We start from the raw sequence: 112519 nt of genomic DNA on the forward strand, positions 1-112519 counted from the left end.
CTTGACGGGGCGGCGACAGCAGCAGTTCGACATCCTGGACCAGGTTCGGCGCTCGTCCGGCCAGTCGCGTCACCTCGGCCAGCAATTCCCGCGTAACCAGCGATTCATGCAGGCCGGGCAGCCTGACCAGCGAAGACAGCTTGCCGATCTGCTGGAAGACAGGCAGACCGCGCACCGAAGCAGGCATGCCCTTTCCCTCGGACACGCGTTTGAGTTCATCAAGCAGCTTCTGCCGGACCGCCATCATCCGCTTGCGCGGATGAAAGCCCTCCAACCGGACGTAGCCTTGATCGGCGAAGCAATCGGCTTGAGCAGTTTTCATTGGCAAGAATTCCTTGGAGGAACCGACGTCCGCATTCCCGCCACTCGATGCAGGTAAAGCGGCGTACCGCCCTGTGGCCATGCACTGTCTATTCGACTGCTTCGAGGATACACATGGCATCGCCCTCCGCCCAGACCGCTGGCCGCGCAACTGGCGTGGACCACACTAGCGATGGAGTGGCGGCGAAGCTTGAGGCAGATTTCGCGGATAAGCCTCCAGGCAGAGATCCAGCACTTCGGCACGAAACCAGCAATGAGCCGGATCGTGATCGAGGCGCGGATGCCAGATTGCCGAGATATTGAAAGCGGGTATGGGCACGGGCAGTTCGAAGCACTGTAAGCCATTGGCCGCCGCGTAATCCGGCACAAAGGAGTTGCCGACGCATGAATGCGGGACAACGGCCAGCAAGTCCGAATGACGAGCCAGCTGCATGGCGCTCGTATAAGACGGCACCACTATCCGCACCTTCCGCCGCCCATTCGGCGGTTCAACGGCTGCGTCAATCGAACTTTCCGCTTCGCCGGTACGTGAAGTCATCACATGGTCGTATGCGGCCCATTGTTCCACGCTGATGCTCCGTTCACTCAGAAGCGGATGGCCGATGCGGCACACGCCGACATAGCGATCGCGGAAGAGCAAACGCGTACGTACCTCGGGTGCTGAAGTTTTGACGATGCCGATCTCCAGATCAATCGCGCCTTCCCTTAGCGGTTGAGCATTCCAGTCCGGCTTGGGGGCGAAGCGAAGCTGCACACCGGGTGCCGTGCGGCGGATCCGGTCCATCAAAGCCGCGCCAAGCAGGTCGATAAAGCCTTCACCCACTCGCAGGGTGAAGCGTTGCTCCAGGGAGGCAATGTCGAACTGATGCTCGGTACGACTCAGTACCCCCTCTACTTCGCGGGTCAGCGCCGAGAGACGCTGGCTCAGCTGTTCTGCATATGGCGTGAGCACCAGCGTGCGCCCAGCCTGCAGCAACAGGCGATCGCCCGTAACCGCGCGCAGGCGAGTGAGCGTACGGCTCGTTGCAGAAACACTGAGCTTCAGTCGCCGGGCGGCCCCCGTGACGCTACGTTCACTCAGCAATGCATCCAGCGCGGGAAGGAGGTTGAGGTCGACGCGTGTCATGCGCCCAGCATAATCGAAAACCTTCCAGGTATGGCGTCTGGCGCAATCAAGAATTGCAGTCCAGGCGTCTGGTGCAAATTAGAGCCAGGTTCGACAATCCATGGCTTCAATAGTGCGAAAAGGAGAATCCCATGCCCCAAGCATCGGTTCACACCCCCGCCGTCCTGCTCATCGGCGCCTCGCGCGGCCTCGGCCACGCCATGGCGGCCGAATTCCTGAAAAACGGCTGGCACGTCGTGGGCACAGTCCGCGCCGGTGGCGGCCGGACCCTCTTGCACGATTTGGCCGATGCGCATCCGGACCGGGTCGACATTGAAATGCTGGACATTACCCGACCCGAGCAGATCCGAGCCTTACACGAGCGCCTGTCCGGCCGGATGTTCGACATTCTGTTTGTCAATGCCGGGACGACCAATCCTGACCCGACTCAGACCATCGGTGAGGTCTCGACGGAGGATTTCGTGAATCTCATGATCACCAATGCACTTAGCCCGATGCGGGTGGTCGAGCGCTTGTCCGACCTTGTCACGCCGGCCGGCCTGATCGGGGTCATGTCATCCGGACAAGGCAGTATCGCCGACAACGAATCCGGCCAGCGGGAGGTTTACCGTGGCAGCAAGGCAGCCTTGAACCAATTCATGCGCAGCTTTGCCGCGCGTCAAGCGCAAACGCCACGGGCCATGCTGCTGATCGCGCCGGGTTGGGTGCGCACCGACCTGGGAGGCCCTGAGGGGAGATTGTCGATCGAGGAAAGTGTTCCCGGGGTTGTGAACGTGCTTCTGACCAAACTGGGCCATCCCGGCCTCGAATACCTCGACTATTGTGGTCGAACCGTTCGGTGGTGATCATGGCCGACTCATCAAGGCACCCGTTCCCCTGGCTGCCGCAAAAAACAAAAAAGGCCACACAAAGTGCGGCCTTTTTTTTCAAACTACGACACCCCTACTTCTTCCTGACCGGCGGCAAATCCGTACACACCCCTTCCGCCACCTCGGCCGCCATCCCGATCGACTCGCCCAGGGTCGGATGCGGATGGATGGTCTTCCCGATATCCACCATATCCGCCCCCATCTCGATCGCCAGGGCGACCTCGCCGATCATGTCGCCGGCATTCGTCCCCACGATGCCGCCGCCCACGATCCGGTGCGTCTCTTCGTCGAACAGCAGCTTGGTGAACCCTTCGTCGCGCCCATTGGCGATGGCGCGGCCCGAAGCGGCCCAGGGGAACATGCCCTTGGTGACCTTGCGGCCCTGCTTCCTGGCTTCGTCCTCGGTCAGGCCCACCCACGCGACTTCCGGATCCGTGTAAGCCACGGAGGGGATGACGGTGGCGTCGAAGTGGCTCTTCTGGCCGGCCGCGGCTTCCGCCGCCACGTGGCCCTCATGCACGGCCTTGTGGGCCAGCATGGGCTGGCCGACGATGTCGCCGATGGCGTAGATGTGCGGCACGTTGGTGCGCATCTGGGAATCCACCGGAATGAATCCGCGGTCGCCCACCTGCACGCCGGCCTTGTCGGCGCCGATCTTCTTGCCGTTGGGGCTGCGGCCGACGGCCTGCAGGACGAGGTCGTAGCGCTGGGGTTCCTTGGGGGCCTTCTCGCCCTCGAAGGTGACCCAGATGCCATCGGCCTTGGCCTCGATGCCCACCGTCTTGGTCTTCAACATGATGTTGTCGAAGCGGTGTTCGTTCATCTTCTGCCAGACCTTGACCAGGTCGCGGTCGGCGCCCTGCATCAGGCCGTCCAGCATTTCGACGACGTCGAGCCTGGCGCCCAGGGTCGAGTACACCGTGCCCATTTCCAGGCCGATGATGCCGCCGCCGATGATGAGCATCTTCTTGGGCACGCGCTTCAAAAGCAGTGCGCCGGTGGAGTCGACGATGCGTTCGTCTTCCGGGGCAAAGGGCAGTTTCACGGACTGGCTGCCGGCGGCGATGATGGCGCTGGCGAACTGGATGACCTGCTTGCCGTCCTTGCCCTGCACTTCGATGTGGTTGGGGCCGACGAAGGCGCCGACGCCAGTCACCACGGTGACCTTGCGGGCCTTGGCCATGCCCGCCAGGCCGCCGGTCAGCTTGCCGACGACGCCGTCCTTGAACTTGCGCAACTTGTCCAGGTCGATTTCGGGCTTGCCGAAGGTGATGCCGTGCTCGGCCATCTTGGCGGCTTCCTCGACCACGGCCGCGGTATGCAGCAGGGCCTTGGAGGGAATGCAGCCGACGTTCAGGCAGACCCCGCCCAGGGTCGAATAGCGTTCGACCAGGGCCACTTTCAGGCCCAGGTCGGCGGCGCGGAAGGCGGCGGAGTAGCCGCCGGGGCCGGCGCCCAGGACCACGACGTCGAAGCTCTGGTCGGCCTTGCCGCCGAAGCTGGCGGCGGGCAGCGGGACGGGGTCGGGATCCGGCTTGTCGGAGGTCGGTTCGCCCAGTTCGTGCATGGCGGCGGGCGCCACTTCGACCTTGGGGAAACCGGTACGCGACTTGCCGTCCGCGGCCGGGGCCGGGCTGGCCGCGGCGGCGCCTTCGGCCGCGTCGACCTCGACGAGCACCGAGCCTTCGCTGACCTTGTCGCCGACCTTGACCTTGATGGCCTTGACCACCCCGCCCTGCGCGGCGGGGATTTCCATGGAGGACTTGTCGGATTCGACGGTGATCAGGCTTTGCTCGGCCTTGATGGTGTCGCCCACGGCCACCAGGATCTCGATGACTTCGACGTCCTTGAAGTCGCCGATGTCGGGTACCTTGAGTTCTATCGCCATCTCGGGCTCCTTACAGCAGGATGCGGCGGTAGTCCGCCAGCACCGAGGCCAGGTAGGCGTTGAAGCGGGCGCCGGCGGCGCCGTCGATGACGCGGTGGTCGTACGACAGCGACATGGGCAGCGTCAGTTGCGGCACGAACTGCTTGCCGTCCCAGACGGGCTTCATGGTGGAACGGCTGACGCCCAGGATGGCCACTTCGGGCGCGTTGATGATGGGCGTGAAGCTGGTGCCGCCGATGCCGCCCAGCGACGAGATCGAGAAGCAGCCGCCCTGCATTTCCGAGGGCGAGAGCTTGCCGTCGCGCGCCTTCTTGGCCAGTTCGGAGGTTTCCTTGGCCAGCTCCAGGACGCCCTTCTTGTCGGCGTCGCGGATGACCGGCACCACCAGCCCGTTGGGCGTGTCGGCGGCGAAACCGATGTGGAAGTACTTCTTCAGGATCAGGTTGTCGCCTTCCAGCGAGGCGTTGAACTCGGGGAATTTCTTCAGCGCCGAGACGACGGCCTTGATCAGGAACGCGAGCATCGTGACCTTGACGCCGGATTTCTCGTTTTCCTTGTTGAGCTGGACGCGGAAGGCTTCCAGGTCGGTGATGTCCGCATCCTCGTTGTTGGTGACGTGGGGGATCATCACCCAGTTGCGGTGCAGGTTGGCGCCGGAGATCTTCTTGATGCGCGACAGCGGCTTGGCCTCGACTTCGCCGAACTTGGCGAAATCGACCTTGGGCCAGGCCAGCACTTCCAGGCCGGAGCCCGAGCCGCCGGCGGCCGCGGGCGCTGCGGCGGCGCCGCCCGCCAGGGCCTTCTTGACGAAGTTGCGCACGTCGTCGGGCGTGATGCGGCCCTTGGGACCGGTGGCGGACACCTTGGAAAGGTCCACGCCCAGTTCGCGCGCGAACTTGCGCACGGACGGCGAGGCATGGGCCTTGGAAGGCGCGTGTTCGACGGCGGAGTCGGCCGGCACGGGCGGCTGCTTGGCCGCGGGCGCGGCAGCCGGCGCGGCGGACGCCGGCGCCTCGGCCCTGGCGGCGGGAGCCGGCGCGCTCTCGGCCTTGGCGGCCGGCGCGGCAGCGGCGGCGGCACCGGTCTTGACCTTCACCAGTTGGCTACCCTTGGATACCTTGTCGCCGACCTTGACCAGCACCTCGGTGACTTCGCCCGCGACCGAGGTCGGGATTTCCATGGAGGACTTGTCGGACTCGACGGTGACCAGGCTTTGCTCGGCCGAGACCTTGTCGCCGGCCTTGACCAGCAGTTCGATGACTTCGACGTCCTTGAAGTCGCCGATGTCGGGCACGACCACGGTTTCCTCGCCACCGCCCTGGGCGGGCGCGGCGGCCGGCGCGGCCTGCGGCGCGGCTTCCTGCTTGGCGGCGGGCGCGGCGGCGGGCGCTTCGGCCTTGGCAGGCGCCGCTTCCCGCTGGGGCGCCTCGGCGCCGCCGGCGGCTTCGATCTCGACCAGCGGCGTACCTTCGCTGACCTTGTCGCCGACCTTGACCTTGATGGCCTTGACCACCCCGCCGGCGGCGGCCGGGATTTCCATGGACGACTTGTCGGACTCGACCGTGACCAGGCTTTGCTCGGCCTTGATGGTGTCGCCCACCGAGACCAGGATCTCGATCACTTCGACTTCGCTGAAATCACCGATGTCGGGGACTTTCAGCTCGCTCACATTACTCATTCTGTAGTCTCCAGAAAGCCGGACCCCACCGGCGCCCCCGCCGCAGGCAGGCGCGCGCCGGCCGGGCGGGCAAGACAGGGGCAGTCCCTATCTTACCCATCCCGGCCATCGATCACGCGTGTTGAGGGTTGGCTTTCTCGGGGTTGATGCCGTACTTCTTGATGGCCTCGGCCACCTTCTTCACCGGGATCTTGCCTTCGTCGGCCAGCGCCTTCAGGGCGGACAGCGTGACGAAGTGGCGATCCACCTCGAAGTGTTCGCGCAGCTTGGCGCGGAAGTCGGAACGGCCGAACCCGTCGGTGCCCAGCACGTTGTAGGTGCGGCCCCTGGGGATGAACGGACGGATCTGGTCGGCGAAGGACTTCATGTAGTCGGTCGAGGCGACGATGGGACCTTCGGTCTTTTCCAGCACTTCGGTCACGTAGGCGACCTGGGCCTTCTTCTCGGTCGGATGCAGCAGGTTGTGGCGATCGGCGTCCAGGCCGTTGCGGCGCAGCTCGGTGAAGCTGGTCACGCTCCAGACGTCGGCGGCAACGCCCCAGTCCTTCTCGAGCAGTTCCTGGGCGGCGATGACTTCGCGCAGGATGGTGCCCGAACCCAGCAGCTGGACGCGATGCTCGGCCTTGGCCTCGCTCTTCTTCAACTGGTACATGCCGCGGATGATGCCCTCTTCGTCGCCGGCCTTCAGGCCCGGCTGGGCATAGTTCTCGTTCATGACCGTGATGTAGTAGAAGACGTTTTCCTGGTCTTCCACCATGCGCTTGAGGCCGTTCTGGATGATGACCGCCAGTTCGTGCGCGAAGGTCGGGTCGTACGACACGCAGTTGGGGATGGTGGCCGACATCAGGTGGCTGTGGCCGTCCTCGTGCTGCAGGCCTTCGCCGTTGAGCGTCGTGCGGCCGGCGGTGCCGCCCAGCATGAAGCCGCGGGCCTGCATGTCGCCGGCGGCCCAGGCCAGGTCGCCGATGCGCTGGAAGCCGAACATCGAGTAATAGATGTAGAACGGCACCATGATGCGGTTGTTCGACGAGTAGGACGTCGCCGCGGCGATCCACGAGCTCATCGCGCCCGCTTCGTTGATGCCCTCTTCCAGGATCTGGCCGTCTTCCGCCTCGCGGTAGTACATGACCTGCGCCTTGTCCACGGGCACGTACTTCTGGCCTTCGTGGGCGTAGATGCCGATCTGGCGGAACATGCCTTCCATGCCGAAGGTGCGCGATTCGTCGGGCACGATGGGCACGACGCGCGGGCCGAGCGTCTTGTCGCGCAGCAGTTGCGTCAGGATGCGCACGAAGGCTTGCGTGGTCGAGATCTCGCGGCCCTCGGCGGTGGGATCGAGCACGGCCTGGAAGGTCGACAGCGCCGGCGCGGGCAGGTGCTCGTCGGCCTTCTGGCGGCGGTGCGGCAGGTAGCCGCCCAGGGCCTGGCGGCGCTCGTGCAGGTACTTCATTTCCGGCGATTCGTCGGACGGCTTGAAGTACGGCAGTTCGCCCAGCTTGTCGTCCGGCACCGGGATGTTGAAGCGGTCGCGGTAGGCGCGGATGATGTCGTCGTCCAGCTTCTTCTGCTGGTGCGCGGGGTTGCGCGACTCGCCGGCGGCGCCCATGCCGTAGCCCTTGATGGTCTTGGCCAGGATGACGGTCGGGCGGCCCTGGCTGTTCTGCGCGGCGTCGAACGCGGCGTAGACCTTGTGCGGGTCATGGCCGCCGCGGTTCAGGCGCCAGATGTCCTCGTCGCTCATGCGGCTGACCATCTCCAGCAGCTTGGGGTGCTTGCCGAAGAAGTTCTCGCGCACGAACGCGCCGTCGTTGGCCTTGTAGGCCTGGTATTCGCCGTCGACGGTCTCTTCCATGATCTGGCGCAGGATGCCTTCCTTGTCGCGCGCCAGCAGCGGATCCCAGTAGCCGCCCCAGATCAGCTTGATGACGTTCCAGCCGCTGCCGCGGAATTCGCCTTCCAGTTCCTGGATGATCTTGCCGTTGCCGCGCACCGGGCCGTCCAGGCGCTGCAGGTTGCAGTTGATCACGAACACCAGGTTGTCCAGCTTTTCGCGCGAGGCCAGGCTGATGGCGCCCAGCGATTCGGGCTCGTCCATTTCGCCGTCGCCGCAGAACACCCAGACCTTGCGGTTGCTGGTATCGGCGATGCCGCGGGCGTGCAGGTATTTCAGGAAACGGGCCTGGTAGATGGCCATCAGGGGGCCCAGGCCCATCGAGACGGTCGGGAACTGCCAGAAGTCGGGCATCAGCTTCGGATGCGGGTAGGACGACAGGCCCTTGCCGTCGACTTCCTGGCGGAAATGGTTGAGCTGGTCTTCCGACAGGCGGCCTTCCAGGAAGGCGCGGGCGTACACGCCGGGCGAGGAATGGCCCTGGAAGTAGACCAGGTCGCCGCCGCGGTTTTCGGTCTCGGCGTGCCAGAAGTGGTTCTGGCCGGTCTCGATCATGGTCGCCAGCGAGGCGAACGAGGCGATGTGGCCGCCCAGGTCGCCGCCATCGGGCGGATGCAGCCGGTTGGCCTTGACCACCATGGCCATCGCGTTCCAGCGGATGTACGAGCGGATGCGGTTTTCCAGATCCAGCTTGCCCGGATGCGCCGGCTCCATGTGCGGCGGGATGGTGTTGACGTAGGCGGTGTTCGGCGAGAACGGGATGTAGGCGCCGGAACGGCGGGCCAGGTCGATCAGGCGTTCCAGCAGGTAATGCGCGCGCTCAGGGCCTTCGCGATCCAGAACCGCTTCCAGGGCTTCGAGCCATTCTTGGGTTTCCAGGGTATCTTCGTCGTTGGCGGCGGTTATACCGGCCCCGACCTGAGGAAGAGCGGACATGCCTGTCTCCTGAGTCTCTGTGACATCCGGACGGCTCGTAGCCATCCGAGGGTTAAGTCGCTGTTGGCGGCCTTCGCCTATGTAAAACTAGGGCCCTCGCAACTCCGGCGCGATTCTAGAAGGCAGGAAGCCTTCCATGCAATAAAAATTTCGCTTTACGATATCATTTACCACAATGTGAAATCTACCACGAAACCCGGATAAAAGCATTCTGCGCTGCAATAAAACAGCGGGCCTCCGAACGCACCACACTGTGCGTAAACTTTCTTCATGTCTACCGTTCATCCTTCCAATATTCCCGCCCCGTTCAAGGATCTGGGGCGCCTGCGCCGGCGCAGCTGGTATTGGCTGACGCCCGCCATCGCGCTGGGGCTGTTCGTCTGCGTCATGGGCTCGATCCTGTGGTGGCTGGATGCCCGCGACGACGCCCAGCGCTACGGCACGCTGGTGCGGGACGTCGACTGGGCGCAGCAATCGATGCGCCTGCGCATGCTGGCGGCGCGCGACCGCATGGGCGCGCTGGGACGCGACCTGGTGCGCACCAGCATGACCGAGGGCCGCTTCCTGGACGATGCCCGGGAACTGCAGGTCGAGCATCCCGAGATCATCCACGTGGCCTGGATCAACGCCGACCGCAAGGCGGTCTGGGTCTCGACGCCGGACCGGCGCGCGGGCCAGACCTTCCGCATGAGCGCCCCCGGCGCGGCCGAGCCGGAGGCCTTCCGCGCCTTCGAGATCGCCCGCGACGAGCACCGGCCGGCGTATTCCCGCCCCTACCGGGGGCAGTACAACGAGGTCTACCTGGACCTGTACGTGCCGGTGTTCCAGGACGAACGCTTCCTGGGCACGCTGGCCACGGTGTATTCGGTGGACGCCATCCTGCAGCACCTGATCCCGCAGGAGACCCAGCGCAAGTACAAGGTTTCCATCCTGGACGGCAACGAGATGCCGCTGGTGTCCTCGTCGTCGCGCGCGGACAAGGGCGCCATCAACGCCTACGAAGTGCCGCTGGACCCGCCGGGCAACGGCATGATGCTGAGCGCGCGCGGCTACCGCACGCAAACCGACACCTCGCAGACCATGCTGGTCTGGGTCGTGGTGTCGCTGTCGGCGGTCATCATATGGAGCCTGTTCGCGCTGTGGCGCCACACGCGCTTCCGTTCCCAGGCCGAACAGGCCCTGATCGCCGAGACCGCCTTCCGCCGCGCCATGGAGAACTCCATGCTGACCGGCATGCGGGTGCTGGACATGGAAGGCCGCATTACCTATGTGAACCCGGCCTTCTGCCGGATGATGGGCTGGGACGAGGCCGACCTGCTGGGCCGGCCGCCGCCCTACCCCTACTGGCCCCAGGGCGACCATGCCGCCCAGTGGCGCAACACCGAGATGCTGCTGTCGGGCAACGCCCCCAGCAGCGGCTTCGAGATGGAGGCGCAGCGGCGCGACGGCTCGATCTTCTTCGCGCGGATGTACGTGTCGCCGCTGCTGGACCAGCGTGGCGTGCAGACCGGGTGGATGACGTCCATGACCGACATCACCGAGCCCAAGCGCATCCGCGAGGCCCTGGCCGCCGCCCACGAACGCTTCATGACCGTGCTCGAGGGCCTGGACGACGCCATCTCGGTCACGGCCGAGACCCCCAAGGGCTCGGAACTGCTGTTCGCCAACAAGACCTACCGCCGCGTGCTGGGTTCGCAGCCCACCGGGCACGACGAACTGTCCGCCGGCCGGCGCGGCCGTTTCACCGATGAAGCAATCGAAGTGTATTCCTCGTCCACGCACCGCTGGTTCGAGGTGCGCCATCGCATGCTGCAATGGGTGGACGGACGCCGGGTGCGCATGCAGGTGGCGCGCGACATCACCGAGCGCCGGGCCTCCGAGGAAGCGTCCCGCGCCCAGCAGGAGAAGATCCAGCTCACCAGCCGCCTGATCACCATGGGCGAAATGGCCTCGTCGCTGGCGCACGAGCTGAACCAGCCGCTGACGGCCATCAACAACTACAGCATGGGCGTGGTGGCGCTGGTACGCGCCGGCGATACCGATCCGGCCAAATTGCTGCCGGCCCTGGAAAAAACCACCGCACAGGCCCAGCGTGCAGGTATGATCATCCGCCGCATACGCGAATTCGTGAAGCGGAGCGAGCCCAAGCGCCAGCGGGTCAGCCTGCCCACGATCGTGGATAATGCGGTCGGTTTTGCCGGGATCGAGTCCCGGACCCGGCGGATCGATATCATTCAAAAAATACCCGAACAGTTGCCGGACGTTCTTGCCGATCCTATCCTGATCGAACAGGTGGTCCTGAATCTGATGAAAAACGGCCTGGAGGCCATGCAGGATTCAGAGGGGCGGGAACTGCTGGTGGAAGCGAACGTGCGCGACGACATGGTTGAAGTGGCAGTCACCGATACCGGCCATGGGCTGGCCGACCCCGAACGGCTGTTCGAGCCTTTCTACAGCACCAAGTCGGAAGGCATGGGCATGGGCCTGAACATCTGCCGCACGATCATCGAGTTCCACCACGGCCGGCTGTGGGCCGAAGCCAATCCCGCCGGAGGCACGATCTTCAAGTTCACGCTTCCGTGGGTACGTCCGATCCTGCCGACCGGACCCGCCCCCGAACTGGAATCCGCACCCAAGGAGCTTACCTGATGAGCAATACGCCCCAATCCAGCACGGTCTTCATAGTCGACGACGACGAAGCCGTGCGAGATTCTCTCCGATGGCTGCTCGAAGCCAACGGTTACCGGGTACGGGCCTACGAGAGTTCGGAACGCTTCCTGGCCGAGTACGACCCCGAGGTGATCGGCGTGCTGATCGCCGACGTCCGGATGCCGGGCATGACCGGGCTCGAGCTCCAGGAACAACTGCTCGCCCGCAAGTCCACCCTGCCCATCGTCTTCGTCACCGGCCACGGCGACGTGCCCATGGCGGTCTCCACCATGAAGAAAGGCGCGGTGGATTTCCTGGAAAAACCCTTCAACGAAGCGGACCTGCGCCAGATCATCGCCAACATGCTGGAGCAGGCCCATTCCCGCGCGGCCGACGAAGCCACCCGGCGCGGCCACGAGGCCCTGCTGGCCCGGCTGACCGTGCGCGAACAGCAGGTCCTGGAACGCATCGTGGCCGGCCGCCTGAACAAGCAGATCGCCGACGACCTGGGCATCAGCATCAAGACCGTCGAGGCGCATCGCGCCAACATCATGGAAAAGCTGCAGGTCACGACCGTGGCCGACCTGATGAAGGTGGCCCTGCACCATCGGCCGCAGGGATAATCCCCCTACGCGCTTACGCGTGCCCGGAATGGTGGGGGCCCCCAGCCGCTACGCGGCAGCCCCCCAAGGGGGCCGGGTCCCGCAGGGCGATGCGGGTGGACCGGCGGAGCCGGATCCACCGCATCCCGGGTCTGGATGAGTTCTCTCGGCGCGAAGCACCGTGTTCTTGCTCTCCGCCGCTCGACACCAAGGTAACTATGTATTTGCCGTCGCATTTCGAGCAGACCGGCACGGACAAGATCCGCGACCTGATACGCGCCTGTCCGCTCGGCATGCTGGTGACGGCGGGACCGCAAGGGCTGGACGCCAACCACCTGCCCTTCATCCTGGATCCCGACCGCGGTCCGCATGGCACATTGCTGTGCCACGTGGCACGGGCGAATCCGGTCTGGCGGGAACTGGCGGATTCCCAGGCCGAGAGCCTGGTCGTCTTCCAGGGCCCCAGCGCCTACGTATCGCCCAGCCTGTACGAAACCAAGCGCACGACCCACGAAGTCGTGCCCACCTACAACTACGCCGTGGTGCATGCCCGCGGCCGGATCATCGTGCATGACGATCCCGGCTGGGTGGCCGGCGTGGTGGGCCGGCTGACGCGGATGTTCGAGCAGGGCCGCGACGCCCCGTGGAAGATGAGCGACGCGCCGCCGGCCTTCCTGCAGGAAAGGCTGGCGGCCATCGTCGGACTGGAAATGCCCATCGCGCGGCTGCAGGCCAAGTGGAAGATGAGCCAGAACCGCAGCGAGGCCGACCGGCGGAGCGTGGTGGCTGGCCTGGAAGCGTCCGGACAGGATGGGGACAGGGCCGTGGCGGCGGTGATGACGGCGGTGGAAACCGGCACGCCTGGCTGAAGCGTCGGCCCCCGTGCGCTAAAATGCCCCAGGCGTCCGCGCCCTCGTTCCCCCACTCCTCTTTGCCTTCAGACCGCCATGCCCGCACGCCTCATCAACGGCAACGAACTCTCCAAGCAGATCCGCTCCGACATCGCCCAGCGCGCCGCCGAACTCACGCGCCAGGGCAGGCGTCCCGGCCTGGCGGTGATCCTGGTGGGCGACGATCCGGCCTCGCACGTGTACGTGCGCAACAAGGTCAAGGCGTGCCACGACGCGGGCTTCCATTCGGTGCTGGAGAAGTACGAGGCCACGATGACCGAGGCCGAGCTGCTGGCCCGCATCGACCTGCTCAACCATGATCCCGCCATCCACGGCATCCTGGTGCAGATGCCCTTGCCCAGGCACATCGACCCGCACAAGGTGATCGAGGCCATTTCCACCCGCAAGGACGTGGACGGCTACTCCGTGCTCAGCGCCGGCGAGTTGATGGCGGGACTGAAAGGCTTCCGTCCGTGCACGCCCTACGGCTGCATGAAGCTGATCGAAAGCACCGGCTACGATCTGCGCGGCAAGCATGCCGTGGTCATCGGCCGCAGCAACACCGTGGGCAAGCCCATGGCGCTGCTGCTGTTGCAGGCCAACGCCACGGTCACGATATGCCACAGCGGCACGCCCGACCTCGCCTACCATACCCGCCAGGCCGACGTGGTGGTGGCCGCCGTGGGCCGCCGCAACACGCTGACCGGCGACATGGTCAAGCCCGGCGCGGTGGTGATCGACGTGGGCATCAACCGCGACGAGGCCGGCAAGCTATGCGGCGACGTCGATTTCGCCAGCGTCTCGGAAGTGGCCGGCTGGATCACCCCGGTCCCGGGCGGCGTCGGCCCGATGACGATCACGATGCTGCTGGCCAATACGCTGGAATCTGCTGAGGGGTAGGCCCCCCCCTACGCCCTTCGGGCGCCCCCCAGGGGGCGATGCGGGCGGACCGGCGGAGCCGGATCCACCGCATCCTGGAAACCAACAGGCTGGCAAGGGGCGGCGTTCTTGTCCCCCTGTTCCCGGGATGGTGCCCTCCCCTGGTGTTTCCTTTTTTCGCCCCCATCTACGGGGCACAGTCAGCATTCAGGAGTTTCCCCATGGCGCAAGCGTCCGACCTTTCCTCTTCCTCCGCCCTGGCCGGCAATCCGCTCATGGACCTGTCGGGCCTGGCCCGGTTTGATGCCATCCGGCCGGAGCACATCACACCGGCCATCACGGCCCTGCTGGAGCGGGCGCAGAAGGCGGTGGACAAGCTGGAGGCGGACCAGGCCGCGGATGCGCCGGCTACCTGGCACAGCGTGGTCGAGACGCTGGATGAAGGCACCGAGGGGCTGTCGCGGGCCTGGAGCGTGGTGGGACACCTGAACGCGGTGGCCGATACGCCCGAGCTGCGTGCCGCCTACGGCGAGAACCTGCCGCGCGTGACCGAGTTCTGGGCCGGCCTGGGCCAGAACCAGGCGCTGTACGAGCGTTACAAGAAATTGGCGGCCAGCAAGGAATTCCAGCAGCAGACGCCGGCCCGCAAGAAACTGATCGAGAACGAGCTGCGGGGCTTTCGCCTGGGCGGCGCCGAGCTGCCCGAGGAATCCAAGCCTCGCTTCGCCGAGATCCAGGAACAGCAGGCAACGCTGTCCAAGGCTTTCTCCGACCACGTGCTGGACGCCACCAACTCCTATGCGCTGATCGTGCGCGACGAAGCCGAACTGGCCGGACTGCCCGAGGACGTGAAGGAAGCGGCGCGCGAAGCCGCCCGGAAGATTCCGGCCAAGGAAGGCGAAGCCCCGGACGAAGCGCCGGCCTGGAAGTTCACCCTGCACTTCCCCTCGTATTTCCCGGTACTGCAATACGCCGACAACCGCGCCCTGCGCGAGACCATGTACAAGGCGCACGTGACGCGCGCCTCGGAGCTTGGTCCCGAATACGGACAGGGTCGGGCCGAGTGGGACAACACCGCCATCATGCTGGACCTGCTGCGCCTGCGCCGCGAGGAAGCGGGCCTGCTGGGCTATGCCAACTACGGCGAGGTGTCGCTGGTGCCCAAGATGGCCGATACGCCCGAGCAGGTGCAGAAATTCCTGGCCGAGCTGGCCGAGCGCGCGCACCCCTATGCCGAGCGCGACCTGCGCGAGCTGCGGGAATTCGCCGCCGCCGAGCTGGGCCTGGCCGAACTCGAGCCCTGGGACATCGCCTATGCGTCCGAGAAACTGCGCCAGGCACGCTACGCCTTCTCGGAAAACGAGGTCAAGCAATACTTCCCCGAACCCAAGGTGCTGGCGGGCCTGTTCAAGGTGATCGAGACGCTGTTCTCGGTCCGCATCCGCCCGGACGACGCCCCGGCCTGGCATCCCGACGTGCGCTTCTTCCGCGTGGAATCGGCCGCCGGCACGCTGCTGGCGCAGTTCTACCTGGACCTGTACGCGCGCGACGGCAAGCGCGGCGGCGCATGGATGGACGACGCCCGCACCCGCTATCGCCGCCCCGGCGGCGAACTGCAGACACCGGTGGCCTACCTTGTCTGCAATTTCACGCCGCCCAGCGGCGGCAAGCCCTCGCTGTTCACGCACGACGAAGTCATCACCCTGTTCCATGAATGCGGCCACGGCCTGCATCACATGCTCACGCAGATGGAAGACCTGGGCGTGTCGGGCATCAACGGCGTGGAATGGGATGCGGTCGAACTGCCCAGCCAGTTCATGGAGAACTTCTGCTGGGAATGGGCGGTGCTGGAACAGATGACCGCGCACGCGGAAACGGGCGAACCGCTGCCCCGCGCCCTGTACGACAAGATGGTCGCCGCCAAGAACTTCCAGGGCGGGCTGATGACGCTGCGCCAGGTCGTGCTGGCCGCCACCGACATGCACCTGCACACCGACTACGATCCCGACGGCCAGCAAAGCGTGCTGGCGCTGTCGCGCGCGGTGAACGACCGCATGCACGTGCTGCCCCAGCCGGAGGTCTCGCGCTGGATCAACACCTTCAGCCACATCTTCGCCGGCGGCTACTCGGCCGGCTACTACAGCTACAAGTGGGCGGAAGTATTGTCCGCCGACGCCTACGCGGCTTTCGAGGACGCGGCGACCGAGGATACGCTACGGCCCGAGGTCGGGGCACGCTTCTTGCGGGAGATCCTGCAAGTGGGCGGCAGCCGGCCCGCGATCGAGTCGTTCCGCGCCTTCCGCGGCCGGGATCCCAGCATCGAGGCCCTGCTGCGTCACAGCGGCATGGCCGATGCCGTGTCCTGATCGCGCGCGATCAGCAGCTTCACCGCCGCGAGGCCTTCGGAAAGCAGGCTGTGCAGCGACGGCGTGTCCGGGAACTCGAGCAAGGGCCGGGTGCCGTACCGCTGGGCCAGTTCGCGGGCGATCGGCACCGCGATCAACACATGGCGTCGCCGCGCGCGGGCATGGCCCGAGAAGGGGAACAGTTGTTCCAGCGCGGCGATGTCCCAGCCGCGCGGCACGAAGAGCCACGCGATGTGGCCGTCCTGGTCGATCCCGCTGAGTACCAGCAGTTCCGTCACGCCTTGGTGTGTTTGCATGGCACGCAACCCCCGTCGCCTCGGGAGGGCCTGACCCACGCTTCTCCCGCTTGGCGCAATGATTCGTTTTGCTTTTTACGCAAAATATACACGAATAATTTGCGTCTTACGCTTTGCGTGCAGAGCAAGGCATTCGGACAATCACGCCATGGACATAGGTTCGGCGATCCGATATACGCGCGAGAAACTCGGGCTCAAGCTCGAGGCCGTCGCCATGGAAGTCGGAACCGATGCCGGCAATCTTTCCCGCATCGAGACCGGCAAGCAGAAGCCGTCCATCGTACGCCTGGAGAACATCGCCCGGGCCATGAACGTGGGCGTGACCGATCTTTATGCCCTGGTCGAGAACGTCCGCGTGCTTCCCGCCACCTCGGAGCTGCGTGACGGCGACGAGCTGCCCTACGCCGACGACACACGCGCCCTGCGCCGCAGCTTCGCCACGCTGGACGCGCGCAGCCGCAGGCTGGTGATCGAGTTCGCCAAGCTGCTGAATCGCGTGGAAAAGGAAGAACAGGGAACGCCTGCCAAGGAAGTTCCGCCTCCCGCCCCCTGACCGGCCGCCGCGCCGAAAACGAAAACGGCCTCGCTCCTGAAAGCGAGGCCGTCTGTTTTTCGAAGCCGGGCTTCCGGGCTTCCCTAGCGGGCGCGCGGGGCCTTCAATTGCGAGATGTCCCGCACCGCGCCGCGGTCGGCGGAGGTCGCCATCATCCCGTACGCCTGCAGCGCCTGCGACACCACGCGCTGGCGATCGAGCGGCTGCCACGCCTTGTCGCCGCGGGCTTCCATCGCCTGGCGGCGCCTGGCCAGTTCCGCGTCGTCCACGCGCAGGTTGATGCGGCGGTTGGGAATGTCGATCTCGATGATGTCGCCCTCTTCCACGAGCCCGATGGTACCGCCCTCGGCCGCCTCGGGCGAAGCATGGCCGATCACCAGGCCCGAGGATCCGCCCGAGAAGCGGCCGTCGGTCAGCAAGGCGCAGGCCTTGCCCAGGCCCTTGGACTTGATGTACGAGGTCGGATAGAGCATTTCCTGCATGCCGGGGCCGCCCTTGGGGCCTTCGTAGCGGATGATGACCACGTCGCCGGCATGCACCGTATCGCCCAGGATGCCGTCCACGGCGTCTTCCTGGCTCTCGAAGATGCGCGCCTTGCCGGTGAATTTCAGGATGCTTTCATCGACCCCCGCCGTCTTGACGATGCAGCCCTTCTCGGCCACGTTGCCGTACAGCACGGCCAGGCCGCCGTCCTGGGAATAGGCATGGGCCTTGTCGCGGATGCAGCCGGCAGCCCGGTCCAGGTCCAGCTTGTCGAAGCGCTTGTCCTGGCTGAAGGCGGTCTGGGTCGGCACGCCGCCGGGCGCCGCGCGGAAGAAGGCATGGACGGCTTCGTCGGCGTTCGTCTTGACGTCGTTCGCGGCGATGGCCTCGCCCAGGGTCTTGCTGTGCACGGTGGACACCGAGGTGTCCAGCAGGCCCGCGCGGTCGAGCTCGGCCAGGATGGCCATGATGCCGCCGGCGCGGTGCACGTCCTCGATGTGGTATTGCTGCGTGGCGGGCGCGACCTTGCACAGGCAGGGCACGTGGCGCGAGATGCGATCGATGTCGCTCATCGTGAAATCCACGCCGCCTTCCTGCGCCGCGGCCAGCAGGTGCAGCACGGTATTGGTCGAGCCGCCCATGGACACGTCCAGCGCCATCGCGTTGGTGAATGCCGCCTTGGTGGCGATGTTGCGCGGCAGGACGGAAGCGTCGTCCTGCTCGTAATAGCGGCGGCACAGCTCGACGGCGACCCGGCCGGCGCGCAGGAACAGGTCCTTGCGGTCGGCGTGGGTGGCCACCAGCGTGCCGTTGCCCGGCAGCGACAGCCCCAGCGCTTCGGTCAGGCAGTTCATCGAGTTGGCGGTGAACATGCCCGAGCAGGACCCGCACGTGGGACAGGCCGAGCGCTCGTAGTTCTCGACGTCCTCGTCCGACACGGTGGGGTCGCCGGCCTTGATCATGGCGTCGATCAGGTCCACCTTGATGATCTTCTGGCCGTTCACGTCCTGGGCGGGATGGTAGGCCTCGATGACCTTGCCGGCCTCCATGGGGCCGCCCGACACGAACACGGCCGGAATGTTCAGCCGCATGGCGGCCATCAGCATCCCCGGGGTGATCTTGTCGCAGTTGGAGATGCAGACCATGGCGTCGGCGCAATGCGCGTTCACCATGTACTCGACCGAGTCAGCGATCAGCTCGCGCGAGGGCAGCGAATACAGCATGCCGCCGTGCCCCATGGCGATGCCGTCGTCCACCGCGATGGTGTTGAACTCCTTGGCGACGCCGCCGGCGGCCTCGATCTCGCGGGCGACCATCTGGCCCAGGTCCTTCAGGTGCACGTGGCCGGGCACGAACTGGGTGAAGGAATTGACGACCGCGACGATGGGCTTGCCGAAGTCACCGTCCTTCATGCCGGTCGCGCGCCATAGCGCACGTGCCCCGGCCATGTTGCGGCCATGGGTGGAGGTACGGGAACGGTATTGCGGCATGGCGGGACTCGCAAGGAAAATGACGAAACACTCTAGTATAGGGCGGAAAGGCCTTTTGTCGCCCCGCCCTCCCCATCATGCGGCCCGCGCCTTACCTTCATTAATAAAAATCATTATCATTACGACCATTTCCCCGTCCCAAGGTTCCCCGCATGACAGCAACCACCCTCTGGCAACGTTACCTGGCCCTCAAGGCCGAGCAGCCCAAGCTGCGCATGCGTGACGCGGCCGCCCGCATCGGCGCCAGCGAAGGCGAGCTGGTCGCAGCCGATCCGTCCGCGACCCGGCTCAAGCCCGACTGGGCCACGCTGCTGGGCGGACTGAAGGCGGCCGGGCCACTGCTGGCGCTGACACGCAACGAGGCCGCCGTCCACGAAAAGACCGGGGTCTACGACCACGTCCAGGTCGAAGGCAGGATGGGGCTGGCCCTGAACCCCGAGATCGACCTGCGCCTGTTCCTGTCGCAGTGGCGGCACGCCTACGCCGTGGGGGGCGAGCGCCCCAGCCTGCAGGTGTTCGACCAGCAGGGCGAGGCGGTGCACAAGATCTATGTGGCCGAGGGCACCGACCGCGCCGCGTTCGAGGCCCTGCTGGCGGCGCACGCCGACAGCGCGCAGCCGGTCACGCCGGAACCACGGCCGGCCCCCGAGCGCAAGGCCGACCAGGACGTCGACGTCGATGCCTTCCGCCAGGAATGGCGCGAACTGCGCGACACCCACGAGTTTTTCGGCCTGCTGCGGCGGCATGGCGTGGAACGTACGCAGGCACTGCGGCTCGCTCCCCCCGAGTTCGCGCGGCAGGTCGGCGTCGGCGCCGTGGATGCCGTGCTGGACTCGGCCGCCGGATCGGGGCTGCCCATCATGGTGTTCGTCGGCAATGCCGGATGCGTACAGATCCACACCGGGCCGGTCCACCGCATCGCCCCCATGGGCCCGTGGCTGAACGTGCTGGATCCGGGCTTCAACCTGCATCTGCGCATGGACCTGTTCACCGAGGCCTGGCTGGTGCGCAAGCCCACGGTGGACGGCATCGTGACCTCGCTGGAATGCTATGACGCCGAAGGTTCGCTGATCGTGCAGTTCTTCGGCGAACGCAAGCCGGGCAAGCCCGAGCTGGCGGCGTGGACCGCGCTGGCCGACGGGCTGGCCGCCATCGCGCCGGGCACGCCCCGGCCCGCGGCATGACGGCCCGCGCTTGCACGCCGACGCGGCGCGGTGCGGGCACCGCGTCCGCCCTGCTGCCGCTGGCCGGCGCCACCGCCGCCCTGCTGCTGGCCGGATGCTCGTGGCTGCCCGGCAGGGACGACGCCGCCGTCGTCTCGCTCGCGGCCGAGCTGCCGCGCCACCAGGTCGTGCTGCTGGGCGAAATCCATGACAACGCCCAGGGCCATCGCCAGCGCCTGCAGGCGCTCGCGCGCGCGGTGCGCGCGGGCTGGCGGCCGGCCATCGCCATGGAACAGTTCGATCGCGAACGGCAGGCCGACCTGGACCGGACCATGCGCACCTGTACCAGCGCCGACTGCGTGATCCAGGCCGCGGCACCGGCCAAGACGGGGTGGGACTGGGCGCACTACCGCCCCGTCCTGGAGCTGGCGCTGCGCGAGAAGCTGCCTGTGGTCGCCGCCAACCTGTCGCGCGCCGATGCGGGCACCGTCATGAAACAAGGCCCCGCCGCCCTGTTCGATACCAATGAATTGCGCCGGCTCGGCCTGCTCTCGCCTCCGCCCGACCTGCTGGCGGCGCAGCGCAAGGAAGTGGCCGAGGCCCATTGCGGCGCCCTGCCCCCGTCCATGCTGGGCGGGATGGCCATGGCCCAGCTGGCGCGCGACGCCGTGATGGCCGGCGCGATCGCCAGCGCCGCGCGCGTACCCGGCGCTTCCGCCCAGCGGCCCGTCGTCCTGCTGGCCGGCAATGGCCATGCCCGCCGCGACATCGGCGTGCCGCGCTGGCTCCAGCCCGGCACCATCCTGTCGGTGGGCTATACCGAACAGCCCGCGCCGGCGGCTGCCTACGACCGCGACATCGTGATTCCGCCCGCGCCGCGCGAAGATCCGTGCAAGGCGTTCCAGGTCCCGGGCCGCTAGGCCCTCACGGAAGCGCGGCCTAGAATACCGGGATCCCCTCGACCAACGGGCGCGGCCACGGCCGCGCTCCCTTATCACGGAGACCGCGTCCCATGCCTGCCCCCTCGTCCGCCCCCATCCGTCTGTGCATCGCCGGCGAAGGCGCCATGGGCTCGACCCATGCGCGCATCTTCGCGGACATGCCGGGCGTGAAGACCGTGGCCCTGGCGGCGGCCGACATGTCGCGCGGCCGCCAATTGGCCGCGCAATACGGCATTCCCGATTGCAGCGACGACCTGGCCGCCACGCTGGCCCGCACCGACGTGGACGCGGTGGTGCTGGCCACGCCCTCGGGCCTGCATGCCGAACACGCCGAACTGGCCGCCCGCCTGGGCAAGCCCATGCTGATCGAGATTCCCGCCGCGCTGACCCTGGCCGACACCGAGCGCCTGGCACGCGTGCAGGCCGAGACCGGCGTGCCCATGATGGTGGCGCACAGCCGCCGCTTCGCGCCGCCGCACACCACCCTGCGCGAACGCATCCAGAGCGGCGACTTCACGCTGCACCACCTGGTCTGCGAAACCTATTTCTTCCGCCGCAACAACCTGAACATGTTCGGCGAGCCGCGCACCTGGGTCGACAGCCTGCTCTGGCACCACGCCTGCCACACGGTGGACCTGTTCTGCTGGCTGCTGGACGAATCGGAATTCGACGTCTGGGGCCAGCGCGGCCCCGACCATCCCGAACTGGGCATCCCCATGGACATCACGGTGGCCATGCGTTCGCGCAAGCGCGGTACGCTGCTGACCATGGCCATGTCGTTCAACAATAAAGGGCCCTTCGGCGGCTTCTATCGCTACATCGGCGAAGAGGACACCTACCGCGCCTTCCGCGACGAACTGACCGACAGCGACGGCAAGGTCGTGGAGATGCCCGGCGCGCAGCTGGCCTTCGAGGCCCAGGACACCGAGTTCATCGCCGCGCTGCGCGAAGGCCGCCCCAGCCGCTGCGACATCGCCTCGGTGCTGCCCGCGATGCGGGCGCTGGACGGGATCGACCGCATCATGCGGGGCGAACCCGCCGCCAGATGACCGACATGTAATTCCCCGGCCATCCTGCCGTTCGTGCCCGACTCCTAAAGTGAAGGCTCCTGTGCAAGCCCACGCACAGCCCACCAGGCGCCACCGTGCGGTGCCCGGTACTTCTGGAGATCGACATGTTGAACGGCAAGATGCTCATCCTCGTCGCGGCCCTGGCGGGCGGCGCCTCCCCGGCCTACGCCGCGCCCACGGTGCTGGCCAGCGCCGACGGCTGGACCTTCGTCAACGGTGAATGGGTCCGCCAGGACCACGCCTATGCCATGAAGGACGGCAGGCTGGTCCACACGGACACGCTGCCGCACGCCTCGAAGGAAACACGCCCCGCCACGCCCAGGGCGCAAAGCGTCCCTTCCGCCCGGAGCGACAGGTTCATCGCTTCGGACGGCTGGGTATTCGAGAACGGCGAGTGGTCATTGCCCCCGCGCGTCTGGGGCAAGTGAGGCGTCCGGCGCGTGCCTGACCGGAAAGACCAGTGTGAAGCGGGTCCGGCCGGCGGCCGAACCCGCGGCGATATGGCCACCGTGCGCCACCATGATGGCCCGGGTGATCGACAGCCCCAGGCCGGCGCTTTCCGAGTCGGGCCGTGCCCTGGATTTGTCGGCCCGGAAGAAGCGGTCGAAAAGCGAGGGGATCAGTTCGGCGGGGATCTCCTTGCCATCGTTCTCGACGCCTATCGTCACGGACACCTCGTCGCACGCGATGTCGACGTCTATCGCCCCCTTCCCGGGGGTGTATCGCAACGCGTTCGAAAGCAGGTTGCTCAGCGCACGCCGCAACATCAGGCGGTCGCCCACGATCCGGCCCTGGCCGGACAGCCGCAAGGCCACCGCCTTGTCCTCCGCAAGGGCCTCGTAGAACTCGAACAAGGCGTTGACCTCGTCCTGGACCGCGATGGCCTCCGCCTGGGGCAGGGTAATGCCATGCTCCATTTTCGCCAGGTAGAGCATGTCGGATACCATCCGCGACAAGCGCTGCAGTTCCTCTTCGTTCGATGCCAGGATCTCGCGGTACTTCCCGGCCTCGCGGGGCTGCGCCAGCACCACATGGGTCTGCGTCAGCAGGTTCGTCAGCGGCGTGCGCAGTTCATGGGCCAGGTCGGAAGAGAATTCCGACAACCGCCGGAAATCGTCCTGCAGCCGCGCCAGCATGGCGTTCAGGGTCGATGCCAGATCCGCCATCTCCGGCGGAACGGCCTCGACGGGCATGCGCTGGTCCAGCTTCTGCGCGGTAACGGCCCGGGCCCGGGCGGCCATGGTGCGCAGCGGCGCGAGCCCGCTGCGGGCCGCCCACCAGCCGAACACGCCGCTCACCAGCGCCGACAGCACCACGTACAGCACCAGCGAATGCAGGAAGCCGTGCATGAAGTGCGCGTGGATCTCGGTCGCCAATCCGACGATGACCAGCAGTTCGCTGCCCGGTTTTCCCGCCATCGTGCGCAGTCCCCGGTACTCGGCCCCGTCCTGCCGCCAAGTGAACTCCGTCACGCCGGCTGGCAAGGCCCGCGCCGCGCTCACGGCAGCGTCGAATTCGAAGCCCTCCGTGGCATGGAGCACCGCGCCCTGCTCCGTCCGGACCAGCGCGACCAGTCCGGGGTGGTTCTGAAGCGCCGCGCCCAGGCGCTGCGGCATAGCCGCCGGATCGGCGACCTGGGCGATGCCGCGGACCAGGCCCGCTTTCTCCTCGAGCACGGCGAAATCCTCGTGCGCGAAGTGCCGGTCCATCGAGATGGCGATCAAGGCCCCCAGTCCCAGCAGCACGGCGGCCGACGACAGCGAGAAGAAGGTCGTCAGCCGCGTCGTCAGGGAAAACGGGCGCATCAACCTATGTCCTCGGGTTCTTCGAAGACGTATCCCATGCCCCGCACGGTCTGGATCAGCTTGGCATCGAACGCATCGTCGATCTTGGCGCGCAGCCGCCGGATGGCGACGTCGATGACGTTGGTGTCGCTGTCGAAGTTCATGTCCCAGACCTGGGAGGCGATGAGCGAACGCGGCAGCACCTCGCCGTGCCGGCGCACGAACAATTCCAGCAGCGCGAATTCCTTGCTCGTCAGGTTGATGCGCCGGCCGGCACGCGTGGCCCGGCGGCGGACCAGATCCAGCACCAGGTCGCCGACCTGGATGCGGTCGGTGGCGATCTGTCCGCTGCCCCGGCGCAGCAGGGTCCGCACACGCGCCAGCAGTTCGGAGAAGGCGAAGGGCTTGACCAGGTAGTCGTCCGCGCCCAGCTCCAGGCCCTTGACCCGGTCGGCCACGCTGTCGCGCGCGGTCAGGAACAGGACGGGCACGTTGTTCTCGACGGCGCGCAGGGTCTGCAGGATGCGCCAGCCGTCCACGTCGGGCAGCATCACGTCGAGCACGACCATGTCGTAGGATTCGCTCAGCGCCCGGTACTGCCCGTCCAGGCCGTTGTCCGCCAGGTCGACCACGAAGCCGGCCTCGGTCAGCCCTTGCCGGAGATACTCGCCGGTCTTGGCCTCGTCTTCCACGACCAGTAGTTTCATGGTGGCGTCCCGTCGCTCATCAGCGATAGGCCTGGTAGACGCTGGATCGCCCACCGGTCCGCACGAGCAGGACATCGTAGGCGGATTTCCGGCCGCCGTATTCGGGCCCGTCCATGCCCGGCGATCCCAGGGGCATGCCGGGAACGGCCAGGCCGACGGCCGAGGGGCGTTCGCGCAGCAGCCGCCTGATCTCCCGGGCCGGCACGTGCCCTTCCAGCGCATAGCCGTCCACCACGGCCGTATGGCAGGAGCCCTTGTCGTCCGGGATGCCCAGGCGGCGCCGCGCCTCGGAGGTATCGTCGACGTCATGGGCGTTCACCTGGAAGCCGTTGTCCCGCAGGTGCTTGATCCAGTCCTGGCAGCATCCGCAAGTCGGCGTCTTCCAGACCTCCACGGTGTTCGTCTTCTGCGCCCGGGCGCCCAGTGGAAGCAAGGCCGCCCCGATCAGGAGGGTGCGGCGTGACAGGCTTGCGTGCTTGTGCATCATGGCATGGTTTCCTTCAAGATCCGGTGGGTGGGCCGAGCGTTCCCAGCCACGCCACCAACAACAGGATAGCGGTCGCCGCGCCGGCCTCCAGGGCCACGCTCCGGCGCAGCAGGACCAGGGCGGCGCCGGGGCGGTCCGCGGCGATGGCCGCCTCCAGCCTGGGGGCAAGGCGAAACCGGTTCGCGGCCGCCAAGGCCAGCATCATGGCGAACAGCCCCAGTTTGCCCAAAAGAAGCAGGCCGTAGGGGCTGGACAGCAGGCCGTTCAAGGTCGGACCGACGATGAACGCATAATTGGCCGCCCCCGTGAGCGTCAAGGCCGCGACGATGACGGTGCCCAGGCCCGCGAAGCCCGCCAGCCCCCGGCTCAGCAGGCGGACCTGCCGCTTCGGGGCACCCGCGGACGGCCACGACATCTTCGCAAAGACCGCCAACGCGCCCACCCAGCCGGCGGCCGCGAGCAGATGGACGACGTCAGCCCACAGGTGCACGTAGCCCCGTGCGCCGTCGTCCATGGCGCCATGCCCGCCCCAGGCCAAGCTGGCAAGCGCGACGAAGGCGCAGCCAGCCAACGCCCGCAAACCCGCGACGCGCCGGTGCTTCATTCTCAGGACAAGCCACAGGGCCAGCAACAGCGCGCCTATCCGTATCGCGCCGGCCAACCCCGCGTGCGTGCCGCCAACCACCATGGCCAGTATAGGAAATCGCAACGCCGTGAGCGATTCGGCCCCGCTCATGGACTGCGCCAGCAGCGCCAGGCTCAGCGCCGCCAGCAGGACCCCCGCGCCCGCGGCGGCGGCCGGCCAGGCGCCGAACCCCAGGCCGGGTTCACCCTCTTCCCATTCCCGTTGAAAACTGTGGAGCAGGAACAGCGGCACGCCGCAAAGCAGCGCCAGGTCCAGGTACAGCGCGAAGCGGACGGCAACGCCCAGCCCGTCGGCCATCGCCTACTTCACGCTGAACGAGAAATTGCCGGTGATGGGGTGGGTATCCGACGAGACGGCCCGCCACTCCACGCGATAGGTGCCGGCCGCCAGGGGCTTGGCCGGCGTGATCAGCATCGTCTTGGGATCGGCGTCGCCCGAGACCCGGACTTCCACCGGCATGGGCGCGTGGCTCATGCCGGCCATGCCCGTCATGAGCAGCCTGGCGCCCGAGAACTGGGTGACCAGCGCTTCGGAGAAACGCAGTTCTATCCTCGCTGGCGCCGTGGTCTCGGCCTTGTCCCCGGGAGTCGAGGACAGGAGTTCGGGATGGGCCTGGGCCGCGGCGGCGGCAAGCAGCCCGGCAGTCAGGACAGCGGCGTTCAGGACGGTACGAGCATTGGACATGATGGACCTTGAAACGGATAGGAAAGAAGAATGGAGGCGATTCAGAACCACATGCGCACGCCGACCACGAACCGGGTGTCGCTGCGGCGCTCTCCGTGCGCGCGGGCATAGTCCGCGGTGGCGCCGTAGGTCCGGTTCCAGGTCACGCCGATGTAGGGGGCGAATTCGCGGCGGATTTCGTATCGCAGGCGGACGCCCACTTCCGTGTTCGACAGGCCGGACCCGATGCCGCGCCCATGGTCGTTCTTCCCGAAGAAATTGACCTCGGCGGCGGGCTGCAGGATGAGCCGGTTCGTGAACAGGATGTCGTACTCGCCTTTCAGGCGCGCGGCGGTCTGCCCGTTCTCGCCGGCAAAGACCATGGCGGAGGCCTCGAAGTTGTAGAGCGCCATTCCCTGCAAGCCGAACGCGGCCCAGGTCTGCGACGAGCCCGGCTTGAAATCGTGGCGCACCCCGCCCACGGCGTCCCACCAGGGGCTGATGGAACGCCCCCACAAGGCCTGGACCTCGGCCTCGTGGAGCTTGCCGCCCGAGCGCTCGCCCTCCGAACTGAGCCACAGGCGGTCGGTATCGCCGCCTATCCAGCCCTTGAAATCCCAGTTCAGCGCGTTGCCGCCGCGCGCGTCCTGCCATTCCAGCCGGTCCACCAGGAAGAGGGAATTGATGCCCTTGTCGTGCACGGCATGGCCCGCCGTATCGAAGGCGGCGGCCTTGCGGTCGGCATCGGTCAGCCTGGGAATGGGCGTGCGGCTTTCCGTGGGCGCGGCGTCCATGCCCTGCATCGGCGCCTGGTCCATGCTTTGCATGGGAGCGAGGTCCATGTTCTGCATGGTCGAGTGATCCATGCCCGGCATATTGGAATGGTCCATCCCCTGCATCGGGGAATGGTCCATCCCCTGCATCGGGGAATGTTCCGTCCCCTGCATCCCGGAGTGGTCCATGTGCGAGTGGTCCATCCCTTGCGCCTGGGCCCGCGCGGTCGCCGCGCCGGCCAGCGCGAGGCCGATGAGCGCGGCGGCCAGCGCCGGCGTATTGCGATGAATCGAAAAGATCATGGCCGGCCCCTTATTCTTCCACCCGGACTTCACGGAACATGCCGGCTTCCATGTGGTACAGGAGGTGGCAGTGATAGGCCCAACGCCCGAGGGCGTCGGCGGTCACGCGGTAGCTGCGCCGCGACCCCGGCGGCATGTCGATGGTGTGCTTGCGGACCAGGAAATTGCCGTGCTCGTCCTCCAGGTCGCTCCACAATCCGTGCAGGTGGATGGGATGGGTCATCATCGTGTCGTTCACCAGCACGATCCTGACCCGCTCGCCGTACTTCAGCACCACGGGCCGGGAGTCCGAGAACTTGATGCCGTCGAACGACCAGGCGAATTTCTCCATGTGTCCGGTCAGGTGCAGTTCTATCGTCCGGCTCGGCATCCGCCCGTCCGGATCCTGGAACGTGCTGCGCAGGTCGGCATAGGCCAGCACGCGGCGGCCGTTGTCGCGCAGGCCCATGCCGGGATCGTCCAGCTTGGGCGTTGGGCTCATCGTCTGCATGTCCACCAGGGGGTTGCCCGCTTCCGAGGCGGGATGAGTCTGCATGCCGGACATGGCGCCATGGTCCATGCCGGACATGCTGCCATGGTCCATCCCCGCCATGCCGCCGTGGTCCATGCCCATGTCCTCCATGGCCAGGACAGGCCGCGCATCCAGGGCGGGCACCGGCGCGTGCACGCCATCGCGCACGGCCAGCGTGCCGCGCGCATACCCCGTGCGGTCCATGGACTGCGCGAAGATGGTGTAGGCCTCGTCCGCGGCGGGCTCGACGATCACGTCGTAGGTCTCGGCCACGGCGATGCGGAACTCGTCCACCGCGACGGGCTTGACGTGCTGCCCGTCGGCCGCCACCACGGTCATCTTCAGGCCGGGGATGCGCACGTCGAAATAGGTCATGGCCGAGCCGTTGATGAAGCGCAGGCGCAGGCGTTCGCCCGGCTTGAACAGCCCCGTCCAGCCGCCGTCCGGCGCCTGTCCGTTCAAGAGATAGGTGTAGGTGTACCCGCTGACGTCGGCGATGTCGGTCGGGTTCATCCGCATCTCGGCCCACATCTTCCGGTCCGCGATGGTGGCCGACCAGCCCTTCTCGCGGACGTCGCGGAAGAAATCGCCGACGGTGCGCTTGTGGAAGTTGTAGTAGTCGGACTGCTTCTTCAGCGTGCGCATGAGCCGCGCCGGGTCCTCGTCGGTCCAGTCCGACAGCATCACGACGTATTCGCGGTCGTAGGCGAACGGCTCCGGCTCCTTCGCATCGATGATCAGCGGCCCGTAGATGCCCGACTGCTCCTGGAATCCCGAATGGCTGTGGTACCAGTAGGTGCCGTTCTGGCGCACCTTGAAGGTATAGACGTACATGCCGTCGGGCGCGATGCCTTCGAAGCTCAATCCGGGCACGCCGTCCATGTTGGCGGGCAGCAGGATGCCGTGCCAGTGGATGGAGGTGGACGCCTTCAGCTTGTTGCGCACGCGCAGGGTGACGGTGTCGCCTTCGCGCCAGCGCAGCAGCGGCCCGGGTATGCCGCCGTTCACGGTCATCGCGGTGCGCGGGCTGCCGGTGAAGTTCACCGGCGTCTCGCCGATCTGAAGATCGAATTCGGTGCCGGTCAGCACGTGGGGATCGCCCGGCCCGATGGCTGCCCACACGGGCTTGCGCCAGAGGCCCAGCGCGCCCAGTGCGCCGCCCGCTGCCAGGGCGGTGACGAATGTCCGCCTTGAAGTCTTGATGTGCATGCGATATCCGATGAATCCGGTCAGGCCGCCACTCTAGCCAGCGGCCCCCCACCCCAGCCTGACCCGAAGATTACGTTTGTGTAATGTTGGGCCGCGCCTTCAGGCGCGGCCCTTCCAGCGCCGCAGCAGCAAGGCGTTGGAGACCACGCTGACACTGCTCAGCGCCATCGCCGCCCCGGCCAGGACCGGGCTGAGCAGGCCCAGGGCCGCCAGCGGCACGCCGACCACGTTGTAGATGAAGGCCCAGAACAGGTTCTGGCGGATCTTGGCGTAGGTGCGCCGGGAAATGTCGATCGCGTCGCCGACCAGCGCGGGATCGCCGCGCATCAGCGTGACGCCCGCGGCATGCATGGCCACGTCCGTGCCGGTCGACATGGCGATCCCCACGTCGGCGGCGGCCAGCGCCGGCGCATCGTTGATGCCGTCGCCCACCATCGCCACCACGTGGCCGTCGGCCCGCAGGGCGGCAATGGCTTCGGCCTTGTGCTCGGGCAGCACTTCCGCCCGCACGTCGTCCACGCCCAGCGCCTGGCCGATGGCGCGCGCCGCGCCGGCGTTGTCGCCGGTCAGCAGCACGCTGCGTATGCCTTGTTCGCGCAGCGACCGCAGCGCCGCATCCGAGGTCGGCTTGAGCGTGTCGCCGAAGGCCAGGAGACCCAGCAGCACCGGTTGGCCGCTCACGCTCGCCACCCAGGACACGGTGCGGCCTTCGGCCTGAAGCGCCGCCGCCCGCTGCGCCAGCGGCGCGATCTCGACGCCCAGTTCCTGCATGTAGCGGCCGCTGCCCAGCCGCAGCTCGCGGCCCTCCACCGACGCCGCCATGCCGCGCCCCGCCACCGCCCGCGCCTGGGCGGCGGCCGGCACCGCGATACCCTCGCGCCGCGCCTCGGCCAGGACGGCGCGCGCCAGCGGATGCTCGCTGCCCGCCTGCAACGCGGCGCTGGCGGCCAGCAGGTCGCGGCGTTCACCCTGCGCCGGTTCGGCGGCGACCAGTTCGGGCTTGCCTTCGGTCAGCGTGCCGGTCTTGTCGAACGCGACGACCTTGACGTTGTGCGCCACCTCCAGCGCCTCCGCGTCCTTGATCAGGATGCCATGGCGCGCCGCCACGCCGGTCCCGGCCATGATGGCCGTGGGCGTGGCCAGTCCCAGCGCGCACGGGCAGGCGATGACCAGGACCGCCACCGCGTTGAGGATGGCCTGTTCCCAGTCGCCGCCCGCCACGCCCCAGGCCAGCAGGGTCACCATGGCGATGACGACGATCACCGGCACGAACACCTCGCTCACCCGGTCCACCAGACGCTGGATGGGCGCCTTCTTGGCCTGCGCCGACTCGACCAGCCGCACGATGCGGGCCAGCATGGACTCCGCGCCAACGGCGGTGGTGCGGACCACCAGCAGGCCTTCGGCGTTGACCGAGCCGCCGGTGACGCGGTCGCCATGCTGCTTGTCCACCGGCAGGCTTTCGCCGGTGATCAGCGATTCGTCGACCTGGCTGGCGCCCTCGACCACTTCGCCGTCCACCGGCACGCGCTCGCCCGGACGCACCACGACGAGGTCGCCCGGGTACACGGAGGCGACCGGCACCTCGACCTCGGCGCCTTCGCGCCGCACGCGCGCCACCTCGGGCCGCAGGGCGTTCAGGGCGCGGATCGCCTCGGTGGTCTGCCGCTTGGCGCGGGTCTCCAGCCACTTGCCCAGCAGAACCAGCGTGATCACCACCGCCGACGCCTCGAAATATAGATGCGTGGCCCCGTGGGTACCGTGGCGCAGCAGTTGATAGACGCTCAGGCCATAGGCGGCGCTGGTACCCAGCGCCACCAGCAGGTCCATGTTGCCGGCACGCGCCTTCAAGGCCTTCCAGGCACCGCGATAGAAACGCGCGCCCAGCCAGAACTGCACCGGCGTCGCCAGCGCCCATTGCACCCAGCCATTGGGCATCCAATGGATGCCGAAGGGCATCAACAGCATGGGCACGACCAGCGGCAGGGAAAGCGCCCCGGCCAGGGCGATCGGCCACCACGTCGGCAGGCCCGCGGCGCTTGCCTCGGCAGCGGGCGCGGACTGCGCGGCAAGGCGCGCCTCGTACCCGGCCTTCTCCACCGCGGCGATCAGCACCGCCGGATCGACCTTGGAGACGAGCGAGACCCGGGCGGTCTCGGTGGCCAGATTGACCTCGGCACCGGCCACGCCCGGCACCCGGGCCAGGGCCTTCTCCACCCGCGCCACGCACGAGGCGCAGGTCATGCCGTCTATGCTCAGGTCCACCGATCCGGCGGGGATCTCATAGCCGGCCTTCTCGACCGCCGCGCGCAGCGTGGCGGCCTGCACCGGAGCATCGGCCTCGACCTCGGCCGTCTCGGTGGCCAGGTTGACGCTGGCGCGCCGCACGCCGGGCACCTGCGACAAGGCGCGCTCGACCCGGCCGACGCACGAGGCGCAGGTCATGCCCTCGATGGGCAGGGTCCAGCTCACAGGGGCGTCGCCCGGGCCGGCCACTGCCGGCGTTGACTGTCCACTCATGGTTTCCTCGCGATACTGGGGTGATGCTTCGCAGTATCAAGCTTCCCATGATGGCAAAGTCAAGCGCCGGATCCGGGGCAGGCAACCCGTGCGGTTCAGGCCCCCTCGCCCGGCGCCGACGACGGTGCCTGCCCCAGGGGCTTGCCCCCAGGCCCGTCCATGAAGCTCTGCCAGGGCTCGGGCGCGCCCTGGCCGACGCCGGGCTTGCCGTAGTCGCACACGCCCAGCGGGAACACCGCCTGCAGGCGCGTCCACTGGTCGCCGCTGAAAGCCACGGCGAAATCGGCCCGCGCCAGCGGCTTCAGGGTGCACTTCATGATGTCGCTGGCCAGGCCTTCGCCCGCCGCGACGCGGGTGTCCCGGAAAACGGGCCACTCATCCGCGCCCGGGCTGTAGACCGCCGTCGCCCCGGAGCCGCTCACGCTCGATGCCGACGTCGGATCGGCGCCGGTGTTGCAGTAGTCGGGATCGGTGCTCCAGGTGGCGGCGTCGGCGCGCCAGCAGGCGTCCACCGCGATGGCCGGCTTGTTGGCGATGATCTTTTCCCGCAGCGTCTTGCCGGAAGTATCGGCCTCGACCTTGCCCAGCCATTCGTTCATCGCGTCGAAACGGCGCGCGTTGTAGTCGGGCGGCGTGGACTTGTAGCGCCAGATGACGTGATTCGCGTAGTCGCCGTGCTCGCGCAGGATGCGGTTGCGGATCACGTAGCCGCGGAAATCGTAGTGCTCCTCCCGCACGTTGAAACTGATGGACTGGATGATGGCCACGTCGCCCAGGCGCCGGCCGTGCGCCACCCGGCCCGACCGGTGCGCGGTTTCGGCCGCGCCGGGATCGGCCGCCATCCGCGCGGACTGCCATTGGCCGTTGATGTCGTAACCGCCCACTTGTTCGTTCAGCATCACGAACTGCTCGGGCGAGATCCTGCCGCTGTTGACCGCCCGCAAGCCGTACAGGATGCCGACATTGTCGATCGGGGTCTTGGCGTAGCCGGTCGCGTCACGCGGTCCGAACACCGCGATGTTGAAATCCTGCAGCGTGCAGCGGATGCCCGTGGTATTGCCGGGCGACCAGACGTTCCAGTGTGTTCCGCAACCCGCGCCGCCCACGGTGGGATCGAGATAGAACGGCGTGCGCGAGGCCATGTTGGTGTTGGCCGGCCCTTCGCACACCTGATCGTAGACGTGGCCGTTGACGTGGGCCTTTTCCATGATGGTGAACGGGAGCCCGGCGGTCTTGCGCACGTCGTAGAAGCGCTTGAGCAACCCGCAGTCGGCGAACTCCCGGCCGGTGGTCCAGGTGTCCTGCCACCCGTCCGCGGGCAGCAGTCCTTGCAGCAGGCCGGGATAGTTCGAGGCATGCAGGTGCTGCTGGTGCGCGCCGCCCGAGCTGCCGTCGGCCATGGTGTAGCGGATCTCGCCGTAGTTCTCGGTGATGTATTCCTTGAGCATCATCACAGTCTCGGCCGACGTGACGTCGTTGCAATGCGTGCCGTACTGGGTCATCTCGGACGATGCGACCATGAACCCCCGGCTCAGGGCCACGTCGTCCAGCACGCTGCCCGGATTGCCCTGGGTGCGGCTGTATTCGCAGCCCGACCCGAACTTCCAGTGCAGCTTGCCGTTCCACGAATCCGGGCGGGCATACGGTGTCCAGCCCTTGACCGGATCGGCCGGGTTGGCCAGGTAGGCGATGTCGTACTTGCCGCGATTGATCACGCCGCGCTCGATGCGGACGATGTAGGGCACGGTCTTGCCCTCGTCCGTGGTCGCGCTGGCGATCTCCGACGAGGCCGGCGGATTGGCGGGGTCGTAGACGGCGAAGCGCCCGGCCGTGGTCCGGTACTGATAGCGGAACACCGGCGCGGCGATATTGCACTGCTCGTCGAGCGGGTCGCCCAGATCGGGGTTGGTCGGCGTCGGCGCCGCGACCTTGGTGGCGCATTCCCAATAGCCGACCTGGGCGCCGGAGATGACCGGCCCGCCATTCGGATGGTTGTTGATCGCCAGGTACGCGGTGGCGCCGTCGTCCGTCCGCGCCACCAGCCTGTTGTCGCCATCGGCCAGTCCCTCCACCCGCCCCATGTAGCGGCCATTCCCGCGCACGGCGAAGGCGCCGGTCACATCCTTGCCATTGAGCAGCATGCGGATCTGTTCGAAGCGCGTGGCGGAACCCTCGGGAACCTTGACTTCGACCAGCGCCTGCCCGCCGGATACGAGATCGGCGCGATTCCCCAGCACCGAAATCCGCAAGCTCGGCGCCCCTGCCCCGGGGGGGCCGCCGTCGCCCGGCGTTCCCCCGTCTCCTCCGCCGCAACCCGCCAGCACCACCGCCAGCGATATGCCGGTCAGCGCGAATGATGCCCTTTTCATTGAAGTCTCCTCATCACCGTTAGCGTTGTCGTGTCACCCACAGCGACCGGATAGTAAGATTTGACAATCATCGAGGGCATCGCTTTTTTTTGATGGAGTGATCGAATATGCAGATAACCGATCTGAATCTCTCCACGCGCCAGGTCCGCGCATTCACGGCTCTGGCCGAGCACAGGAACTTCACGCGCGCCGCCGAACAATGCCATTTGTCCCAGTCGGCGTTCAGCAGCCTGATCCGCACGCTGGAGGATTCGTTGGGCGTACGCCTGTTCGATCGCGACACGCGCCGCGTCGAGCTGACGCCCGAGGGCCGGCTGTTCCTGGGCGGCGCCACGCGCGTGCTGGCCAGCCTGCGCGACGCGCTCGAGGACCTGGGCGAACACTCGGCCGGGCGGCGCGGCCGCGCCGGCGTCGCCGCGCTGCCTTCGCTGGCGGCCGGCTGGATGCCCGGGGTGCTGGCGGCGTTCCACCAGGAATATCCGGGCATCCAGGTGGACGTCGCCGACGTCCTGTCCGAAAGCTGCATAGAATTCGTGCGCAGCGGCCGCGCCGACTTCGCGCTGGCCTCGATGCGTTCGGTCGGACCGGACCTGCAGGCGGAACCGTTCTGCCGCGACGGCTTCTACCTCGTCTGCCGCAAGGACCATCCCCTGTCGCGCCGGCGGCGGCTCACGCTGCCGGCGCTGAGCGGCGAGCCCTTCATCCACCTCGCCCAGGACAGCAGCGTGCGCCAGCATATCGAGGCGGCCATCCATCCGGCCAAGATGAACGGCATGATGGAACTGGACCAGTTGAGCACCGTAGCCGGCATGGTGCGGGCCGGCCTGGGAATCACCGTCGTGCCGGCGTTGACGCTGTTCCACTTCGACAGCGACGACCTGACCGCGCTGCCGGTCGAGACGCCGGGACTGACGCGGGAGGTCTTCGTCATCCGGCGCCGCGACCGCAGCCTGTCCATAGGCGCGCAGGCGCTGCTCGCCTTCATGATGCAGCGCCGGCCGCAGCCGGGGGAACGGCGCGCGAGCCGGCGCGGAACCGCTCTTGCGCGGACCCGGGGCCGGTAATCGGTTTCTTCAATCAGTCATCCCAAATAATCCATTTCCCGGAATATTGCACGCGCCTTTATCGTCTCGCTCATCCGCGGGTCCCGGATCCGGATCCGCTTCCACCACCATGACCGGGTGTGCATGCATTCATCTTCTACGTCCGCTGCGTCCAGCCTGCACATCGGCGCCGGCGCGGGCTTTTCCGGAGACCGCTGGGATGCCGCCGTCCCCGTGGTACGTACCCTGCTGGCGCACGACGGCCCTCGCGCCCTGATCTTCGAAACCCTGGCCGAACGCACCCTGGCGCTGGCGCAATTGCAGCGCAGGCAGAACCCCGACTCGGGCTGGGAACCGTCCCTGGAGCACTTCGTCGCCCCCGTCCTGGCCGATTGCGTGCATGGCGCCATCCCCATCATCGGCAACTTCGGCGCGGCCAACCCCCGCGGCGCGGCGCGGCAACTGCAACGGCTGGCCGCTTCCCTCGGACTGCCGGCGCTGCGCGTGGCCATCGTCAACGGCGACGACCTGCTGACCGCGCTTACCCCCGACCAGATGCGCGCACTGCTCGACCAATCGTCGATCGAGCGTCCCCTGGTCAGCGCGAACGCCTACCTGGGCGCCCGTGAAATCGCCGCGGCGCTGCGGGCCGGCGCCCAGGTGGTGGTCACCGGCCGGGTCGCGGATCCCGCCCTGGCGCTCGGCCCCATGCTCGCCCATTTCGGCTGGCCCGAGGACGACTGGGATCGCCTGGCCGCGGGGACCATGGCCGGACACATCCTTGAATGCGGCGGCCAGGTATGCGGCGGCTATTTCGCCGATCCCGGCTTCAAGGACGTGCCCGACCTGGCCGGACTCGGCTTTCCCATCATCGAGATGCACGAGGACGGGCGCTTCGTCGTCACGAAGGCCGCGAACACCGGCGGCTGCGTGGATCGCCGGACCGTCGTCGAGCAATTGCTGTACGAGATCCACGACCCCGGCGCCTACCTGACGCCCGACGTGGTGGCCGACATCACCGAGGCCGAAGTGCGCGAGGTCGGCATCGACCGGGTGGAGATCACCGGCGTGCGGGGCCACCCCCGGCCCGCCACCCTCAAGGCCACGCTTTGCCACGAGGGTCCGTGGCTGGCGGAAGGGGAAATCTCGTATGCCGGCCCCAATGCGGCCGCGCGCGCGGCGCTGGCGGCCGACGTCGTGCGCAAGCGCCTGCATGCGCTCGGCCTGGGCGGCCTGAGGGTCCGTGCCGACTTCATCGGCGTCGCCAGCGTGTTCGGCGACGACGAGGGCCGCTGGACGGCCGCGGCGGGCGTCCCGGCCTCGCCGGTGGAGGACCTGCGGCTGCGCATCGCGGCGGCGGCCGCCACCCGCCAGGACGCCGAACGGGTCGCGCGCGAGGTGCTGGCCCTGTATACCTGCGGGCCGGCCGGCGGCGGCGGCGTGCGCACGACCGTCACGCCCCGGCTGGGCAGCGGCTCGTGCCTGGTGCCGCGCGAATGGCTGGCGCCGACCTGGGAGTTCGCCGCATGAAAGACGCCATGAACTCCCGCACCGTGCTCCTGCACAGACTGGCCCACGCCCGCACCGGCGACAAAGGCAATCGCGCCTCCATCAGCGTCATCGCCTACGACCCCGCCGACTGGCCGCTGCTGGTCGAGCAGGTCACCGAGGCCCGCGTGGCCGGCCTCTTTGCTTCGCGCGCGCCGACCCGGGTCAGGCGCTACCTGCTGCCGCGCCTGGCGGCGATGAACTTCGTGCTGGACGACGTGCTGGACGGCGGCGTCAACGACTCGCTGAACCTCGACACGCACGGGAAGACGCTTTCCAGCCTGCTACTGACGCTTCCCATTTCCATCAACAACAAGGAGGAGACATCATGAACACCCATCGTCGCCGGCAGCTTGCCGTGCTCGGCCTGGCCTTGCTTGGCGCATCCGCCGCCAGCGCCCAGAGCTTTCCCGACAGGCCCATCACCTTCGTCGTGCCCTTCGCCGCCGCCAGCGCCACCGACCAGATCGCGCGGGCGCTGGGCCAGGCCGTCTCCGAGGCGACCGGGCAGCCGGTGGTGATCGAGAACAAACCGGGCGCCAACTCCTTCATCGGCGCCCAGGCCGTGGCCCGCGCCAAGAACGACGGCTACACGGTGCTGATCACGACCAATACCACCCATGCGGCCAACGAGCATCTGTTCAAGAAACTGCCCTACGACCCCGTCAAGGACTTCGAACCGGTGACGCTGCTCGGCAAGGGCGGACAGATAATGGTCGTGCCGCCCAGCCTGCCGGTCAAGGACGTCAAGGAGTTCATCGCGCTGGCCAAGGCCCAGGCCGGCAAGCTGTCGTTCGGATACGGAAGCTCGTCCAGCCGGGTCGCCGGGGAACTCTTCAAGCAATCGACGGGGACGGAAATCGTATCGGTGCCCTACCGCAGCAATCCCATGGGCGTCACCGACCTGCTCGGCGGCCAGATCCAGGTCATGTGGACCGACATGACGACCGGACTGCCCCAGGCCAAGAGCGGCAACCTGAAGGCGCTGGGCGTCACCACCTCCACGCGCAGCCCGCTCGCGCCCGACGTGCCGACCATCGCGGAATCGGGCGTGCCCGGGTATGAATCGACCTACTGGTTCGCGGCCTACGTGCCGGCCGGCACCTCCGACGCGATCGTGAACCGCCTGAACCAGTTGCTGGTGACCGCGGCCAGGACGCCGACAGCGGCGAAGTTCTACGGACCGACCGGCACCGAACTGGTGACCAGCACGCCCGACGAGCTGCGCCGCTTCCAGGCAGCCGAATCGCAGAAATGGGCGCAGATCATCGCCAAGGCGGGCATCCAGAAAGAGTGATGCACGCGCGCCTCGGACCAGGCTGCCGCCTTACAGCAGCGGCAGCTTGTCCTCGTCGTCCCGCGGCCGGATCCCTTCGGGCAGTTCGTTGAGCCGCGGCGCGGGCGGCAGGCCCGTCACTTCCAGGATCTCCTTTTCGTCCAGCGTTTCCCGCTCCAGCAGCGCCCGCACCAGCGCATCCAGCTGGCCGCGATGCTCGCGCAGGAGGCCCAGGGCGCGGTCGTGGCAGCCGTGGATGATCTTCTGGACCTCGTCGTCCACGGTCCGGGCCGTTTCCTCGCTGTACGGCAGGCTGCCGCCCGCGGCGCCCAGGTAGGGATTCTGGCGCGGCGCCAGTTGCACCATGCCGAGCCGGTCGCTCATGCCCCAGCGCATGACCATGTTGCGCGCCAGGTTCGACGCCTGCTCGATGTCGCTTTCGGCGCCGGTGGTGCGGGTGCCGTAGACGACCTCCTCGGCCGCCCGGCCGCCCAGCATGCCCACGATGCGAGCCAGCAGATAGGCTTCGGGATAGTTGTAGCGGTCGGTCTGCGGGCGCTGGTAGGTCACGCCCAGGGCCTGGCCGCGCGGCACGATGGTGACCCGGTGCACCGGATCGGCGCCCGGCACCAGCAGCCCCAGGATGGCGTGGCCGCCCTCGTGGTAGGCGATCCGCTCGCGGTCGGCATGGCTCAGGATCAGCGGCCGCTCGGGGCCCAGCACGATCTTCTCGAGCGCGTCGTTGAAGTCCTTCTGGTGCACCTGCTCCTGGTCGCGGCGGGCCGCCAGCAGGGCCGCCTCGTTCACCAGGTTCTTCAGGTCGGCGCCCGACAGGCCGGGCGTGGTCGAAGCCAGTTCCGGCAGATCCACGTCGGCCGCCAGCGGCGTCTTGCGCGTATGGACCTTCAGGATGGCCTCGCGGCCGTTCTTGTCCGGCAGGTTGACCACCACGCGCCGGTCGAAGCGGCCCGGCCGCAGCAAGGCCTTGTCCAGCACGTCGGGCTGGTTGGTGGCTGCCAGCACGATGACGCCCTCGCGTCCCGAAAACCCGTCCATCTCGGTCAGGATCTGGTTCAGGGTCTGTTCCTGCTCGCTGGACCCGCCTATCGCGACCTGGCCGCGCGCGCGGCCGATGGAGTCTATCTCGTCGATGAAGATGATGGATGGCGCCTGCTCGCGGGCCTGCTTGAACAGGTCGCGCACCCGGGCGGCGCCCACGCCCACGATCATCTCGACGAACTCGGCCGCGCTCATGGAGAAGAACGGCACGCCGGCCTCGCCCGCCACGGCCTTGGCCAGCAGGGTCTTGCCGGTGCCCGGCGCGCCCACCAGCAGCACGCCCTTGGGGGCGGAACCGCCCAGGCGCGTGTACTTGGCGGGGTTCTTCAGGAAATCGACCACCTCGACCAGTTCGTTCTCGGCTTCGTCGATGCCGGCCACGTCCTCGAAGGTGACCTTCTCGCCGCCCTCCAGGTCGTAGCGGCGCGCCTTGCTCTTGCCCAGACCGAACATGCTGCCGCCCATGCCGCCCTGCCGCGCGGCGCGGCGGTACAGCCAGACGTAGAACGCGATGATGAAGATGGCCGGCCCGAAGCCGAAGATCAGCGTCGTCAGCCAGTTGCCGCTCTGGATGGGCTCGGCGCTGATCTCGACCTTGTGGTCGATCAGGAACTGCTCGAAGCCCGGCCCCACGAACACGGGCAGCGTGCTTTCGAAGGTGGTGGACGTGCGTGGCTGCTGGGCCCGCGCGCCGGCCTTGGCGGGGGCCTCGGTGGCGGCGGTCGGCCAGGTGACGGCCTTGACGAAGCGGCCCTCGATGCGCTCGCCCTGGCTGTAGATGGCGGTGACGTTGCCCTTGGCGACCTCTTCCTTGAAGACCGTGTAGGGCACGGTGATGGGCGCGTCGGCGCCGCCGCCCGACAGGTAGCGCGCCAGGAAGTAGTTGACCAGCAGCACGGCCAGGAAGATCAGCCACATCCGGCGCGGCGGCATGGACATCTGATTGCCCGCGTTGCGGCCATCGGGCAGTCCGCCCCTGGCCGGGGTGTTCGCGGATTTCTTCGGCTCCTGCTGGCTCGGCCACTTCATGGCGTCCCCTCCCTGTGTCGATCGGCTGCCGCCAAGCATACTCCTCCGGTACGATCTTCCTTGCGTACCCGCGCCTCGGCGACGATCACGTCGCGAAAGGCCTGCACCGCCGGCGCGGCCGGCTGCCCGCGGCGCCAGATGAGGCCGACCTGCCGCCCCAGCACGGGCTCGACCAGGTCCACGCTGGCCAGGCCCCGGCCCGCCGACCCGGACAGCGCGTGCTTGGGGACCGCGCCCACGCCCACCCCGGCCTGGATCAGGCTCAGCAGCGCCGGCACGTGCAGCACCTCGCCTATCCATTTGGGACGCGTGGCCAGATGGGCCAGCCCCTGGTCGATCAACAGGCGGTTGCCGCCGCCGGCGGCCAGGCCGATGCACTCGACGTCGGCCAGTTCTTCCCAGCGCATGCGCCGGCGCCGGGCCAGCGGATGATCCGGCCGGCAGGCCAGCACGAAAGGCTCGCTCGCCAGTTCCTCGAACTCCAGGTCGGGTTCGCGCGTACCGAGGTAGCTGATGCCGAAATCGGCGTCCGAACGCGAGACCGACAGCAGGACGTCGGGTGCCGGCTGGTCCAGTACCCGCAGCCGGATGCGCGGGAAACGGGCGTGGAAAATGCTGGCGGCCCGGGCGACGAAGTTGTCCACGGCCGACGGGATGCAGGCCACGGTGACCAGCCCGCGGATGCGTTCGGACAGCTCGGTCATGCCCAGCAGCGCGCCCTCGAGTTCGGACAGCACGTGCTGGGCGCGCGGCAGGAACGACCGCCCCATGGCGTTGAGCTCGACCTTGCGGGTGCTGCGCTCGAACAGCCGCATGCCCAGCGCTTGCTCCAGCTTGTCGACCCGCCGCGACAGCGCCGGCTGGGACACGTGCAGGGCCTGCGCCGCGGCGCGGAAGCTGGCCAGTTGCGCCACCGTCACGAAGGCCCGCAGGTCCGACAGATCGAAATTCATACGATTACCGTATCAATTGAAAGGATTTTTGCAATTTACAGCAAGAGCGGGATGGATGAGGATGCCGGCAAGGCACCGATGAGTGCCTTGCAGAACATTTCCGGAGGCATTACCCATGAAGCGACGCTTCATACTCCTGGCCGGCGCAGCCGCGACGGCCGGCGCGCTGGCATCCACCTCGGCCCGGGCCGACGATGCCTGGCCCCAGCGCCCGATCACGCTCGTGGTCCCCTTCGCAGCCGGCGGCGGCACCGACAGCATCGCCCGCGACATCGCCAGGCAGATGAGCGATCAGTTGCGCCAGCCCGTGGTCGTGGAAAACCGTGGTGGCGGCGGCGGCTCCATGGGCGCCAACGCGGTCGCCAAGGCGCGGCCCGACGGCTATACCGTGCTGTTCGCGACCTCGACCTTCGCCACCAACGCGGCCTTCGAGCCCAGGCTGCCGTACGATCCGGAGCGCGACTTCGCCCCGGTCGCCATGATCGGCCGCGGCCCGCTGCTGCTGGTGACCAGCAAGCAGCTCGGCGCCGCCACCGTGCCGCAACTGCTGGCCGCCGCGCGTGGCCGCGCCGAAGGCCTGAACTTCTGCTCGGCCGGTCCCGGCAGCATCAACCACCTGGCCGGCGAACTGTTCCGCCAGCAGACCGGAGCGGCCATGACCCACGTGCCGTTCAAGGGCAGCGCCCCCGCCAGCATGGAACTGCTGGCCGGACGCGTGGACGTGTTCTTCGCGACGGTGCCGACCATCCTGCCCCACGTCAAGGAAAACAAACTGAACCTGCTGGCCGTGACCAGCGACAAGCGCTCGGCCCTGTTTCCCGAGGTTCCCACCCTGGCCGAGGCGGGGGTAAAAGGCTATGACGTGACCACCTGGTGGGGCGTCCTGGCCCCGGCCGGAACAAAGCCCGCCGTGGTGCGGGCGCTGAACAAGGCGGTGATCGCCGCGGCCGCGGCCGCGCCCGTGCAGGAGCGGCTGCGCCACGAAGGCGCGACGCCGCTGGCGCTCAGCCCCGCGGCCTTCGGCGAGGAACTGCGCAAGGAACTGGCACTGTGGCGCGGCGTCGTCGCCAAGCCCGGCATGCAGTTGCAATGACCGGACCGGCCAACACAATCATCACGAGACATCATCCATGACCGCTTTCTCCTCCCTGTCCCGCCGCGAATTCGTGCGGCTCGGCGCGGCCGGCGCCATGCTGGCGGCCAGCGGCGCCGGCCGCGCCGCCGGAACCTATCCGACCAAGCCCGTCACGGTCATCGTCCCCTACGCCCCGGGCGGCCAGGGCGACGTGTTCGCGCGGCTGTTGTCCCAGGACCTCGGGCAAGCCCTGGGCCAATCGGTCATCGTCGAGAACCGGCCCGGCGCGAGCGGCGCGCTGGGCACCCGGCAGGTCGTGCGCGCCGAGCCCGACGGCCATACGCTGCTGCTGGGCCAGACCGGCGAAATCGCCATCAACGGCTTCGCCATGAAGAACCCGGGCTACGACGCGCTCAAGGACTTGCGCGCGATCGCCCTGGTCGGCAACGCCCCGCTGGTGCTCGCTGTTCCGCAGAATTCGCCCTACGGCAGCGTCGAGGCGCTGCTGCAGGCCGCGCGCGAGAAGCCCGGCAGCGTCGCCTATGCGTCCTCGGGCACCGCCACGCCGGGCCACCTGGCGGCAGCCGCGATGGCCGCCCGCTCGAAGGTCGACATGACCCATATTCCATACAAGGGCGCGGGCCAGGCGATCTCGGACCTCATCGGCGGACAGGTGCAGTGCTTCTTCGCCAGCGCCTCGTCGATCATGCCGCACATCAAGGGCGGACGCGTGCGCGCGCTGGCCGTCTCGTCGCTGGAACCGGTCGCGGCGCTGGCGGGCGTGCCGACCGTCGCGCAGACCCTGCCCGGCTTCGAATTCAGCCTGTGGGGCGGCTATTTCGCGCCGGCCGCAACAAAGCCCGCGATCATCGAGCTGCTGGCCGGGCACATCAACCGCATCGCCCAGAAACCCGAACTGCGCGGCCGCTTCGAAGCGGAAGGCAGCGCCGTCGATCCCATGACACCCGAGCGCTTCGGCAAGTTCGTGCGCGCGGAAATGGACAAGTACGCGGCCCTGGTCAAGAGTACCCGGGCACGCATCGACTGACCCACGCACCCCACCCTTTCCTTCCCGGCTGGATCATCATGAAAATCATCGTACTTCCCGGCGACGGCATCGGCCCCGAGACCATGGCCGCTACCGTCGAGGTGCTGCGCGCAGCGTCGCAGCGCTTCGGTTTCGAGCTTTCCCTGGAACACGACGTCGCGGGCCACGACAGCCTGCGGCGCCATGGCGCCACGGTCACCCCGGCGCTGCTGGACAAGGTCCGCGCCGCCGACGGCCTGATGCTGGGCCCGATGGCGACCTTCGACTTCAAGGACGAAAGCAAGGGCGAGATCAACCCGTCGATGTTCTTCCGCAAGGAACTCGACCTGTATGCCAACATCCGGCCCTCGCGCACCTGGCAAGGCGTGCCGCACAAGGTCGACGCCTTCGACCTCGTGGTCGTGCGCGAGAACACCGAGGGCTTCTACGCCGACCGCAACATCGCTTCGGGCGGCAGCGAGATGCTGATCACCGAGGACGTGGTCGTGTCCCTGCGCCGCATCACGCGCCCGTGCTGCGCCCGCATCGCCCGCGCCGCCTTCGAGCTGGCGCGCGCGCGGCGCAAGCACGTCAGCATCGTCCACAAGGCCAACGTGCTCAAGATCGGCGATGGCATGTTCATCGACGAATGCCACAAGGTCGCCCGGAACTTCCCCGACGTGACCGTGGACGACTTCATCGTCGATGCGATGATGGCGCACGTGGTCCGCGCCCCGCAGCGCTTCGACGTGATCGTCACCACCAACATGTTCGGCGACATCCTGTCGGACCTGACCGCCGAACTGTCCGGCAGCCTGGGGCTGGGCGGCTCGCTCAACATGGGTGCGCGCTACGCGATGGGCCAGGCGGCCCATGGTTCGGCGCCCGACATCGCGGGCCAGGACATCGCCAATCCGTTCTCGCTGATCCTGTCGGCCGGCCAGTTGCTGGACTGGCATGGCCGCCGCACCGGCCAGCCCGCCTACGTGGCCGCTGCCGACGCCATCGCGCGCACCGCCGCCACCGTCGTCGAGGCCGGCGAATCCACGCGCGACGTGGGCGGCAACCTCGGCACCGCCGCGACCGGCCGCGCTTTCGCCAAGCGGCTGCTGGAGGCCTAGGCATGGCCGCCACCGCAGCCGATATCCGGGCCGCCCTGCCGGCCCTGGCGTGCGATTGCCATACGCACGTGATCGGCGCCGCCGCGTCCTATCCCATGGCCGCCGACCGCCACTACACGCCGGGCCCGGCCCCGACCGCCCGATTGCGCCACCACCTGAAACAGACCGGGATGGCGCGCGTGGTCATCGTGCAGCCCAGCGTCTACGGCACCGACAACCGCTGCCTGCTCGACGCGCTGGCGGACATGGACGGACGGGCGCGCGGCATCGCGGTGATCGATGCCGGATCCACGCCCGGACAGTTGCGTTCGCTGCACGACGGCGGCGTGCGGGGCGTGCGCGTCAACCTGGAAAGCGCCGGCCTGCACGACATCGGCGCGGCGGAACGGGCGCTTGCCGGCGTCGCCGCGCAGGTGGCCGGCCTGGGCTGGCATGTGCAGCTGTATGCCGCCCATGGCGTGATCGCGGCGCTGGCATCCCGGCTGGCCGCGCTGCCCTGCCCCGTGGTCCTGGACCACTTCGCCATGGCGCCCTGGTCTCCCGAGGCCGCCGCGCCCCTGGTCGACCTGCTGCGCTCGGGACGCGTGCACCTGAAGCTGTCGGCGCCCTATCGGCTGGCGGACCCCGACGATGCCGCCCGCTGGGCCCAAGCGCTGTGCCGGGAGGTCCCATCGGCCCTGCTATGGGGCAGCGACTGGCCGCATACCGCCCGCGCGCCCGGCAAGGCGGCGCACGAGGTCAGCCCCTACCGCCCGATCGGTCCCGACCGCTTGCTGGATGATCTGGCGCGGTGGCTGCCGAGCCCCGAATTGCGGCAGGCGGTCCTGGCGGACAATCCCGACCGCCTGTATTGGCGCTGACGCCGCCATCCCGCATGGCCTGGCGGATCAGCGCCGCGTTCATGCGCAGCCGCTCGTCGCCCGGCGCCATCCGCGCGGCCTCCTCGGCGTGGGCCAACGCCTCGCTGCCGCGCCCCAACCGCCAACAGGCGATGGCCGCGAGATCGTGCGGCAGCGCGCCATGGCATATCGGATCGCTCATGTAGCCGTCGGGCTCGCCGGACAGCGACAGCGCCCGGATCGCCGCCGCGCGGCACTCGGCCCATTCGCCGCGCCGGTAGCGGATGTCGGCCAGCGTGACCCACGGTTCGCGGCGCTCCGGGCACTCGGCCGCCGCACGCAAGGCCCAGGCCAGGCCGTCGCGTCCCTGCAGCATGTCGCACTTGGCCAGGTACAACATGCCGGCCGACCGCTCCGGCCGGAAAGGATTGCCCGGCAGGGCAAGGTAGCGCTCGAACTCGCGCGCGGCCTCCTCGCAGCGTCCGGCGTGGAACAGCTCGCGCGCATGATAGTGCGCCATGCGCGGATCGTGGGGCTCCTCGGCCGCCGCCGCGGCCAGCAGCGGCAGATAGGAGGCGCGCGGCTTGGCCCGGCCGGGATGGTGCTCCACGCGCACGCCGGGCGCCAGCACGCCCCGTTCGACGATGCGGTCCGGATAGATACCTTCGTGGCAGGCGTGGCGCCACCGGTAGCCGTGGCGGGCATGGATGCGGTTGTTCAGGAAGCGTATCGCCGGGCTGCCGTCCGCATGGAAGGCGGCCACGAATTCGTAGTGCGCGCGCGTGGTGCCCGGCGCCCAGGCGGCCTCCAGGGCCCGTCGCCAGCCCGGGCACAGGATCTCGTCCAGGTCCAGCGACACGCACACGTCCACATCCCCTGGCACCAGCGCCAGCGCGGCGTTGCGGGCATCGTCGAAGCGCCAGGGCTCGATGGACAAGCGATGCACGCATGCGCCCAGGGCTTCCAGGCGCTCGATGCCGCCATCGGCCGACCCCGTGTCCGCGACCACCACCGCGTCGGCCTGCGCGCAGGACGCCATGAAGCGTTCGGCATGGGCCGCCTCGTCGCGGCAGATGGCGTAGACGGCGATCTTCAGGACTTGCCCGCCGCGGCCAGCTGGACCTCGACACGATCGATGTTCTCGCGATGCGCGGCCAGCATCGCCAGCAGATCGTCCTGGATGCCGGCCTCCTTGACCTTGGGCACCAGGGCCTCCAGCTTCCTGACCACCCAGGCCTGCCCGCGATTCAGGAACGCCATCCGCGCGGGCAGGTCGGCGATGGCCATGGCCTTGCCATGGAAGGCCCCCGTGCGCGAGCCGGGCTTGGCGTCCAGCGACTTGATGGCGGCGATCAGCATGCCGCACCACTTCACTTCGTCCTGCCGGATGGTTTCCATCAGCGCGCGCTCGGCCGGATCGCGCAATTGCGCCACGGTTTCCTCGGCCACGCGGGCCCCGGCCCGCTCGGCCTCCAGCAATTCGTCCAGCGCCGCCAGCAATTCCTCGCGCGAGAGCTGGCCCATGTACGCGGCGTCGGCCTGCTCGGCATAGCACACCGGCGATGCGCGGTCGGATTCGGGCTGCATTGATTTCTCCAGGATGGTCGGTCAGGCGGCGCCGGGGCCCGCGTCGCCGGGCTTGCGGACCAGCGTGACCAGCAGCGTGGTGTCTGCCAGCGCCCGCACCGCGTGCGGCTCCTGGCCGAGCAGCGCGACCAGCTGGCCGGGGCGCAGCCCACAGCTGCCGTGCGGCGTGGTGACGAGGGCTTCGCCGGCCAGGCATTGGATGGTCAGTTCGCCGGGCACGTGATGCTCCGGCAATTCGTGCCCCGCGGGAAGCACCAGCTGCATGAGCTGCAGACCGTCCGTGCGGAGCAGGCTGCTGCTTGCATGCGTGCCGCGCTGTTCGTCGCTGGCATGCAGGTCGATCGCTTCGAGCGGACTTGCGTGTCTGAGGGCCATGATCGCACCGACTGAACCGATGGGCGCTCCAGTCTCCAGGCCGAGCGCGTTGCCTTGTCGTACCTGTCTTTATACGCCAGTCCGGCGGCGGCCGCATGGTGCGGCGCCGCCGGCCGGTTCCACGCCCGGGCTACTTGTAGGCGTCGACCACCGCGTCGTACAGATTGGTCTTGACCAGTTGGTCGATGGTCAGCACGCCGTAGTTGGTCTTGGCGTCGTTATCGTAGAAATCATAATCGGCCTGCACGGTCTGGATCTGCTTGACGATGCCCCCCGGTCCCACGGCCCGCCCGCGCTCGCTGGATTCCCGCTGGAAAATCCCCGCTGTCGTCAGCGGTATTGGGATTACCCTCCATAAGATTCATTTAGCATACATCTTCAAACCGGACGCCCACCTACGGAGCCGGCCCATGGCCATCCTGCTGGAAGTCGAAGAACCCGTCCCCTCCCCTCCACCGCCCCCGCAGTGGCTGGCTTTCCTGGAACTCGGTTTCCGGCCCCTGTACCTGGCGGGTTGCCTGTGGGCGGCCATTTCCATCCTGCTCTGGGTATTTGCGCCGCGGACGCTGGCCGGACCGCTCGGTGGCGTGGCCTGGCATGCCCATGAGATGCTCTGGGGCTTCATCGCCACCATCGCCGTCGGCTTTCTGTTCACCGCCGGCGCCAACTGGACCGGCATCAATCCGCTGCGCGGCAAGGCCCTGGGCGGACTGACGACCCTGTGGCTGCTGGCGCGGGCCGGCTATCTGGTGCCCGGCAGCGCGGGATTCTGGGTTGCCGCGTGCAGCGAGACCGCGTTCTTCGCCATCGCCGCCGTGGCCCTGGGCCGCTCCATCTATCCGGCACACAGCCGGCGCAACTACGGCATACCGGTGCTCGTCCTTGCTCTGGGCGCGGCGAACGTCCTCTACCTCCATACGGTCCTGCGGGGCGACTACGCCCTGCTGCTGGCACGCTTCAACCTCGGGTTGCTGTGCATGGCGGTGATCGCGCTGCTGGTGGCGCGGCGCGTGATTCCCTTCTTCGCGATGCGTGCCGTGGCCGGCCTGGACATTCCCATGCATACCCGCAGCGGCCAGTGGCAGCTCGGCGCCGGCCTGCTGGCGATCACGCTCCTGCTGGCGGGCTGGATGCCGGGGGCGGGCCTGGCTCTTGCTGCCACTGGCATGCTGACCTGCTGGCAACTGCTGGCGTGGCGGCCCTGGGCGGTGCGGCGCGTGCCGCTGCTGTGGATCCTGTACGCGGGCTACGCCGCGCTGGGCACCGGCCTGCTGGTGGCCGCGGCGCACGCGGCGGGCTGGGTCCCGCGCCTGGCCTGGCCGGCGCACGTCATCGGCGCGGCGGGCTTTGCCGTGCTGATCATCGGCATGGTCACCCGCACGGCGCTGGGCCACCTCGGCCGGCCCTTGCGCACCGACCGCAGCATGGTGGCTGCCTACGTGCTGGTGATCGCGGCGGCGGCGCTGCGCCTGGCCGCCCTGCTGCCCACGGTCTGGACGACGGGCATCCTGCACGCATCGGCGGTGGCCTGGATCCTGGGGTTCGCGCTGTATGTGTGGCGCTTCTTCCCGCTGCTGATCCGTCCGCGTTTCGATCCACATTCCTGAAGGAGAACCTGATGAAGATCCTGCACACCGCCCCGGCGCTGCTGCTGGCCGCCACGCTGGCCAGCCCCGCCTTCGCCGCCACCTGCAACGTGGACATCGCGGGCAACGACGCCATGAAGTTCGACAAGACCAGCATGGACGTGCCGCAGAGCTGCAAGCAGTTCACGGTCAAGCTCACGCATACCGGCAAGCTGCCCCGGAACTCCATGGGCCACAACTGGGTGCTGAGCAAGGCCGCGGACGTGCAGGGCATCGCGGCCGACGGCATTCCCGCGGGGCTGGACAAGAACTACCTCAAGCCGGGCGATCCGCGCGTGATCGCGCATACGAAGGTGGTGGGCGGCGGCGAATCCGACTCCGTCACCTTCGATACGAGCAAGCTCAAGGCGGGGGAAAACTACGCGTTCTTCTGCTCGTTCCCGGGGCATGCGGCGCTGATGAAGGGCACGGTGGCGGTGACGAAATAGGCGCCGGGGGTTCATGCGGGCCTCCCCCTGCAAATTCAGGCATATCAGCTTTGACGCGAGCGCGGATAGCCCGCGCGCATCGCATTGCCTACAGTGCGCGTACACGGTGCCCGCGCCACGCGCGGGCACCAGATCAACGATAACCGGCCACCGGGCGCTTCCGAAGCCCGCCGGACACGAGACAAGGAACCCCACGTGATCGATCAACGACGACGCGTCCTCACGCTTGGCGCCATGGCGCTCCCCCTGGCCACGGCCATGTTTCCGGTGCGCGCGGCCGACAAGTTCCCCTCGCGCCCCATCCGCATCATCGTGCCGTTGGCGCCGGGCGGCTCCGCGGACACGGTATGCCGCCTGCTTGGGAACGGCCTGACCAAGATCCTGGGCCAGCCGGTGATCGTCGAGAATCGCCCGGGCGCGGGCGGCCTGACCGGGCTGTCCGAAGTCGCCCGGTCGGCGCCCGACGGCTACACCCTGGGCTATTCGCTGGCCGGCGCGCTGACCGTGGCGCCGCATATCGCGCGCAAGATGCCCTACGATCCGTTCAAGGACCTGGTCCCGGTGTCGCAGGTCATCGGCGTACCCGAGATCATCGTCGTCAACCCCCGAACCGGCATCAAGACCCTGGGCGAACTGGTGTCCTACGCCAAGGCCAATCCTGGCAAGCTCAACTTCGGGTCTGCCGGCAACGCCACCATTCCCCACCTGGCCGGCGAACTGTTCAAGCGCGTGGCCGGGGTCGAGATGGTGCACGTGCCCTACCGCGGCTCGGGTCCGGCGCTCAACGATCTGTTGGCCGGCCAGGTCCAGGTCATGGTGTCGGACATCACGCTGGTACGCTCGCACATCGAAGCCGGCCGCCTTACCGGCCTGGCCGTGGCGGGTCCGCGCCGTGTCGACCAGCTACCCAATTTGCCGACTACCGCCGAGGCTGGCGTGCCGGCCATGCAGGTTTCCAACTGGCACGGCCTGGTGGCGCCGGCTGGCCTGCCCCCGGCCCTGCTGGACGGGTTGCACCACGGCATCGCGAAGGCCATGGCCCTGCCCGAAGTCAAGGATCGCATCGATTCGGAAGGCGCGGAAATCGTGGCCAGCAGCTCCGCCGAATTCGGGGCCTTCCTGAAGAAGGAAAGCGACAAATGGGGCGGCCTGGTGAAGGAGCTGGGCATACAGTGGGACTGAACGTTCCCGGCCATGGGTCCGCCGGCTGCCGGGTCGAGGCCGGGCGCATCCGGGGTCGAGGCCGGGCGGGGTAGACGAGCGATTCGGTCCGCACGAATCGAGGCTGCTATCATGCGCAAGGCGGCGGACATCCATCCGGCCGCCAAGCGCGCCTCGGCTTTGCAGCCAGCCCAGCGGATGGGGCGATGAATCCCCCGTTAGCCCGCATCCATACTAGAAATCGCCTCGCCCGATGAAGCTCGCCACCTGGAACATCAACTCCCTCAACGTGCGCCTGCCGCAGGTCATCGCCTATCTGCAGGCCAATCCGGTCGATGCCCTGTGCCTGCAGGAGCTCAAGCTTCCCGACGACAAGTTCCCCGTCGCGGCCCTGGAGGAAATCGGCTATCACGCCGTCTTCACCGGCCAGAAGACCTACAACGGGGTTGCCATCCTGACCCGCCAGCCGGTCAAGGACGTGGCCAAGAACATCGACGGGTTCGAGGACACCCAGCAGCGCGTCATCGCCGCCACGCTGGATACCCCGGCCGGCGAACTGCGCGTCGTCAGCGCCTATTGCCCCAACGGCCAGTCGGTGGGAAGCGACAAATACGAATACAAGCTGAAATGGTTCGCCGCCTTCCGCGAAGGACTGCAGAAGGAACTGGCCCGCTACCCGCGCCTGGCGGTGCTGGGCGACTACAACGTCGCGCCGGATGATCGCGACGTGCATGATCCGGTCAAGTGGGAAGGCAGCGTGCTGGTGTCCGAACCCGAGCGCGCCGCGTTCCGCTCGCTGCTGGACGTGGGCCTGCACGATGCCTTCCGGCTGTTCGAGCAGCCGCCCAAGTCCTTCAGCTGGTGGGACTACCGGCAACTCGGCTTCCGCCGCAATGCCGGCCTGCGCATCGACCACATCCTGCTGTCCGACACCCTGAAGGCCGTGTGCAGCGAGTGCGTGATCGAGCGCGAGATCCGCAAGAACGAACAGCCGTCGGACCACGCGCCGGTGGTGGCGACGCTGGAAATCTAGGGCCTGTCACTCCGCCAGCGCGCAGGCCTGGCGGCGCAGGTCGGCCGCCGCCTCCAGTGTTCCATCGTGGCGCATGCGGATGGCCTTGGCCGACCCGAAGTAGAACTCGTGCAGGGAATCCTCTTCCACCGGCACGCCGGCCTCGCGCAGCCGCTGCGCCACGCCCGGCTCGAAGCCGGGTTCGAGCAGGATGTCGCCGCCGCGCGTGATGCTCCAGCGCGGCGCATCGATGGCCTGGGCCAGCGGCAGGTTCTCGAAGCAGGCATGGGCGATGACCTGCACGCCGGTCGTGGTCTGGCTCACGCCGCCCGGCGACACGCCCAGCATGGCCGGCCTGCCGCCTTCCATCACGATGTAGGGGTTCAGCGTATGGACCGGCCGCTTGCCCGGGCCCAGCACGTTGGGGCTGGCCGGATCGAGATCGAATTCGATCAGGCGGTTATTCAACAGGATGCCCGTTTCCGGATCCACGCAGCCGCTGCCGAAGGGCTGGAACACGCTTTGCAGCATGGCCAGCGCGTTGCCCTGCCCGTCCGCCAGCACGATGCCGGCGGTGTCGCCGGGATCGCGCGCGCCCGATGGCGTCCCGCCCGCCACGCTGGCCAGGCGCCGCGCGACCTGCCCAGGGTCCAGGGTGGCGGGCCACGGCGCGGCCGGGTCGGCCACCTTGCGCTGGAAGGTTTCCAGGCATAGCCGCGCGATCTGGATCTGCGCATAGGCGCGCTGGCCTTCGGGCTCGTCCAGGTACGGCGCCAGCGCATCGAGCTGGGCCAGCATCAACACCCCCAGGGAATTCGGCGGCATGACATGGATGTGCCTGTCCCGCACGGACAGGCTGACCGGTGGCGCCCAGCCGGCCCGCTGCGCCAGCATGTCATCCATGCGCAGCAGGCCTCCTTGCGCGCGCGAAAAGGCGTCCAGGCTGCGGGCGATGGGTCCCTGGTAGAAAGCGTCGGCGCCATCGCGCGCGATGCGTTTCAAGGTATCGGCCAGGGCGGGCTGGCGCAGGAGGTCCCCTGGCGCCAGCGGCCGGCCGTCGGGCACGAACAGGGAGCCGAAGCCGGGCTGGCGGACCACGGCCGGCCTGGCGCTCCTGAGGTTGCGATGAATCTCGCTGGAGCACCCGATGCCGTCCGCGGCGTGGCGCACGGCGTCCGCCAGCAGCGAGGCCCAGGGCAATCGCCCATGGCGCCGGTGCGCCTCGTCCCACAGGCGCACGAGTCCGGGCGCCACCCAGGTCGATGGTCCGCGCGGACCGATGACGCCGTCGGCGAAGACACCCGGACTGGCCAGTCCGGGCGCCCGGCCCGTGCCGTTCAGGGCCTGGACCGTGCCCGAGGCCGCGTCGTGATACAGCATCATGCCGCAGCCGCCCAGCGAGGTCGCATGTGGCAAGGCGACGGCCAGGACGGCCGATGCCGAGATCATGGCATCGACCAGCGAGCCGCCTGCCTGCAAGGTATCCAGCGCGCTCTGGCTGGCCAGGTGATGGCCGGTGACGATGGCGCGGCGCCGGCCGAACACGGCCGCACGGGGAACGGGCCTGGTCATCCGGTCACCGCAGCAGGTTGGCGCAGAAGGTGCCGACGAAGCAACCCACCCCGCAGGCGATGGGCAGCCACCAGCCTTGCCAGCGTCCCGCGGCCGGCGAAGCGGCGGCTGCCGCGGGCGCGGCGTGGACGCTGGCCGCGACCCCGGTTGCCGGCGCGGCCGTCCGCGCCCCGCCGTCCGACAATTCGCGCTGCACGTTCGCGAAGAACTGCTCCGAGAACTTGCGTGCGGCGCCGTCTATCATCCGCGCGCCCAGCTGGGCGACCTTGCCGGTCACCTCGGTCTCGGCGCGATAGGCCAGCAAGGTACCGCCGGCGATGTCCTCCAGCGTCACGGCCACGCTGCCGGTGGCGGCGCCGGCCACGCCGGCCGAGCCCTGGCCCGTCAGCGTGAAGCGCTCCTGCTGCGCCTGCACCGCGCGGGCGAAGGCCACCTCGAAGTTGGCGCGTATGGGCCCCACGCCCGCCGAGATCGTGGCCCGGTAGCCGCCGTCGTCGGTGCGGCTGATGGCGCGGCAGTCGGGAATCGTCCGGCGCAGGAAGTCCAGGTCGTCCAGCGCCTCCCAGACCCGGGCGCGCGGCGCCGCCAGCGTCTTGGTGCCGTCTATGATCATGGCCGTGCTTCCCCCATCATGTCTATGCCGGCCTGCGCCAGGCCGCGATCGGCCACGCGCATGCGTTCGTTCAGGCACTTGAACTGGCCGAAGCTCCAGGCCACCAGCGGCCGCGCGAAATCCAGCGAGGTCGGCCACTGGCGCGTGAACCAATCGTAGCGCACGGCCCAGGCCTGCGTGCGATCGCTGATGAAGCGCACGCGCTGCTCCCAGGCCGACACCGCGGCGGCGACGTCGTCGGCGTCGGCCACCAGGTGCGCCAGCGCGTAGGCGTTCATCAGCGTCAGGCCCGCCCCCTGCCCCAGCGTCGGCGGCAGGCCATGGGCGGCGTCGCCCAGGATGGCGATGTTGCCGGCGCTCCACCTCGGACACTTGACCAGGCCGTAATGGTATTGCGTGCCCTCGGCCCGGTGCAGCACGGGCATCAGGTCGGCGATCCTGGGAAAGCGCCGGCTCCAGTCCCCGACGTCGATGGGAAAGCGCGCCGCCGTGGCGTCCCAGGCTGGGGCGACCATGTAGACGTAGGTATGGTCCGGTCCCGAGGGCGTCACGCCTATGCGCCGGTTGCCCGACCAGTGCTCCACGGTCTTGGGCTGGGGCGTGAAGGCGCGGCCTTCGATCAGATAGCGGTTGATGATGGTCGGCAGCTCGGTGAAGCCCCCGCCCATCTTCAGCGAATTGCGCACCGCCGAATGCACGCCGTCGGCCGCGATGACCAGGTCGGCCTCGTGCAGCCCGCCGTCGGCGGTCAGCAGGCCCTTGCCGGGCAGCGCGCCGGTTACCCGCGAGCCGGTCACGATGTTCACGCCGGCCTCGAGCGCGGCGTCGCGCAGTCCCTCGATCAGCACCTGCCGGGCGAAGGTATGGACGCGGGACTTGTCCCGCAACGGCCGCTCCTGCTTGACCGTGCCGTCGGCGAACTGGATCTGCGCCCGCTCGAGTACCGTGCCCTGGCCGCGGATGCGGTCCAGCACGCCCAGCTTCTCCAGCACCTCCAGGCTGTTGTTCTTGATATAGATGCCCGCCCCCACTTCGCGGATCTCGGATCCCTGCTCGTGGACGTTGACTTCCCAGCCGCGGCGCGCGAACAGCGCGCCGGCGCTCAGGCCGGCGATGCCGCCCCCGGCGATTTCTACTTTGCGTTTCATACCCGATACCCGAAGAAAATGTTGAAGCGAAGAATCTCTATCCGGCCTGTCGGCGCTTGGCGGCCAGGCCGATCTGCATGGCCGCGCCGGAGGTCAGCAAGGCGTGGATGCCGAAGCGGTCCCGCAGGACATCCCATTGCATGGCGCACAGCGCCTGGCGTTCGTCGTCCGCCAGGAGGAAGGGCCGGCAGAAGGCCGCGGGGTCGTCCAGGAAGCGTTCCGCCGCCTCGGCCCGCGTGCGCAGGGCCAGCACCGCCTCGGCCAGCCTGGCCCGTTCCGGCGGCATGGCCGGATAGCGCAGCGGATCGCGCGCCGGCGCCGGCTCGGTCAGGTCCCAGCCGGCCGAGGCATAGATGTGGTGCCACGACGGCTCCAGCAGCGCCGTGAACGGCGGCCGGTTCTCGCCCAGCGCCCCGGCCAGGATCAGCGGCGCGCGCAGCTCGACGTTGCCGGTGCGGTCCAGCTCCCAGTCGTCGTAGCTGAGCAGGTGCGTCAGATGTCCCGCCTGGATTTCGGCGAAGATGCGCTGGTCCGTCTCCAGGTCGGGATGCGGATAGTGCACCGTGCCCGGATAGTGGGACAGGCCGCCGCTGGCGATCAGCAGCGCCCGCTTGCCCAGGCGCTGCAAGGCGGTCTGCAGGGCGGCGCCGAAGGCGTAGCAGCGGCGCCCGCTGGGCTGGGGCGGCACGTAGGCGTTGACGAACAGGGCCACCAGCGGCACGTCGCGCCCGAAGCCCATGAACTCGTAGGGTATGGTGAAGGCTGTCTGCAGCTTGGCGTTCATGGTGAAGGCCAGGTCGAAGCCGGCCCGCTCCATTTCGGGGACCAGGGCGTAGCCGGTGGCGCCGTCGATGGCCCACATGCCGCGATGCTTGTGCATGCCGTCGGCCTGGTCGGCCACGTGCACGCAGAACGGCGGCACGCCATGGGTGACGAAGTGGTCGCCATGGTCGTTGGACACCATGACGATGCAATCGGGCGCGAGCGCCCGCAGCCGCTCGCCTATGGTTTCCAGCGAGCGGCGCACGCGGGCGACCTGTTCAAGGTCCTCGGTCTCGGGCAAGGACAGGAATTGCGGCGCGTGCGGCACGATGGCCGCGCCGACGATGCCATAGGGATTGAAGGATTTCACGCTTGCACCTCGGTGATGGGTCGTTCTTCGTTGGCGACTTCGACGACGGCCGCGACGATGCCGTGGTAGCCCGTGCAGCGGCAGATGTTGCCGGACAGGCACTGGCGGATCGCCGGTTCGTCGCGCAACTGGCCACGGCGCACGATGTCGTATCCGCTCACGACCATGCCCGGCGTGCAGAAGCCGCATTGCAGGGCGTGGTGTTCGCCGAAGGCCCGGCGCAGCCGGTCGGCCGTGGCATCGCACAGGCCTTCCAGCGTGGTCACCGAGCAGCCGTCCACCGAACCCGCCAGCGTCAGGCAGGCACGCACCACCTGGTCATCGACGATGACGTTGCAGGCGCCGCACACGCCATGCTCGCAGCCCAGGTGCACGGAGGTCTGCCGGCACTGCTCGCGCAGCACGTCGGCCAGTATCGCGGAGGGTTCGACGTCGAGTCCGGTTTCGCGGCCGTTCACGGTCAATGTGATCTTCATGCGGCGACTCCTTGCCATGCCTGTTCGACCGCCCGGGCCATCGCCTGCGCGTGACGGGATGCCGCCAGCGGATCGATGTGCGGCCGGGCGGCCAGGATTTCGTCCAGGGCCGAGGCCGCGACGTCGCGCCTGGCGGGTGTCGGGCCTCCGGCTGCCGCCAGGCGCGCCGCCGTGGCCGGCAGGGCCAGCGGACCAGGATCGATCGCGCCCAGCCAGCATGCCCACTGGCCATCGGCGCCTTGCAGGGCCAGTGCGCTGGCCGAGGCGAATTCGCCCGCCCGGTGCATGAGCTTGCACCGGCCCCATCGGACCAGGCCCGATGCCCGCTCGGGCAGCGTGGCCGCCAGCGCGATCTCGTCCACCTGCACGTCGCTGTCCATGGCGCCGCGGATGAAATCGCGCAGGGCGACGACACGCCGCCCCCGCAGGCTGGCCAGTTCCACCGAGGCATCGAGCGCGGTCAGCAGCAGCGGCCAGTCCCCCGCCGGATCGGCGTGGACCAGGCTGCCGACCACGGTGCCCCGGCCACGCACCGGCAGGAAGGCGATCTCGGCGGCATGCGCGCGCAGCAGGTCGAACAGCGCCCCGGCCTGCGTACACCGTTCGACGTCGGCATGGGTGACGGCCGCGCCCATGCGCACGGCCGGCGCGGTGTCCAGGTTCGCCAGCGACGCCACCCGGGTGATGTCGATCAGCGCATAGGGGCGCAGCATGCGGTAGCGCATCATGGGCAGCAGGCTCTGCCCGCCGGCCAGGACCTTGGCATCGCTGCCCAGGGCGGCGCGCAGCGCCAGCGCTTCGTCCAGCGTGCGCGGCACATGCAGCGCGAAAGGCGGCAGCTTCATCGCGTGCCTCCCCGCCCGGCTTCGTGCAGTTGGCGCAGCAGGTAGTCGGGCGTGATGGGCGTGCGGCACACGTCCACGCCCAGGTCCGCCAGCGCGTCGCGCACGGCATTGGCGATGGCCGCCGGCGGCGCCACGGCCCCCCCTTCTCCCATGCCCTTCATGCCGAACTCGGAATGGGGCGACGGCGTGCTGAAGTGCAGGATGGAAATGGGCGGAACCTCGACCGCGCTGGGCACGGCGTAGTCGCCGAAGGTCACGGTCTGCGGCTGGCCGTTGCTGTCATAGATCATTTCTTCATACAGGGCCTGGCCGATGCCTTGCGCGACGCCGCCGCGTATCTGGCCGTCCAGGATCAGGGGGTTGACCACCGTGCCGCAGTCCTCCACGACCAGGTAGTCCAGGATCCTGACGAAGCCGGTGTCCGGGTCGACGCTGACGCGCGCGGCATGCAGCGTGTAGGAAAACGTCCCGGTCTCGACGCTGGGCCGATAGTCGGCCTGGAACGAGAAGCCCGGGGAAATGGAGCGCGGCAGCTTGCTCACGCCCACGTAGGCGATGCGCGCCAGGTCGCCGAAGGACGTCGTGCCTTGCGGCGAAACGCAGGCGCCGTCGCGCACCTCGATCTGCGCCTCGTCCGCCTCGTGCAGCACGGCATGGATGGCGCGCGCCTTGCCGACGATGTCGCGGCAGGCCATGGCCACCGCCCCGCCCGCCATCACGATGGAACGCGAGGCGACCGAGCCCAGGCCATACGGTGCCGCCGAGGTATCGCCCTGGCGTATGCGTATGGCCGAGACCGGCAGCGTGGTGATCTCGGCCGCGATCTGCGCCAGGCTGGTGAAATGCCCCTGCCCGTGCGACAGCGTGCCGACCTCGATGACCAGCGTGCCGTCCATGTTCAGCGTGGCCCGCGCCGACTCGTGGCCGTAGATCAGCGGCGAGCCCCGGCGGCGCCATTCCTCGGCGCCGTGCGCGGCCTGCTCGACCAGCATCGCATAGCCCACGCCCACCCGGCCGCCGTCGGCGGCCTGTCGCGCGGCGGACCAGTTCTCGGCCACGAAGCGCTCGGCGGCATCGACGACCTCGCGATAGTTGCCCGAGTCGTAGGCCAGTCCGGTGGCCGACACATAGGGCATCTGCGCGGGCGAGATCAGGTTGGCCCGGCGCACGTCCAGCGGGTCGGCACCCAGTTCGCGGGCGACTTCCTCGATGATGCGTTCCATCGCGAAGCACCCGCCCGGACGGCCCACGCCGCGATAAGGCCCCAGGGGGCTCTTGTTGGTGTGGATGCTGACGGCCTCGAAGCGATAGTTGCGGATGTCGTAGGGCCCGAGCATGACGTTGGTGGCCATGTTGGCCTCGATCGCGCCGGTGGAGGTCTTGGCCGAATAGGCCCCGGCGTCCACCACCACCAGCGCGTCCAGCGCGTGGATCCTGCCCGTGTCGTCGAAATAGGCGGTGATGCGCTGCTCGTGCTGGCGGCTGTGGTTGCTGGCGACGAAGTGCTCGTAGCGGTCCTCGATCCAGCGCACCGGCCGCCGCAGCTTCCAGGCCAGCGCCGTCACCAGGACTTCCTCGGGATACAGATTGCTCTTGGAGCCGAAGCCGCCGCCCACGTCCGGCACGACCACGCGGATGTCGGCTTCGGTCAGGCCCGGAATCTGTTCGGCCAGGAAGGTGCGGATCAAGTGCGGGCGTTGGCTGGACACGTGCACGACCACGCCGCCGGCCGGATCCGGATAGGCCAGGCAGCCCCGGCATTCCAGCGGGCTGGCCAGCACCCGCCCCATGGACAGGCGGCGCGTGACCTGGCGCAGGCCTCGCGCGGCGGGGTCGTCGATGATGGCCTGCGCATCGCCCAGCGCGCGGCCGATGCGCATGACCAGGTTGGAGTCCAGGTGGTCGTGCAGCGGCACGCCCGGATGTTCGACCTCGTCCCAGGCATCGACCACCGCGGCCAGCGGCTCGATGTCCAGTTGCACCTGCTCGGCGCGCTCCTCGGCCTCGGCGCGGGTCGCGCCCAGCGCCAGGACCACGGGCTCGCCGGCGAAACGCACCTTGCCGTCGGCCAGCAGCGGATACGGCGCGCCGTTGAACTCCGGACGCAACAGCGCGCAGTAGATGGGCAAGGCCAGGCCGGCGATGTCGGCCGCGGTCCAGAACGTCCCGGCCGGCAATTCCGGCGGCAGCGTCACGCCCTTCAGGCGGCCATGGGCCACCGGGCTGCGGCAGAACGCCACTTCCAGGCATTCCGGCACCTGGATGTCCGCCACGAAGGCGCCCCCGCCTGCCAGGTGGCGGGCATCCTCCACCCGGGCCAGCGGCCGCCCGATATGGGCGTAGCCACCGTCGACCTTGCTTTCCCCCATGCTCACTCCAGCGTCACCTTGGCATCCTTGATGATGCCGCCCCACATGTTGAAGTCATTGCGCATGCGCTTCTTCAGATCGTCCACCGAGGTGTCCATGGGCGCAAGCCCCAGGTCGATCAGCGAACTGCGCACGTCCGGCTTCTTCAGGATCTTGTTCACTTCGCTGTTGATGGACGCCACCACGGCGGGCGGGGTCTGCGCCGGGGCCATCAGGATGAACCAGCTGGACAGTTCCTCGTCCGGCAGTCCCGACTCCTTCAGGGTCGGCAGCGCCGGAGTGCTCGGGAAGCGGTTGCGCGCGCCCACCATCAACAGGCGCACCTTGCCCGCATCCACCATGGGACGCAGCGGCGGGATGTTGTCGAAGCTGAAGTCGATGTCGCCCTGGGCCAGCGCCACCGATGCCGGGCCGCTGCCCTTGTAGGGCGAATGCACGGCCTTGATGCCGAGCTGCTTGACCAGCCATTCGGAAGCCAGGTGCAGCGTGCTGCCGGGGCCGGCCGAGCCGAAGGTCACGCCTTTCTCGGTGGCGGCCTTGGCCTTGATCTCGGCGATGAAGTCCTTGACGTTGGTCGCCTTGATGCCGGGCCCCACGGCCAGGAACGGCGGCACGTCGACGATGCCCACCACCGGCACCAGCTCTTTCATGGCGTCGTAGTCGAGCTTGGGATACAGGTGCGTGTTGTTGACGACCGAGGTGGTCGCCAGCAGCAGCGTGTAGCCGTCGGGCGCCGACCGGATCACGTTGCGGGTCGCGATCTGGGTGCTGGCGCCCGGCTGGTTCTCGACGACGACGGCCTGGCCATAGGCCTCCTGCAGCTTCCTGCCGATCAGCCGCGCAGTCACGTCGCTGCCGCCGCCGGCGGCGAAAGGCACGATGATCTTGATGGGACGGCTGGGATAGGTGTCGGCCGCCGTGGCAGTGGCGGCACAGACCGCGGCGGCGCAGGCAAGCACGGCACCGGTGGCGCGCCGCGCGAAAAGCGACGAACTCAACGACATCTTCATGTTCGATACCTTGAGCGAAAAAGGGAAAGAAGCATCGGCGGCGCGCGGGAGCCGTGCGCCGCCAGCCGGCCTAGCGGGTCGCCACGACCTCGATCTCCAGCATCATCCCGGCGATCGCCAGGGGTGCCTCGATGGTGGTGCGGGCGGGAAACTTGCCTTCCTGGAAATAGCCGCGATAAATCTCGTTCATCTCGTTGAAGCGGCTGATGTCGGTCAGGATCACGTTGGCCTTGACCACCTTGTCGAGCGAGCTGTCGCATTCGCCCAGGATCTGCCTGAGGTTCTTCATCACCTGGTGCATCTGCTCGGAGAAGGTCGGCGCCAGCTCGCGATTGGCGTCGAAGGGCGTGGTGCCCGAGACGAAGACGAAGTCTCCGGCGACGACCGCGTGCGAGAGCGGCGCCTTGGGTTTGGCGACGGCGTCGGACATGAAAATCTTGCTTGTGGACATGAGGGGCCTCGATAATGACTGGCGGGAAACGGACGAACCGCCCGGCTGCTGCGCCACGTTGGCGCCGGTCTTGCCGGGCGGCTCGGCGGCAAAAAAATTATCGGGAGATCCCTTCCCCCCAACAAGACAAGGGACACGCACACCATGTTCTCGATACGAGAACACCCGCACGAGACCGGGGCATGCGACGCTACATCCTTGGACACCGGTCGCACGAGGCCGGTGCACGGCACCGACATGGGGAACCTGCATGAATCCGGCTGACCTGGCCAGCTTCTATGAAGTCGCGGTATGCAAGGGCATACGGCGAGCATCGGAGCGGCTCGACATCGCGCCATCGGCCCTGAGCAAGCACATCAAGCGCCTGGAAGGCGAACTGGGCATCAAGCTGCTGGACCGGTCCAGCCGCGGCGTCGTGCTGACGCCCGCGGGCGAGGTCTGCCTGCACTATGCCGAGGAAGTGCTGCACGGCCAGCGGCGCATGCTGGCCGAGCTCGAGGCGCTGAAGGGATTGCGCAACGGCCACGTGAAGCTGTATTCCACCGAAGGCCAGATCGAGTTCGTGACCCAGACCGTGGCCGGGTTCCAGCAGCGCTATCCCGGCGTGACCTTCGAGATCGTCGTGGCCGGCACCGAGACCACGCTGGCCGCGGTCACCAGCGGCGACGCCGACCTTGGCCTGGCGTTCACCCCCACGCCGCACGACGCCATCGAATGCGCGCTGCGCATTTCGGCGCCGCTGGAGGCGGTGATGGCGCCCACGCACGAACTGGCGCGCCGCAAGGCGATCTCGCTGCGCGAGATGATGAACCACCGCACGGCGCTGCCTGCCTCGGACTTCGGCATACGCCGGCTGATCGACTCCATCTGCGCGGGCGAACGCCTGCGGGTGGCACCCGCCATGGTGACCAACTCCATCGCCGCCATGAAGAATTACGCGCGCAACCAGGGCGGCATCACCATCCTGTCGCACATGTCCATCCATCATGAACTGGATGCGGGCGACCTGGTCAGCATCCCGCTGTCGCATCCCATCCTGGGCAAGACCTGCGTGGACGTCTGCGTGCTGGGCCGCCGGCGCCTGCCGCAGGCGGTCAGCGCCTATCTCCAGCACATGCGCAAGCACGTGCGCATGCTGTACGGCCAGGACGCCGGCAGGCGCTGAGGGCCGGTTTCAGGCGCGCGCGGTTCCGGCCGCCCGCAGCACCCGGTCCAGCGGCTCGATGCCGCGCGCCAGGGCCACCACCGCGTCGGCATCGACCCTGGGCAGATGCGGGATTTCGGCCAACACGCGCACCTTGCCGAACTGCTCGATGCCGAGCCGGTTGCCGGCCGAGGGCTCTCCGCTCATCACCACGCCCGCCACCGGGATACCGCGCGCGCGCAGCGCCTCCAGCGACAGCAGCGTGTGATTGAGCGTGCCCAGCGTGCTGCGCGCCACGAGCACCACCGGCAGCCCCAGGCGGACGATCAGGTCGATCATGGTGGCGCGGTCGTCGATGGGAACCAGCAGCCCGCCGGCGCCCTCCACGACCAGCGGCGCGCGCGTGTCGGGCAGCTCGATGCCGGCCATGTCCAGGGTCACGCCTTCCTCGCGCGCGGCCGCCCAGGGCGACAGCGGCGCCTGCAGCACCGCGTGGGGCGCGTGGATGCGCTCGGGCGGAAGATCGGCCAGCCGTGCCACCGTGCCTGTGTCGTCGGGCTCCGTCGCCACGCCGGTTTGCAGAGGCTTCCAGTAGTCGGCCTGCCAGGCGTGCGCCAGCACCGCCGACACCAGCGTCTTGCCGATGCCGGTGTCGGTGCCGGTCACGAATACGCCGCGCGGCGCGTCGCTCTTGTTCCAGGTGCCGTAGGCCAGATGGTAGGTCACGCTTGCCCCCCGTGTGTCGAAACTGCGCAGTATCTGCTTGAACATCGCGGGCGGCAGCGGACGGCGGCCCGGCGCGGGCGCATCCGCGCCTATCGCCTTGAGCCCGCGCAGGAACGCCATGCCGTCGCGATGCGGCTGCACCCGTCTTTCGGCCTGCATGAAACGGCGCAGGCCGGGCAGCGCGGCGCCGATGTCCGCCGGACGGGGATAGTCGCGGACCGCGGCATCCATCCCATGGTCCGCATGCGCCGCGCGCCACTCGGCGAAGGTACCGTCGGCCAGCGTGGCCACCGCCATCCAGCCGCCCTGGGCCAGCAGGCCGCCCAGCCGCGCCAGCCCCGCGTCCAGGTCGCCGAACCATTGCACCGCCATGCTGGAGCAGATCAGGTCGAATTCGCCCAGTCCCGTATCGGGATGCTCGCCGTCCATGACCGCGAAACGGCATGTGCCGGGCAGTGCCAGGCGCCGCCGTGCGGTCTCCAGCATGGCGGGCGAGACGTCCGTCAGCGTCCAGCATGCCGGCCCCAGCCGGCGCGCCAGGGCCTGGGCCAGGAATCCCGTGCCGCAACCTATCTCCAGGATGCGCGGGCGCTCCGGCAGCGGCAGGCGGGCGATGCGCGCGGCCAGTTCTTCGGCCACGTCGCGCTGCAAGCCCGCGTGCCGTTCGTAGCGTCCCGCCGCATCGCCGAAGCGGCGCGCCACCGCTCGCCCATGGACCGGCCCCGTCATGCGTGGTCCACGGCGCTTGCCAGTTCACTCGCGAACGCGCGGACCTGGCCGGCGCACCACTCGGGATGCGTCAGGGGCAGCAAATGCCCGCCGCCGGCGCACCACGAGACCCGGTCCCCGAACGAGGCGGCCGTGAGCGCCGGCGTGACGACCGCATCGGCGTCGCCCGCCAGGACGCAGGCCGGGACGCGCCGGCCGGCCCAGGCCGCGCGCGCATCGCCTTCACGCAGGTAGCGCAGGCCGGCGGCCAGGGCGGCCTCGTCCAGCTTAGCCGCATCGACGGCGCCATCGGCACCGCAGCGCCGGCGGAACTCGCCCACCACGGCGACGGGATCGGCCGCCAGACGGGCCAGCATGCGGTCCAGCACCCTGGGGGCGACTCCCGCGGGAAAATCGCCGGAGGCCGCGAAACGCGCAAAGCCGTTGATCAGGACGAAGCCGCGGCAACCACCGCCCTCGTCTTCCAGGCCGCGCATGGCGCCCAGCGAATGCCCCACGGCCACGTAGGCGGCCGGGCGTTCGGCGGCCACGGCTGGCCCGAAATAGCCTGCGTCGTCGGCATGGACCTCCCAGCCGTCCAGGTGGGCGCGCATGGGCGCCCAGGTCGAGGCATCGAATCCCCAGCCATGCAGGAACACCAGCGGCAGGCGCGCGCCGCCGGTCATGACCGGCCTCCGCTCGCGCTCGCGGCTTGCGTGCGCAGGTCGGCGATGGCGCGGACCAGCCGCCCCACGTCCTCTTCATCATGCGCGGCGCTGAGCGCGATCCGCAGCCGGCTCGTGCCCGCCGGCACCGTGGGCGGACGGATCGCCACCGCCAGCAGGCCGCGCTCGCGCAGGCCGTCGCTCAGGGCCAGCGCCGCGCCCGCTTCACCCACGACGGCGGGCACGATCTGCGTCGACGAAGCGCCCGTCTCCAGGCCCTGGTCCGCCAGCGCCCGCCGCAGTCCGTCGCCCAGCCCCGCCAACCGCTGCCTTTCCCTTTCCATGCCGGGCACCAGATCGAGCGCGGCATCGATGGAGGCCAGCACGGGCGGCGGCAAGGCGGTGGTGTAGATGAACCCCGAGCAGGTGTTCACGAGGTAGTCGCACAATTGCCGCGATCCCGCCACGTAGGCCCCGAAACCGCCCATGGCCTTGCTGAAGGTGCCCATGGCCAGATCGACCCTGCCGTCGCCCAGGCTTGCCAGCCCGGCCCCCCGCGGCCCCAGCACGCCGGTCGCGTGGGCCTCGTCCAGGTAGACGAAGGCGCCGTGGCGTTCGGCCACCCGACACAGCGCCGCCACGTCGGTACGGTCGCCATCCATGCTGAACACGCTTTCCGTCACGATCAGGCGCGGGCCGGGCTGGCCGGCCCGCTCGGCCAGCAGTGCATCGAGGTGATCGAGATCGTTGTGCCGGAAACGTATCTGCCGCACGCCGGCGGCCTGGCAGCCGTGGTGCAGGCTGGCATGGTTCAGCCGGTCGCAGAACACCAGCGGGTCGCCCTGGCCCGGCAGGCGCAGCAAGGCCGGCAGCACGGCGGCGTTGGCCTGCCAGCCCGAGGCGAACAGCAGCGCCGCCTCGGTGCCCTTGAAACGGGCCAGCTTGGCCTCGACGGCCAGGTGCAGGTCGAGGTTGCCCGACACCAGACGCGAGGCGCGCGCGCCTGCGCCATGGCGCGCGGTCCATTCGGCCACGCGTTCGGCCAGCAAGGGGTGGCCGGCCAGGCCCAGATAATCGTTGCTGGAGAAATCGACGACGTCGCGGCCTTCGAACGTCACGCGCCCGCCGCGCGGCGCGGCGGTGGTGCGCAAACGGCGCCGCGTCTGGCGCTGGACCGCGCGGTCGAGCTCTTGGGCGAACAGGGAATCGAATATAGACATGGTCCGGCGATGCGCCTGGGGACGCCCGCACCGTAGAATGCATGTCATTGTAGAGGAACGACCGGCCCGGCCTGGCGCCGCGGCCGGCGCAGGACGAACATGCGCACACCCCCATCCGCCTGGGTCGCCGACGGCGCCCGCCACGTCTGGCTGCCCTATGCCCAGATGAAGACCGCCGCGCCGCCGCTGCCCGTGGTCCGTACCCACGGCAGCCGCATCGAACTGGCCGACGGCCGCAGCCTGGTGGATGGCGTGGCCTCGTGGTGGACCGCCTGCCATGGCTACAACCATCCCGCCATCGCCCGGGCCGTGCGCGGCCAGCTCGATGCGATGCCCCACGTGATGTTCGGCGGGCTGACGCACGAGCCCGCCGCGCGGCTGGCGCAGCGCCTGTGCGCGCTGCTGGGCCCGGGTTTCGACCGCGTGTTCTACACCGACTCGGGCTCCGTGGCGGTCGAGGTGGCGATGAAGATGGCCGTGCAGTTCTGGCTCAACCAGGGCGAGCGCCAGCGCTCGCGCTTCCTGGCCTTCCGCGGCGGCTACCACGGCGACACCTTCGGCACGATGGCGGTCTGCGATCCGGAAGACGGCATGCACAGCCTGTTCCACGGCCTCCTGACCCAACACGTGATCGCCCCGCTGCCGCGCGACGACGCCTCGGAAGCCGAGCTGGACGCGCTGCTGCGCCGGCACGCCCACGAACTGGCCGGCATCCTGGTCGAACCGCTGGTCCAGGGCGCAGGCGGCATGCTGATGCACCCGCCGCAAGTGCTGGCCCGCCTGCGCGCGCTGGCGGACCGCCACGGCCTGCTGCTGATCTACGACGAGATCTTCACCGGCTTCGGCCGCACCGGCACGATGTTCGCGTTCGAGCAGGCCGATGCGCGGCCCGACATCATCACGCTGTCCAAGGCCCTGACCGGCGGCACCCTGCCGCTTGCCGCCACCGTGGCCAGCCAACGCGTGTTCGACGGCTTCTGGTCCGACGATCCCGGCCACGCCCTGATGCACGGCCCCACCTTCATGGGCAACGCCCTGGCCTGCGCCGCCGCCAACGCCTCGCTGGACCTGTTCGAACGCGAACCGCGGCTGGAACAGGTGGCGGCCCTGTCCCGCGCGCTGGAAGCCGGCCTCGCTCCCTGCCGCGACCTGCCGTGGGTGCGCGACGTCCGCGTGCTGGGCGCCATCGCCGCGGTCGAGCTGGCCGGACCGTTCGACCGCGACGCCCTGCGTGCCAGGCTGGTCGACGCCGGCGTCTGGGTACGGCCCTTCGGCAACATCGTCTACCTGACGCCGGCCTTCACCATAGGCCGGGACGACCTGGATTTCCTGGTCGCCGCGGTGGTGGGCATCGTGCGGGGCATGCACGCACCCGCATCCTGATCAAGCCACGGAAACCAGCTTGGTCACCAGGCAGGCTTCGAGCCCCTCGATGCCATTCTCAGCACCATGGCCGCTTTCCTTGATTCCCAGAAATGGCGCATCGGGAACCGAGATCATGAAGGAATTGATACCCAGCATGCCGGCCTCGACCTCCTGGGATACCCGCCTCACCACGTCCGTCGAGCGGGTGAAGGCGTATGCTGCCAGGCCGAATGGCAGCCGGTTCGCCCGTGCGATCGCCTCGTCCGTCGACGTGAAGGCGTTCAACAGCGCCAGGGGGCCGAAAGGCTCTTCGTTCATCACCCTGGCGGACTCCGGCACGTCGGCGAGTACCGTCGGCTCGAAGAAATAACCACCCGACTCGATGGCCTTGCCACCGCTGACGAGGCGGCCGCCGCCGCCCAGCGCATTTTCGATCAGGCTTTCCAGGGGAGCCCTGCGCCTATCGTGCGCTAGCGGCCCCATGCGGGTACTTTCGGCCAGCCCGTCGCCTACCGAAATGGTCCGCACCCGCTGCTCGAAACCCTGGACAAAGCGTTCATGGATGCTTTCGTGGATATAAAAACGTGTCGGACTTACACACACCTGGCCGGCATTCCGGTATTTCGAGGCAACGGCCAAATCCAGCGCTTGCTCGACATCGGCATCGCCGAACACAAGCACCGGCGCATGTCCGCCCAGCTCCATGGTGGTCCGCTTGCCGGAGGCCGCGGCGAGTTTCATCAGATGTTGCCCGACGGGAATGGATCCGGTGAAGGACACCTTCCGTATGATCGGCGATGCCAGAAGATGCTCGGAAACCTCCGCTGGCACGCCGAACACGACAGACAGGACTCCGCGCGGCAGGCCGGCCTCCAGCAGTGCCCTGGCCACTTCCAGCGCCGCCGCGGGTGCCTCTTCCGCTGGCTTCAGAATGCAGGGGCACCCAGCCGCCAGCGCCGAACCTATCTTGCGGGCCGCGTTGACCGTTGGAAAATTCCAGGGCGCGAATGCCGCCACGGGCCCCACCGGCTCCTTGACCACCATGAACTGGGTCTTGCCCAGTCCCGATGGCAGTATCCGCCCATACGCGCGGCGCCCCTCTTCCGCGAACCAGTCGAGCGTCTCCGCGGCCAGCGCCGCCTCCTGGCGGGACTCGGCAATGGGTTTGCCGACCTCCAGGGTGATCAGCCGGGCAATCCGCTCGACGCTGCCGCGCATCAGGTCGGCCGCCCGGCGCAGGATCCGCCCCCGATCGACCGGCGCCACCCGCCTCCATTCCGTGAAGCTCCTTTGCGCGGCTTCAAGCGCATCGTCCAGGTCCTGCCGGCTTGCCAGCGGAAGCAGACACAGCGCACCGCCGGTCGCCGGATTCACGACCGGCATGGCATCCCGGCCATCGAGCCCCCGGGGATCGCCCCCGATCAGCAGTTCCGGCTGCCGGTATGTATCGGTATTTCCCAGTTTCAAGATTCCATCCTCAAAGATTTCCCGACGGTCGGTCCGGACACGACCGCGCCTACTGGTCCAGCGTCAGGTTGTTTTCCTTCACGATCTTCGCGTAAGCCTCGGACTCCTTGCGGATCAGCGCCGAGACTTCCTGAGGTTTGATCAGCAGCGGCATGTAGCCGAACTGGATCATCTTCGGCGGAATGTCCGCCTGGCTGTAGAGGGCGGTCACATCCTTGTTGACCTGATCGACCAGCGTCTTGGGCGTACCTGCCGGCGCAAACAGCCCCACCCATCCCGACACCTGGAACCCCGCCGGCCCGCCGCTTTCACCAACCAGCGGCACGTCCGGATAGGTGGCAAGACGCTCCGTGCCGGCCCAGCCGATGAACTTGAGCTTGCCTGCCTGCTGCAAAGGACCGGCACTGCCCGGCGTCCCGAACGCCCAATCGACGTCGCCGTTGGCTACCGAGGCATACAGCTGGCCTACGTCCTTGAACGGAACATGCGTCATATGGGTGCCCGAGGCGGTCTCCAATGCCGCACCCGCCAAATGCGCCACACTCCCGATTTGCCAGGAGCCGTATGTCACCCTGCCGGGGGCTGCCTTCGCCGCTGCCAGCAGATCGCCGGCGCTGTTCCATTTCGACTGCGACGACACGGCGATGAAAAAGTTGCTGTGATGCAAAGGAATCACCGGCACGAAATCCTTCTGGGCGTCGTAGGGTATCTTCTTGTAGAGATGCGGCACCGCGGTGAAGTTGAGGCCATCCGCGTGGAAGAGCGTATAGCCGTCGGCTGGCGAGCGCATGACGTCGGCGGCCGCGATGAAACCCGTGCCCCCTGGCTTGTTCTCGACGACGACGGCCTGGCCCCATGCCTTGGACAGGCGATCGGCCACGATGCGCAACATCGCGTCGGCCCCCGATCCGGTGGAAAACGCCGACACGATGCGGACCGGCTTGGCAGGATATTTCGACGCCTGGCCAAAGGCCGGCGTGTTCGCTAGCATGAATGCCGCGGCAGCGGCCGTGATTGTTTTTTTCATGGTCTCGACTCCAGGTTTCTGATGGTTTTTGTGATCAGACGAAAATGGCTCCACCATCGACGACGAGCGTCTGACCCGTCATGAATGCCGCATCGGGCCCCAGCAGGAACGAAGCCGCGCCGACCAGGTCTTCCGGCATTTGGTCCCGCTTCAACGCCCGCGCGCTCTTGCCCACGTCGCGGAACTGATCGACATGCTCCTTGTTCGTGAGGATGCCGTCCGACAGCGTGAATCCCGGGGCGATCGCATTGACCGTGATGCCCGCTGGGCCCAGTTCCCTGGCCAGGCTTCGCGTAAGCGCGATCACCGCGCCCTTGCTGGCCACGTAGTGAGGCATCCCGGTCACGCCCTTCAAGGGCGAGGTGGACGCGATGTTCACCACACGCCCACCGCCGCCCGCTCGCATGGCTGGCGAACATGCCTTGATGCCCAGGAACGGACCCGCGGTATTGACCGCCATGACCTGCATCCAGTCTTCCTTGGAAATCTGCGTGGACGGCTGCATGGGCAGGCTCGCGAACATCGCCGCGTTGTTGACCAGTCCGTAGAGCGCATTCCCTTTCGCGGACAGGTCTTCGACGATGCGCATCCAATCCGCCTCCTCCGTCACGTCGCCGGAATAGCCGGTAGCGCTCAGTCCCTCGCGCGCCATAGATGCCGCGGCTTGCTCGGCGCCCGTGCTATCGAGAATGGCGACGTCGAACCCGTCGGCCGCGAAACGTCGTGCGAACGCCAGCCCTATGCCCCTGGCGGCTCCTGTAACGATGATGCTCCTCACTGCTTGCGCTCCTGGCTCCTCGTTTACGATGCGCGGAGTATGCGTAAGGCAGAGCGGCACTGAATATTGCTTTTTCCGGTGGGCGCCATTAAGTTTCGGCATGACCATCCACATCCGCCCCCTCGATGCCTTTCTTGCGGTTGCCCAGTACGGCACTCTGGGGCGCGCAGCCCAGAAACTCAACATCACCCAGCCGGCCCTGAGCCGGACCATACGCAAGCTGGAAGAGCAGATCGGCATGCCGCTGTTCGAGCGCTACCTGACCGGCATGAAGCTGACCGCCGCGGGCGAGACCCTGCTGCCCCGCGCCGCGTTGATCCAGAAAGAAGCCGAGGCCGCTACCGAAGAAATCGACGAACTGCGCGGCCTGGCGCGCGGTACGATCCGCGTCGGTGCGATCGCCAGCGCGGTCGGACAAATCCTGCCTCAAGCCATCGCCCAGGTACTGGAACAATGGCCCAAGCTGCAGGTGCATATCGTCGAAGGAATCGCCGACGTGCTCGTCGATGCGCTCGTCAACCGGGAGGTCGACCTTACCGTGGGCGCTTCCATGCCGGCCAGCCCCGATATCTGCGCAATCCCGGATTGCCATTGGGAAGACGCGAGCTACATCGTCGCGGCCCCGTCACATCCCCTCCGCGCCAACAACGTCATCACCCTGGCAGACACCCTGGACTACAAGTGGGTACTCTCGCCCGAAGGGACCGCCCCCTACGAGGACTTGTCCAAAGAGTTCGCCAAGGCCGGATTGCCCATGCCGGAGGTAATCGTCAAGACCCGCTCGAACATCACGAACAAGAGCCTGATTTCGCACGGCGGCTTCCTCGGATGGCTGGCTGAACCGCTGTACGAGCCGGAACGGCAGGCTGGCTGGATAGACCGGCTACCGGTGGCCGGCGTGGTCAAGCGCCGCCAATTGCAGGTCTATCGGCGAAGCCACGGGCTATTGCCCCAGCCTGCGGTGAAGCTTCTGGACGTCCTGCGTCGGCTCACGTCTCAGCGTTAATGGGACGGATGCCGCCTCTTCCGTGGAAGCCTTGGTGGCCGGTATCGGCCTGGCACCCGAGCCCCTGCGCACGGCCATCCGCAACAATGTCGGCGGCCACGCCGGCCGCGCTGGCACGCTTCGGCAGCGACTGGGCATGGATGAGCGTGAAGCCACAAGGCAAGGTGGCCGTGGAAAGCACGGGCAACCCGAACAGCCGCTCATGGCTGGTAACACCCCGATACTGGGTCTGGACGTGTGGGAGCATGCATACTACTTGCGCTACCAGAGCCGGCGTCCCGAATACATCGCCGCCTTCTACAACGTGGTGGACTGGGATGAAGTCGAACGGCGCTACCAACAGGTCCAAAGCTGAGGCTTCCATGACGACGGCCAACCGGACCGCTTCCTCCGGACAGGTGCTGCGCAGGACCGTGGGCGCCGCCATCGCGCTGCTGGGCCTGGCCGTGCTGGGGCGGCAACTGTGGGTGCGGATGGCCACCGACCCGGTGGTGCTGGAAGCCTTGATAGGCGGCATGATGGCCGCCGGCGCAACGGCGCTGGGGGCGGTGCCCGTGCTGTTCTCCCAACGCCTGTCCGACCGCGTGCAGGACAGCCTGTTCGGCTTCGGCGCGGGCGTCATGCTGGCGGCCAGCGCCTTCTCGCTGGTGGTCCCGGGCATAGAAGCGGCAAGGCTGCAAGGTGCCGGCCCCTGGGGCGCGGGGATGATGATGGGCGCGGCCATCCTGCTGGGCGCCGCCCTGCTGCTGGCGATGGAACGCTACCTGCCCCACGAGCACTTCATCAAGGGCGTGGAAGGCAAGCACTCGCCCCTGGCCGTGCGCCGCACGTGGATGTTCGTGTTCGCCATCGCCCTGCACAACCTGCCCGAGGGCCTGGCCATAGGCGTGGCCTTCGCCGGCACCGATCCGCTGCGCGCCTCGGCGCTCACCACGGGCATCTCGATCCAGGACGTGCCCGAAGGGCTGGTCGTGGCCGTCGCGCTGCTGGGCATCGGCTACAGCAAGGGCTTCGCGTTCGTGCTGGGTGCGCTGACAGGGCTGGTCGAGCCGATCGCGGCCGTCGTCGGCGCCTCGGTCATCTCCTACTCCGCGATGCTGCTGCCGTGGGGACTGGGCTTCGCAGCCGGGGCGATGCTGTTCGTGATCAGCCACGAGATCATCCCCGAGTCGCACCGCAAGGGGCACGAGGTCTATGCCACCTGCGGACTGATGGTGGGCTTCGTCATCATGATGCTGCTGGACACGGCGCTGGGCTGACGGCACGGCCGGCCGCCGCCAGCGCCGCCGGCTCAATCGTCGTCGTCCAGCCCCAGGTCCTGGATCTTGCGCGTGATGGTGTTGCGACCGATGCCCAGCTTGAGCGCCGCCTCGATCCGGCGGCCTCGGGTAGCGCGCAGCGCGGTCGCGATCAGCATGCTTTCGAACTGGCGGGTCAGGGTCTGCATGATGTCGGGCTCGCCCCGTTGAAGCCGTTGCTCGACGTCGCTTTGCAGGCCGCTCAGCCACGGGTTCGGGCGTTCGGCCACGGCGACGCCACCGGCGGTGCGCGCCGCCTCGGCGTCCGGCGCGGCCAGCACGCCACGCTCCGGCGTCAGCGCCTGCACCGTGGCGGCGGCCCCCGGCGCCGGCGCGGCATGGCCGTCGGCCGGCATCTTCTCCAGGAGCTCGGGCGGCAGGTCCTGCACGTCCACCGTCTGCGCCGGCGCCATCACGGTCAGCCAGTGGCAGACGTTCTCGAGCTGCCGCACGTTGCCGGGAAACGGAAAGCGCGACAAGGCCGCCAGCGCGGCGGGCGTGAAGCGCTTGGGTTCGACGCCCAGGTCGCGCGCGCTGCGCGCCAGGAAATGGCGGGCCAGCAGCGGGATGTCCTCGGCCCGCTCGCGCAGCGGCGGCAGGCGCAGCCGGATCACATTGAGCCGGTGGAACAGGTCCTCGCGGAACAGGCCCTGCTTGACGCGTTCTTCCAGCGGCTGGTGCGTGGCCGCGATGACGCGCACGTTGGCATGCACCGGGCTGTGCCCACCCACGCGATAGAAACTGCCGTCCGACAGCACGCGCAGCAGGCGCGTCTGCAATTCGGCGGGCATGTCGCCGATCTCGTCCAGGAACAGCGTGCCGCCATCGGCCTGCTCGAAGCGGCCGCGGCGCATGCTCTGCGCGCCGGTGAAGGCGCCGCGCTCATGGCCGAACAGCTCGGACTCCAGCAGGTCGCGCGGAATCGCGGCGGTATTGATCGCCACGAAGGGGCCGGAGGCCCGGGCACTGTGCCGATGCAGTGCGCGCGCCACCAGTTCCTTGCCGCTGCCCGACTCACCGGTGATCATGACCGTGACCTGCGACTGCGACAGGCGGCCGATGGCGCGGAACACTTCCTGCATGGCCGGCGCCTGGCCCAGGATCTCGGGCGTGCCGACCAGGGTCTCGTCGGCCGAGGCCTCCTCGCGCAGGCTTTCCTCGACGGCGCGCCGGATCAGTTCGGTCGCGGTATCCACGTCGAAGGGCTTGGGCAGGTATTCGAAGGCGCCGCCCTGGAAAGCCGATACCGCGCTCTCGAGATCCGAATACGCCGTCATGACGATGACGGGCAGCGCCGGGAAACGCCGCTTGACCGCCTGCAGCAGTTCGATGCCGCCGGCGCCGGGCATCCGGACGTCGGTCACCAGCACCTGCGGCACGTCGTCGTTCAGGGCGTCCAGGGCCTCGCGCGCCGTACCGAAGCTGCGGCTGGGCAGGTTCTCGCGGGCCAAGGCTTTTTCGAGCACCCAGCGGATCGAACGGTCATCATCTACGATCCAGATCGGTTTCATCGCTGCCTTCCTAGGTACGCTCGGGAAAAAAAATCCATCCAATTCTTCGGTCAAGGTAGGGGCAACAGCAGGCGGAAATCAGTCAGTCCCGGCCGGCTGTCGCATTCGATCACACCCTCGTGCTGCTGCACGAAAGTCTGAGTCAAGGTCAACCCCAGCCCGCTGCCGCCTTCACGTCCGGACACCAGCGGGTGGAAGATCCGGTCCAGCAATTCAGGGGGAATCCCCGGACCGTTGTCCATCACATGCAATTCCAATGCCAGCCTGAACCGCTGCTTGGCCAGCGTGACCTGACGCGCCACACGGGTGCGCAGCGTGATCTCGGCATCGCCGGCCGCGATACGCGCCGACAGCGCCTCGGCGGCGTTGCGCACCACGTTCAGGACAGCCTGGATCAACTGCGCCTTGTCGCCCCGGAACTCGGGAATCGCCGCGTCGTAGTCGCGCACGATGCGCAGCCCGTTCGGATACTCGGCCAGCACCAGCGACCGCACGCGTTCGCATACCTCGTGGATGTTGACGTCGCCGACGATACGCGGCGCGCGGTGCGGCACCAGCAGGCGATCCACCAGGGTCTGGAGGCGGTCGGCCTCCTGGATGATGACCTGGGTGTATTCGATCAGCGCGGGGTCGGACAGCTCGGCTTCCAGCAATTGCGCCGCGCCGCGCAGCCCGCCCAGCGGATTCTTGATCTCGTGCGCCAGGTTGCGCAGCAGCTCGCGATTGGCCTGCGCCTGCTCGAGCAGGCGCTCCTCGCGGTCCACCTTCAGTTGCTGCTCGATCTCGCGCAACTCGATCAGCGCCGGCCACGGCTGGCCGTCCAGTGCGACCACGGTCACCGACACCTGGGTCGGCTCGCGTCCCAGGCGATCGATCTCCAGTATCTGCCGCTTGTCGGCGAACAGGTGCCGGCGGGCCTCTTCCAGCGACTGGCGCAGCTGCTCGCCGTCGCGGAACAGGTCGCCGGCCTGGACCGCGTACAACTGCCGCACCGAGACCTCGAACAAGTCCTCGGCCGGCGCGTTGGCATAGCGGATCAGGCCGTCGTCGTCGATGACGAGGATGGCGCTGGACAGCAGCTCGAACGCGGCGAAGGCGTCGGCCGGATAAGGGGAAGGATCTGGCTGCAAATGGGTCATGGCCAATAAAAACGGGGCGTTCGAACGCCCCGTTTTTCGTTGCCGACGACTGATCAGGTCCTGATCAGAGGCCGTAGTACATGTCGAACTCGACGGGGTGGGTCGTGGCGCGGAAACGCGTGACTTCTTCCATCTTCAGGGTGATGTAGGCGTCGAGCATGGCGTTGCTGAACACGCCGCCACGGGTCAGGAACTCGCGATCCTTGTCGAGCGCTTCCAGGGCCTGGTCGAGCGACGAGCACACGGTCGGGATCTTCGCATCTTCCTCGGGCGGCAGGTCGTACAGGTTCTTGTCGGCCGGGTCGCCGGGGTGGATCTTGTTCATCACCCCGTCCAGGCCGGCCATCATCAGGGCCGAGAAAGCCAGGTACGGGTTGGCCAGCGGATCCGGGAAGCGCGTCTCGATACGGCGGCCCTTCGGGTTGGCGACGTACGGGATGCGGATCGAGGCCGAGCGGTTGCGGGCCGAGTAGGCCAGCTTGACCGGGGCTTCGAAGTGCGGAACCAGGCGCTTGTACGAGTTCGTGCCGGGGTTGGTGATGGCGTTCAGCGCGCGGGCGTGCTTGATGATGCCGCCGATGTAGTACAGCGCGAATTCGGACAGGCCGGCGTAGCCGTTGCCCGCGAACAGGTTCTGGCCGTCCTTCCAGATGGACTGGTGGACGTGCATGCCGGAGCCGTTGTCGCCGACGACGGGCTTGGGCATGAAGGTGGCGGTCTTGCCGTAGGCGGCGGCCACGTTCCAGATCGTGTACTTCATGATCTGGTTCCAGTCGGCGCGCTGCACCAGGGTCGAGAACTTGGTGCCGATTTCCAGCTGGCCGGGGCCCGCCACTTCGTGGTGGTGCACTTCGACCGGCACGCCCTGCTGTTCCAGCAGCAGGCACATTTCCGAACGCAGGTCCTGGAAGGAATCGGTGGGCGGGACGGGGAAATAGCCGCCCTTGACCGACGGACGGTGGGCCAGGTTGCCGCCGTCGTAGTCGATGCCGGTGGACCACGAGGCCTCTTCCGACTTGATCTTGACGAAGCAGCCCGACATGTCGACGTTCCAGGTCACGCCGTCGAACACGAAGAACTCGGGCTCGGGACCGAAGTAGGCGGTGTCGCCCAGGCCCGAGGACTTCAGGTAGGCTTCGGCGCGCTTGGCCAGCGAACGGGGATCGCGGTCATAGCCCTTCATGTCGGAAGGCTCGACCACGTCGCAGGTCAGGATCAGGGTCGATTCCTCGCGGAACGGGTCCATGCGGGCGGTCGAGGGCTCGGGGATCAGCAGCATGTCCGAGGCTTCGATGCCCTTCCAGCCGGCGATCGAGGAGCCGTCGAAAGCGTGGCCCGTTTCGAACTTGTCTTCGTCCACGGTGTGGGACGGCACCGACACGTGCTGTTCCTTTCCACGCGTATCGGTGAAACGGTAGTCAACGAACTTGACCTCGTTGTCCGCAATCATCTTGAGGACGTCTTTGGGCGTTGCCATTAGGGCTCCTGATAGTCTCGTAACCGCCTCCGGCTCCCGGAGGCTCAAGCGTTCTCGATAGTGCACACAGCGCGACCGGAAGCGATCTGGGCTGAACCGTTGCGCATCAAATTAAGCAGCTTCCGTGCCAGCATCGGCCCGGACCGCTTTCCCGGCCCGCTTGCGCAGGACGGCGCGGCATTCTCGCATATTGGCGGGACGGCGGAGATGTCAGGCCTCGCACCATCATGACGCAAATCCCGACAAGGAATTCCCAATAATGGTGCAAACGGGAATATTCGAGGTATTTTGCACCAAAATAGTGCTTAAGTGCTGCGCGATGGCGCGGCGTGCACGTTTGCGGGCGCAGCGCCGGTCCCCGGCGCGCTACAGGAACAGGCCCTGGAGGTCGTTCAGGAAGCGCCGGCCCAGCGGCGTGGGCCGGATGCGGGTCGGGTCCTCGTCCAGCAGTCCCCGTTCGACGGCGCGGGCAAGCGGCCTTGCGATGGTGGCCAGGTTCAGGCCGGTACGTTCGGCGAAACTCGCCGCCGGCACGCCGTCGGTCAGCCGCAGCGCGTTCAGCATGAACTCGAACGGCAGTTCCTCCGCCCCCACCAGCCGCGATTCGGCCAGGTGCGTCGCGCCGGCCGCGGGGTCCAGCAGCGCGTCCATCCAGGACTGAGGATTGCGCACACGCGCCTCGCGCAGGATGCGGTCATGGAAGGACAGCTTCCCGTGGGCGCCCGGGCCGATGCCCAGGTAGTCGCCGAACTCCCAGTAGTTCAGGTTGTGGCGGCAGCGGGCGCCTGGCCGGGCATAGGCCGATATTTCGTAATGGTCGTACCCCGCCTCGGCCAGGCGCGCCTCGATGCGGTCCTGCATCTCGAAGGCCGTGTCGTCGTCGGGCAGCTCGGGCGGATACTTGGCGAAGACCGTGTTCGGTTCCAATGTCAGGTGGTACAGGGACAGGTGCTCCGTCCCGAAGGACAACGCGGTCTCGACGTCGGCCAGGCAGCCGTCCAGGGTCTGGCCAGGCAGCGCGAACATCAGGTCCAGGTTGACCCGTTCGACATGGCGTTGCGCGATGGCGATCGCCTCGCGCGCGGCCCGGCCGTCGTGGATGCGGCCCAGCGCGCGCAGCCGGTCGTCGTCGAAGCTCTGTATGCCCAGCGAGATGCGGTTGATGCCGCTGGCAGCGAAGTCGGCGAAGCGCGACGCCTCGACCGTGCCGGGGTTGGCCTCCATCGTGATCTCGGCGTCGGGCAGCAGCGGCAGCCGCGAGCGCAGCAGCGCCAGCATGGCGTCCATCGTGGCGGCCGACAGCAGGCTCGGGGTTCCGCCGCCGATGAAGACCGACACCACCTTGCGCCCCCAGACCTGCGGCAGGCTCTGGTCCAGATCGGCGGTCAGCGCCTGCAGGTAGCGATCCTCCGGCAGCTCGTCCGGCGCCGCGTGCGAATTGAAGTCGCAATACGGGCACTTGCGCACGCACCACGGCACGTGCACGTATACCGACAGGGGCGGCAGGCTGGTCAGCAGACTGGGCCCGGGCGCGAACGGCATGGCCGCGCGCGGTGCGGGCGCCCCCTGCCCCGCCGGCCGGATCGCGATGGAGCGGGCCATCAGAACGTATCCAGCTTGCCCATCAGCACCGCCAGCGCCTGGGCGCGGTGACTGATGCGGTTCTTCTCGTCGGCGGACAGCTCGGCCGCCGTGCGGCCCAGGCCGGGCAGCAGGAAATGCGGGTCGTAGCCGAAGCCGCCGCTGCCGCGCGGGTGCTCGATGATCTCGCCCCACCACAGCCCCTCGCCGATCAGGGGCTGGGGGTCGTCGGCCGAACGCACCAGCACCAGCGCGGCATAGTAATAGGCCCGGCGGTCCTGCGCGCCGCGCAGGCGCTCGACCACCAGCGCGTTGTTGGCGGCATCGGACTTCTCGCCGCCGCTGCGCGCCGCGTAGCGCGCCGAATAGACGCCGGGTTCGCCGCCCAGCGCCGTCACGCACACCCCGGAATCGTCGGCCAGCGCGGGCAGGCCGGTCAGTTGGCTGGCATGCCGCGCCTTGGCCAACGCGTTCTCGATGAACGTGACGTGGGGTTCTTCCGCCTCGGGCACGCCCAGGCTGCCCTGGGGCACGAGCTCGAAGCCGCGCGGCGCCAGCAGCGACGAGAACTCGCGCAGCTTGCCCGCGTTGTTGGATGCCAGGACCAGTTTTCTTGCCATCGTCGTTCGCTCCGGTCGCGCCGACATCAGCGACCCGGATACGGTTGTGCCAGCGCCTCGCGCTGCAGGCGCACGAGATCGGCGATGCCGGCCTCGGCCAGGCCCAGCAGCGCATCCATTTCCTGGCGCGAGAACGGCACGCCCTCGGCCGTGCCCTGCACTTCCACATACGCGCCGCTGCCCGTCATCACGACGTTCATGTCGGTCTCGCACTGCGAATCCTCGGCGTAGTCCAGGTCCAGCACCGGCTGCCCTTGATAGATGCCTACCGACACCGCGGCCACGTGGTCGCGGATGGGCGAGGCCGCCAGGGCGCCGCGCGCCATCAACAGCGCGATGGCGTCGCTGGCCGCGACGAAAGCCCCCGTGATGCTGGCCGTGCGCGTCCCGCCGTCGGCCTGGATCACGTCGCAATCCAGGTGCAGCGTGCGCTCGCCCAGCTTCTCCAGGTCGAACACCGCGCGCAGGCTGCGGCCGATCAGGCGCTGGATTTCCTGCGTGCGGCCGGTCTGCTTGCCCTTGGCCGCCTCGCGGCCGCCGCGCGTGTGCGTGGCGCGCGGCAGCATGCCGTACTCGGCCGTGACCCAGCCCTGCCCCATGCCCTTCAGGAACGGCGGCACCTTGTCCTCGACGCTGGCGGTACAGATCACCTGCGTGTCGCCGAAGCTCACCAGCACCGAGCCTTCGGCATAGCGGGTGTAGCCGCGTTGCAGGGACACGGGGCGCAGCGAGGCGAGGCCGCGGCCGGACGGCCGGGCGATTGCGGAAGGGGCAATGCTCATGAAAAAGACTCCAGATCGGCGGGCGGGCCGGCGCACCGGCGCCCAGGACGCATGGGCCGCGCCGCGGCGGCCGGATGCGGACATTGTACGGGCAAGGCCCCACGAACTTTCCCGTGCGATTTATCATGCTGACTCATGCCGACAAACGCACCGGCCCTGTCGCCGTGCTCGTCGGCCTTGCCCACGTCCTGACAGGCCTTCGCCATGATCCGTAGCATGACCGCCTTCGGCGCCGCGCGCGCCGACACCGACCACGGTTCGGTGTCCATCGAACTGCGCAGCGTCAACAGCCGCTTCCTCGACCTCCACTTCCGCATGCCGGACGAACTGCGCGCGCTGGAATCGCCGCTGCGCGAACTGCTGACCAAGTCCGTGGCGCGCGGCAAGATCGAGGTGCGCGCCTCCATCCAGCGCCGCCTCATCACCGACCCCGACTCCATCAACGTCGCCGCGCTGGAACAGGCCGCCACGCTGTTCCGCAAGGTCCAGGCCGTGCTCCCGGACGTCCAGCCGCCGCGCCTGTCCGAACTCCTGTCCTGGCCCGGCGTGCAGGCGGCCGAGGAATCGGAGGACACCTGGCGCGAAGCCGCCCTGCGCGCCGCCGCCGAAGCGCTGACCCAGATGCAGGAAGCGCGCGACCGCGAAGGCGAACGCCTGGCCGCCATGATCGCCGACCGCGCCGACTCGGTCGCGGCCATCGTCGGCGAGGTCGAACAGCGCATGCCCCAGCTCGTGCACGAATACCGCGAACGGCTCGCGCGCAAGCTGCGCGACACGGTCGAGGCCGCCTTCCCCGGCGGCTTCCAGAACATCCGCGGCGAGGAGCTGTCCGAACGCCTGGCCCATGAGGCCACCCTGTTCGGCCTGCGCATCGACGTGGCCGAGGAACTGTCGCGCCTGCATTCGCACCTGGCCGAGCTCAAGCAACTGATCGGCAAGGGCGGCGCGGGCAAGAAGGCCGACAAGGGCAGCGCCGGCAAGCGGCTGGATTTCCTGTTCCAGGAAATGAACCGCGAGGCCAACACGCTGGGATCCAAGGCCGGCGGGCTGGAAGTGACGCGGGCGGCGATGGATCTGAAGCTGCTGATCGAGCAGATGCGGGAACAGGCGCAGAATATCGAGTAACGCGTCAGAAAGACGACATCAGACCTGGCTCTGTGCCTTTCCATCGGAGCAAATGCCTTGCTCGACCGGCCCCACACCCAGCCCGGGCACGCTGACCCCGCCGCCCGCACCGCGCTGCTCGCTTCCTTCTCCGCGCATCCGGACGCATTCGACGCGCGCCTCTTCGCCCGCCTGCTGGCCGCCCGCGAAGTCCGGCGCGAACTGGCCCTGCTGGGGCTGTCGCAGGAAGCGCTGCGGGAGCTGTACGCCCGCTGGTTTCCGGGCGCTCTCCTTCCCTCGCTGCCGGCGCAGCCAGAGGCCGACACCCCGTTCACGGCCAACCTGCGCGCCCACATGCTGGCCTGGCGCAACCCCGCGCTTCCCGCCGCCGACGTCGCCTGCCTGGCGACGATCATCGCCCACGCCTGTCTGCGGCCCGACCACCTGTGGCGCGACCTGGGGCTGGCCGGGCGCGACGACGTCACGCGTGCGCTGCATCGCTACTTCCCGGGGCTGCCCGAACGCAATACCGGCGACATGCGCTGGAAGAAATTCCTGGCGTACGACATGGCCGTCACGCGGGGCGAAACGCCGCAGCCCGCGCCTGGCTGTCCGGGCTGCGAGGAATACGGACGCTGCTTCCCGAAACGCCTGCGCTAGCTAGGACCGGTCGACGTGCCCCAGGTCGCGCCCCGGGTCCAGCCGGTCGCGCACGCGCTGCTTGAGTACCTTCGCATCCGGAAAGCCGCCATCGGTCTTCCGGTCCCAGATCAGTTCGCCGTCGTAGCGGATCTGGAAGACGCCGCCCGTGCCCGGCACCAGCGCGACCTGCCCCAGGTCCGTGCCGAAGGTAGACAGCAGTTCCTGCGCCATCCAGGCCGCGCGCAGCAGCCACAGGCACTGCGTGCAATAGGTAATCGAAATGGCGGGTCCGTTCATGCCAAGGCCTCCATCAGGTGGACGGCAGCAGCGCATCCAGCCGGGATTTCAGCAGCCGGGGGAAATGCGGCCGCCAGCGGGCATTGGCGGGCGACGGATGCGGCAAGGGATGCAGGCGCAGGACCCGTTCGCCGCCTTGCGCGCGCAGGGGCACGGCAACGCTGGACTCGTACTTGTCCTCGCGCCGCCAGAACTCGCGCACGGCGGCCAGTGCGTCGCCCGCCAGGCCGATACCGAACCATTCGAAGGCTTCGTTGCCCAGGGTGATGACATCGCCGCCGCGCCACCGCGCCGCCAGGATGCGCCGGATCAAGGGCTGGAAGCGCCGCCGCACCGCGGGCGACCACGCCTTGTTGTGCAAGGGCTTGTAGGGCACGGTGCTGATCCAGAAGAAGCCCGCGCCGACGCGCAAGCCTTCGTCGAACGAATACGGCACGTCCGGCGCCAGATGGCGGTGCAGTTCGGCGCGCAGCAACTGGCCGGAACTGCCCACGAAGGGTTGCCCGTGCCGGACTTCGTCCGCCCCCGGGTCGCGGCCGAAGAAACACAATGGCGCATCGGCGGGCCCCAGACCTAGAATAGGAACGAGCGGATCGCGGCCGGCGGCGGCATAGGCCTCGGCGTCGATGCGATCGAGGCCCGCGGCCAAGCGGCGGAAGGCGGCGAGTTGTTCGGCGTCCAGGGGCATGGCGGGGTGAAACTAGAACCGGAACGGCATTGTAGGGTCGGCCGGGGCGATGGAGAAGCAGCGCATGAGCAAGGCGAAAAGCGTGTCTTCCGTACGCGTGGGCATAGGCGGCTGGGTGTTCGAGCCCTGGCGCGGCAGTTTCTATCCCGAAGGCCTGGTGCAAAGCCGGGAACTGGAGTACGCCAGCCGCCACGTGACCTCCATCGAGATCAACGGCACGTTCTATGGCACGCAGAAGCCGGCCAGCTTCGCCCGCTGGCACGACGAGACGCCCGAGGACTTCGTCTTCGCGCTCAAGGGCCCGCGCTTCGCCACCAACCGCCGCGTGCTGGCCGAGGCCGGCCCCTCCATCGACAAGTTCCTGGCCAGCGGGCTCGTGGAACTGAAGGACAAGCTGGGCCCCATCAACTGGCAGTTCCCGCCCACGAAGAAGTTCGATCCCGACGACTTCGCCGCCTTCCTGGCGCTGCTGCCTCCGGAATACGAAGGCCGGCGGCTGCGCCACGCGGTGGAGGTCCGGCACGAGAGCTTCGCCGTGCCGGCCTTCGTCGATCTGCTGCGACGTCACGAGGTGGCGGCGGTCGTGGCGGACAAGGACGGCGTGCCGCACCTGCACGACGTGACGGCGCCGTTCGTCTACGTCCGGCTGCAAAGCGCGCGGGAAGACCGCAAGCTGGGCTATGCGCCGGCCGATCTCGATGCCTGGGCGGAACGCGCGCGGGCATGGGCCGGCGGCAAGGCGCCTGCCGACCTGCCCTGCCTGGCCGGCTCGCCGGCCAAGGCCGCGCGGGGACGCGAGGTGTTCGTCTACATGATCAACGGCTTCAAGCCCAAGGCGCCAGCCGCCGCCATGGCCCTGATCGAGCGGCTGGGCTGAACGCGGCCGTCGGTCAGCCCGTCAGCGACGCGCCGCCGCAAACCTGCACATCCTGCCCGGTAATGGCCGCGGCGGCGTCCGACAGCAGGAAACCCACCAGCGCCGCCACTTCGGCCGGCTCGATCAGGCGGCCCAGCGGCGGCAGGCGCGGCGCGCTGGCGGCGCGGCCGGGATCCTCCAGCATGGCCGTGCGCGTGGCCGCGGGCGACACCACGTTCACCGTCACGCCCCGCGCCGCCACCTCGGCCGCCCAACTGCGTCCCATGGCCACCAGCGCCGCCTTGACCGCGGCGTACTGGCTGCGTCCGGCCATGCCGCGGGACACGCGGCTGCCGATCAGCACCACCCTGCCATGGCCGCGCGCGGCCATGGCAGGCACCATCCCGTCGGCGAGCTGGCTGGCCGCGGCCACGTGCAACCGCCACATCTGCTCGAAGGCGGCGCCGTCCAGGCTGCCCAGCGGCGCGGTCCGCATGATGCCCGCCGCGTGGACCAGCGCATCGCAGTCCTGCAAGCCGGGCAGGATGCCGGCGATGGCCCCGGCGTCCGCGAGGTCGGCCGGCCGGCCTTCGAAGCGAGGATGATCCAGGGTCGCCGCCGCGCGGTCCAGCCCGACCACGTGCCAGCCCTGCCCCAGCAGCGCCTGCGCCACCGCCCGGCCGATGCCGGCGCTGCTGCCGGTCACCGCCGCGCGGCGCTCATTCCGCACGGATGTTGCCCTCGACGATGATCTTCTTCGACCGCGCCATGTCTTCCTGCTGGAAGCGTGCGAAGTCCTCGATGGAGCCAGCCTTCAGCACCAGCCCCTGCTGCTCCAGCTTCTCGCGCATGCCGGCCTCCAGTGCCTTGTTGACCTCGGCGTTGAGCTTGCGGGCGATGTCCATCGGCAGCTTGGCCGGACCCCACAGGCCGTACCAGCTGTAAAACTCGTAGCCCGGCACGGTCTCGCCCACGGTGGGCACTTCGGGCAGCGTGGGCACGCGCGACCGCGACGTGACGGCCAGGATCTTGAGCATGCCGCCCTTGTAGTAGGACATGGCCCCCAGGATGGGATCGATGAAGCCGGAGATCTGCCCCCCGACCAGATCCTGGTAGGCGGGCGCGGACCCCTTGTACGGCACGATCAGGTAGTTCATCTGCCCCGCCCGGCGCAGCAGCTCGGTGGCGAGCTGTCCCGCCGAGCCGGTGGAGCCCACCGCGAAACTGAGCTGGCCCGGGTTCTGCCGCGCGTAGTCCAGCAGGCCCTTGATGTCGTTGAACGGCAGCGACTTGTTCACGGCCACCGACAAGGGCGCCTGGGCCACCAGCGAGATGGGCTGGAAATCCTTTTCCATGTCGAAGGGCGCGGACTTCATGGTCATCGGCGTGGTGGTCACCGTCGACGCGTTGAACATCAGCGTGTAGCCGTCGGGCGACGCCTTGGCCACGGCGGCGGCCCCGATCATGCCGTTACCGCCGGCCCGGTTCTCCACGACGAAGGACTGGCCGGTCTGCTCGCTCAGGCGCTGCGCCAGTTGCCGTCCCACCGTGTCCAGCGTCCCGCCGGGCGGGAACGGGATGATGATGCGCACCTCGCGGGCGGGATACGGCTGCGCCGATACGGCACCGGCCACGCACAGGGCCGCGGCCGCCAGCCCGGCGGCAAGAAAGGGTCTGCGTTGCATGTTTGTCTCCGTCTTGTTTTGAATCGCGTCGCGTCCGGGGTCAGCGCCGCAGCAGTCCGGCCTGTTCCACCGCTGCCCGCAATGCCGCCATTTCCCTGGCGTCGGGCGCTTCGGTGGGCGGACGGACGGTGGCCTCGTCCAGCACGCCGGCCAGGTACATGCCGGCCTTCATGCGGGCATGGGCCTCGCCGGTGGGTTCGCCGCCGCCGTACACGGCGTCCTTGAGCGGCGTGATGAGCGCCTGGATACGCTGCGCGCGCTTGAGGTCGCCTTCCTGCACCGCCCGCCACAAGTCGCCGATCAGCTGCGGAATGAAGGTGGCGAAGCCTACCAGCGCGCCGTCCACGCCCTGCACCATGGACGCCAGCAGGTATTCGTCGTGGCAGGTCAGGATGGCCTTGCCGGCGTCGGCGTCGCGGATGGCCTGGATGTCGCGCGCGTACTTGTTCATGTCGCGCTGCCCGACCTTGAAGGCCTGCACGTACGGCAGCCGGGCCAGGTCGGCCAGCAGGGCCGAGGAGTAGGCCGCGCGCGTCCAGGCGGGATACACGTGGCAGACCAGGTCGGCGCCCGGCGCCGCGCGGTGGATGGCGTCGAAGTACTGCAAGGCATGGCCGGACGTGAAGCCGAAGCGCAACCAGTGATGCGGCGGCATCACGTCCAGCCCGGCCGCACCGGCCTCGACGGCGGCGCGCGCATGTTCGGCCGCTTCCGACAGGCCTTCGCAGACGATGGACGAGATCACCGGCAGCCGGCCGCGCAGTTCGTCGGCGACGATGCGGGTGACGGTGGCGCGCTCCGCCGGCGTCAGCGAAAAGACCTCGCCGGTATGGCCGTTGGTCATGACCGCGACGACGCCCTCGTGGCCGGCCAGCCAGGAGGCCAGCCTGCGCAGCGCGGGCTCGTCGATGCGGTGATTCGGGGTGAAGGGGCAGGCGATCGCGGGAATGATGCCGCGGTAGTTGGCGATGGAAGGCAAGTGGGTCTCCATGAGGCTGCGGTGGGTAGAATCCATCATTGCCGGCCGCCCGCGCGGCGTCCAATACTCGAAATGCATACAACTATCGCGGAGACGACACCCCACGATGGGACCGGACAATCGCCCCCTGGACCTGGAATGGCTGGAAGATTTCGTCGCGCTGGCCGACAGCGGCAACTTCTCGCGCGCGGCCGAAGCCCGCGCCATCGCGCAGCCTGCGTTCAGCCGGCACATACGCGCGCTGGAGGAATGGGTGGGCGCCGACCTGGTCGACCGCGGCGCGCACCCGGCCACGCTCACCGCCGCCGGCAGGCGCTTCCTGCCCCTGGTGGAAGACGTGCTGGCCAGGCTGGTGGCCGCCCGCATCAAGGCCCGCATGGCACATGACCAGAGCGTGGCCAGCCTGCGCATCGCGGTCACGCACGCCCTGTCGCTGTCCTTCCTGCCCGGGTGGCTGGCGCGCCTGGAAGGCAGCCTGCAACTGGGTGCGGTCGAGATGATGGCCGACGGCACGGCCGCCTGCGAAGAACTGATGCTCCAGCGCAAGGTCCAGTTCCTGCTGTGCCACGCCCACCCCGCGCTTCCCGGCCGGCTGGACGAGGCCGCCTGTCCCGTGGTGCGGCTGGCGGACGATACGCTGGTCCCCGTGTGCGCCCCCACGCCCTCGGGCTCCCCCCGCCACGACCTGCGCCAGGACGCCCCCATCCCGCTGCTGGCCTACGGCGAAGCCTCGGGCCTGGGGCGCATCCTGCGCACCGGCCTGGGCGCCGCGGCGCGCGACCCGCGGCTGCATCCGGTATTCACCGCGCCGCATGCGCTGCTGCTGGAAGCCCTGGCCCTGGAAGGCCGGGGCGTGGCCTGGCTGCCTCGCAGCCTGGCGGCGCCGGCGCTGGCCCAAGGGCGGCTGGTGGAAGCCGGCGATGCCTCGTGGCATGTCGCCGCCGAGATCCGCCTGTACAGGCAGCACGTGGACATGGCGCCGACCGCGGAGTCCCTATGGCAACTGGCGCGGCTCGTCGACGCGCCCGCCTAGATCGCCTTCCTGCCGAAAGACGCCTCAAAAGGGCTGCTGCCGCTTCTTGTCCAGCCGCCGCAACTGCACCTGCATTTCCTTGACCGCCTGCACGCTGCCCTTGGCGGAGGCTGCCGCGATGCCGTCGGCCCAGGCCGCGCGGGCCTCGTCCTCGCGGCCCAGTGCCAGCAGGGCCTTGCCGAGCTGCTTCCACGCGGCGGCATAGCCGGCATCCAGTTCGACCGCGCGCCGCAGGTGTTCGGCGGCCGAGGCGGCATCGTCCTCTTCCAGGTAGAGATTGCCCAGCGTGAACCGCAGCAGCGCATTGTCGCGGCCGGCGGCGATCATCTTCAGGAAATTGTTCTTGTCCATGGCCTTGCGTCCATCGGCCCCGAGGGGCCGCCATGGGCAGGATAACGCGAACGGCGCGCCGCCGCTCAGTAGCGCTCGGGCACCATCATGCTGTCGGGCACCGGCCGCCGGATGTAGTCCTCGTGGCGCACGCGCTGGGGCAGGTCGATGTGGGGATGGGGAATATCGTGATAGGGAACCAGGCTCAGCAAATGGTCGATGCAGTTGAGCCTGGCCTTCTTCTTGTCCACGGCCTGCACCACCCACCACGGCGCCTCGTCGATGTGCGTGCGCTCGAGCATGATTTCCTTCGCCCGGGTGTAGTCCTCCCAGCGCCGGCGGGACTCCAGGTCCATGGGGCTGAGCTTCCACTGCTTCAGGGGATCGTGGATACGGCCCAGGAAGCGCAGGTGCTGCTCGTCGTCGGTGATCGAGAACCAGTACTTGACCAGCTGTATGCCCGACCGAACCAGCATGCGCTCGAACTCGGGCACCGAGCGGAAGAACTCCTCGTACTCGTCGTCGTTGCAGAAGCCCATCACCCGCTCGACGCCGGCGCGGTTGTACCAGCTGCGGTCGAACAGCACGATTTCGCCCGCTGCGGGCAGGTGCGATACGTAGCGCTGGAAATACCACTGCGTGCGTTCGCGGTCGTTGGGCGCGGGCAGCGCGGCCACCCGGCACACCCGGGGATTCAGGCGCTGGGTGATGCGCTTGATCACGCCCCCTTTTCCCGCCGCGTCTCGGCCCTCGAAAATGATGACAACCTTGTGCCGGGTGTGCACGACCCAGTCCTGCAGCTTGACCAGTTCGGCCTGGAGCCGGAACAGTTCGCGGAAATATCGGCGGCGTGCGTCGCGGTCCTCTTCCACCCGGGCGGGCTGGCCGTCGGCGTCCCACTCGCGGTCCTCGAATTCGATCTCCAGCTCTTCGTCGTAGCTGTCGATCAGGTCGCGGTGGATGCGCTGCATCAGTTCTTCGTGGTGGTCGGAAATCGGCTGGTAGCTCATGGGGCGCTTGGAAAGGTCGGGCCAACGCCTCTTTTTGCTACACGGACATGACATGGTCATGACACCGCGGCCGAGCCTCCCTATTGCACGCGGCCGAACCACCACAGCGACAGCAGGCCCGACAGCACTGCCAGCAAGGCGCCCAGCGCGGTGAACAATGCCGTGACCTCGACCACGTCGCGCTTGTCGAACGCCAGCCGCGCACTGAGCGAGCGATATACCTTCCTGAGCTCGCCCGCGTCCTGGGCCTGGAAATACTGCGCGCCGGTCATGTCGGCCACCTTCTTCAGCACGTCCTCGTCCAGCCGCACGCGCATGGACCAGCCGTCGGCCGACAGCGTCGTGCCCTCGGGCGTCCCGATGCCCACTGTGAATATCCGCACGCCATATCCGGCGGCGACCTCGGCCGCCTTCAGCGCATCGGGCCCGGTGTTGTTCTGGCCGTCGGACAGCAGCACGATGGCCCCGGACGGGTACGAACCCGGAACCGCCGCGTCGCCCCGCCCCGCGGCTGACAGGTCCGGCGATGTCGCCCCCCGGGCGCTGCCGCCGTCCAGGAAGCGCTCGACGTCGATACCCGCATTGGGCAACACCGTTGCCAGCGCGATGATCAGGCCGCTGCCGAGCGCGGTGCCGCGCTGGGGCTCCAAGCGCTCGATGGCGGCGATCACGTCCTCGCGCTTGCGCGTGGGCGACTGCACCACGGCCGCCGCGCCGGCTACCGCGACCACCGACACGCTGACGTTGGCCGGCTGGCCGTCGACGAACTCCTTGGCCGCCCGCTGGGCCGCGAAGATGCGGGTGGGCTTGATGTCGTCGGCCCGCATGCTACCCGACATGTCCATGGCCAGCACCACGGTCTCCAGCCGCGAGGGCAGCATCATCAGTGCCTGCGGCCGGGCCATCGCGACGATGAGCGAGCACAGCCCGAGCAGCAGCAACAGCGGCGGCAGGACGCGCCGCAGCCGGGACGGCCGGACGCTGGCGCCCACGACGTCCAGCGCGGGATAGCGCAGGGCCATGCCGCGGCGCAGGCGGTCCAGCCGCCAATAGCAGAACGCCAGCGGCGGGACCAGCACCAGCAGCCACAGCATCTTGGGCCACAGGAAAGTCAGGGCGGGCAGGTTCTCCATGCAGATGCTTCCCGGTTCAGATGTCTCGGGCCCAGGGCCCGTTCAGTCCACCCACGAGCTGGCTGCGCCGGCGGCGCAGCCGCATGAAATGCAGCAGTGCCCGGTCCAGCCGCTCGTCGGTGGCCAGTTCCAGGCAATCCACGCCCGCCTCGGCCAGGGCCTTGCGCAGCGCCGTCTCGCGCTCCGTGGCAGCGGCGGCGAAGCGCCGTCGGAAGCCGGGATCGTGGGTATCGACGAAAAGCTGTTCGCCGGTCTCGGCATCCTGCAGCACCACCAGGCCCAGATCGGGCAAGGCCTGCTCCAGCGGGTCGTACAGGCGCACCGCGACGACCTCGTGGCGCTGGGCCAGCACGCCCAGCGTCTGCTCCCAGCCCGGCGCGCTGATGAAGTCCGAGACCACGAACACCACCGAGCGCCTGCCTATGGCCGACAGCGAACGCTCCAGCAGGTCGCCCAGTCGTGTCTCGCCCGACTTGCCGTCGGCCCGCAGCGCGCCGATGCGGTCCAGCACGTGCAGCACGTGGCGCCGGCCGGTGCGTGCGGGAATCGCGCCCTCGCCCTGGCCACCGTACAGGACCGCGCCGACGCGGTTGCCATAACGCGTCAGCAGCCGCGCCAGCACGGCCACGAAGCTGGTCAGCACCGCCCGCTTGCGCACGCCGGCCGAGCCGAAATCGACCGAGCCCGACAGATCCAGCAGGAACCATGCCGATACCTCGCGGTCCTCCTGGAATTCGCGCACGTGCGGCGATTGCAGCCGCGCCGTGACGTTCCAGTCGATGTGGCGCACGTCGTCGCCCGCCTGGTATTCGCGCAGGTCAGCCAGGTCCAGGCCGAAGCCCCGGAACAAGGTGCGATAGTCGCCCTGCAGTGCGCCGTCCAGGCGGCGGATGACCGTCCACTCCAGGCGGCGCAGCAGCTCCTCGGCCTCGCCCTTGGCAGGAACCGACGCGACCGCCGCGTCGTTGGCCGGCTCGGCCGGCCGCTTACTGAACCGCCGCAACCCGAACATGCGAATCCAATGGCCGCTCCGGGGCCGGCAAGGTCTGGAGGATGCGCGTGATGATCTGGTCGGACCCGAGCCCGTCGGACAGCGCCTCGTATGACAGCACCAGCCGGTGCCGCAGCACGTCGGGAATCAGGTCGACCAGGTCCTCGGGCAGCGCATAGTGCCGTCCGCGCAGGAAAGCGAGCGCGCGCGCCCCTTCGACCAGGTTGATGGTGGCCCGCGGGCTCGCGCCGAAGGTCAGGTAGCGCGACAGGTCGGACAGCCCGTAGGCCTCGGGCCGGCGCGTGGCGGCCACTACCTTCACCGCGTACTGCACGAGGCCGGGATCGACGTACACCTTGCGGCACTCCGCCTGCAATTGCGTGAGCTGCTCGGTGACCGCGACCGGCTGCACCTGCACCGGCGGCCCCGTGACCCGGTCGACGATCACGAACTCCTCTTCCTCGCTCGGATAGCCGACGATGACCTTCATCATGAAGCGGTCGACCTGCGCCTCGGGCAAGGGATACGTGCCCTCGGTCTCGATCGGGTTCTGGGTGGCCATCACGAGGAACGGCGACGGCACCTTGTGGGTTTCGCCCGCGATGGTGACCTGCCGCTCCTGCATGACCTCCAGCAGCGCGCTCTGCACCTTGGCCGGCGCGCGGTTGATCTCGTCGGCCAGCAGCAGGTTGGCGAAGACCGGACCCAGCACCGTGGAGAAATCCCCGGTGCGCTGGTTGTACATGCGCGTACCCACCAGGTCCGCCGGCAGCAGGTCCGGGGTGAACTGGATGCGCTTGAACGAGCCTCGTATGGTCTTGGCCAGCGTGTTGACGGTCAGCGTCTTGGCCAGGCCCGGCACGCCTTCCACCAGCAAATGCCCCTGGGCCAGGATGGCCACCAGCACCCGCTCCAGGAAGTGGTCCTGCCCCACCACCACGCGCTTGACCTCGTACAGCAGCCGTTCCATCAGGTTGGCGCTGTCTACGGCACTCATGGGCTTGTCGTTCATAGGCGTCCTGTCGTGGAGAGTCAGAAGGGGGGCATGCCGACCGCGCTGCCGGCGCTTTCTATCGTGGTGGCGAAGCCGATGCCGACGAAGGTCCCGGCGTTGGTCGGGTTGAGGATGGCGGTGACGATGCCGACCACCTCGCCGTTCATGTTGACCAGCGGTCCGCCGGAGTTGCCCGGGTTGGCCGCCGCATCGAACTGGATCAGCCGCGTCAGGACGTGCCGCCCCTCGGCCGAGACGAATTCGCGGTTCAGGCCCGAGACCACGCCGGACGACACCGACGGCCCGATGCCGAACGGAAAGCCCACCGCCACGACCTCGTCTCCCGGCGCGAGATCCAGGCTGGACCCCAGCGTGGCGGCGGGCAGGTCGTCGGGCACGGACTTGGCGCGGATGACGGCCAGGTCCTTGTCCGGCTGGATGGCGACCACGTCGGCATCGGCCTCGTAGCCGTCGAAGAAGGTGACCTTCAGGCGCCTGGAACCCGAGATGACGTGGAAGTTGGTCAGGATCACGCCGCTGTCGACGATGACCACGCCCGAACCGATGCTGCCTTCATGCCTGGGTGCGTTGCCTTCCTCGTTCCTGGCCGTCTGCCTGTCCTTGCCCCTGGACTTGCCGCCCGCCTTGGGCTTGGCGCCCGGAGGCGCGGCCGGCTTGGCCTTCTTCGCGCCGCCGTCCTGCGCTTCTTCCTCGTCGCCGTAACCGCGTATCTGCACCACCGACTGGCGCACGGCCTCGGCCGCCTTGGCCGGACGCGAGGGCAGGGTCTTGTTCTGCAGGGTGTGCAGGACCGCGGAATCGATGTCGTCCTGGGTCAGCTGCCTTTGTTTAGGTTGCAACAAAACGAAAACCAGGCCGCCCGCAACGACGAGCAAGGCCAGGCCGAAGAAAGCGGTGCGGTGCCTGGCCGTCCAGTTCCGGAGCCGGCCCGGCCATCCCGGCCGGCGCGCCTGATCGGCCTCGGCCTTCGGCGCGGCATCGACCGAAGGGGGCCTGGCGGTCCTGCTGTATAGGGCAACCCGTTTCATCACTACCGTCCAGCTTGGCGTTCTTCACGGAATGCGGTCCCGCGTCCGGGCGCGCCCGAATTCCCTTGGGGTATTCAAGGCTGACAGCCCGGACCGCCCCCGGTTCAATCGAACGAGGGCCCGGCCAAAATAAGGTAACACTTAAACGACGGCCATGGGCGGATACCTTTACCGCCGCAAGGGTTCATGGGCATACTAAAGACAACGTTGCACACTCCCGCGCGCCAAGGAGCACTCATGCGGTTTCTCTGGCCCGATCTTCTCTGGCTGCAGCTCCTCGTTCCCCTGCTCGTAGCCCTCTACCTGTACGCGCTGGCCCGCCGCAAGAAGGCGGCCATCCGGTATGCCAGCCTGAGCCTGGCCAAGGCCGCCATCGGTCCCGGCCAGCGGCTGCGGCGCCACATCCCGCCGCTGCTGTTCCTGCTGGCGATGTCGGCGGCGCTGCTGGCGTGCGCGCGTCCCACCGCGACCGTCACCCTGCCCTCGGACACCCTCACCGTCGTCCTGGCGGTGGATGTCTCGCGCAGCATGCAGGCCGCCGACATCGCCCCCAACCGTCTGGTGGCGGCGCAGATGGCGGCCAAGCGCTTCATCTCCGAGCTGCCGTCCAACGTGCGGCTGGGCATCGTCTCGTTCGCCGGCACCGCCGCGGTCGTGCAGACGCCCACGGACAACCGGCAGGACATGATCGAAGCCATCGATCGTTTCCAGCTGCAGCGCGCTACCGCCACCGGAAGCGGACTGATCCTGGCCCTGTCCATGCTGTTCCCCGACGACGGCATCGACCTGGAATCGGTCATCTTCGAAACCCCGTCCGTCCGCGCCGGGCGCCGCGCCGTACCGCTCGACCAGGCGGCCGCCGCCGAGGCGGCCAAGAAAAAACAGAAGACCTTGCAACCGGTGCTGCCGGGCTCGTACACCTCGGGCACCATCATCCTGCTCAGCGACGGCCGGCGCACCACCGGCCCCGACCCGCTGGACGCCGCGCGCATGGCCGCCGAACGGGGGGTGCGCGTCTACACCGTGGGCTTCGGCACCCAGCAGGGCGCGCCCATCGGCGACGAGGGCTGGTCGTTCTTCGCAAGACTGGACGAACCCACGCTGCGCACGGTCGCGCAGATGACGGGAGGCGAGTATTTCCTGGCCAGCTCCGAGGCCGACCTGAGTTCGGTATACCGCAATCTCAACGCCAAGTTCTCGATGGAGCGCAAGGAAACCGAACTCAGCGCCCTGCTGAGCGCGGCGGCGGTCGTCCTGCTGACCCTGGCCTGCGTGCTGTCCATGCTCTGGTTCCAGCGCAGCCGCTAGCGCACCGTTCCGTTGCGCCGCCGTGACAGGCCTTTGTCAGCAGATTGCAATGCGCGCCCGATATAAATCGGGACATGAATCTCGCGATCATAGGGGCCGGCTACGTCGGCCTGGTTACCGGTGCGTGCCTGGCCGACGTGGGCAACCGCGTCGTCTGCGTCGAACGCAATACCGAGCGCCTGCGCGTGCTGCGCGGCGGGGGCATCCCCTTCTTCGAACCCGGGCTGGCCGAGATGGCCGCGCACAACGCGCAGGCAGGACGCCTGGCCTTCACCGATGACCTGCCCTCGGCACTGAGCGATGCCGAGATCGTCTTCATCGCGGTCGGCACGCCGGCGGACGAGGACGGCTCGGCGGACCTGGGCCACGTGCTCGAGGCCAGCGCGGCCCTGGGCCGGGCGATCCCGCGCGACATGGTCGTCGTCGTGAAATCGACCGTGCCCGTCGGCACCTGCCACCGCGTGCAGGCACTGATCGAGGAAACCCTGCGCGAGCGCGGTGCCCCGTGGCGCGTCTCGGTCGCCTCGAACCCGGAGTTCCTGAAGGAAGGCAGCGCGGTCGACGACTTCCAACGTCCCGACCGGATCGTGATCGGCACCGAGGACGCCCGCGCGCTGCGGCTGATGGCGGCTCTGTACGCCCCCTACAACCGCAATCGCGACCGGCTGATCCACACCGACGTGCGCTCGGCCGAATTCACGAAATACGCGTCCAACGTCATGCTGGCCACGCGCATCTCGCTGATGAACGAGCTGGCCAGGATCGCCGAGAAAGTCGGCGCGGACATCGAGGCGGTGCGCCACGGCGCCGGCGCCGATCCCCGCATCGGCCACCACTTCCTGTACGCCGGCGTGGGCTACGGCGGATCGTGCTTTCCGAAAGACATCCAGGCGCTGGCCCGGCTGGCGGCCGACCATGGCGAATCGACGCCGTTGCTCGACAGCGTGCAGCGGGTGAACGAGGAACAGAAGCGCGTCATGGCGGCGAAGATACGCCGCCACCTGGGCCCGTCGCTGCAAGGCCGCTGCGTCGCGCTGTGGGGCCTGGCCTTCAAGCCCAATACCGATGACATACGCGAGGCGCCCAGCCTCGCGCTGGTGCGCGAGCTGCTGGCCGACGGCGCGACCGTGCGCGCGTACGATCCGGTCGCCGCCGACAACGCGCGCCGCGCGATCGGCCACCCCGGCCTGGTCATCGTCCCCAACGCGCTGGCGGCCTGCGAAGGCGCCGACGTGCTGGCCGTGGTGACCGAATGGCGCGAGTTCAAGTCGCCCGATTTCCGCGGGCTGGCGGGCCGGCTCAAGTCCCGCGCGATCTTCGACGGCCGCAACCTGTACGACCCCGAATACGTGGAAAGCTGCGGACTGGCCTACTACGGCATAGGACGCGGCGCCCGTCCCGCCCGCCCGGGGCGGGAGGACGCGGACACGCCCGCGGTCACGACCGGCTACTGGTGACGGCTTGCGCCGCGCCGGCCGCGCGCCGCCGGCGCGGCCAGGATGTCCTGCAGTTCGGCGTCCCAGGCCGGCGGATCCGAAAAGCGCTGCGCCAGGAAATCGAGCAGCGTGCGCAACGTGGGCGGCATGTGCTTGCGCGAGGTGTAGACGCCGTACAGGGTCATGTCGCGCGGCGGCGCATCGGGCAGCAGCACCCGCAGGCGTTCCGCGCGCACCAGCCCGCCCACCGCATAGGTCGGCAGCATCGCGATGCCGGCCCCGCACACGGCCGCCTCGACCAGCGCGGTCGCTTCGTTGGAGCTGATGTTCCCGCCCACCGCGACGGACACCGGCGCGCCGGCGCGAACGAAGTGCCACAGGCTCTTGCCGGTGTACGAATGGGTCAGGCAATTGTGCAGGCCGAGTTCCTCCAGCCTGCCCGGCGTGCCGTGCTGGCTCAGGTAGTCGGGCGAGGCGCACAGCACCGAGCGGCATGCCGTCAGCCGGCGCGCGATCAGGTTGGGATCGAGGTCGTTGGTGACGCGCAGCGCGAGGTCGATGCGTTCGTCGACCAGGTTGACGGTGCGGTCCGCCATGACCATGTCCACGGCCACGTCGGGGTATTGGCGGGTGTAGTCGACGATGGCCGGCGCCAGGTGGGCCTGACCGAAGGACGTGCTCGCCGTCACGCGCAGCACGCCGCGCGGCGCGCTGTCCGGGCTGGACACGGCGGCGCGCATGTCCCCTTCCAGTTCCAGCATCTGGCGGCAGCGCGCCAGCACCTCGGCGCCGGGCGGCGTCAGGCTCAGCCTGCGCGTGGTCCGGTGCAGCAGCCGGGCCCCCACCCATTCCTCCAGTTCGGCCAGATAGCGCGAGACGGCCGGCCGGGACAATTCCAGCGCCTCGGCCGCCGCGGACTGGCTGCCCCGGTCGACTACTTCGACGAATACGCGCATCGCGCTGAGTCTGTCCATACCTGACCGGTTCCGGCAACAAATAATTCTTGATTCTACGGTTTTTACTATCGTTTTTTGTAATTATCCTGGCACCTGGCGAAAATCCGGACGCATGCGTCCCCCAAGCCCATCATGGAAACGACCAGGCTTCACTACATCTACGATCCCTTCTGCGGCTGGTGCTATGCCTCGGCCCCCTTGATGGCCGCGGCCCGCCATCTGCTGCCCGTGACCGCGCACGGCGGCGGCATGATGGCCGGCAGCAACCGACAGCCCGTGACCGACCGCCTGCGCAACTACGTCATGCCGCACGACCGGCGCATCGCGGCCATGACCGGCCAGCCTTTCGGCCAGGCCTATTTCGATGGCCTGCTGCGCGACCACGATGCGGTGTTCGACTCCGAACCGCCCATTACCGCCATCCTGGCTGCGCTCGACGCGGGCGGCGAAGGACGCGACCTGGACCTGCTGGCCCGGCTGCAACGCGCCCATTACGTGGAAGGCCGGCGCATCGCCGACGCCGGGGTGCTGGCCGAGATGGCGGCCGACATCGGCCTGGACCGGCCGGCCTTCGAAGCCGCCTATGCGGCGCGCAAAGGCCAGCCGACACGCGACCACATCGCCGAGAGCCGCGCCCTGCTTGCCCACGCCGGCGGCCAGGGCTTCCCGACCTTCGCGCTGGAACGCAATGGCCGCTACCGGCTGCTGGATACCGGCCGCTACCTTGGCCGCGTCGACGAATGGCGTGCGGCGCTGGCCGGGCTGATCGACTAGGGCCTACAGGTATTTGGCCAGGAACGCTTCCATCGCGGCGTAGAACTCGAACTGGTTCTCCTCGTTGTGGAAGCCGTGCCCTTCGTTGTCCTTGACCATGTATTCGACTTCCACGCCACGCGCGCGCAACGCGGCCACGATCTGGTCGCTCTCGTCCTTGTTGACGCGCGGGTCCTTCGCCCCCTGCGCCACGAACAGCGGCGCCTTGATGCGGTCGACGAAGAACACCGGCGACGCCGCGTGCAGCATGTCCTTGTCCCGCTCGGGATCGCCCACCATCTCGTGCATGGAATCCAGGAAAGGCTTCCAGTACGGCGGAATGGTATTCATGAACGTGAAAAGGTTCGAGACTCCCACGTAGTCCACGGCCGCCGCGTACAGGTCCGGCGTGAAGGCGATGCCCGCCAGCGTCGCGTAGCCGCCGTAGCTGCCGCCGTAGATGGCGATGCGCCCGGGATCGGCGATGCCTTCGCGCTTGAGCCATTCGACGCCGTCGGTGATGTCGTCCTGCATGGCCCGGCCCCACTGCCTGAACGAGGCCTCCCAGAACTTGCGCCCGTAGCCGGTCGAGCCCCGGAAATTCATCTGCAGTACGGCATAGCCGCGGTTGGCCAGGAACTGGACTTCGGGGTTGTAGCCCCAGGTATCGCGCGCCCACGGCCCGCCATGGGGATGGATGACGACCGGCAGGTTGCGCGGCGTCACGCCCACCGGCAGCGTCAGATAGCCGTCGATCTTCAAGCCATCGCGGGCGGTATAGCGCACGGGCTTCATCGGCGCCATGTCGCGTTCCAGCAGCCACGGCTGGATCTCGCCCAGCTTGGTCAGCTTGCGCGAGGCGGCGTCGTACAGGTAGCGCGCTCCCTGGGTGCGGTCGTTGTAGGCCGCCACGACGAAACGTGTCTCGTCGCGCGTCTCGCTCTGCAGCGCGACCTCGTAGCCGCGCAGCTGGCTTTCCAGGTCGGCGTAGATCTCGGCGGTGGCCGGATCCAGCACCTGGCGCTGGGCCTTCCAGGTCACATAGCCGATCTCGGTCAGGACCTTCCGCCGGTGCGAGTAGGCCAGCCCCGAGACGTCGACCTCGGGATGCTCGAATATCAGCGCGCCTTCGCGCGCGGTGTGCGGATCGAATTCGAACAGCGCGGCCTTGTCCCGGCCGCGGTTGGAGCTGACGTAGATGCGCTTGTTGTCGAACGTGAAGAACAGCGGCGCGACGCTTTCCTTGAAATCCGTGGTCAGGATGGGGCGGAACTCCTCGGCCTCGGTATCGCGATAGAGCAAGGTATTGTTGACCCCGTCCGTGGCCACCGCCAGCCTCAGCCGGCCATCGTGGTCCGTGGCCCAGCCGGTGATGTTGCCGGGGTTCTGCGCGATCAGCTCTTCCTTCCCGGTGGCCACCTCGACGCGGAACACGTCGAACACCTGGGGGTCCCGCCGGTTGTGCGACAGCAGCACGTGCGCGTCGTCGTCGATCAGGTCGTCCACCACGTCGGCCCGCACGCCGTCGTAGGGGGTGAGGTCGGTCGGTTCGGACGCGCCGTCCAGCGGCACCGACAACAGGTGGAAGTTCTCGTCGCCGCCGAAATCCTTGACGTACAGGATATGGGCCGGCCCCTTCCAGAAGAACCCGCCCACGTCCCGCTCGGCTTCCCCGGTCAGCGCCCGCGCCGGGCCAGTGGGGACGCCCTGCTCGTCCAGCGCCTGCACGTGGACGTTCTGGCGGCCCTGGGCAGGCGCCAGGAAGGCCAGGTGCCGGCCGTCGGGCGAGATGCGATAGCTGGAACGTTCCGGTTTGCGGAAGAAATCGCGCACATCGTAGCGCTTGACGAGCCGTATGGCGGGAGTGGAGGTCGAGGTCATGGCGCGGTCCGCGGGGAAAGGAAGGAAAGGATCGGAAAACATAGCACAGCGACACGGCGCCATCCGCCGCCCCCGGCCTTCGCAGCATTCTGTTTCAGTCGTCCGGAACACCGGACGTGATATACCCTCCAATACATACCGACGGCCTCCGGCCGCCGTCCGTCCAGGGAGATTCCATGCTCGACTCGCGCCCCGCCCCCCAAGCCCTCGCCCCGATCCGCCACCGCCTGGCCTGGCTCGCCTGCTGGGCCGCCGCGCTGGCCCTCGCCTTCTTCGCCGCCGGCCAGGCCCGCGCGCAGGCGCCCGACCCGCAGGACCCGCCCAACGTGATCATCCAGAAGGCGGCCAACAACGTGCTCGAGCGCATCCGCAAGGACCAGGAGCTGAAATCCGGCTCGCCCGAGAAGATCAACCAGGCGATCGACGAACTGATCCTGCCCTACGTGGACTTCGAGAAGACCACCCGGCTGGCGGTGGGCCGCTATTGGCGCCAGGCCACGCCCGAGCAGCGCAGCTCGCTCGTGAAGGAATTCCGCAACATGCTGGTGCGCACCTACGGCGGCTCGGTCTCCGCCATCACCCCGCAGGCCCGCGTCGACATGCGCCCCTTCCGCGCCGAGCCCAACGCCACCGACGTCGTCGTGCGCACCACGGTCACCGACGGACAGCGCGACCCCATCCCGGTCGACTACCGGCTGGAGAAAAGCGCCCAGGGCTGGAAGATCTACGACCTGAACGTCATGGGCGTCTGGTTCATCCAGAACTATCGCGACCAGTTCGCCTCCATCGGCTCGCAGGGCGGCGTGGACGCCATCATCAAGGCGCTGCAGACCAACAACCAAAAAATGAGTACGGGTAGATAACCCCCCTACGCCCTTACGGGCGCCCCCCAGGGGGCGATGCGGGTGGACCGGCGGAGCCGGATCCACCGCATCCTGGGTCTCTGTGGGGCTGTCTCGGTGCGGAGCGCCGTATTCTTGCGTCCCCCAAGGGCGGGGGGGGATATAATATTTTTTTGTTTGCCGCACTGATTCATGCCTCCACGCGCCGGTAACGTCTTCATGGTCGTCGCGCCCAGCGGCGCCGGCAAGTCCAGCCTGGTCAACGCCCTGCTCAAGGCCAGACCCGAAATCCGCTTGTCCATTTCCTGCACTACCCGCCCGCCCCGGCCGGGCGAGACCGACGGCAAGGAATACCACTTCGTCAACGTGCCCGCCTTCGAGAAGATGCAGCGCGACGACGACCTGCTCGAATGGGCCGAGGTACACGGGAATTTCTACGGCACGCCGCGCAGCTGGATCGAGCGCCAGACCGAGGCGGGCAACGACGTCCTGCTGGAAATCGACTGGCAGGGAGCCCGCCAGGTGCGCGCCAAGTTCCCCGAAGCCATAGGCATCTTCATTCTTCCACCGTCCATCGAAGCCCTGGAAACGCGGCTGCACGAACGCGGCCAGGACGAGCCCCACGTGATCGCGCGGCGGCTGCTGGCGGCGGGGGGCGAGTTCGCGCATGCCCCCGAATTCGAATATGTTATTATTAATCAAGACTTTAGCGCAGCCTTGGCCGACATGACGACGATCGTTACCGCCGCCAGGCTGCGTTTTCGTTCTCAGGCAGCCCGGCATGCCAGCCTGTTTTCGCAACTGGGCATTCCGCAAACTTCCGCACCGCTTTGATTCGCGTCCAGTACGCACAGCTTTCAGGGACCCTCATGGCACGTATCACCGTAGAAGACTGCTTGAAGCAAATTCCGAACCGGTTCAAACTGACCCTCGTGGCGACCTATCGCGCCCGGCAATTGGCCCAGGGCCACGCCCCCAAGCTCGATAGCAAGGACAAGCCGACCGTGACCGCGCTGCGAGAGGTCGCTTCCGGGGTGACCGGAGTGGAAATGCTGAAAAAGGTCCCCACCTGATTGACAAGACCATGATGGTCTTGCCGCCGGCACGTATGCCGGCGATGCCCGGAGCGGCCCGGTCCACCCGGGGACGCTCCTCCTGAGGCGACCATGGGATTTCCAGTCTCTTCCTCGCGTCCCGGAAGCAATTCCGGGACACCGACAGCAGTTGCTGCCGCCGCCGGCGCACAGGCGCTTGCCTCAGCCGGTCCGGCGCCGGCCCCCGCCGGCGTGTCGTTCGCCCCGCTGGCCGAAACCATTTCGCAGTACCTGAGCCCGGAAGACGTCCGCCGGGTGCGCGAAGCCTACCGTTTCTCCGACGAAGCGCACCTGGGCCAGTTCCGCGCCAGTGGCGAGCCCTACATCTCGCACCCCATCGCCGTCACCGAAATCTGCGCCGCCTGGAAGCTGGATGCGGCGGCGCTGATGGCCGCCCTGCTCCACGACGTCATGGAAGACCAGGGGGTCACCAAGCAGGAACTGATCGAACGCTTCGGCACCGAGGTCGCCGACCTGGTCGACGGACTGTCCAAGCTGGACCGGCTGGAGTTCGCCAGCAAGGCCGAGCAGCAGGCCGAGAGCTTCCGCAAGATGCTGCTGGCCATGGCGCGCGACGTACGCGTCATCCTGATCAAGCTGGCCGACCGGCTGCACAACATGCGCACGCTGGGCGCCGTCAGCCACGAGAAACGCCGCCGCGTGGCGCGCGAAACGCTGGAGATCTATTCGCCCATCGCCCACCGCCTGGGGCTGAACATCATCTACCGCGAACTGCAGGAACTCTGCTTCGAGGCGATGTATCACCACCGCTACATGGTGCTGCGCAAGGCGGTGCTGGCCGCGCGCGGCAACCGCCGCGAACTGGTGGGCAAGATCCAGGAAGCCGTGCGCGCGGCGCTGCCCGCCGCCGGTATCGAGGCCGAGGTCAACGGCCGCGAGAAGAACCTGTACGGCATCTACACCAAGATGCTGGAGCAGAAGAAATCGTTCTCGGAAGTGCTGGACATCTACGGCTTTCGCATCGTGGTCAATTCGCAGCCCGAGTGCTATCTGGCGCTGGGCACGCTGCACCAGCTGTTCCGGCCGGTGCCGGGCAAGTTCAAGGACTACATCGCCATTCCCAAGGTCAACGGCTACCAGTCGCTGCACACGACGCTGGTGGGCCCCTACGGGACGCCGGTCGAGTTCCAGATCCGCACGCGCGACATGAACCAGGTGGCCGAGAGCGGCGTGGCGGCGCACTGGCTGTACAAGACCTCCGACGTCGACCTGAACGACCTGCAAAAGCGCACTCACCAGTGGCTGCAATCGCTGCTGGACATCCAGCGCCAGACCGGGGACAGCAGCGAGTTCCTCGAACACGTCAAGGTGGACCTCTTCCCCGATGCGGTCTACGTCTTCACGCCCCGCGGCAAGATCATTTCGCTGCCGCGCGGCGCCACGCCCATCGATTTCGCCTACAGCATCCACACCGACGTGGGCAACCAGACGGTGGCCGCCAAGGTCAACGGCGAGTTCGTGCCGCTGCGCACCGAGCTCAAGAGCGGCGATGCGGTCGAGATCGTCACCGCCGAGCATTCCCGCCCCAACGCCCAGTGGCTGAACTTCGTGCGCACCGGCAAGGCGCGCTCGGAAATCCGCCACTACCTGCGCACGGTCAAGTACGAGGAATCCGTCAGCTTCGGCGAACGTCTGCTGGGCCAGGCGCTGAAATCCATGAACATGCCGATGCCGGACAGCACCGACCCGATCTGGGACAAGCTGGCGCGCGGCAGCGGCGCGCGCTCGCGCGACGAGATCCTGGCCGACATCGGGCTGGGCAAACGGCTCGCTGCGGTGGTTGCGCGCCGCTTCATGCCCGAGGGCGATCCCATCTCGACCACCGCCGAGCAGGTGGAACGCTACACGGAACAGGGCACCGCCTCGCCCATACGCATCCAGGGCAACGAAGGCCTGGCCGTGCAGCTGGCGCCCTGCTGCACGCCCATCCCCGGGGATGCCATCGTCGCCTACGTGCGCCTGGGCCACGGCCTGGTGGTCCACACCGAAGACTGCCCCAATGCCCGGCGCCAGCGCGCCCGCGAACCGGAACGGTGGCTGGACGTCGCCTGGGACGACCAGACCTCGCGCCACTTCAACGTCCGCATCGATGTCGTGCTGCGCCAGGAGCGCGGAGTGCTGGGCCGCGTGGCGGCCGAGATCTCGGCCTCGGACGCCAACATCACCCACGTCTCCATGCAGGACGAGGCGTCGTCCACCGTGGCGGTGCACTTCACCATCCAGGTGGAAAGCCGGCAGCACCTGGCCCAGGTCATCCGCCACCTGCGGCGCGTGCCGCAGGTCCAGCGCATCATCCGCGTCAAGGGCTGACCGGCCCGCTACTGCGGCGCCGGATCGGGATAGCGCACTTCCAGGATTTCCAGTTCATCCACACCCGACGGCGTGCGCAGCACGACCGTGTCGCCCTCGCGCGCCTTGATCAGGGCGCGCGCCACGGGCGAGATCCAGCTGATCCGCCCTTGCAGCGGTTCGGCCTCGTCCACGCCCACGATGGTCACGGTGTGCTCCTCGCCGGCGCGGTCCATGTAGGTGACCGTGGCGCCGAAGAACACCTGGTCACGATTGGGCTGCGCGGAGGTGTCCACCACTTCGGCGATGTCCAGGCGGCGGGTCAGGAAGCGCATGCGGCGATCGATCTCGCGCAGGCGCTTCTTGCCGTACAGATAGTCCCCATTCTCGGATCGGTCGCCATTGGACGCGGCCCACGACACGATCTGGACCACGGACGGCCGCTCCACGTTCATCAGGTGGACCAGTTCCCCGCGCAGGCGCGCGTAGCCGTCGGGCGTCATGTAATTGCGTACCCCGGCCGGCAGGGCCAGGTGCTCGGGCAGGTCGTCGTCCTCCTGGCCCTCGGATTCTTTGACAAAAGCCTTGTTCATGGAGCTCAAAACCAGTCGTGCCAGATGGGCGTCAGGTGCGCGGGCAGGGGCGGCAGGCAGCCCAGGTCTACCCGGCTTTCCTCGGGACCGTGGAAATCCGAGCCGCGCGAAGCCAGGAAGCCGTAGCGCACGGCGACCTCGGCGTACTCGCGGTATTGGTCGGGCGTATGGCTGCCGGTGACGACCTCGATGCCGACTCCGCCCAGTTGCAGGAATTCGTCGTACAGCGCATGGAACTGCAGCGGCGTGTAGGGATAGCGGCCCGGGTGGGCGATGGCAGCCACGCCGCCGGCGCCTCGTATCCACCCCACGGCATCGGGCAGCGTGGCCCAGCGCATGGGCACGTAGCCGGGCTTGCCTTCCACCAGGTAGTTCTGGAAGACCTCGCCCACGTCCTTGCACACGCCGCGCTCGACCAGGAAACGCGCGAAATGGGTGCGGCTGATGAGTTGCGGGTTGCCGACATGGACCAGCGCCCCCTCGAAGGCGCCCGGGATGCCGACCGCTGCCAGTTGCGCCGCCATTTCGCGGGCGCGGCGCTCGCGGCCGGAACGGGTGTCGCGCAGCCCCTCGACCAGGACCGCGTCATCGGGATCGACGCCCAGGCCCACGATGTGGACCGTTTCGCCGGCCCAGGTGACCGAGATTTCCACCCCCGGGACGAAGCGCATCCCCAGTTCCCGCGAGGCCGCCGCGGCCTCGTGCAGTCCGCCGACCTCGTCGTGGTCTGTCAGCGCCAGCACGTCGACGCCGTTGCGGCGTGCACGCGCCGCCAGGCCGGCCGGCGGCAGCATGCCGTCCGACACCTGGGAGTGGCAGTGCAGATCGACGTTCAGGGCAGGTTCCATGTTCACATTGTAGGACGGCCATCCGGCACCGTCGCCGCCCGCGCCAGGAAATCTGCTACGAGTTGCGCCACCTCGTCCGGACGCTCCTGATGCAGCATGTGGCCGGCATCCTCCACCAGCGCCCGTTGCAGCGAAGCAACGCAGGCCAGCCTGTCCTCGTAGCCCGGTTCGGCCCAAGCCCTGGCGCGGACGGCGCTGTCTGCCGCCTCGACCCACAGCACCGGCGCCGCGATCCCGCGCCAGCAGGCCAGCACCTCCTCCAGCCGATAAAGAACGCGATTGACGATCTTGTGGGCGGGATCGGCGCGCAGCCGCCACCGTTCCCCGTCGGGGCAGCCGTTCTCGCGGGCCAGGAACAGCGCTTTACCGGCGTCCAGCCCGGGATTGTCCCGCATCAGGCGCTGGGCGTAGGTTTGCGGACTGTCGTAGTCCGCCAGCCGCGCGCCGGCCGCGATCTGGTCCAACCACTGGCGCAGCCTGCCCGGCGCCGCCTCGGCCGGCTGCGCCGCCAGGCCCAGCCCTTCCAGGTTGACCACTGCCGCCACCCGGTCGGGGCGCACGCCGGCATACAGCATCGCCATGTTGCCGCCCATGCTGTGTCCCAGCAGCAAAAGCGGGCCGGAAGGCGAAAGATGACGGCAAAAAGCGTCGAGATCGCCCAGGTATTCGCCCACCTCGTAGGAATCTCCCCCACCCCATTGCGTCCTGCCGAAGCCGCGCCAGTCTGGCGCCACGATATGGAACCGGCGAGCCAGCCGGTCGGCCACGAACTGGAACGAAGCCGACGAGTCCATCCAGCCGTGAAGGGCCAGCAGCAACGGGGCGCCATTGTCGCCCCAATGACGAAAATGGTGACGCAAACCCCGAACTTCCAGATACTCCGATCGCGGGGCGACTAGCGGCTCGTACATGATCATTTATCGACAATTAGGGGAAATTGAGGGAAAACCCGCGAAAAACGCGGGCCGGAGTGGTGCCCTGCTCCTGCGCCGGCAGCACCAAAGCCATTGCGGTTATCGGTCAGGTCAGTAATGATTGCCATATAACGCAGCAAACCCCGTCCGCCGACCTGGCCGGACCAGATCCTGAATCCAGCGGAGGGTTATGGAAGACCAGTACCAGGCACTCTACACCACGTTCCGTTGGTGGGTCCCGCAACGCCTGAACATCGCCGATGTCTGCTGCCGCCGCTGGACCGTCACCAGCGCCGATGCCCGCCGCATCGCGATCTACGCGGAAGATGCCGAAGGACGGCGCGAAGTCTGGACCTACGGCCGCCTGCACGAATACGCCAACCGTTTCTCCAATGGCCTGCGCCGCATGGGCGTGCAACGCGGCGACCGCGTGGCCATCGCCCTGCCCCAGCGCCCCGAAGCCATCGTCGCCCATATCGCCGTCTACCAGATGGGCGCCATCACCGTTCCGCTGTCGGTCGCGCTGAACGCCCAGACCTACGAACAGCGGCTGCGCGACAGCGAAGCCCGGATCGCCATCGTCGACGGCGCCGCGGCCGCGGCACTGCTGCCGGCCACCGAGCATTGCCCCCTGCTGCGCCAGACGGTCGGCATCGACCTGGACGACGAGCGGGTCCTTTCCTGGCGCACGCTGCTCGCTCGCCAGGAAAGCGCCTTCGACATGCATCCCACCTCGGCCTCGGACCCCGCGCTGCTGCTTTATACGGCGGGCGCGGGCAGCGTGCCCAAGGGCGTGGTCCTGCCCCATGCCACCCTGATAGGCAACCTGCCCGGCTTCGTGGCCGCCCAGAACTGGTTTCCCCAGCCTGCCGACGTCCTGTGGACGGCATCCGAATGGGGCAGCCCCCACGGCCTGTTCGGCGCGGTCCTGCCGGGCCTGTATTTCGGCCAGCCGATGGTGGGTATGCGCCGGCCGCCGGATCCCGAAGCCACGTTCGCCCTGCTGGAACGCTACCGCGTCACCAACGTCGCCCTTACCACCCGCGACCTGCGGCGGCTGCTCAAGGCCGTGCCGCGCCCCGCGGAACGTCATCGGCTGGCCCTGCGCGCCATCACGGCCACCGATACCTCGCTCGGCGCGGCGCTGTTCGAACAATGCAGGGCCGCGCTGGGGATCGAACCCAACGAAACCTTCAGCCAGGTCGAGATCGGCACGATCATCGGCCAAAGCAGCCAGAAATGGCCCGCCCGGGCGGGCAGCCTGGGCAAGCCCTACCCCGGCCACCAGATCGCCATCGTCGACGCGCTGGGCCGGCCGGTCGCCACCGGAGAACACGGCGAGATCGCCGTCAATCGCTACGACATCCACGGCCATCCCGATCCTTCCTTCTTCGCCGGCTACTGGCGGGGCGAGGAAACCGGGCGCCCGGTCAGCGGCACCTGGCACCGCACGGGCGACCTTGCCCGGCAGGATGCCGACGGCTACCTGTGGTACGTGGGACGCCTGGACGAGATGTTCCAGCTGGGCAACCGCCTGGTCGCGCCGGGACCGATCGAGGACTGTCTGACCCGGCACCCCGACGTGGCCGAGGCGGTGGTCGTGCCGACGCCGGATGGCAGCGGCATCAAGGCCTATGTCGTCGCCCAGGCTGTGCCGGAACAGGACAAGGCCGCCCGCGAGGCAGCCCTGCGGGAGGCCCTGCTGGCGCATGCCTGCGGCCAGTTGGGCACGGACGGCGCGCCCAAGGACATCGAATTCGTCGAAGCCCTGCCGCTGACGCCGTCCGGCAAGATCCGGCGCCAGGCGCTCAGGCAGATCGAGGACGATCGCGGCCGGAAATGGCCGACTGCTCCAGCGAGCGCAGCTCCGCTTCCGTGAAGCCGGCCGCCCGGCGGGCGGGAAGATTGAACGGCCCGAACTGCCCCGGCGCGTCATGGCGCCGGGCCAGCACCGCGTAATGGTCCACGGGATCGACGCCCTCGCGCTCGCACAGATACCGGTACCAGCGATTGCCGATGGCCACGTGGCCGATCTCGTCGCGCAGGATGATGTCCAGGATGCCGGCCGCCGCCTCGTCCCCGGCCCCCGCCAGCTTGGCCCGTATCGCCGGGCTCACGTCCAGGCCCCGGGCTTCCAGCGTGCGCGGCACCAGCGCCATCCGGGCCAGCGGATCGAGCCGGGTCCGCTCGGCCATCTGCCATAGCCCGTCGTGGGCCGGAAAATCGCCGTAGGCGTGGCCCAGGATGCGCAGGTGGTCGGCCAGCAGCGAGAAATGCAGGGCTTCCTCGCCGGCGACCTTGAGCCAGTCCAGGTAGTACTCGTCCGGCATGCCGGCGAAACGCCAGACCGCATCCAGCGCGAGGTTGATCGCGTTGAACTCGATGTGGGCCAGTGCGTGCAGCAGCGCCGCCCGCGCCTCGACCGAGGCCACTCCCCGTCCCGGCACGTCGCGCGGCGACACCAGCGGCGGCCGCGCCGGCCGGCCGGGCACTCCCACGGGCTCTTGCAAGACGCGGCCGGCGTCCACATATACAGGCGTGGCTGCCAATTCGCGGGTACCGGCGGCCTTCCCGGCGGGATCATCCAGGACCAGCAGCGCGCAGGCGGCCTGCCGCAGTTCCAATTCAGCAGTCATGGGGTGCATTGTAGAATGGCCGGTCCAGGCGCCCGCTGCTGCCCCATTTTTTTCCGAGGAAGCCGTCTTGTCCGACCAACTCAAGAAATACCTGTTCGAGGACCAGACGGTCCGGGCCGAAGTCGTGTCCATACGCGATACCTGGAGGGAAATCCAGGCACGGCACGACTATCCGCCCGCCATCCAGAAGCTGCTCGGCGAACTCGTCGCGGCCAGCGCGCTGCTGGCCGCCAACATCAAGTTCAACGGCACCGTGGTGCTGCAATTGCAGGGCGACGGCCCCATCGGCCTGGTCGTCGTGGAATGCCACGCCGACCTGGGCATGCGGGCGACCGTCAAGCTGCGCGAAGGCCACGCGGTACCTGACGACGGCACGTTCCAGAGCCTGCTGAACCCCCACGGCGGCGGCCGCTTCTCGGTGGTGCTGGATCCGCAGGACCGCCTGCCCGGCCAACAACCCTACCAGGGCATCGTCGCCCTGCAGGGCGAATCGGTGGCCCAGGCGCTGGAACACTACATGCTGGCCTCCGAGCAGTTGCAGACGCGCATCTGGCTCGCCGCCGACACCGGCTGCGCCGCCGGCGTGCTGCTGCAACAGTTGCCCCGCCAGGGCGGCAAGACGACGACCGACCCCGCGCCGGCCTCGGTCGCGGAAGACACCTGGGAACGCGCGCAGATCCTGGCCGAGACGATCAAGTCCGAGGAATTGCTGACGCTGACGCCCGACGCGCTGATCCGGCGCCTGTACTGGCAGGAGACCCTGCGCACCTTCGAGCCGGCGGGCGTGTCGTACCGCTGCACCTGCTCGCGCGAAAAAGTGGCCGACGTGCTGCTGCGCCTGGGCAAGGAGGAAATCGACGACATCCTGGCCGAGCAGGGCCGCGTCCAGATCAACTGCGACTACTGCGTGAAGAGCTTCGAGTTCGATCCGGTCGACTGCGCGGAACTGTTCGCCAACGCGTCGGCCAAGGTGCGGCACCAGAGCGAGGCCCGGCACTAGAGCCGGAACCAGGCGGCGGCGGTCCGCCGTGGTTCCCACAATCGACGTGCCGGCCGCGCGCAGGCACGCTGGAGGGCCCGCAATGACCCTCCGCCCATGCCTTCCCTGCTTTCCCAGCGCGGCGCCGCCATGGCCGAATTCACGGTCGTCGCCATCCCCCTGCTATTGACGGGCCTGGGGGCCTTCGAAACGGGCCGCTGGCTGCTGACACGCCAGGCCGTCGGCTATGCCATGTTCGAGGCCGCCCGGGCCGGAACGGCGGCGCATGCCGATCCGGCCGCCATGGCCCAGGCTTTCGAACGCGCCCTGTCCCCCGCCTTGGGCACCCCCGCCCTGGCCAGTCCGGGCGACCAGTCGGCCGCGGCAAGGGCACGCATGGCGGGCTGGGCCCGCCATCATGGCCTGCCGATGGCGCGGATCGAACAACTCAGCCCGACTGCCGCCAGCTTCCAGGACTTCCCGACCGGACGCGCGGCGGGACCGCGCGAACTCGACTACGACTATCAGCGCCTGCACCACGACACCGTCTACTTTTCGCGCTACCGCGGCGGCATCGGCCCACGCTCGGGCCAGACGCTGTTCGACGCGAATACGCTCGTGCTCCGGCTGACCTACCTGCACGCCCCCTACCTGCCGGGCATGCGCGCGCTGCTGCGGTCGCTGGCGAACGCTTCGGAAACCGATGATTACGTCAGGCGGGCCCGCGCCGCGGGGCTGCTGGTGATACGCCGCGAGATCGCCATGCCCATGCAGTCGGCGGCACGCGAGCACGGCAGGAACCGGGACATCCTGGCGCCGTAGGGTCTGTTCCCGCTAAAGGCCGCTCGCACAGGCCGGGAATGGGCCCTGTGAATGGTCCCTGGCGTCAGCGCCGGTCGGGTGTGGAAGCCGCCGGCCGGGCGGCCGGCTGGGCGGCGCTGGCCGGCACGGTGCCGGCCGGCGGGGTGTCGACGATCTGCACGAAGGCCTCGTTCTGGCGCAGCATGCCGAGCTCGTAGCGGGCCCGCTCCTCGATGGCGTCGGTCCCGCTCTTCAGGTCGCGCACTTCGGCGTCGAGCGCGACGTTGCGCGTGCGCAGCTCGTCATTGGTATGGCGCTGGGCGTCGAGCTGGCGCTCGAGTTCCCAGGTGCGCAACCAACCGCCCTTGCCCAGCCAGAGCGGATACTGGATCAGCACCAGCAACAGGGCGATTATCAGCGTGAGCAGGCGCATGGAGGCTCTTCCGTGGACCGCGCCGCACAAGGCGGCGCGGCCGCGCGCATCAGCGCAGGTTGTAGAAAGCCTCGCGGCCGGGGTAGTGGGCGACGTCGCCCAGGTCTTCCTCGATCCGCAGCAGCTGGTTGTACTTGGCCATGCGGTCCGAGCGCGACATCGAGCCGGTCTTGATCTGCAGCGCGTTGGTGGCGACGGCGATGTCGGCGATGGTCGTATCCTCGGTCTCGCCCGAGCGATGCGACACCACGGCCGTGTAGCCGGCACGCTTGGCCATCTCGATCGCCGCGAAAGTCTCCGTCAACGTGCCGATCTGGTTGATCTTGATCAGGATCGAGTTGGCGATGCGCTGCTCGATGCCGCGCTTGAGGATGCTGGTGTTGGTGACGAACAGGTCGTCGCCCACCAGTTGCACCTTCTTGCCCAGTTGCTCGGTCAGGTACTTCCAGCCGTCCCAGTCGTTCTCGGCCATGCCGTCCTCGATCGAGACGATGGGGTACTTGTCGCACCAGGTGGCCAGCATGTGGGTCAGTTCCTGGGCGCTCAGGGTCACGCCCTCGCCTTCCAGGTGGTACTTGCCGTCGCGGAAGAATTCCGAGCTGGCGCAGTCCAGGCCCAGGGCGATCTGGCTGCCGGGCTCGTAGCCGGCCTTCTCGATGGCCTGCAGCACGAGCTGGATGGCCGCCTCGTGGTTCTCGACGTTGGGAGCGAAGCCGCCCTCGTCGCCCACCGCGGTGGACATGCCCTTGTCATGGATGAGTTTCTTCAGCGCGTGGAACACCTCGGCGCCCATGCGCAGCGATTCGCGGAAGCTGCTGGCGCCCACCGGCAGGATCATGAATTCCTGCATGTCGAGGTTGTTGTTGGCGTGCGCGCCCCCGTTGATGACGTTCATCATCGGGACGGGCATGCTCATCGCGCCGCTGCCGCCGAAGTAGCGGTACAGGGGCAGGCTGCATTCCTCGGCGGCGGCCTTGGCCACGGCCATGCTGACGGCCAGCATGGCGTTGGCGCCCAGGCGCTCCTTGTTCTCGGTGCCGTCCAGTTCGATCAGCGTGCGGTCCAGGAACGCCTGCTCCTGCGCATCCAGGCCCATCAGCGCTTCGGCGATCTCGGTGTTGACGTTCTCGACGGCCTTGAGCACGCCCTTGCCCAGGTAGCGCGACTTGTCGCCGTCGCGCAGCTCGATGGCTTCGCGCGCGCCGGTGGACGCGCCCGACGGCACGGCGGCGCGGCCCATCGCGCCCGATTCCAGCAGCACGTCGCACTCCACGGTGGGATTGCCGCGGGAGTCGATGATCTCGCGCCCGATGATGTCTACGATTGCGCTCATAGGAGTCCAGTCTCTAGAAAAGTTATTGGAAATCGTTTTCGAGGAACCCGTGACGCTTGGTCACGCGGTCGAGTTCTATCAGCGATGCCAGCAGGTCGCCCATGCGCGCCAGCGGCACGGCGTTGGGCCCGTCGGACTTGGCATGCGCCGGATCCGGGTGCGTTTCCATGAACAGGCCCGACACGCCCACGGCCACCGCCGCCCGCGCCAGCACCGGCACGAATTCGCGCTGCCCGCCGGACGTCGTGCCCTGCCCGCCGGGCAGTTGCACCGAATGCGTGGCGTCGAACACGACGGGGCAATCCGTCTCGCGCATGATAGCGAGCGAGCGCATGTCCGACACGAGATTGTTGTAGCCAAACGATGCACCGCGTTCGCAGACCAGGATGTTGCCGCCGTCGCCGCCGGCCTCGATGGCGGCTTCGCGGGCCTTGGCCACGACATTGACCATGTCGTGCGGCGCCAGGAACTGGCCCTTCTTGATGTTGACGGGCTTGAGCGTGGCGGCGCAGGCGCGGATGAAATCGGTCTGCCGGCACAGGAAAGCCGGCGTCTGCAGCATGTCCACCACGTCGGCCACGGGACGGGCCTGTTCGGTTTCATGCACGTCGGTCAGCACCGGCACGCCCACCTGGGCCTTCACCTCGGACAGCACCTTCAGCCCGAAATCCATGCCCATGCCGCGGAACGACTTGCTCGAGCTGCGGTTGGCCTTGTCGAACGAACTCTTGTAGATGAAGGGGATGCCGAGCTTGCCGGTCAGCTCCTTCAGGACGCCGGCCGTGTCGATCGCCATTTGCTGCGATTCGATCACGCAGGGTCCGGCGATCAGGAAGAACGGCCTGGCGAGGCCGATCTCGAAGCCGCAGATCGGGTAGCTGCGGGTCGAGGCGTGCGGGTCTTGGCTCATGGTGACCTCCAGGCGCTCAGCCCTGCTCCGCCGCCACGCGCTGCAGCTTGTGCTTGCGCGCCGCGCGGATGTAGGCCGAGAACAACGGATGGCCGTCGCGCGGCGTGGACGTGAATTCGGGGTGGAACTGCACGCCCATGAACCACGGATGATTGGGCAATTCCATCATTTCCGGCAGGCTCTCGGTGGGCGTGCGCGCGCTGATGACCATGCCGGCCTCTTCCAGCTTGGGCACGTACACGTTGTTCACCTCGTAGCGGTGGCGGTGGCGCTCGTTCACCTCGTCGCCGTAGATGTCGTGCGCCATGGTGCCGGCCTTGACCGGGCAG

The 112519-nt window shown here is 68.3% G+C and carries 104 protein-coding genes and 1 pseudogene (1 of these 105 cut by a window edge); 42 read left to right on the forward strand and 63 right to left on the reverse strand.

What is annotated here, in order from left to right; all coding sequences use genetic code 11:
• A pseudogene (locus N5K27_RS16445) lies at window positions 1–322 on the reverse strand (hypothetical protein); the annotation flags it as partial.
• Window positions 323–487: 165 nt separating this feature from the next.
• Complete coding sequence (locus tag N5K27_RS16450; RefSeq protein ID WP_087841156.1) at window positions 488–1447, reverse strand: LysR family transcriptional regulator; 960 nt, start codon at window positions 1445–1447, stop codon at window positions 488–490.
• A gap of 131 nt (window positions 1448–1578) precedes the next feature.
• Between N5K27_RS16450 and N5K27_RS16455 the strand changes: the two genes are divergently transcribed.
• Window positions 1579–2292 (forward strand): SDR family NAD(P)-dependent oxidoreductase, encoded by a 714-nt coding sequence (locus N5K27_RS16455; protein WP_279817570.1) that lies wholly within the window; start codon window positions 1579–1581, stop codon window positions 2290–2292.
• 97 nt (window positions 2293–2389) lie between these two features.
• Here N5K27_RS16455 and lpdA read toward each other — a convergent pair whose 3' ends face one another.
• From lpdA to aceE, 3 genes are all read right to left on the reverse strand, one after another.
• The gene (gene lpdA / locus N5K27_RS16460; RefSeq protein ID WP_279817572.1) at window positions 2390–4204 is read right to left on the reverse strand and encodes a dihydrolipoyl dehydrogenase; all 1815 of its coding nucleotides are present in this window, start codon (window positions 4202–4204) and stop codon (window positions 2390–2392) included.
• Between the two features lie 10 nt (window positions 4205–4214).
• A complete protein-coding gene (aceF, locus tag N5K27_RS16465) occupies window positions 4215–5882 on the reverse strand; it encodes a dihydrolipoyllysine-residue acetyltransferase (RefSeq protein ID WP_279817574.1) in 1668 nt (555 codons plus the stop codon).
• A 112-nt stretch (window positions 5883–5994) separates the two neighbouring features.
• On the reverse strand, window positions 5995–8709 hold the full coding sequence (aceE, locus tag N5K27_RS16470; protein WP_087839518.1) for a pyruvate dehydrogenase (acetyl-transferring), homodimeric type: 2715 nt from the start codon (window positions 8707–8709) through the stop codon (window positions 5995–5997).
• A 270-nt stretch (window positions 8710–8979) separates the two neighbouring features.
• On the opposite strand from aceE, the gene N5K27_RS16480 reads away from it, so the two are divergent.
• From N5K27_RS16480 to N5K27_RS16500, 5 genes are all read left to right on the forward strand, one after another.
• Complete coding sequence (locus N5K27_RS16480) at window positions 8980–11358, forward strand: PAS domain S-box protein (protein ID WP_132980343.1); 2379 nt, start codon at window positions 8980–8982, stop codon at window positions 11356–11358.
• Complete coding sequence (locus N5K27_RS16485; protein WP_087839517.1) at window positions 11358–11981, forward strand: response regulator transcription factor; 624 nt, start codon at window positions 11358–11360, stop codon at window positions 11979–11981. The genes N5K27_RS16480 and N5K27_RS16485 overlap by 1 nt, the downstream gene beginning before the upstream one ends.
• Before the next feature lie 197 nt (window positions 11982–12178).
• Window positions 12179–12829: an FMN-binding negative transcriptional regulator gene (locus N5K27_RS16490; protein WP_279817577.1), complete on the forward strand. Its 651-nt coding sequence runs from the start codon at window positions 12179–12181 to the stop codon at window positions 12827–12829.
• Between the two features lie 78 nt (window positions 12830–12907).
• Window positions 12908–13750, forward strand: coding sequence for a bifunctional methylenetetrahydrofolate dehydrogenase/methenyltetrahydrofolate cyclohydrolase FolD (gene folD, locus N5K27_RS16495; RefSeq protein ID WP_132980344.1), 843 nt, complete (start codon window positions 12908–12910; stop codon window positions 13748–13750).
• A 200-nt stretch (window positions 13751–13950) separates the two neighbouring features.
• A complete protein-coding gene (locus tag N5K27_RS16500; protein WP_087839514.1) occupies window positions 13951–16095 on the forward strand; it encodes a M3 family metallopeptidase in 2145 nt (714 codons plus the stop codon).
• Here N5K27_RS16500 and N5K27_RS16505 read toward each other — a convergent pair.
• Window positions 16065–16391: a hypothetical protein gene (locus N5K27_RS16505; protein WP_087839513.1), complete on the reverse strand. Its 327-nt coding sequence runs from the start codon at window positions 16389–16391 to the stop codon at window positions 16065–16067. The two genes, N5K27_RS16500 and N5K27_RS16505, sit on opposite strands and share 31 nt — an antisense overlap.
• 148 nt (window positions 16392–16539) lie before the next feature.
• Between N5K27_RS16505 and N5K27_RS16510 the strand changes: the two genes are divergently transcribed.
• Window positions 16540–16944 carry a helix-turn-helix transcriptional regulator gene (locus N5K27_RS16510; RefSeq protein WP_087839512.1) on the forward strand — a complete coding sequence of 135 codons (405 nt, stop codon included), beginning with the start codon at window positions 16540–16542 and terminating at the stop codon, window positions 16942–16944.
• A gap of 83 nt (window positions 16945–17027) precedes the next feature.
• Here N5K27_RS16510 and ilvD read toward each other — a convergent pair whose 3' ends face one another.
• Complete coding sequence (gene ilvD / locus N5K27_RS16515; RefSeq protein WP_087839511.1) at window positions 17028–18917, reverse strand: dihydroxy-acid dehydratase; 1890 nt, start codon at window positions 18915–18917, stop codon at window positions 17028–17030.
• Between the two features lie 152 nt (window positions 18918–19069).
• Between ilvD and N5K27_RS16520 the strand changes: the two genes are divergently transcribed.
• The 4 genes from N5K27_RS16520 (at window position 19070) to N5K27_RS16535 (ending at window position 22519) form a co-directional block, all read left to right on the forward strand.
• Window positions 19070–20101, forward strand: a complete 1032-nt coding sequence (locus tag N5K27_RS16520) for a ChuX/HutX family heme-like substrate-binding protein (protein WP_087839510.1) — start codon at window positions 19070–19072, stop codon at window positions 20099–20101.
• A complete protein-coding gene (locus N5K27_RS16525; RefSeq protein ID WP_279817580.1) occupies window positions 20098–21000 on the forward strand; it encodes a ChaN family lipoprotein in 903 nt (300 codons plus the stop codon). The genes N5K27_RS16520 and N5K27_RS16525 overlap by 4 nt, the downstream gene beginning before the upstream one ends.
• A 92-nt stretch (window positions 21001–21092) precedes the next feature.
• Window positions 21093–22070, forward strand: a complete 978-nt coding sequence (locus tag N5K27_RS16530) for a Gfo/Idh/MocA family oxidoreductase (protein ID WP_279817583.1) — start codon at window positions 21093–21095, stop codon at window positions 22068–22070.
• Window positions 22071–22195: 125 nt separating this feature from the next.
• Window positions 22196–22519, forward strand: a complete 324-nt coding sequence (locus N5K27_RS16535; RefSeq protein WP_130359184.1) for a hypothetical protein — start codon at window positions 22196–22198, stop codon at window positions 22517–22519.
• Here N5K27_RS16535 and N5K27_RS16540 read toward each other — a convergent pair.
• The 9 genes from N5K27_RS16540 to N5K27_RS16580 all read right to left on the reverse strand — a co-directional run bounded on the left by N5K27_RS16540 (window position 22490) and on the right by N5K27_RS16580 (window position 34063).
• The gene (locus N5K27_RS16540) at window positions 22490–23896 is read right to left on the reverse strand and encodes a heavy metal sensor histidine kinase (protein ID WP_279817584.1); all 1407 of its coding nucleotides are present in this window, start codon (window positions 23894–23896) and stop codon (window positions 22490–22492) included. The genes N5K27_RS16535 and N5K27_RS16540 overlap by 30 nt on opposite strands.
• Window positions 23896–24582, reverse strand: a complete 687-nt coding sequence (locus N5K27_RS16545; RefSeq protein WP_279817586.1) for a heavy metal response regulator transcription factor — start codon at window positions 24580–24582, stop codon at window positions 23896–23898. The genes N5K27_RS16540 and N5K27_RS16545 overlap by 1 nt, the downstream gene beginning before the upstream one ends.
• A 19-nt stretch (window positions 24583–24601) precedes the next feature.
• Window positions 24602–25066: a DUF411 domain-containing protein gene (locus N5K27_RS16550; protein WP_279817705.1), complete on the reverse strand. Its 465-nt coding sequence runs from the start codon at window positions 25064–25066 to the stop codon at window positions 24602–24604.
• A gap of 16 nt (window positions 25067–25082) precedes the next feature.
• Window positions 25083–26012, reverse strand: a complete 930-nt coding sequence (copD, locus tag N5K27_RS16555) for a copper homeostasis membrane protein CopD (protein ID WP_279817588.1) — start codon at window positions 26010–26012, stop codon at window positions 25083–25085.
• A 3-nt stretch (window positions 26013–26015) separates the two neighbouring features.
• The gene (gene copC, locus N5K27_RS16560; protein WP_279817590.1) at window positions 26016–26399 is read right to left on the reverse strand and encodes a copper homeostasis periplasmic binding protein CopC; all 384 of its coding nucleotides are present in this window, start codon (window positions 26397–26399) and stop codon (window positions 26016–26018) included.
• 41 nt (window positions 26400–26440) lie between these two features.
• Entirely contained in the window at window positions 26441–27454 is a 1014-nt protein-coding gene (locus N5K27_RS16565; protein ID WP_279817592.1) for a copper resistance protein B, read from the reverse strand.
• A gap of 10 nt (window positions 27455–27464) precedes the next feature.
• Complete coding sequence (locus tag N5K27_RS16570) at window positions 27465–29174, reverse strand: copper resistance system multicopper oxidase (RefSeq protein ID WP_279817594.1); 1710 nt, start codon at window positions 29172–29174, stop codon at window positions 27465–27467.
• Window positions 29175–29273: 99 nt separating this feature from the next.
• Window positions 29274–31694 (reverse strand): heavy metal translocating P-type ATPase, encoded by a 2421-nt coding sequence (locus N5K27_RS16575; RefSeq protein ID WP_279817596.1) that lies wholly within the window; start codon window positions 31692–31694, stop codon window positions 29274–29276.
• Between the two features lie 95 nt (window positions 31695–31789).
• A complete protein-coding gene (locus N5K27_RS16580) occupies window positions 31790–34063 on the reverse strand; it encodes a DUF6351 family protein (RefSeq protein ID WP_279817597.1) in 2274 nt (757 codons plus the stop codon).
• Between the two features lie 107 nt (window positions 34064–34170).
• On the opposite strand from N5K27_RS16580, the gene N5K27_RS16585 reads away from it, so the two are divergent.
• The 4 genes from N5K27_RS16585 (at window position 34171) to N5K27_RS16600 (ending at window position 37951) form a co-directional block, all read left to right on the forward strand.
• A complete protein-coding gene (locus N5K27_RS16585; RefSeq protein WP_279817598.1) occupies window positions 34171–35127 on the forward strand; it encodes a LysR family transcriptional regulator in 957 nt (318 codons plus the stop codon).
• A 123-nt stretch (window positions 35128–35250) separates the two neighbouring features.
• Complete coding sequence (locus N5K27_RS16590) at window positions 35251–36636, forward strand: acyclic terpene utilization AtuA family protein (protein ID WP_087839502.1); 1386 nt, start codon at window positions 35251–35253, stop codon at window positions 36634–36636.
• Window positions 36637–36644: 8 nt separating this feature from the next.
• A complete protein-coding gene (locus N5K27_RS16595) occupies window positions 36645–36986 on the forward strand; it encodes a hypothetical protein (RefSeq protein WP_087839501.1) in 342 nt (113 codons plus the stop codon).
• Window positions 36983–37951 (forward strand): tripartite tricarboxylate transporter substrate binding protein, encoded by a 969-nt coding sequence (locus N5K27_RS16600; protein WP_279817599.1) that lies wholly within the window; start codon window positions 36983–36985, stop codon window positions 37949–37951. The genes N5K27_RS16595 and N5K27_RS16600 overlap by 4 nt, the downstream gene beginning before the upstream one ends.
• Before the next feature lie 30 nt (window positions 37952–37981).
• On the opposite strand, the gene ftsH is transcribed toward N5K27_RS16600, so the two are convergent.
• Window positions 37982–40018: an ATP-dependent zinc metalloprotease FtsH gene (gene ftsH, locus N5K27_RS16605; protein WP_243724568.1), complete on the reverse strand. Its 2037-nt coding sequence runs from the start codon at window positions 40016–40018 to the stop codon at window positions 37982–37984.
• Window positions 40015–40971, reverse strand: a complete 957-nt coding sequence (locus tag N5K27_RS16610; RefSeq protein ID WP_087839498.1) for a LysR family transcriptional regulator — start codon at window positions 40969–40971, stop codon at window positions 40015–40017. Before N5K27_RS16610 ends, ftsH begins: the two co-directional genes overlap by 4 nt.
• Window positions 40972–41086: 115 nt before the next feature.
• Here N5K27_RS16610 and N5K27_RS16615 point away from each other — a divergent pair, with 115 nt between their 5' ends.
• From N5K27_RS16615 to N5K27_RS16630, 4 genes are read left to right on the forward strand one after another with little or no spacing between them, the layout of a single operon-like run.
• Window positions 41087–42064, forward strand: coding sequence for a tripartite tricarboxylate transporter substrate binding protein (locus N5K27_RS16615; RefSeq protein WP_087839497.1), 978 nt, complete (start codon window positions 41087–41089; stop codon window positions 42062–42064).
• Window positions 42065–42101: 37 nt separating this feature from the next.
• A complete protein-coding gene (locus N5K27_RS16620; RefSeq protein ID WP_087839496.1) occupies window positions 42102–43094 on the forward strand; it encodes a tripartite tricarboxylate transporter substrate binding protein in 993 nt (330 codons plus the stop codon).
• A gap of 38 nt (window positions 43095–43132) precedes the next feature.
• On the forward strand, window positions 43133–44194 hold the full coding sequence (locus N5K27_RS16625; protein ID WP_279817603.1) for an isocitrate/isopropylmalate family dehydrogenase: 1062 nt from the start codon (window positions 43133–43135) through the stop codon (window positions 44192–44194).
• A gap of 2 nt (window positions 44195–44196) precedes the next feature.
• Window positions 44197–45054 carry an amidohydrolase family protein gene (locus tag N5K27_RS16630; protein WP_279817605.1) on the forward strand — a complete coding sequence of 286 codons (858 nt, stop codon included), beginning with the start codon at window positions 44197–44199 and terminating at the stop codon, window positions 45052–45054.
• Between the two features lie 1071 nt (window positions 45055–46125).
• Here the strand turns inward: N5K27_RS16630 and N5K27_RS16635 are convergent.
• From N5K27_RS16635 to N5K27_RS16645, 3 genes are all read right to left on the reverse strand, one after another.
• A complete protein-coding gene (locus N5K27_RS16635; RefSeq protein ID WP_087839494.1) occupies window positions 46126–46620 on the reverse strand; it encodes a DUF6306 domain-containing protein in 495 nt (164 codons plus the stop codon).
• A gap of 21 nt (window positions 46621–46641) precedes the next feature.
• Entirely contained in the window at window positions 46642–46995 is a 354-nt protein-coding gene (locus N5K27_RS16640) for a cupin (protein WP_087839493.1), read from the reverse strand.
• A gap of 130 nt (window positions 46996–47125) precedes the next feature.
• Window positions 47126–47278, reverse strand: coding sequence for a hypothetical protein (locus N5K27_RS16645; protein ID WP_279817606.1), 153 nt, complete (start codon window positions 47276–47278; stop codon window positions 47126–47128).
• Window positions 47279–47405: 127 nt separating this feature from the next.
• Here N5K27_RS16645 and N5K27_RS16650 point away from each other — a divergent pair, with 127 nt between their 5' ends.
• From N5K27_RS16650 to xth, 4 genes are all read left to right on the forward strand, one after another.
• The gene (locus N5K27_RS16650) at window positions 47406–48602 is read left to right on the forward strand and encodes an NnrS family protein (RefSeq protein WP_279817607.1); all 1197 of its coding nucleotides are present in this window, start codon (window positions 47406–47408) and stop codon (window positions 48600–48602) included.
• 11 nt (window positions 48603–48613) lie between these two features.
• Window positions 48614–49069 carry an azurin gene (gene azu / locus N5K27_RS16655; protein WP_279817609.1) on the forward strand — a complete coding sequence of 152 codons (456 nt, stop codon included), beginning with the start codon at window positions 48614–48616 and terminating at the stop codon, window positions 49067–49069.
• Window positions 49070–49264: 195 nt separating this feature from the next.
• Window positions 49265–50251 carry a tripartite tricarboxylate transporter substrate binding protein gene (locus N5K27_RS16660; protein WP_132980037.1) on the forward strand — a complete coding sequence of 329 codons (987 nt, stop codon included), beginning with the start codon at window positions 49265–49267 and terminating at the stop codon, window positions 50249–50251.
• Between the two features lie 232 nt (window positions 50252–50483).
• A complete protein-coding gene (gene xth, locus N5K27_RS16665; protein ID WP_087839487.1) occupies window positions 50484–51263 on the forward strand; it encodes an exodeoxyribonuclease III in 780 nt (259 codons plus the stop codon).
• Between the two features lie 6 nt (window positions 51264–51269).
• Here the strand turns inward: xth and N5K27_RS16670 are convergent, their stop codons facing one another.
• The 9 genes from N5K27_RS16670 to N5K27_RS16710 all read right to left on the reverse strand — a co-directional run bounded on the left by N5K27_RS16670 (window position 51270) and on the right by N5K27_RS16710 (window position 60858).
• The gene (locus N5K27_RS16670) at window positions 51270–52814 is read right to left on the reverse strand and encodes a gamma-glutamyltransferase (protein WP_279817612.1); all 1545 of its coding nucleotides are present in this window, start codon (window positions 52812–52814) and stop codon (window positions 51270–51272) included.
• Between the two features lie 4 nt (window positions 52815–52818).
• A complete protein-coding gene (locus N5K27_RS16675; RefSeq protein ID WP_279817614.1) occupies window positions 52819–53427 on the reverse strand; it encodes a carbon monoxide dehydrogenase subunit G in 609 nt (202 codons plus the stop codon).
• On the reverse strand, window positions 53424–54575 hold the full coding sequence (locus N5K27_RS16680) for an NAD(P)/FAD-dependent oxidoreductase (RefSeq protein WP_087839484.1): 1152 nt from the start codon (window positions 54573–54575) through the stop codon (window positions 53424–53426). The genes N5K27_RS16675 and N5K27_RS16680 overlap by 4 nt, the downstream gene beginning before the upstream one ends.
• A 37-nt stretch (window positions 54576–54612) precedes the next feature.
• Window positions 54613–55707 (reverse strand): hypothetical protein, encoded by a 1095-nt coding sequence (locus tag N5K27_RS16685; RefSeq protein WP_165963212.1) that lies wholly within the window; start codon window positions 55705–55707, stop codon window positions 54613–54615.
• A complete protein-coding gene (locus tag N5K27_RS16690; protein ID WP_279817617.1) occupies window positions 55704–56183 on the reverse strand; it encodes a (2Fe-2S)-binding protein in 480 nt (159 codons plus the stop codon). The genes N5K27_RS16685 and N5K27_RS16690 overlap by 4 nt, the downstream gene beginning before the upstream one ends.
• A complete protein-coding gene (locus tag N5K27_RS16695) occupies window positions 56180–57028 on the reverse strand; it encodes an FAD binding domain-containing protein (RefSeq protein ID WP_087839482.1) in 849 nt (282 codons plus the stop codon). The genes N5K27_RS16690 and N5K27_RS16695 overlap by 4 nt, the downstream gene beginning before the upstream one ends.
• On the reverse strand, window positions 57025–59397 hold the full coding sequence (locus N5K27_RS16700; RefSeq protein WP_279817621.1) for a xanthine dehydrogenase family protein molybdopterin-binding subunit: 2373 nt from the start codon (window positions 59395–59397) through the stop codon (window positions 57025–57027). The genes N5K27_RS16695 and N5K27_RS16700 overlap by 4 nt, the downstream gene beginning before the upstream one ends.
• Window positions 59398–59399: 2 nt before the next feature.
• Window positions 59400–60407: a tripartite tricarboxylate transporter substrate binding protein gene (locus tag N5K27_RS16705; RefSeq protein ID WP_087839480.1), complete on the reverse strand. Its 1008-nt coding sequence runs from the start codon at window positions 60405–60407 to the stop codon at window positions 59400–59402.
• Window positions 60408–60477: 70 nt separating this feature from the next.
• On the reverse strand, window positions 60478–60858 hold the full coding sequence (locus N5K27_RS16710; RefSeq protein ID WP_165963210.1) for a RidA family protein: 381 nt from the start codon (window positions 60856–60858) through the stop codon (window positions 60478–60480).
• Between the two features lie 250 nt (window positions 60859–61108).
• On the opposite strand from N5K27_RS16710, the gene N5K27_RS16715 reads away from it, so the two are divergent.
• Window positions 61109–62023, forward strand: coding sequence for a LysR family transcriptional regulator (locus N5K27_RS16715; RefSeq protein WP_165963209.1), 915 nt, complete (start codon window positions 61109–61111; stop codon window positions 62021–62023).
• A 9-nt stretch (window positions 62024–62032) separates the two neighbouring features.
• Here N5K27_RS16715 and bioD read toward each other — a convergent pair whose 3' ends face one another.
• Genes bioD through N5K27_RS16730 form a run of 3 tightly spaced genes read right to left on the reverse strand, consistent with a single transcriptional unit; the run spans window position 62033 to window position 65321 of the window.
• A complete protein-coding gene (gene bioD, locus N5K27_RS16720; protein WP_087839478.1) occupies window positions 62033–63457 on the reverse strand; it encodes a dethiobiotin synthase in 1425 nt (474 codons plus the stop codon).
• Entirely contained in the window at window positions 63454–64122 is a 669-nt protein-coding gene (locus N5K27_RS16725) for an alpha/beta hydrolase (RefSeq protein ID WP_132980034.1), read from the reverse strand. Before N5K27_RS16725 ends, bioD begins: the two co-directional genes overlap by 4 nt.
• Window positions 64119–65321 carry an 8-amino-7-oxononanoate synthase gene (locus tag N5K27_RS16730; RefSeq protein WP_279817626.1) on the reverse strand — a complete coding sequence of 401 codons (1203 nt, stop codon included), beginning with the start codon at window positions 65319–65321 and terminating at the stop codon, window positions 64119–64121. Before N5K27_RS16730 ends, N5K27_RS16725 begins: the two co-directional genes overlap by 4 nt.
• A gap of 99 nt (window positions 65322–65420) precedes the next feature.
• On the opposite strand from N5K27_RS16730, the gene N5K27_RS16735 reads away from it, so the two are divergent.
• Window positions 65421–66704 (forward strand): adenosylmethionine--8-amino-7-oxononanoate transaminase, encoded by a 1284-nt coding sequence (locus N5K27_RS16735; protein WP_087839475.1) that lies wholly within the window; start codon window positions 65421–65423, stop codon window positions 66702–66704.
• On the opposite strand, the gene N5K27_RS16740 is transcribed toward N5K27_RS16735, so the two are convergent.
• Genes N5K27_RS16740 through N5K27_RS16750 form a run of 3 tightly spaced genes read right to left on the reverse strand, consistent with a single transcriptional unit; the run spans window position 66705 to window position 70060 of the window.
• The gene (locus N5K27_RS16740) at window positions 66705–68153 is read right to left on the reverse strand and encodes an NAD-dependent succinate-semialdehyde dehydrogenase (RefSeq protein ID WP_243724565.1); all 1449 of its coding nucleotides are present in this window, start codon (window positions 68151–68153) and stop codon (window positions 66705–66707) included.
• Between the two features lie 49 nt (window positions 68154–68202).
• Entirely contained in the window at window positions 68203–69180 is a 978-nt protein-coding gene (locus N5K27_RS16745; protein WP_165963208.1) for a tripartite tricarboxylate transporter substrate binding protein, read from the reverse strand.
• Window positions 69181–69214: 34 nt separating this feature from the next.
• Window positions 69215–70060 (reverse strand): SDR family oxidoreductase, encoded by an 846-nt coding sequence (locus N5K27_RS16750; RefSeq protein ID WP_279817628.1) that lies wholly within the window; start codon window positions 70058–70060, stop codon window positions 69215–69217.
• Here N5K27_RS16750 and N5K27_RS16755 point away from each other — a divergent pair.
• From N5K27_RS16755 to N5K27_RS16765, 3 genes are read left to right on the forward strand one after another with little or no spacing between them, the layout of a single operon-like run.
• The gene (locus tag N5K27_RS16755; protein ID WP_087839472.1) at window positions 70059–70964 is read left to right on the forward strand and encodes a LysR family transcriptional regulator; all 906 of its coding nucleotides are present in this window, start codon (window positions 70059–70061) and stop codon (window positions 70962–70964) included. The two genes, N5K27_RS16750 and N5K27_RS16755, sit on opposite strands and share 2 nt — an antisense overlap.
• A gap of 22 nt (window positions 70965–70986) precedes the next feature.
• Window positions 70987–71319 carry a Fe-Mn family superoxide dismutase gene (locus tag N5K27_RS16760; protein WP_338618665.1) on the forward strand — a complete coding sequence of 111 codons (333 nt, stop codon included), beginning with the start codon at window positions 70987–70989 and terminating at the stop codon, window positions 71317–71319.
• Window positions 71320–71326: 7 nt separating this feature from the next.
• Window positions 71327–72223 carry a ZIP family metal transporter gene (locus N5K27_RS16765; protein ID WP_279817631.1) on the forward strand — a complete coding sequence of 299 codons (897 nt, stop codon included), beginning with the start codon at window positions 71327–71329 and terminating at the stop codon, window positions 72221–72223.
• A gap of 32 nt (window positions 72224–72255) precedes the next feature.
• On the opposite strand, the gene ntrC is transcribed toward N5K27_RS16765, so the two are convergent.
• The 6 genes from ntrC to rph form a co-directional block, all read right to left on the reverse strand.
• On the reverse strand, window positions 72256–73773 hold the full coding sequence (gene ntrC / locus N5K27_RS16770) for a nitrogen regulation protein NR(I) (RefSeq protein ID WP_279817633.1): 1518 nt from the start codon (window positions 73771–73773) through the stop codon (window positions 72256–72258).
• A gap of 50 nt (window positions 73774–73823) precedes the next feature.
• Window positions 73824–74912, reverse strand: coding sequence for a nitrogen regulation protein NR(II) (glnL, locus tag N5K27_RS16775; RefSeq protein WP_087839469.1), 1089 nt, complete (start codon window positions 74910–74912; stop codon window positions 73824–73826).
• A gap of 64 nt (window positions 74913–74976) precedes the next feature.
• Window positions 74977–76389, reverse strand: a complete 1413-nt coding sequence (gene glnA, locus N5K27_RS16780) for a type I glutamate--ammonia ligase (RefSeq protein ID WP_087839468.1) — start codon at window positions 76387–76389, stop codon at window positions 74977–74979.
• A gap of 366 nt (window positions 76390–76755) precedes the next feature.
• Window positions 76756–77991 (reverse strand): radical SAM family heme chaperone HemW, encoded by a 1236-nt coding sequence (gene hemW, locus N5K27_RS16785; protein ID WP_132980031.1) that lies wholly within the window; start codon window positions 77989–77991, stop codon window positions 76756–76758.
• Window positions 77991–78590, reverse strand: coding sequence for an RdgB/HAM1 family non-canonical purine NTP pyrophosphatase (rdgB, locus tag N5K27_RS16790; protein WP_279817636.1), 600 nt, complete (start codon window positions 78588–78590; stop codon window positions 77991–77993). The genes hemW and rdgB overlap by 1 nt, the downstream gene beginning before the upstream one ends.
• A 26-nt stretch (window positions 78591–78616) precedes the next feature.
• Window positions 78617–79372 (reverse strand): ribonuclease PH, encoded by a 756-nt coding sequence (gene rph, locus N5K27_RS16795; RefSeq protein WP_087839465.1) that lies wholly within the window; start codon window positions 79370–79372, stop codon window positions 78617–78619.
• A gap of 204 nt (window positions 79373–79576) precedes the next feature.
• Between rph and N5K27_RS16800 the strand changes: the two genes are divergently transcribed.
• Entirely contained in the window at window positions 79577–80497 is a 921-nt protein-coding gene (locus N5K27_RS16800; protein WP_279817638.1) for a YicC/YloC family endoribonuclease, read from the forward strand.
• A 57-nt stretch (window positions 80498–80554) separates the two neighbouring features.
• The gene (locus N5K27_RS16805; protein WP_279817640.1) at window positions 80555–81136 is read left to right on the forward strand and encodes a nitrogen fixation protein NifQ; all 582 of its coding nucleotides are present in this window, start codon (window positions 80555–80557) and stop codon (window positions 81134–81136) included.
• Here the strand turns inward: N5K27_RS16805 and N5K27_RS16810 are convergent, their stop codons facing one another.
• Entirely contained in the window at window positions 81137–81415 is a 279-nt protein-coding gene (locus N5K27_RS16810; RefSeq protein WP_132980029.1) for a SelT/SelW/SelH family protein, read from the reverse strand.
• A gap of 13 nt (window positions 81416–81428) precedes the next feature.
• Window positions 81429–82103: a uracil-DNA glycosylase family protein gene (locus N5K27_RS16815; protein ID WP_132980028.1), complete on the reverse strand. Its 675-nt coding sequence runs from the start codon at window positions 82101–82103 to the stop codon at window positions 81429–81431.
• Window positions 82104–82167: 64 nt separating this feature from the next.
• Between N5K27_RS16815 and N5K27_RS16820 the strand changes: the two genes are divergently transcribed.
• The gene (locus tag N5K27_RS16820; protein ID WP_087839547.1) at window positions 82168–82980 is read left to right on the forward strand and encodes a DUF72 domain-containing protein; all 813 of its coding nucleotides are present in this window, start codon (window positions 82168–82170) and stop codon (window positions 82978–82980) included.
• A 13-nt stretch (window positions 82981–82993) separates the two neighbouring features.
• Here N5K27_RS16820 and N5K27_RS16825 read toward each other — a convergent pair whose 3' ends face one another.
• From N5K27_RS16825 to N5K27_RS16835, 3 genes are read right to left on the reverse strand one after another with little or no spacing between them, the layout of a single operon-like run.
• Window positions 82994–83689: an SDR family oxidoreductase gene (locus tag N5K27_RS16825; protein WP_087839460.1), complete on the reverse strand. Its 696-nt coding sequence runs from the start codon at window positions 83687–83689 to the stop codon at window positions 82994–82996.
• Window positions 83679–84644, reverse strand: coding sequence for a tripartite tricarboxylate transporter substrate binding protein (locus N5K27_RS16830; RefSeq protein ID WP_087839459.1), 966 nt, complete (start codon window positions 84642–84644; stop codon window positions 83679–83681). Before N5K27_RS16830 ends, N5K27_RS16825 begins: the two co-directional genes overlap by 11 nt.
• Before the next feature lie 40 nt (window positions 84645–84684).
• Window positions 84685–85623 carry a dihydrodipicolinate synthase family protein gene (locus N5K27_RS16835; RefSeq protein ID WP_279817646.1) on the reverse strand — a complete coding sequence of 313 codons (939 nt, stop codon included), beginning with the start codon at window positions 85621–85623 and terminating at the stop codon, window positions 84685–84687.
• A gap of 106 nt (window positions 85624–85729) precedes the next feature.
• On the opposite strand from N5K27_RS16835, the gene N5K27_RS16840 reads away from it, so the two are divergent.
• Window positions 85730–86656, forward strand: a complete 927-nt coding sequence (locus N5K27_RS16840) for a LysR family transcriptional regulator (RefSeq protein ID WP_087839457.1) — start codon at window positions 85730–85732, stop codon at window positions 86654–86656.
• 24 nt (window positions 86657–86680) lie between these two features.
• Here the strand turns inward: N5K27_RS16840 and N5K27_RS16845 are convergent, their stop codons facing one another.
• The 6 genes from N5K27_RS16845 to N5K27_RS16870 all read right to left on the reverse strand — a co-directional run bounded on the left by N5K27_RS16845 (window position 86681) and on the right by N5K27_RS16870 (window position 92163).
• Window positions 86681–87007 carry a tetratricopeptide repeat protein gene (locus N5K27_RS16845; RefSeq protein ID WP_279817648.1) on the reverse strand — a complete coding sequence of 109 codons (327 nt, stop codon included), beginning with the start codon at window positions 87005–87007 and terminating at the stop codon, window positions 86681–86683.
• Window positions 87008–87072: 65 nt separating this feature from the next.
• Window positions 87073–87996 carry a polyphosphate kinase 2 gene (ppk2, locus tag N5K27_RS16850; RefSeq protein WP_132980026.1) on the reverse strand — a complete coding sequence of 308 codons (924 nt, stop codon included), beginning with the start codon at window positions 87994–87996 and terminating at the stop codon, window positions 87073–87075.
• Between the two features lie 80 nt (window positions 87997–88076).
• Window positions 88077–89129: a VWA domain-containing protein gene (locus N5K27_RS16855; protein ID WP_279817651.1), complete on the reverse strand. Its 1053-nt coding sequence runs from the start codon at window positions 89127–89129 to the stop codon at window positions 88077–88079.
• Window positions 89130–89145: 16 nt separating this feature from the next.
• The gene (locus tag N5K27_RS16860; protein WP_279817653.1) at window positions 89146–90141 is read right to left on the reverse strand and encodes a DUF58 domain-containing protein; all 996 of its coding nucleotides are present in this window, start codon (window positions 90139–90141) and stop codon (window positions 89146–89148) included.
• Entirely contained in the window at window positions 90116–91132 is a 1017-nt protein-coding gene (locus N5K27_RS16865; RefSeq protein WP_087839452.1) for a MoxR family ATPase, read from the reverse strand. The genes N5K27_RS16860 and N5K27_RS16865 overlap by 26 nt, the downstream gene beginning before the upstream one ends.
• A 20-nt stretch (window positions 91133–91152) precedes the next feature.
• Window positions 91153–92163, reverse strand: a complete 1011-nt coding sequence (locus N5K27_RS16870) for a trypsin-like peptidase domain-containing protein (RefSeq protein ID WP_087839451.1) — start codon at window positions 92161–92163, stop codon at window positions 91153–91155.
• A gap of 237 nt (window positions 92164–92400) precedes the next feature.
• Between N5K27_RS16870 and N5K27_RS16875 the strand changes: the two genes are divergently transcribed.
• Both N5K27_RS16875 and N5K27_RS16880 read left to right on the forward strand, forming a co-directional pair.
• On the forward strand, window positions 92401–93471 hold the full coding sequence (locus N5K27_RS16875; RefSeq protein ID WP_087839450.1) for a VWA domain-containing protein: 1071 nt from the start codon (window positions 92401–92403) through the stop codon (window positions 93469–93471).
• A gap of 74 nt (window positions 93472–93545) precedes the next feature.
• Complete coding sequence (locus N5K27_RS16880) at window positions 93546–94928, forward strand: UDP-glucose/GDP-mannose dehydrogenase family protein (protein WP_279817671.1); 1383 nt, start codon at window positions 93546–93548, stop codon at window positions 94926–94928.
• Here the strand turns inward: N5K27_RS16880 and N5K27_RS16885 are convergent.
• On the reverse strand, window positions 94919–95881 hold the full coding sequence (locus N5K27_RS16885; RefSeq protein WP_279817673.1) for a LysR family transcriptional regulator: 963 nt from the start codon (window positions 95879–95881) through the stop codon (window positions 94919–94921). The two genes, N5K27_RS16880 and N5K27_RS16885, sit on opposite strands and share 10 nt — an antisense overlap.
• 114 nt (window positions 95882–95995) lie before the next feature.
• Here N5K27_RS16885 and N5K27_RS16890 point away from each other — a divergent pair, with 114 nt between their 5' ends.
• Window positions 95996–96637, forward strand: coding sequence for a DsbA family protein (locus N5K27_RS16890; RefSeq protein WP_279817676.1), 642 nt, complete (start codon window positions 95996–95998; stop codon window positions 96635–96637).
• Window positions 96638–96640: 3 nt separating this feature from the next.
• On the opposite strand, the gene N5K27_RS16895 is transcribed toward N5K27_RS16890, so the two are convergent.
• Window positions 96641–98497, reverse strand: coding sequence for a S9 family peptidase (locus N5K27_RS16895; RefSeq protein WP_279817677.1), 1857 nt, complete (start codon window positions 98495–98497; stop codon window positions 96641–96643).
• Window positions 98498–98673: 176 nt separating this feature from the next.
• Here N5K27_RS16895 and N5K27_RS16900 point away from each other — a divergent pair, with 176 nt between their 5' ends.
• The 4 genes from N5K27_RS16900 to N5K27_RS16915 all read left to right on the forward strand — a co-directional run bounded on the left by N5K27_RS16900 (window position 98674) and on the right by N5K27_RS16915 (window position 102764).
• Window positions 98674–99360: an ABC transporter substrate-binding protein gene (locus tag N5K27_RS16900; RefSeq protein WP_279817679.1), complete on the forward strand. Its 687-nt coding sequence runs from the start codon at window positions 98674–98676 to the stop codon at window positions 99358–99360.
• Window positions 99361–99531: 171 nt separating this feature from the next.
• Window positions 99532–100173 (forward strand): guanylate kinase, encoded by a 642-nt coding sequence (gene gmk, locus N5K27_RS16905; protein ID WP_087839444.1) that lies wholly within the window; start codon window positions 99532–99534, stop codon window positions 100171–100173.
• 35 nt (window positions 100174–100208) lie between these two features.
• On the forward strand, window positions 100209–100412 hold the full coding sequence (gene rpoZ / locus N5K27_RS16910) for a DNA-directed RNA polymerase subunit omega (protein WP_087839443.1): 204 nt from the start codon (window positions 100209–100211) through the stop codon (window positions 100410–100412).
• Window positions 100413–100625: 213 nt separating this feature from the next.
• Entirely contained in the window at window positions 100626–102764 is a 2139-nt protein-coding gene (locus N5K27_RS16915; protein WP_243724562.1) for a bifunctional (p)ppGpp synthetase/guanosine-3',5'-bis(diphosphate) 3'-pyrophosphohydrolase, read from the forward strand.
• 8 nt (window positions 102765–102772) lie between these two features.
• On the opposite strand, the gene greB is transcribed toward N5K27_RS16915, so the two are convergent.
• Genes greB through N5K27_RS16930 form a run of 3 tightly spaced genes read right to left on the reverse strand, consistent with a single transcriptional unit; the run spans window position 102773 to window position 105002 of the window.
• Complete coding sequence (greB, locus tag N5K27_RS16920) at window positions 102773–103336, reverse strand: transcription elongation factor GreB (RefSeq protein ID WP_087839441.1); 564 nt, start codon at window positions 103334–103336, stop codon at window positions 102773–102775.
• A gap of 5 nt (window positions 103337–103341) precedes the next feature.
• On the reverse strand, window positions 103342–104190 hold the full coding sequence (locus tag N5K27_RS16925; RefSeq protein WP_165963207.1) for a 3',5'-nucleoside bisphosphate phosphatase: 849 nt from the start codon (window positions 104188–104190) through the stop codon (window positions 103342–103344).
• On the reverse strand, window positions 104187–105002 hold the full coding sequence (locus tag N5K27_RS16930; RefSeq protein ID WP_254914617.1) for an alpha/beta hydrolase: 816 nt from the start codon (window positions 105000–105002) through the stop codon (window positions 104187–104189). The genes N5K27_RS16925 and N5K27_RS16930 overlap by 4 nt, the downstream gene beginning before the upstream one ends.
• 286 nt (window positions 105003–105288) lie before the next feature.
• Here N5K27_RS16930 and N5K27_RS16935 point away from each other — a divergent pair, with 286 nt between their 5' ends.
• Entirely contained in the window at window positions 105289–106977 is a 1689-nt protein-coding gene (locus N5K27_RS16935; RefSeq protein WP_087839438.1) for an AMP-binding protein, read from the forward strand.
• Here N5K27_RS16935 and N5K27_RS16940 read toward each other — a convergent pair.
• A complete protein-coding gene (locus N5K27_RS16940; RefSeq protein WP_087839437.1) occupies window positions 106907–107734 on the reverse strand; it encodes a ferritin-like domain-containing protein in 828 nt (275 codons plus the stop codon). The two genes, N5K27_RS16935 and N5K27_RS16940, sit on opposite strands and share 71 nt — an antisense overlap.
• Before the next feature lie 67 nt (window positions 107735–107801).
• On the opposite strand from N5K27_RS16940, the gene hslO reads away from it, so the two are divergent.
• The gene (gene hslO, locus N5K27_RS16945) at window positions 107802–108734 is read left to right on the forward strand and encodes an Hsp33 family molecular chaperone HslO (RefSeq protein ID WP_087839436.1); all 933 of its coding nucleotides are present in this window, start codon (window positions 107802–107804) and stop codon (window positions 108732–108734) included.
• A gap of 96 nt (window positions 108735–108830) precedes the next feature.
• Window positions 108831–109535 (forward strand): TadE family protein, encoded by a 705-nt coding sequence (locus N5K27_RS16950; protein WP_279817688.1) that lies wholly within the window; start codon window positions 108831–108833, stop codon window positions 109533–109535.
• A 64-nt stretch (window positions 109536–109599) separates the two neighbouring features.
• On the opposite strand, the gene ftsB is transcribed toward N5K27_RS16950, so the two are convergent.
• The 4 genes in view from ftsB to N5K27_RS16970 are tightly spaced (at most 49 nt apart) and all read right to left on the reverse strand, a layout consistent with a single transcriptional unit that may run on beyond the window.
• The gene (ftsB, locus tag N5K27_RS16955) at window positions 109600–109947 is read right to left on the reverse strand and encodes a cell division protein FtsB (RefSeq protein ID WP_087839434.1); all 348 of its coding nucleotides are present in this window, start codon (window positions 109945–109947) and stop codon (window positions 109600–109602) included.
• Between the two features lie 49 nt (window positions 109948–109996).
• A complete protein-coding gene (gene eno, locus N5K27_RS16960; protein ID WP_087839433.1) occupies window positions 109997–111280 on the reverse strand; it encodes a phosphopyruvate hydratase in 1284 nt (427 codons plus the stop codon).
• 22 nt (window positions 111281–111302) lie between these two features.
• The gene (gene kdsA, locus N5K27_RS16965) at window positions 111303–112190 is read right to left on the reverse strand and encodes a 3-deoxy-8-phosphooctulonate synthase (protein WP_087839432.1); all 888 of its coding nucleotides are present in this window, start codon (window positions 112188–112190) and stop codon (window positions 111303–111305) included.
• A gap of 16 nt (window positions 112191–112206) precedes the next feature.
• Window positions 112207–112519, reverse strand: partial view of a CTP synthase gene (locus N5K27_RS16970; RefSeq protein ID WP_087839431.1) — the end only. Its footprint extends 1346 nt past the window's final position; 313 of the gene's 1659 nt are visible here — the last part of the coding sequence; its start codon lies beyond the right edge, outside the window; the stop codon is at window positions 112207–112209.

The sequence above is a fragment of the Pigmentiphaga sp. GD03639 genome (assembly GCF_029845405.1).
GTDB classification, from domain to species: domain Bacteria; phylum Pseudomonadota; class Gammaproteobacteria; order Burkholderiales; family Burkholderiaceae_B; genus Pigmentiphaga; species Pigmentiphaga daeguensis.

Coding starts and splice junctions, on each gene's coding strand:
- N5K27_RS16815 (WP_132980028.1), bottom strand. CDS start 82,103: ATGCCCCTGGACGCCGAACAACTCGCCGCCTTCCGCCGCTTGGCCGCG.
- N5K27_RS16615 (WP_087839497.1), top strand. CDS start 41,087: ATGAAGCGACGCTTCATACTCCTGGCCGGCGCAGCCGCGACGGCCGGC.
- ilvD (WP_087839511.1), bottom strand. CDS start 18,917: ATGCCGCAATACCGTTCCCGTACCTCCACCCATGGCCGCAACATGGCC.
- bioD (WP_087839478.1), bottom strand. CDS start 63,457: ATGACGGGGCCGGTCCATGGGCGAGCGGTGGCGCGCCGCTTCGGCGAT.
- N5K27_RS16570 (WP_279817594.1), bottom strand. CDS start 29,174: ATGCACATCAAGACTTCAAGGCGGACATTCGTCACCGCCCTGGCAGCG.
- N5K27_RS16880 (WP_279817671.1), top strand. CDS start 93,546: ATGAATCTCGCGATCATAGGGGCCGGCTACGTCGGCCTGGTTACCGGT.
- N5K27_RS16620 (WP_087839496.1), top strand. CDS start 42,102: ATGACCGCTTTCTCCTCCCTGTCCCGCCGCGAATTCGTGCGGCTCGGC.
- lpdA (WP_279817572.1), bottom strand. CDS start 4,204: ATGGCGATAGAACTCAAGGTACCCGACATCGGCGACTTCAAGGACGTC.
- N5K27_RS16900 (WP_279817679.1), top strand. CDS start 98,674: ATGCTCGACTCGCGCCCCGCCCCCCAAGCCCTCGCCCCGATCCGCCAC.
- N5K27_RS16590 (WP_087839502.1), top strand. CDS start 35,251: ATGCATTCATCTTCTACGTCCGCTGCGTCCAGCCTGCACATCGGCGCC.
- folD (WP_132980344.1), top strand. CDS start 12,908: ATGCCCGCACGCCTCATCAACGGCAACGAACTCTCCAAGCAGATCCGC.
- N5K27_RS16700 (WP_279817621.1), bottom strand. CDS start 59,397: ATGGGGGAAAGCAAGGTCGACGGTGGCTACGCCCATATCGGGCGGCCG.
- N5K27_RS16505 (WP_087839513.1), bottom strand. CDS start 16,391: ATGCAAACACACCAAGGCGTGACGGAACTGCTGGTACTCAGCGGGATC.
- N5K27_RS16610 (WP_087839498.1), bottom strand. CDS start 40,971: ATGAATTTCGATCTGTCGGACCTGCGGGCCTTCGTGACGGTGGCGCAA.
- N5K27_RS16940 (WP_087839437.1), bottom strand. CDS start 107,734: ATGACTGCTGAATTGGAACTGCGGCAGGCCGCCTGCGCGCTGCTGGTC.
- glnL (WP_087839469.1), bottom strand. CDS start 74,912: ATGACCCATTTGCAGCCAGATCCTTCCCCTTATCCGGCCGACGCCTTC.
- N5K27_RS16810 (WP_132980029.1), bottom strand. CDS start 81,415: ATGAACGGACCCGCCATTTCGATTACCTATTGCACGCAGTGCCTGTGG.
- xth (WP_087839487.1), top strand. CDS start 50,484: ATGAAGCTCGCCACCTGGAACATCAACTCCCTCAACGTGCGCCTGCCG.
- N5K27_RS16750 (WP_279817628.1), bottom strand. CDS start 70,060: ATGCCGAAACTTAATGGCGCCCACCGGAAAAAGCAATATTCAGTGCCG.
- N5K27_RS16870 (WP_087839451.1), bottom strand. CDS start 92,163: ATGAAACGGGTTGCCCTATACAGCAGGACCGCCAGGCCCCCTTCGGTC.
- N5K27_RS16680 (WP_087839484.1), bottom strand. CDS start 54,575: ATGAAACGCAAAGTAGAAATCGCCGGGGGCGGCATCGCCGGCCTGAGC.
- N5K27_RS16765 (WP_279817631.1), top strand. CDS start 71,327: ATGACGACGGCCAACCGGACCGCTTCCTCCGGACAGGTGCTGCGCAGG.
- rdgB (WP_279817636.1), bottom strand. CDS start 78,590: ATGGCAAGAAAACTGGTCCTGGCATCCAACAACGCGGGCAAGCTGCGC.
- N5K27_RS16575 (WP_279817596.1), bottom strand. CDS start 31,694: ATGAGTGGACAGTCAACGCCGGCAGTGGCCGGCCCGGGCGACGCCCCT.
- N5K27_RS16510 (WP_087839512.1), top strand. CDS start 16,540: ATGGACATAGGTTCGGCGATCCGATATACGCGCGAGAAACTCGGGCTC.
- N5K27_RS16535 (WP_130359184.1), top strand. CDS start 22,196: ATGTTGAACGGCAAGATGCTCATCCTCGTCGCGGCCCTGGCGGGCGGC.
- N5K27_RS16860 (WP_279817653.1), bottom strand. CDS start 90,141: ATGTTCGGGTTGCGGCGGTTCAGTAAGCGGCCGGCCGAGCCGGCCAAC.
- azu (WP_279817609.1), top strand. CDS start 48,614: ATGAAGATCCTGCACACCGCCCCGGCGCTGCTGCTGGCCGCCACGCTG.
- N5K27_RS16545 (WP_279817586.1), bottom strand. CDS start 24,582: ATGAAACTACTGGTCGTGGAAGACGAGGCCAAGACCGGCGAGTATCTC.
- ftsB (WP_087839434.1), bottom strand. CDS start 109,947: ATGCGCCTGCTCACGCTGATAATCGCCCTGTTGCTGGTGCTGATCCAG.
- N5K27_RS16875 (WP_087839450.1), top strand. CDS start 92,401: ATGCGGTTTCTCTGGCCCGATCTTCTCTGGCTGCAGCTCCTCGTTCCC.
- N5K27_RS16855 (WP_279817651.1), bottom strand. CDS start 89,129: ATGGAGAACCTGCCCGCCCTGACTTTCCTGTGGCCCAAGATGCTGTGG.
- N5K27_RS16540 (WP_279817584.1), bottom strand. CDS start 23,896: ATGCGCCCGTTTTCCCTGACGACGCGGCTGACGACCTTCTTCTCGCTG.
- rpoZ (WP_087839443.1), top strand. CDS start 100,209: ATGGCACGTATCACCGTAGAAGACTGCTTGAAGCAAATTCCGAACCGG.
- N5K27_RS16490 (WP_279817577.1), top strand. CDS start 12,179: ATGTATTTGCCGTCGCATTTCGAGCAGACCGGCACGGACAAGATCCGC.
- N5K27_RS16725 (WP_132980034.1), bottom strand. CDS start 64,122: ATGACCGGCGGCGCGCGCCTGCCGCTGGTGTTCCTGCATGGCTGGGGA.
- ftsH (WP_243724568.1), bottom strand. CDS start 40,018: ATGAAGTGGCCGAGCCAGCAGGAGCCGAAGAAATCCGCGAACACCCCG.
- aceF (WP_279817574.1), bottom strand. CDS start 5,882: ATGAGTAATGTGAGCGAGCTGAAAGTCCCCGACATCGGTGATTTCAGC.
- N5K27_RS16520 (WP_087839510.1), top strand. CDS start 19,070: ATGACAGCAACCACCCTCTGGCAACGTTACCTGGCCCTCAAGGCCGAG.
- glnA (WP_087839468.1), bottom strand. CDS start 76,389: ATGGCAACGCCCAAAGACGTCCTCAAGATGATTGCGGACAACGAGGTC.
- N5K27_RS16595 (WP_087839501.1), top strand. CDS start 36,645: ATGAACTCCCGCACCGTGCTCCTGCACAGACTGGCCCACGCCCGCACC.
- N5K27_RS16830 (WP_087839459.1), bottom strand. CDS start 84,644: ATGCAACGCAGACCCTTTCTTGCCGCCGGGCTGGCGGCCGCGGCCCTG.
- N5K27_RS16950 (WP_279817688.1), top strand. CDS start 108,831: ATGCCTTCCCTGCTTTCCCAGCGCGGCGCCGCCATGGCCGAATTCACG.
- N5K27_RS16485 (WP_087839517.1), top strand. CDS start 11,358: ATGAGCAATACGCCCCAATCCAGCACGGTCTTCATAGTCGACGACGAC.
- N5K27_RS16705 (WP_087839480.1), bottom strand. CDS start 60,407: ATGAAGATGTCGTTGAGTTCGTCGCTTTTCGCGCGGCGCGCCACCGGT.
- N5K27_RS16670 (WP_279817612.1), bottom strand. CDS start 52,814: ATGACCAGGCCCGTTCCCCGTGCGGCCGTGTTCGGCCGGCGCCGCGCC.
- N5K27_RS16600 (WP_279817599.1), top strand. CDS start 36,983: ATGAACACCCATCGTCGCCGGCAGCTTGCCGTGCTCGGCCTGGCCTTG.
- N5K27_RS16690 (WP_279817617.1), bottom strand. CDS start 56,183: ATGAAGATCACATTGACCGTGAACGGCCGCGAAACCGGACTCGACGTC.
- N5K27_RS16710 (WP_165963210.1), bottom strand. CDS start 60,858: ATGTCCACAAGCAAGATTTTCATGTCCGACGCCGTCGCCAAACCCAAG.
- aceE (WP_087839518.1), bottom strand. CDS start 8,709: ATGTCCGCTCTTCCTCAGGTCGGGGCCGGTATAACCGCCGCCAACGAC.
- N5K27_RS16550 (WP_279817705.1), bottom strand. CDS start 25,066: ATGCACAAGCACGCAAGCCTGTCACGCCGCACCCTCCTGATCGGGGCG.
- N5K27_RS16935 (WP_087839438.1), top strand. CDS start 105,289: ATGGAAGACCAGTACCAGGCACTCTACACCACGTTCCGTTGGTGGGTC.
- N5K27_RS16455 (WP_279817570.1), top strand. CDS start 1,579: ATGCCCCAAGCATCGGTTCACACCCCCGCCGTCCTGCTCATCGGCGCC.
- N5K27_RS16865 (WP_087839452.1), bottom strand. CDS start 91,132: ATGAACGACAAGCCCATGAGTGCCGTAGACAGCGCCAACCTGATGGAA.
- N5K27_RS16885 (WP_279817673.1), bottom strand. CDS start 95,881: ATGGACAGACTCAGCGCGATGCGCGTATTCGTCGAAGTAGTCGACCGG.
- rph (WP_087839465.1), bottom strand. CDS start 79,372: ATGAGCATTGCCCCTTCCGCAATCGCCCGGCCGTCCGGCCGCGGCCTC.
- ntrC (WP_279817633.1), bottom strand. CDS start 73,773: ATGAAACCGATCTGGATCGTAGATGATGACCGTTCGATCCGCTGGGTG.
- N5K27_RS16500 (WP_087839514.1), top strand. CDS start 13,951: ATGGCGCAAGCGTCCGACCTTTCCTCTTCCTCCGCCCTGGCCGGCAAT.
- N5K27_RS16845 (WP_279817648.1), bottom strand. CDS start 87,007: ATGGACAAGAACAATTTCCTGAAGATGATCGCCGCCGGCCGCGACAAT.
- N5K27_RS16895 (WP_279817677.1), bottom strand. CDS start 98,497: ATGACCTCGACCTCCACTCCCGCCATACGGCTCGTCAAGCGCTACGAT.
- N5K27_RS16640 (WP_087839493.1), bottom strand. CDS start 46,995: ATGGCCCTCAGACACGCAAGTCCGCTCGAAGCGATCGACCTGCATGCC.
- N5K27_RS16625 (WP_279817603.1), top strand. CDS start 43,133: ATGAAAATCATCGTACTTCCCGGCGACGGCATCGGCCCCGAGACCATG.
- N5K27_RS16695 (WP_087839482.1), bottom strand. CDS start 57,028: ATGAAGCTGCCGCCTTTCGCGCTGCATGTGCCGCGCACGCTGGACGAA.
- N5K27_RS16635 (WP_087839494.1), bottom strand. CDS start 46,620: ATGCAGCCCGAATCCGACCGCGCATCGCCGGTGTGCTATGCCGAGCAG.
- N5K27_RS16715 (WP_165963209.1), top strand. CDS start 61,109: ATGAATCCGGCTGACCTGGCCAGCTTCTATGAAGTCGCGGTATGCAAG.
- greB (WP_087839441.1), bottom strand. CDS start 103,336: ATGAACAAGGCTTTTGTCAAAGAATCCGAGGGCCAGGAGGACGACGAC.
- eno (WP_087839433.1), bottom strand. CDS start 111,280: ATGAGCGCAATCGTAGACATCATCGGGCGCGAGATCATCGACTCCCGC.
- N5K27_RS16890 (WP_279817676.1), top strand. CDS start 95,996: ATGGAAACGACCAGGCTTCACTACATCTACGATCCCTTCTGCGGCTGG.
- N5K27_RS16735 (WP_087839475.1), top strand. CDS start 65,421: ATGCGCACACCCCCATCCGCCTGGGTCGCCGACGGCGCCCGCCACGTC.
- copC (WP_279817590.1), bottom strand. CDS start 26,399: ATGTCCAATGCTCGTACCGTCCTGAACGCCGCTGTCCTGACTGCCGGG.
- copD (WP_279817588.1), bottom strand. CDS start 26,012: ATGGCCGACGGGCTGGGCGTTGCCGTCCGCTTCGCGCTGTACCTGGAC.
- N5K27_RS16630 (WP_279817605.1), top strand. CDS start 44,197: ATGGCCGCCACCGCAGCCGATATCCGGGCCGCCCTGCCGGCCCTGGCG.
- N5K27_RS16480 (WP_132980343.1), top strand. CDS start 8,980: ATGTCTACCGTTCATCCTTCCAATATTCCCGCCCCGTTCAAGGATCTG.
- N5K27_RS16800 (WP_279817638.1), top strand. CDS start 79,577: ATGATCCGTAGCATGACCGCCTTCGGCGCCGCGCGCGCCGACACCGAC.
- gmk (WP_087839444.1), top strand. CDS start 99,532: ATGCCTCCACGCGCCGGTAACGTCTTCATGGTCGTCGCGCCCAGCGGC.
- N5K27_RS16820 (WP_087839547.1), top strand. CDS start 82,168: ATGAGCAAGGCGAAAAGCGTGTCTTCCGTACGCGTGGGCATAGGCGGC.
- N5K27_RS16525 (WP_279817580.1), top strand. CDS start 20,098: ATGACGGCCCGCGCTTGCACGCCGACGCGGCGCGGTGCGGGCACCGCG.
- N5K27_RS16730 (WP_279817626.1), bottom strand. CDS start 65,321: ATGTCTATATTCGATTCCCTGTTCGCCCAAGAGCTCGACCGCGCGGTC.
- N5K27_RS16840 (WP_087839457.1), top strand. CDS start 85,730: ATGGGACCGGACAATCGCCCCCTGGACCTGGAATGGCTGGAAGATTTC.
- N5K27_RS16675 (WP_279817614.1), bottom strand. CDS start 53,427: ATGATCATAGACGGCACCAAGACGCTGGCGGCGCCGCGCGCCCGGGTC.
- N5K27_RS16755 (WP_087839472.1), top strand. CDS start 70,059: ATGACCATCCACATCCGCCCCCTCGATGCCTTTCTTGCGGTTGCCCAG.
- N5K27_RS16565 (WP_279817592.1), bottom strand. CDS start 27,454: ATGATCTTTTCGATTCATCGCAATACGCCGGCGCTGGCCGCCGCGCTC.
- N5K27_RS16585 (WP_279817598.1), top strand. CDS start 34,171: ATGCAGATAACCGATCTGAATCTCTCCACGCGCCAGGTCCGCGCATTC.
- kdsA (WP_087839432.1), bottom strand. CDS start 112,190: ATGAGCCAAGACCCGCACGCCTCGACCCGCAGCTACCCGATCTGCGGC.
- N5K27_RS16450 (WP_087841156.1), bottom strand. CDS start 1,447: ATGACACGCGTCGACCTCAACCTCCTTCCCGCGCTGGATGCATTGCTG.
- N5K27_RS16745 (WP_165963208.1), bottom strand. CDS start 69,180: ATGAAAAAAACAATCACGGCCGCTGCCGCGGCATTCATGCTAGCGAAC.
- ppk2 (WP_132980026.1), bottom strand. CDS start 87,996: ATGAGCTACCAGCCGATTTCCGACCACCACGAAGAACTGATGCAGCGC.
- hemW (WP_132980031.1), bottom strand. CDS start 77,991: ATGGCCCGCTCCATCGCGATCCGGCCGGCGGGGCAGGGGGCGCCCGCA.
- N5K27_RS16650 (WP_279817607.1), top strand. CDS start 47,406: ATGGCCATCCTGCTGGAAGTCGAAGAACCCGTCCCCTCCCCTCCACCG.
- N5K27_RS16530 (WP_279817583.1), top strand. CDS start 21,093: ATGCCTGCCCCCTCGTCCGCCCCCATCCGTCTGTGCATCGCCGGCGAA.
- N5K27_RS16580 (WP_279817597.1), bottom strand. CDS start 34,063: ATGAAAAGGGCATCATTCGCGCTGACCGGCATATCGCTGGCGGTGGTG.